The organism is Mycobacterium sp. GA-1199 (genome assembly GCF_001500045.1).
GTDB lineage: Bacteria > Actinomycetota > Actinomycetes > Mycobacteriales > Mycobacteriaceae > Mycobacterium.
Genome location: NZ_LQIX01000009.1, coordinates 1 through 114,736 on the forward strand (window position 1 = coordinate 1; position 114,736 = coordinate 114,736).

Annotated in this window: 99 protein-coding genes, 1 tRNA gene, 1 other RNA gene and 4 pseudogenes; 54 read left to right on the top strand and 51 right to left on the bottom strand. The window is 66.5% G+C overall.

Annotation, left to right across the window (positions count from 1 at the left end; translation table 11 throughout):
* Both AU198_RS07475 and AU198_RS07480 read left to right on the top strand, forming a co-directional pair.
* A partial coding sequence (locus AU198_RS07475; protein ID WP_156431518.1) for a non-ribosomal peptide synthetase occupies positions 1 to 5,839 on the top strand: 5,839 nt, incomplete at its 5' end.
* Between the two features lie 15 nt (positions 5,840 to 5,854).
* Positions 5,855 to 6,766 (top strand): class I SAM-dependent methyltransferase, encoded by a 912-nt coding sequence (locus tag AU198_RS07480; protein WP_082690909.1) that lies wholly within the window; start codon positions 5,855 to 5,857, stop codon positions 6,764 to 6,766.
* Here AU198_RS07480 and AU198_RS07485 read toward each other — a convergent pair.
* The 4 genes from AU198_RS07485 to AU198_RS07500 form a co-directional block, all read right to left on the bottom strand.
* Positions 6,763 to 7,101, bottom strand: coding sequence for a nitrile hydratase accessory protein (locus AU198_RS07485; protein ID WP_197416050.1), 339 nt, complete (start codon positions 7,099 to 7,101; stop codon positions 6,763 to 6,765). The genes AU198_RS07480 and AU198_RS07485 overlap by 4 nt on opposite strands.
* Before the next feature lie 35 nt (positions 7,102 to 7,136).
* Positions 7,137 to 7,802, bottom strand: coding sequence for a nitrile hydratase subunit beta (gene nthB, locus AU198_RS07490; RefSeq protein WP_064347182.1), 666 nt, complete (start codon positions 7,800 to 7,802; stop codon positions 7,137 to 7,139).
* Positions 7,802 to 8,437 (bottom strand): nitrile hydratase subunit alpha, encoded by a 636-nt coding sequence (gene nthA / locus AU198_RS07495; RefSeq protein ID WP_064347185.1) that lies wholly within the window; start codon positions 8,435 to 8,437, stop codon positions 7,802 to 7,804. Before nthA ends, nthB begins: the two co-directional genes overlap by 1 nt.
* An 88-nt stretch (positions 8,438 to 8,525) precedes the next feature.
* On the bottom strand, positions 8,526 to 9,860 hold the full coding sequence (locus tag AU198_RS07500; protein ID WP_064347186.1) for an argininosuccinate synthase-related protein: 1,335 nt from the start codon (positions 9,858 to 9,860) through the stop codon (positions 8,526 to 8,528).
* 562 nt (positions 9,861 to 10,422) lie between these two features.
* On the opposite strand from AU198_RS07500, the gene AU198_RS07505 reads away from it, so the two are divergent.
* Positions 10,423 to 11,199, top strand: coding sequence for a class I SAM-dependent methyltransferase (locus AU198_RS07505; protein WP_064347188.1), 777 nt, complete (start codon positions 10,423 to 10,425; stop codon positions 11,197 to 11,199).
* Between the two features lie 33 nt (positions 11,200 to 11,232).
* Here AU198_RS07505 and AU198_RS26110 read toward each other — a convergent pair whose 3' ends face one another.
* On the bottom strand, positions 11,233 to 12,162 hold the full coding sequence (locus tag AU198_RS26110) for a hypothetical protein (RefSeq protein WP_064347190.1): 930 nt from the start codon (positions 12,160 to 12,162) through the stop codon (positions 11,233 to 11,235).
* Positions 12,163 to 12,907: 745 nt separating this feature from the next.
* Here AU198_RS26110 and AU198_RS07515 point away from each other — a divergent pair.
* Both AU198_RS07515 and AU198_RS07520 read left to right on the top strand, forming a co-directional pair.
* A complete protein-coding gene (locus AU198_RS07515; RefSeq protein ID WP_064347192.1) occupies positions 12,908 to 13,711 on the top strand; it encodes a crotonase/enoyl-CoA hydratase family protein in 804 nt (267 codons plus the stop codon).
* Between the two features lie 142 nt (positions 13,712 to 13,853).
* Positions 13,854 to 15,161, top strand: coding sequence for a S1C family serine protease (locus tag AU198_RS07520; protein ID WP_064347194.1), 1,308 nt, complete (start codon positions 13,854 to 13,856; stop codon positions 15,159 to 15,161).
* A 7-nt stretch (positions 15,162 to 15,168) separates the two neighbouring features.
* Here the strand turns inward: AU198_RS07520 and AU198_RS26580 are convergent, their stop codons facing one another.
* The 3 genes and pseudogenes from AU198_RS26580 to AU198_RS07530 all read right to left on the bottom strand — a co-directional run bounded on the left by AU198_RS26580 (position 15,169) and on the right by AU198_RS07530 (position 17,168).
* A complete protein-coding gene (locus AU198_RS26580) occupies positions 15,169 to 15,927 on the bottom strand; it encodes a DUF1460 domain-containing protein (protein ID WP_502689273.1) in 759 nt (252 codons plus the stop codon).
* Positions 15,901 to 16,827 (bottom strand): annotated as a pseudogene (locus AU198_RS26585) (lytic transglycosylase domain-containing protein); the annotation flags it as partial. The pseudogene AU198_RS26585 and the gene AU198_RS26580, both read right to left, overlap by 27 nt.
* Positions 16,828 to 16,868: 41 nt before the next feature.
* Positions 16,869 to 17,168, bottom strand: a complete 300-nt coding sequence (locus AU198_RS07530; protein WP_064347196.1) for a DUF732 domain-containing protein — start codon at positions 17,166 to 17,168, stop codon at positions 16,869 to 16,871.
* Positions 17,169 to 17,301: 133 nt separating this feature from the next.
* On the opposite strand from AU198_RS07530, the gene AU198_RS07535 reads away from it, so the two are divergent.
* Together AU198_RS07535 and AU198_RS07540 are read left to right on the top strand one after the other, a co-directional pair.
* Positions 17,302 to 18,582, top strand: a complete 1,281-nt coding sequence (locus AU198_RS07535; RefSeq protein ID WP_064347198.1) for an acyl-CoA dehydrogenase family protein — start codon at positions 17,302 to 17,304, stop codon at positions 18,580 to 18,582.
* Positions 18,583 to 18,609: 27 nt separating this feature from the next.
* The gene (locus tag AU198_RS07540) at positions 18,610 to 18,798 is read left to right on the top strand and encodes a hypothetical protein (RefSeq protein WP_059163799.1); all 189 of its coding nucleotides are present in this window, start codon (positions 18,610 to 18,612) and stop codon (positions 18,796 to 18,798) included.
* 3 nt (positions 18,799 to 18,801) lie between these two features.
* Here AU198_RS07540 and AU198_RS07545 read toward each other — a convergent pair whose 3' ends face one another.
* Entirely contained in the window at positions 18,802 to 19,374 is a 573-nt protein-coding gene (locus AU198_RS07545) for a TetR/AcrR family transcriptional regulator (RefSeq protein ID WP_064347200.1), read from the bottom strand.
* Positions 19,375 to 19,509: 135 nt separating this feature from the next.
* On the opposite strand from AU198_RS07545, the gene AU198_RS07550 reads away from it, so the two are divergent.
* The 3 genes from AU198_RS07550 to AU198_RS07560 all read left to right on the top strand — a co-directional run bounded on the left by AU198_RS07550 (position 19,510) and on the right by AU198_RS07560 (position 24,472).
* A complete protein-coding gene (locus AU198_RS07550; protein WP_064347201.1) occupies positions 19,510 to 20,832 on the top strand; it encodes a glycosyltransferase in 1,323 nt (440 codons plus the stop codon).
* 299 nt (positions 20,833 to 21,131) lie between these two features.
* Positions 21,132 to 22,742, top strand: a complete 1,611-nt coding sequence (locus AU198_RS07555; RefSeq protein ID WP_231744602.1) for a hypothetical protein — start codon at positions 21,132 to 21,134, stop codon at positions 22,740 to 22,742.
* A gap of 74 nt (positions 22,743 to 22,816) precedes the next feature.
* A complete protein-coding gene (locus AU198_RS07560) occupies positions 22,817 to 24,472 on the top strand; it encodes a DUF7800 domain-containing protein (protein ID WP_064347205.1) in 1,656 nt (551 codons plus the stop codon).
* A gap of 49 nt (positions 24,473 to 24,521) precedes the next feature.
* On the opposite strand, the gene AU198_RS07565 is transcribed toward AU198_RS07560, so the two are convergent.
* Both AU198_RS07565 and AU198_RS07570 read right to left on the bottom strand, forming a co-directional pair.
* Positions 24,522 to 25,811: a cytochrome P450 gene (locus AU198_RS07565; RefSeq protein ID WP_064347206.1), complete on the bottom strand. Its 1,290-nt coding sequence runs from the start codon at positions 25,809 to 25,811 to the stop codon at positions 24,522 to 24,524.
* Positions 25,808 to 26,056 carry a DoxX-related protein gene (locus tag AU198_RS07570; RefSeq protein WP_231744605.1) on the bottom strand — a complete coding sequence of 83 codons (249 nt, stop codon included), beginning with the start codon at positions 26,054 to 26,056 and terminating at the stop codon, positions 25,808 to 25,810. Before AU198_RS07570 ends, AU198_RS07565 begins: the two co-directional genes overlap by 4 nt.
* A 148-nt stretch (positions 26,057 to 26,204) precedes the next feature.
* Between AU198_RS07570 and AU198_RS07575 the strand changes: the two genes are divergently transcribed.
* The gene (locus AU198_RS07575) at positions 26,205 to 26,795 is read left to right on the top strand and encodes a TetR/AcrR family transcriptional regulator (protein WP_064347209.1); all 591 of its coding nucleotides are present in this window, start codon (positions 26,205 to 26,207) and stop codon (positions 26,793 to 26,795) included.
* A gap of 150 nt (positions 26,796 to 26,945) precedes the next feature.
* Here the strand turns inward: AU198_RS07575 and AU198_RS07580 are convergent, their stop codons facing one another.
* The 5 genes from AU198_RS07580 to AU198_RS07600 are packed head-to-tail and all read right to left on the bottom strand — an operon-like array spanning position 26,946 to position 32,741.
* Positions 26,946 to 27,686, bottom strand: a complete 741-nt coding sequence (locus AU198_RS07580) for an SDR family NAD(P)-dependent oxidoreductase (RefSeq protein ID WP_064347210.1) — start codon at positions 27,684 to 27,686, stop codon at positions 26,946 to 26,948.
* 57 nt (positions 27,687 to 27,743) lie between these two features.
* A complete protein-coding gene (locus AU198_RS07585; RefSeq protein ID WP_064347212.1) occupies positions 27,744 to 29,360 on the bottom strand; it encodes a dipeptide ABC transporter ATP-binding protein in 1,617 nt (538 codons plus the stop codon).
* The gene (locus tag AU198_RS07590; protein ID WP_064347215.1) at positions 29,357 to 30,247 is read right to left on the bottom strand and encodes an ABC transporter permease; all 891 of its coding nucleotides are present in this window, start codon (positions 30,245 to 30,247) and stop codon (positions 29,357 to 29,359) included. The genes AU198_RS07585 and AU198_RS07590 overlap by 4 nt, the downstream gene beginning before the upstream one ends.
* Positions 30,244 to 31,212: an ABC transporter permease gene (locus AU198_RS07595; RefSeq protein ID WP_064347216.1), complete on the bottom strand. Its 969-nt coding sequence runs from the start codon at positions 31,210 to 31,212 to the stop codon at positions 30,244 to 30,246. The genes AU198_RS07590 and AU198_RS07595 overlap by 4 nt, the downstream gene beginning before the upstream one ends.
* Entirely contained in the window at positions 31,209 to 32,741 is a 1,533-nt protein-coding gene (locus AU198_RS07600) for an ABC transporter substrate-binding protein (protein WP_064347218.1), read from the bottom strand. Before AU198_RS07600 ends, AU198_RS07595 begins: the two co-directional genes overlap by 4 nt.
* Before the next feature lie 151 nt (positions 32,742 to 32,892).
* Here AU198_RS07600 and AU198_RS07605 point away from each other — a divergent pair, with 151 nt between their 5' ends.
* The 4 genes from AU198_RS07605 (at position 32,893) to AU198_RS07620 (ending at position 37,501) form a co-directional block, all read left to right on the top strand.
* On the top strand, positions 32,893 to 33,438 hold the full coding sequence (locus AU198_RS07605) for a hypothetical protein (RefSeq protein WP_064347220.1): 546 nt from the start codon (positions 32,893 to 32,895) through the stop codon (positions 33,436 to 33,438).
* 66 nt (positions 33,439 to 33,504) lie between these two features.
* Positions 33,505 to 34,572: a glycoside hydrolase family 183 protein gene (locus tag AU198_RS07610; protein WP_064347342.1), complete on the top strand. Its 1,068-nt coding sequence runs from the start codon at positions 33,505 to 33,507 to the stop codon at positions 34,570 to 34,572.
* Positions 34,573 to 34,637: 65 nt separating this feature from the next.
* Positions 34,638 to 35,735 carry an NAD(P)H-dependent amine dehydrogenase family protein gene (locus tag AU198_RS07615; protein WP_156431519.1) on the top strand — a complete coding sequence of 366 codons (1,098 nt, stop codon included), beginning with the start codon at positions 34,638 to 34,640 and terminating at the stop codon, positions 35,733 to 35,735.
* A complete protein-coding gene (locus AU198_RS07620; protein WP_064347222.1) occupies positions 35,735 to 37,501 on the top strand; it encodes an Hsp70 family protein in 1,767 nt (588 codons plus the stop codon). The genes AU198_RS07615 and AU198_RS07620 overlap by 1 nt, the downstream gene beginning before the upstream one ends.
* 29 nt (positions 37,502 to 37,530) lie before the next feature.
* Here AU198_RS07620 and AU198_RS07625 read toward each other — a convergent pair whose 3' ends face one another.
* A complete protein-coding gene (locus AU198_RS07625) occupies positions 37,531 to 38,619 on the bottom strand; it encodes a class I SAM-dependent methyltransferase (RefSeq protein ID WP_064347224.1) in 1,089 nt (362 codons plus the stop codon).
* Between the two features lie 137 nt (positions 38,620 to 38,756).
* On the opposite strand from AU198_RS07625, the gene AU198_RS07630 reads away from it, so the two are divergent.
* The gene (locus tag AU198_RS07630) at positions 38,757 to 39,356 is read left to right on the top strand and encodes a hypothetical protein (RefSeq protein ID WP_064347225.1); all 600 of its coding nucleotides are present in this window, start codon (positions 38,757 to 38,759) and stop codon (positions 39,354 to 39,356) included.
* Here AU198_RS07630 and AU198_RS07635 read toward each other — a convergent pair whose 3' ends face one another.
* Together AU198_RS07635 and AU198_RS07640 are read right to left on the bottom strand one after the other, a co-directional pair.
* Positions 39,357 to 39,986 carry an MBL fold metallo-hydrolase gene (locus tag AU198_RS07635; RefSeq protein WP_064347227.1) on the bottom strand — a complete coding sequence of 210 codons (630 nt, stop codon included), beginning with the start codon at positions 39,984 to 39,986 and terminating at the stop codon, positions 39,357 to 39,359.
* Complete coding sequence (locus AU198_RS07640) at positions 39,983 to 41,071, bottom strand: S-(hydroxymethyl)mycothiol dehydrogenase (protein WP_064347228.1); 1,089 nt, start codon at positions 41,069 to 41,071, stop codon at positions 39,983 to 39,985. Before AU198_RS07640 ends, AU198_RS07635 begins: the two co-directional genes overlap by 4 nt.
* Before the next feature lie 36 nt (positions 41,072 to 41,107).
* On the opposite strand from AU198_RS07640, the gene AU198_RS07645 reads away from it, so the two are divergent.
* From AU198_RS07645 to AU198_RS07660, 4 genes are all read left to right on the top strand, one after another.
* Positions 41,108 to 41,887 carry a dioxygenase family protein gene (locus AU198_RS07645; RefSeq protein WP_064347230.1) on the top strand — a complete coding sequence of 260 codons (780 nt, stop codon included), beginning with the start codon at positions 41,108 to 41,110 and terminating at the stop codon, positions 41,885 to 41,887.
* 71 nt (positions 41,888 to 41,958) lie between these two features.
* Positions 41,959 to 43,032, top strand: coding sequence for a class I SAM-dependent methyltransferase (locus AU198_RS07650; protein ID WP_064347345.1), 1,074 nt, complete (start codon positions 41,959 to 41,961; stop codon positions 43,030 to 43,032).
* A gap of 10 nt (positions 43,033 to 43,042) precedes the next feature.
* Entirely contained in the window at positions 43,043 to 43,867 is an 825-nt protein-coding gene (locus AU198_RS07655) for a serine hydrolase domain-containing protein (RefSeq protein WP_064347231.1), read from the top strand.
* Positions 43,868 to 43,977: 110 nt separating this feature from the next.
* On the top strand, positions 43,978 to 44,490 hold the full coding sequence (locus AU198_RS07660) for a DUF3145 domain-containing protein (protein ID WP_064347347.1): 513 nt from the start codon (positions 43,978 to 43,980) through the stop codon (positions 44,488 to 44,490).
* 158 nt (positions 44,491 to 44,648) lie between these two features.
* Here the strand turns inward: AU198_RS07660 and AU198_RS07665 are convergent, their stop codons facing one another.
* Positions 44,649 to 45,563, bottom strand: a complete 915-nt coding sequence (locus AU198_RS07665; RefSeq protein WP_064347232.1) for a diacylglycerol kinase — start codon at positions 45,561 to 45,563, stop codon at positions 44,649 to 44,651.
* Positions 45,560 to 47,140 carry an FAD-binding oxidoreductase gene (locus AU198_RS07670; RefSeq protein ID WP_197416058.1) on the bottom strand — a complete coding sequence of 527 codons (1,581 nt, stop codon included), beginning with the start codon at positions 47,138 to 47,140 and terminating at the stop codon, positions 45,560 to 45,562. Before AU198_RS07670 ends, AU198_RS07665 begins: the two co-directional genes overlap by 4 nt.
* A 59-nt stretch (positions 47,141 to 47,199) precedes the next feature.
* On the opposite strand from AU198_RS07670, the gene AU198_RS07675 reads away from it, so the two are divergent.
* A complete protein-coding gene (locus AU198_RS07675) occupies positions 47,200 to 47,778 on the top strand; it encodes a TetR/AcrR family transcriptional regulator (RefSeq protein ID WP_064347236.1) in 579 nt (192 codons plus the stop codon).
* The gene (locus AU198_RS07680; protein WP_064347238.1) at positions 47,775 to 49,313 is read left to right on the top strand and encodes a glycerol-3-phosphate dehydrogenase/oxidase; all 1,539 of its coding nucleotides are present in this window, start codon (positions 47,775 to 47,777) and stop codon (positions 49,311 to 49,313) included. The genes AU198_RS07675 and AU198_RS07680 overlap by 4 nt, the downstream gene beginning before the upstream one ends.
* A 99-nt stretch (positions 49,314 to 49,412) precedes the next feature.
* Here AU198_RS07680 and AU198_RS07685 read toward each other — a convergent pair whose 3' ends face one another.
* The 7 genes from AU198_RS07685 to aceE all read right to left on the bottom strand — a co-directional run bounded on the left by AU198_RS07685 (position 49,413) and on the right by aceE (position 58,957).
* Complete coding sequence (locus tag AU198_RS07685; protein ID WP_064347240.1) at positions 49,413 to 50,837, bottom strand: acyl-CoA carboxylase subunit beta; 1,425 nt, start codon at positions 50,835 to 50,837, stop codon at positions 49,413 to 49,415.
* A 35-nt stretch (positions 50,838 to 50,872) separates the two neighbouring features.
* Positions 50,873 to 52,135, bottom strand: a complete 1,263-nt coding sequence (gene kasB / locus AU198_RS07690) for a 3-oxoacyl-ACP synthase KasB (protein WP_064347242.1) — start codon at positions 52,133 to 52,135, stop codon at positions 50,873 to 50,875.
* 23 nt (positions 52,136 to 52,158) lie between these two features.
* Positions 52,159 to 53,409 (bottom strand): 3-oxoacyl-ACP synthase KasA, encoded by a 1,251-nt coding sequence (gene kasA / locus AU198_RS07695; RefSeq protein WP_064347244.1) that lies wholly within the window; start codon positions 53,407 to 53,409, stop codon positions 52,159 to 52,161.
* A complete protein-coding gene (acpM, locus tag AU198_RS07700; RefSeq protein ID WP_059098849.1) occupies positions 53,406 to 53,708 on the bottom strand; it encodes a meromycolate extension acyl carrier protein AcpM in 303 nt (100 codons plus the stop codon). The genes kasA and acpM overlap by 4 nt, the downstream gene beginning before the upstream one ends.
* 76 nt (positions 53,709 to 53,784) lie before the next feature.
* Positions 53,785 to 54,696: an ACP S-malonyltransferase gene (locus tag AU198_RS07705; protein WP_082690913.1), complete on the bottom strand. Its 912-nt coding sequence runs from the start codon at positions 54,694 to 54,696 to the stop codon at positions 53,785 to 53,787.
* A 125-nt stretch (positions 54,697 to 54,821) separates the two neighbouring features.
* Positions 54,822 to 56,111 (bottom strand): PucR family transcriptional regulator, encoded by a 1,290-nt coding sequence (locus AU198_RS07710; protein ID WP_064347247.1) that lies wholly within the window; start codon positions 56,109 to 56,111, stop codon positions 54,822 to 54,824.
* 56 nt (positions 56,112 to 56,167) lie between these two features.
* The gene (aceE, locus tag AU198_RS07715; protein ID WP_064347249.1) at positions 56,168 to 58,957 is read right to left on the bottom strand and encodes a pyruvate dehydrogenase (acetyl-transferring), homodimeric type; all 2,790 of its coding nucleotides are present in this window, start codon (positions 58,955 to 58,957) and stop codon (positions 56,168 to 56,170) included.
* A 175-nt stretch (positions 58,958 to 59,132) separates the two neighbouring features.
* On the opposite strand from aceE, the gene AU198_RS07720 reads away from it, so the two are divergent.
* From AU198_RS07720 to AU198_RS07735, 4 genes are all read left to right on the top strand, one after another.
* The gene (locus tag AU198_RS07720) at positions 59,133 to 59,708 is read left to right on the top strand and encodes an Rv2240c family protein (RefSeq protein ID WP_197416052.1); all 576 of its coding nucleotides are present in this window, start codon (positions 59,133 to 59,135) and stop codon (positions 59,706 to 59,708) included.
* Positions 59,709 to 59,846: 138 nt separating this feature from the next.
* On the top strand, positions 59,847 to 60,275 hold the full coding sequence (locus AU198_RS07725; protein WP_064347257.1) for a DUF3052 domain-containing protein: 429 nt from the start codon (positions 59,847 to 59,849) through the stop codon (positions 60,273 to 60,275).
* A 95-nt stretch (positions 60,276 to 60,370) separates the two neighbouring features.
* Positions 60,371 to 60,835: a peroxiredoxin gene (locus tag AU198_RS07730; RefSeq protein ID WP_064347352.1), complete on the top strand. Its 465-nt coding sequence runs from the start codon at positions 60,371 to 60,373 to the stop codon at positions 60,833 to 60,835.
* Between the two features lie 45 nt (positions 60,836 to 60,880).
* Positions 60,881 to 60,955, top strand: a tRNA-Val gene (locus AU198_RS07735).
* 117 nt (positions 60,956 to 61,072) lie between these two features.
* On the opposite strand, the gene AU198_RS26115 is transcribed toward AU198_RS07735, so the two are convergent.
* Positions 61,073 to 61,228, bottom strand: a complete 156-nt coding sequence (locus AU198_RS26115) for a hypothetical protein (RefSeq protein ID WP_156431520.1) — start codon at positions 61,226 to 61,228, stop codon at positions 61,073 to 61,075.
* A gap of 528 nt (positions 61,229 to 61,756) precedes the next feature.
* Positions 61,757 to 62,983, bottom strand: coding sequence for a cytochrome P450 (locus tag AU198_RS07740; RefSeq protein ID WP_197416053.1), 1,227 nt, complete (start codon positions 62,981 to 62,983; stop codon positions 61,757 to 61,759).
* Between the two features lie 279 nt (positions 62,984 to 63,262).
* On the opposite strand from AU198_RS07740, the gene AU198_RS07745 reads away from it, so the two are divergent.
* The gene (locus tag AU198_RS07745) at positions 63,263 to 63,457 is read left to right on the top strand and encodes a hypothetical protein (RefSeq protein ID WP_064347261.1); all 195 of its coding nucleotides are present in this window, start codon (positions 63,263 to 63,265) and stop codon (positions 63,455 to 63,457) included.
* A 58-nt stretch (positions 63,458 to 63,515) separates the two neighbouring features.
* Complete coding sequence (locus AU198_RS07750) at positions 63,516 to 66,140, top strand: helix-turn-helix transcriptional regulator (protein WP_064347263.1); 2,625 nt, start codon at positions 63,516 to 63,518, stop codon at positions 66,138 to 66,140.
* Between the two features lie 68 nt (positions 66,141 to 66,208).
* Here AU198_RS07750 and AU198_RS07755 read toward each other — a convergent pair whose 3' ends face one another.
* Entirely contained in the window at positions 66,209 to 67,489 is a 1,281-nt protein-coding gene (locus AU198_RS07755) for a hypothetical protein (RefSeq protein WP_064347353.1), read from the bottom strand.
* Positions 67,486 to 68,508, bottom strand: coding sequence for a polyprenyl synthetase family protein (locus tag AU198_RS07760; RefSeq protein WP_064347356.1), 1,023 nt, complete (start codon positions 68,506 to 68,508; stop codon positions 67,486 to 67,488). Before AU198_RS07760 ends, AU198_RS07755 begins: the two co-directional genes overlap by 4 nt.
* Positions 68,509 to 68,979: 471 nt before the next feature.
* Here AU198_RS07760 and AU198_RS07765 point away from each other — a divergent pair, with 471 nt between their 5' ends.
* From AU198_RS07765 to AU198_RS07785, 5 genes are all read left to right on the top strand, one after another.
* Complete coding sequence (locus AU198_RS07765) at positions 68,980 to 69,798, top strand: hotdog family protein (RefSeq protein WP_197416054.1); 819 nt, start codon at positions 68,980 to 68,982, stop codon at positions 69,796 to 69,798.
* Positions 69,776 to 70,414, top strand: coding sequence for a methyltransferase family protein (locus AU198_RS07770; RefSeq protein ID WP_064347267.1), 639 nt, complete (start codon positions 69,776 to 69,778; stop codon positions 70,412 to 70,414). The genes AU198_RS07765 and AU198_RS07770 overlap by 23 nt, the downstream gene beginning before the upstream one ends.
* Entirely contained in the window at positions 70,414 to 73,062 is a 2,649-nt protein-coding gene (locus AU198_RS07775) for a PEP/pyruvate-binding domain-containing protein (RefSeq protein ID WP_156431522.1), read from the top strand. Before AU198_RS07770 ends, AU198_RS07775 begins: the two co-directional genes overlap by 1 nt.
* 16 nt (positions 73,063 to 73,078) lie before the next feature.
* Positions 73,079 to 74,260: a cytochrome P450 gene (locus AU198_RS07780; protein WP_064347272.1), complete on the top strand. Its 1,182-nt coding sequence runs from the start codon at positions 73,079 to 73,081 to the stop codon at positions 74,258 to 74,260.
* Between the two features lie 71 nt (positions 74,261 to 74,331).
* Positions 74,332 to 75,147, top strand: a complete 816-nt coding sequence (locus AU198_RS07785; RefSeq protein ID WP_156431523.1) for a UbiA prenyltransferase family protein — start codon at positions 74,332 to 74,334, stop codon at positions 75,145 to 75,147.
* On the opposite strand, the gene AU198_RS07790 is transcribed toward AU198_RS07785, so the two are convergent.
* From AU198_RS07790 to AU198_RS26120, 3 genes and pseudogenes are all read right to left on the bottom strand, one after another.
* Complete coding sequence (locus AU198_RS07790) at positions 75,144 to 76,163, bottom strand: polyprenyl synthetase family protein (RefSeq protein WP_064347275.1); 1,020 nt, start codon at positions 76,161 to 76,163, stop codon at positions 75,144 to 75,146. The genes AU198_RS07785 and AU198_RS07790 overlap by 4 nt on opposite strands.
* 24 nt (positions 76,164 to 76,187) lie before the next feature.
* A complete protein-coding gene (locus AU198_RS07795; protein WP_197416055.1) occupies positions 76,188 to 78,398 on the bottom strand; it encodes an MMPL family transporter in 2,211 nt (736 codons plus the stop codon).
* 359 nt (positions 78,399 to 78,757) lie between these two features.
* Positions 78,758 to 78,922 (bottom strand): annotated as a pseudogene (locus AU198_RS26120) (transcriptional regulator); the annotation flags it as partial.
* Between the two features lie 146 nt (positions 78,923 to 79,068).
* Between AU198_RS26120 and putP the strand changes: the two are divergent.
* Both putP and AU198_RS26885 read left to right on the top strand, forming a co-directional pair.
* Entirely contained in the window at positions 79,069 to 80,592 is a 1,524-nt protein-coding gene (putP, locus tag AU198_RS07805) for a sodium/proline symporter PutP (RefSeq protein ID WP_064347281.1), read from the top strand.
* A 95-nt stretch (positions 80,593 to 80,687) separates the two neighbouring features.
* On the top strand, positions 80,688 to 81,728 hold the full coding sequence (locus AU198_RS26885) for a hypothetical protein (protein ID WP_064347283.1): 1,041 nt from the start codon (positions 80,688 to 80,690) through the stop codon (positions 81,726 to 81,728).
* A 71-nt stretch (positions 81,729 to 81,799) separates the two neighbouring features.
* Here AU198_RS26885 and AU198_RS26890 read toward each other — a convergent pair.
* Positions 81,800 to 81,937: pseudogene (locus tag AU198_RS26890) on the bottom strand (VOC family protein); the annotation flags it as partial.
* A 25-nt stretch (positions 81,938 to 81,962) separates the two neighbouring features.
* Positions 81,963 to 82,790 (bottom strand): oxygenase MpaB family protein, encoded by an 828-nt coding sequence (locus tag AU198_RS07815; protein ID WP_064347285.1) that lies wholly within the window; start codon positions 82,788 to 82,790, stop codon positions 81,963 to 81,965.
* A gap of 36 nt (positions 82,791 to 82,826) precedes the next feature.
* Here AU198_RS07815 and AU198_RS07820 point away from each other — a divergent pair, with 36 nt between their 5' ends.
* Positions 82,827 to 83,801: a cobalamin biosynthesis protein gene (locus tag AU198_RS07820; protein WP_064347287.1), complete on the top strand. Its 975-nt coding sequence runs from the start codon at positions 82,827 to 82,829 to the stop codon at positions 83,799 to 83,801.
* Here AU198_RS07820 and AU198_RS07825 read toward each other — a convergent pair.
* Genes AU198_RS07825 through AU198_RS07835 form a run of 3 tightly spaced genes read right to left on the bottom strand, consistent with a single transcriptional unit; the run spans position 83,755 to position 85,740 of the window.
* Entirely contained in the window at positions 83,755 to 84,582 is an 828-nt protein-coding gene (locus AU198_RS07825) for an SURF1 family cytochrome oxidase biogenesis protein (RefSeq protein WP_064347289.1), read from the bottom strand. The two genes, AU198_RS07820 and AU198_RS07825, sit on opposite strands and share 47 nt — an antisense overlap.
* Positions 84,582 to 85,076, bottom strand: a complete 495-nt coding sequence (locus AU198_RS07830; protein ID WP_064347292.1) for a low molecular weight protein-tyrosine-phosphatase — start codon at positions 85,074 to 85,076, stop codon at positions 84,582 to 84,584. Before AU198_RS07830 ends, AU198_RS07825 begins: the two co-directional genes overlap by 1 nt.
* A complete protein-coding gene (locus AU198_RS07835; protein WP_064347359.1) occupies positions 85,069 to 85,740 on the bottom strand; it encodes an HAD-IA family hydrolase in 672 nt (223 codons plus the stop codon). Before AU198_RS07835 ends, AU198_RS07830 begins: the two co-directional genes overlap by 8 nt.
* 64 nt (positions 85,741 to 85,804) lie before the next feature.
* On the opposite strand from AU198_RS07835, the gene cobC reads away from it, so the two are divergent.
* The 4 genes from cobC to AU198_RS07855 are packed head-to-tail and all read left to right on the top strand — an operon-like array spanning position 85,805 to position 89,767.
* Positions 85,805 to 86,827, top strand: a complete 1,023-nt coding sequence (gene cobC / locus AU198_RS07840) for an Rv2231c family histidinol phosphate aminotransferase CobC (protein WP_064347295.1) — start codon at positions 85,805 to 85,807, stop codon at positions 86,825 to 86,827.
* Positions 86,824 to 87,942 carry a Nif3-like dinuclear metal center hexameric protein gene (locus AU198_RS07845; RefSeq protein WP_064347296.1) on the top strand — a complete coding sequence of 373 codons (1,119 nt, stop codon included), beginning with the start codon at positions 86,824 to 86,826 and terminating at the stop codon, positions 87,940 to 87,942. The genes cobC and AU198_RS07845 overlap by 4 nt, the downstream gene beginning before the upstream one ends.
* Positions 87,943 to 87,944: 2 nt before the next feature.
* Positions 87,945 to 88,682, top strand: coding sequence for a zinc ribbon domain-containing protein (locus tag AU198_RS07850; RefSeq protein ID WP_064347299.1), 738 nt, complete (start codon positions 87,945 to 87,947; stop codon positions 88,680 to 88,682).
* Complete coding sequence (locus AU198_RS07855; RefSeq protein WP_064347300.1) at positions 88,679 to 89,767, top strand: bifunctional RNase H/acid phosphatase; 1,089 nt, start codon at positions 88,679 to 88,681, stop codon at positions 89,765 to 89,767. Before AU198_RS07850 ends, AU198_RS07855 begins: the two co-directional genes overlap by 4 nt.
* Here the strand turns inward: AU198_RS07855 and AU198_RS07860 are convergent.
* Complete coding sequence (locus AU198_RS07860) at positions 89,764 to 90,333, bottom strand: helix-turn-helix domain-containing protein (RefSeq protein ID WP_064347302.1); 570 nt, start codon at positions 90,331 to 90,333, stop codon at positions 89,764 to 89,766. The two genes, AU198_RS07855 and AU198_RS07860, sit on opposite strands and share 4 nt — an antisense overlap.
* Before the next feature lie 46 nt (positions 90,334 to 90,379).
* Between AU198_RS07860 and AU198_RS07865 the strand changes: the two are divergent.
* Both AU198_RS07865 and AU198_RS07870 read left to right on the top strand, forming a co-directional pair.
* Positions 90,380 to 91,325: pseudogene (locus AU198_RS07865) on the top strand (NAD(P)/FAD-dependent oxidoreductase).
* Entirely contained in the window at positions 91,312 to 91,938 is a 627-nt protein-coding gene (locus AU198_RS07870; protein ID WP_064347304.1) for a class I SAM-dependent methyltransferase, read from the top strand. Before AU198_RS07865 ends, AU198_RS07870 begins: the two are co-directional and overlap by 14 nt.
* Before the next feature lie 3 nt (positions 91,939 to 91,941).
* Here the strand turns inward: AU198_RS07870 and AU198_RS07875 are convergent, their stop codons facing one another.
* A complete protein-coding gene (locus AU198_RS07875; protein WP_064347305.1) occupies positions 91,942 to 92,658 on the bottom strand; it encodes a 2OG-Fe(II) oxygenase in 717 nt (238 codons plus the stop codon).
* 127 nt (positions 92,659 to 92,785) lie between these two features.
* Between AU198_RS07875 and AU198_RS07880 the strand changes: the two genes are divergently transcribed.
* The 3 genes from AU198_RS07880 (at position 92,786) to AU198_RS26125 (ending at position 95,467) form a co-directional block, all read left to right on the top strand.
* A complete protein-coding gene (locus AU198_RS07880) occupies positions 92,786 to 94,273 on the top strand; it encodes an HNH endonuclease signature motif containing protein (RefSeq protein WP_064347307.1) in 1,488 nt (495 codons plus the stop codon).
* 40 nt (positions 94,274 to 94,313) lie between these two features.
* Positions 94,314 to 95,102, top strand: coding sequence for an envelope biogenesis lipoprotein LpqN (lpqN, locus tag AU198_RS07885; RefSeq protein ID WP_353612082.1), 789 nt, complete (start codon positions 94,314 to 94,316; stop codon positions 95,100 to 95,102).
* Between the two features lie 92 nt (positions 95,103 to 95,194).
* Positions 95,195 to 95,467, top strand: a complete 273-nt coding sequence (locus AU198_RS26125) for a hypothetical protein (RefSeq protein WP_156431524.1) — start codon at positions 95,195 to 95,197, stop codon at positions 95,465 to 95,467.
* Positions 95,468 to 95,489: 22 nt separating this feature from the next.
* Here the strand turns inward: AU198_RS26125 and AU198_RS07895 are convergent, their stop codons facing one another.
* Together AU198_RS07895 and AU198_RS07900 are read right to left on the bottom strand one after the other, a co-directional pair.
* Positions 95,490 to 95,927 (bottom strand): VOC family protein, encoded by a 438-nt coding sequence (locus AU198_RS07895; RefSeq protein WP_064347313.1) that lies wholly within the window; start codon positions 95,925 to 95,927, stop codon positions 95,490 to 95,492.
* A gap of 9 nt (positions 95,928 to 95,936) precedes the next feature.
* Positions 95,937 to 96,392 (bottom strand): helix-turn-helix domain-containing protein, encoded by a 456-nt coding sequence (locus tag AU198_RS07900; protein ID WP_064347316.1) that lies wholly within the window; start codon positions 96,390 to 96,392, stop codon positions 95,937 to 95,939.
* A gap of 59 nt (positions 96,393 to 96,451) precedes the next feature.
* On the opposite strand from AU198_RS07900, the gene rnpB reads away from it, so the two are divergent.
* Positions 96,452 to 96,871: RNase P RNA component class A (rnpB, locus tag AU198_RS07980), an RNA gene on the top strand.
* Positions 96,872 to 96,884: 13 nt separating this feature from the next.
* Here the strand turns inward: rnpB and AU198_RS07905 are convergent.
* The gene (locus tag AU198_RS07905) at positions 96,885 to 98,366 is read right to left on the bottom strand and encodes a CYTH and CHAD domain-containing protein (protein ID WP_064347318.1); all 1,482 of its coding nucleotides are present in this window, start codon (positions 98,364 to 98,366) and stop codon (positions 96,885 to 96,887) included.
* A 75-nt stretch (positions 98,367 to 98,441) separates the two neighbouring features.
* Between AU198_RS07905 and AU198_RS07910 the strand changes: the two genes are divergently transcribed.
* Positions 98,442 to 99,221 carry an enoyl-CoA hydratase/isomerase family protein gene (locus tag AU198_RS07910; protein ID WP_064347319.1) on the top strand — a complete coding sequence of 260 codons (780 nt, stop codon included), beginning with the start codon at positions 98,442 to 98,444 and terminating at the stop codon, positions 99,219 to 99,221.
* On the opposite strand, the gene panB is transcribed toward AU198_RS07910, so the two are convergent.
* Positions 99,218 to 100,054: a 3-methyl-2-oxobutanoate hydroxymethyltransferase gene (panB, locus tag AU198_RS07915; protein WP_064347320.1), complete on the bottom strand. Its 837-nt coding sequence runs from the start codon at positions 100,052 to 100,054 to the stop codon at positions 99,218 to 99,220. The genes AU198_RS07910 and panB overlap by 4 nt on opposite strands.
* A gap of 159 nt (positions 100,055 to 100,213) precedes the next feature.
* Here panB and AU198_RS07920 point away from each other — a divergent pair, with 159 nt between their 5' ends.
* Together AU198_RS07920 and AU198_RS07925 are read left to right on the top strand one after the other, a co-directional pair.
* Positions 100,214 to 101,605: a WS/DGAT/MGAT family O-acyltransferase gene (locus AU198_RS07920; RefSeq protein WP_064347322.1), complete on the top strand. Its 1,392-nt coding sequence runs from the start codon at positions 100,214 to 100,216 to the stop codon at positions 101,603 to 101,605.
* Positions 101,606 to 101,650: 45 nt separating this feature from the next.
* Positions 101,651 to 103,168 (top strand): alpha/beta hydrolase, encoded by a 1,518-nt coding sequence (locus tag AU198_RS07925; protein WP_064347323.1) that lies wholly within the window; start codon positions 101,651 to 101,653, stop codon positions 103,166 to 103,168.
* A 27-nt stretch (positions 103,169 to 103,195) separates the two neighbouring features.
* Here the strand turns inward: AU198_RS07925 and AU198_RS07930 are convergent, their stop codons facing one another.
* From AU198_RS07930 to AU198_RS07945, 4 genes are all read right to left on the bottom strand, one after another.
* Entirely contained in the window at positions 103,196 to 103,984 is a 789-nt protein-coding gene (locus AU198_RS07930) for a hypothetical protein (protein WP_197416056.1), read from the bottom strand.
* Positions 103,985 to 104,074: 90 nt separating this feature from the next.
* Positions 104,075 to 104,677: a TetR/AcrR family transcriptional regulator gene (locus AU198_RS07935; protein ID WP_064347325.1), complete on the bottom strand. Its 603-nt coding sequence runs from the start codon at positions 104,675 to 104,677 to the stop codon at positions 104,075 to 104,077.
* A gap of 22 nt (positions 104,678 to 104,699) precedes the next feature.
* Entirely contained in the window at positions 104,700 to 105,632 is a 933-nt protein-coding gene (locus AU198_RS07940; protein ID WP_064347360.1) for an acyl-CoA thioesterase, read from the bottom strand.
* A gap of 38 nt (positions 105,633 to 105,670) precedes the next feature.
* On the bottom strand, positions 105,671 to 106,267 hold the full coding sequence (locus tag AU198_RS07945; protein WP_231744603.1) for a VOC family protein: 597 nt from the start codon (positions 106,265 to 106,267) through the stop codon (positions 105,671 to 105,673).
* Between the two features lie 26 nt (positions 106,268 to 106,293).
* On the opposite strand from AU198_RS07945, the gene AU198_RS07950 reads away from it, so the two are divergent.
* The 5 genes from AU198_RS07950 to AU198_RS07970 all read left to right on the top strand — a co-directional run bounded on the left by AU198_RS07950 (position 106,294) and on the right by AU198_RS07970 (position 113,953).
* Positions 106,294 to 107,208 carry an NAD-dependent epimerase/dehydratase family protein gene (locus AU198_RS07950; RefSeq protein ID WP_064347329.1) on the top strand — a complete coding sequence of 305 codons (915 nt, stop codon included), beginning with the start codon at positions 106,294 to 106,296 and terminating at the stop codon, positions 107,206 to 107,208.
* 5 nt (positions 107,209 to 107,213) lie between these two features.
* The gene (locus AU198_RS07955; RefSeq protein ID WP_082690917.1) at positions 107,214 to 108,353 is read left to right on the top strand and encodes a sulfotransferase family protein; all 1,140 of its coding nucleotides are present in this window, start codon (positions 107,214 to 107,216) and stop codon (positions 108,351 to 108,353) included.
* Positions 108,354 to 108,365: 12 nt separating this feature from the next.
* Positions 108,366 to 109,562, top strand: a complete 1,197-nt coding sequence (locus AU198_RS07960) for a DUF1214 domain-containing protein (RefSeq protein ID WP_064347332.1) — start codon at positions 108,366 to 108,368, stop codon at positions 109,560 to 109,562.
* Between the two features lie 63 nt (positions 109,563 to 109,625).
* On the top strand, positions 109,626 to 110,966 hold the full coding sequence (gene glnA / locus AU198_RS07965; RefSeq protein ID WP_064347333.1) for a type I glutamate--ammonia ligase: 1,341 nt from the start codon (positions 109,626 to 109,628) through the stop codon (positions 110,964 to 110,966).
* Between the two features lie 26 nt (positions 110,967 to 110,992).
* The gene (locus tag AU198_RS07970; RefSeq protein ID WP_064347335.1) at positions 110,993 to 113,953 is read left to right on the top strand and encodes a bifunctional [glutamine synthetase] adenylyltransferase/[glutamine synthetase]-adenylyl-L-tyrosine phosphorylase; all 2,961 of its coding nucleotides are present in this window, start codon (positions 110,993 to 110,995) and stop codon (positions 113,951 to 113,953) included.
* Here the strand turns inward: AU198_RS07970 and AU198_RS26385 are convergent.
* Positions 113,954 to 114,736: hypothetical protein (locus tag AU198_RS26385; protein WP_197416057.1), on the bottom strand; the 783-nt coding region annotated here is incomplete at its 5' end.

The following is a 114,736-nucleotide window of genomic DNA, read 5'->3' on the forward strand; positions in this document are numbered from 1 at the left end:
GTCTTGGGTGAGTTGGGCGGGGGTGGTCGATGAGGGTGTCGGGGTGGTGGTGGCGACTCCGATCATGCGGTGGTTGGCCGGTGTCGAGGGTCGGGTTGATCTGTTCAATCAGTCGGTGGTGGTGTCGGCTCCGGCGGGGGTGGGTGATGCCGATGTGGCGGTTGTGTTGCAGGCGTTGGTGGATCGGCATGCGATGTTGCGGGTTCGGGTGGAAGACGACGGCGCTGGTGGGTGGTCGTTGACGGTGCCTGAGCCGGGTGCGGTGCAGGTGGGGGCGTGTTTGCGCACCGTGGAGGTTCTCAGCGATGAGGCGTTGGTGGGGGCGCGCTCGCGGTTGGATCCGGCGGCCGGGGTGATGGTGAGCGCGTTGTGGGTCAGTAGCACCGGGCAGTTGGCGTTGGTCATTCATCATTTGGCCGTTGATGGTGTGTCGTGGCGGATTTTGTTGGAGGACTTGAACATCGCGTGGGCTCAGTATCGCGGTGGGCAGCCGGTGCAGTTGCCCGCGGGGGGGACCTCGTTTGCCCGGTGGTCGGCTTTGTTGGCTGAGTATGCCGGCACGGCGCAGGTGATCGAGCAGGCCCCGCTGTGGCGTCAGGTGGCGGGGGTGGCGGCGGTTTTGCCCGCGGTGCGCCCCGAGTGCGACACCTATGCCAGTGCTGGGCAGTTGTCGGTGTCGCTGGACTCTGAGTTGACCGCGATGTTGTTGGGGCAGGTGCCCGCGGCGTTTCATGCCGGCATCAATGACATCTTGGTGATCGCGTTGGGGTTGGCGTGTGCGCAGTTCGTGGACGCTGGGGCGGCCCCGATCGGTATCGATGTCGAAGGACACGGCCGTCACGACGAACTGGCCGCCGATGTGGACCTCTCGCGCACAGTGGGCTGGTTCACCACCAAATACCCGGTGGCGCTCAGTCTTGGTGGGTTGTCGTGGACACACGTGCTCGCCGGTCACCCAACCCTGGGAAGGGTGGTCAAAGACGCCAAAGAACAACTACGCGCCCTGCCCCATCCGCTGACCTACGGTCTGCTGCGCTACTTGAACTCCGGGGTCGACCTGCCCGAACAGGATCCGCCCATCGGTTTCAACTACCTCGGACGACTCGGGGCCACAACACAATCGGGGGCCGAGGAATTGTGGCGGATCGGTCCCGACGGCGTGTCGCTCAGCGGTGCGGTTGCCGCGGTACCCATCGCATTGGCCCACACCGTCGAACTCAACGCCGGCACCCTGGATACCGACACCGGCCCCCAACTGCACGCCACCTGGACCTGGGCGCGCACCGCACTCGATCACGAACAGATCAACCGACTCAACCGCCTATGGATCCAGGCCCTAGCCGGCATCTGCACCCACGTCCAAGCCGGCGGCGGCGGACTGACACCATCCGACATCACCCCCGCCCAACTCACCCAAGACCAAATCGACGAACTCACCCAACACCACGACATCGCCGACATCCTGCCACTGACCCCCCTCCAACAAGGACTGCTCTACCACACCAAAACCACCCAAGGAAACACGGACGATGTATATGCGATGCAGCTGGACATCACGCTCAGCGGTCGACTCGACAGGCATCGATTGCGAGATGCGTTGCAGACGACGATTGTTCGCCATCCGCATCTGGTCGCCCGCTTCTGCTCGCAGTTCGATGACCCCGTGCAGGCCATTCCCGCCTCACCTCTCGCGGCCTGGCGCTATGTCGAGTGCGCAGCAGGCGACGACGACATCACCGGGGAGGTCGAGCGCGTGTGCTCTGCCGAACGGGCCGCGGTTTGCGACCTGGCACACCCGCCGGCGGTACGCGCCGCGCTGATCCGTATCGCGCACAACCGGCACCGATTGGTGCTGACGTACCACCACATCGTGATGGACGGCTGGTCGCTACCGATCCTGCTAGGCGACATCTTCGCCAGCTATCACGGCAACCAACTACCCCCACCCACCCCGTACCGCAGATATGTCACGTGGCTGGCCGAGCGAGACCTAGAAGCGGCGCGTGACGCCTGGCGCGATGTCCTCGCCGGCTTCGAAACCCCGACCCTGCTGAGTCAGCCCCAACGAATGCGACTGGGCGCCAGAGGCGTGAAATCGTTTCGGATGTCGAAGAACACAACCAAGTCCGTCATCGAGTTGGCTCGCTCCTGTCATACGACCGTCAACACCGTGCTCCAAGCCGGCTTCGCTCAGTTGCTGATGTGGCTGACCGGTCAGCATGACGTTGCCTTCGGCAGCGCCGTTTCGGGTAGACCCGCCGATGTACCCGGTGCCGAATCCATGGTCGGACTCCTGATCAACACCGTGCCGGTACGCGCACACATCACCGCCACCACGACCACCACCGACCTTCTCGAACAGCTGCACAACGACCACAACGCCACACTCGAACACCAACACCTCGCCCTCACCGAAATCCACCGCATCACAGGCCACGATCAACTGTTCGACAGTGTCTTCGTCTACGAGAACTACCCGGTCGACACTGCCGCGCTGTCCGGAGAGCATGAGCTGGCCGTCACAGAATTCGCGAGCCGCGAATACAACCACTACCCGCTGACCGTGCAAGCCACGCCCGGGAGCGAACTGGGCTTGCGTGTCGAGTTCGACACCGACGTTTTCAATGCCGAACGAATCGAGGCGATGGTCGGAAGGTTCGAGCGGATTTTGGTGGCGATGACGTCGGCGGCGGGGCAGCCCGTTTCGTCGGTGGACGTGCTCACCGACGCGGAGCATGCCCGGTTGGATCGAATTGGCCACCGCGACGCTCTGGCCTTCGCGGCGAGCGCCCCAGTATCGATTCCAGCGGCGTTCGCCGCGCAAGTCGCGCGTACACCTGAGGCGCTGGCGGTCACATTCGAAGGCCGCTCACTGAGGTATCGAGAGCTGGAGGAGGCCGCGAACCGACTCGCGCATCTGCTGCGGAACCGGGGTGTGAGGCCGGGGGACTGTGTGGCACTGCTCATCTGCCGTTCCATCGATGCGGTTGTGGCGATTTCCGCGGTACTCAAGACCGGGGCTGCGTATCTACCGATGGATCCGGGGCTTCCGCCGAACCGCATCGGATTCATGCTCTCCGACGCGTCGCCGAGGGCAGTGGTCACAACAGCGAGGCTCGCCGACCGATTGGATGGATTCGACGTCGCGGTCGTCGACGTCGACGATCCTCACATTCGGGTCCAACCGTGTACAGGCTTGCCCCTCCCGAGTCCGGACGACATTGCCTATCTCATGTACACATCCGGAACCACTGGTGTCCCCAAGGGCGTGGCCATCACCCACCACAATCTGACTCAGCTGCTGAAGTCACTGGGTACCTGGCTGGCACCGGAACAGGCTTGGTCGCAGTGGCATTCGTTGGCTTTCGACGTTTCGGCATGGGAAATGTGGGGTGCGTTACTGCGCGGAGGACGTCTGGTGGTCGTGCCTGAATCCATCGACCGCTCACCGGAGGAGCTCCACGCCCTGCTGGTGACCGAACAGGTCAGCATGCTCATCCTGACGCCGTCGGCGCTGGGAATGCTGTCACCACAGGGGCTGGATGGGGTGACGTTGGTGGCCGCGAGTGAGATCTGCCCAGCGGAGGTGGTCGACCGGTGGGCGCCTGGACGAGTGATGGTTCACTCCTACGGCCCTACCGAGACCACGGTGTACACCTCGATGAGTACGCCACTGCAAACTGGGTCCGGCGGACCGCCGATCGGCTCGCCGGTGGCAGGTGCGGCTTTCTTCGTGTTGGATGACTGGTTACGCCAGGTGCCGGTCGGAGCGGTCGGCGAGTTGTATGTGGCCGGAGCGGGAGTCGGGTGTGGCTACTGGCGCCGCGCCGGCTTGACAGGGTCGCGCTTTGTTGCCTGCCCGTTTATCGAGGCGGGCATGTCCGGTCAAAGGATGTACCGCACAGGGGATCTGGTGCGCTGGCGCACTGACGGTCAACTGCAGTTCCTGGGACGCGCTGACGAACAGGTCAAGATCCGCGGTTACCGCATCGAACTGGGGGAGGTGCGCGCCACGTTGGCTGCTGTGGACGGGGTGGACCAAGCGGTGGTGACCGTCCGCGAAGACCGGCCCGGCGATAGGCGCCTAGTCGGTTATGTCACCGAATCCGCCACCGGGTCAGTCGATCCCGCCAGTACGCGGAGCATATTGGCCGAGCGATTGCCGTCCTACATGGTGCCGGCCGCGGTGGTGGTGATCGACGCGCTGCCACTGACGATCAACGGCAAGCTCGACACTCGCACCCTGCCGGCACCCGAATATTCCGCCAGTGCTTATCGCGCGCCCACCTCGCCGGTCGAGGAGGTTCTGGCCGGCATCTACGCCCAGATCCTCGGAATTGAGCGCGTCGGGGTCGATGACTCCTTCTTCGACCTCGGCGGGGATTCGCTCTCCGCCATGCGCCTCATCGCCAAGATCAATATGACTTTTGACGCCGATCTTCCGGTGCCCGTGCTATTCGACGCGCCGTCCGTGTGCGGCTTGAGTCTGCAACTGGCCAGGCATAGCGCTGGCCAAAAGTCCGGGGTCAAGCAGCGTTTCGCGGCGGTGCACGGTCACCATCTCACCGAGGTGCGCGCCGGCGACCTCACGCTGGACAAGTTCATCGACGGGGAGACACTGACCGCAGCTGCGACTCTGCCGGGACCGAGTACCGATATTCGCTCGGTGTTGTTGACTGGCGCGACCGGTTTCCTCGGTCGCTACTTGGCCTTGGAGTGGCTGGAACGGATGGAGCGCGTCGACGGCACCTTGATCTGCCTGGTGCGCGGCGGGTCCGACGAAGAGGCGTTCTCTCGACTGAACAAGACGTTCGACAGTGGGGACCCTGTGCTGCTGCGGCACTTCCAGGAACTGGCGGCCGATCATCTGGAGGTCATCGCCGGGGACAAGGGCGAAAGAAATCTCGGGTTGGACGAGGATCTCTGGCGGTGTCTGGCGGAAACGGTCGATTTGGTCATCGACGCCGCCGCCCTGGTCAATGGCGTATTGCCCTACAGCGAACTTTTCGGGCCCAACGTCGTAGGTACCGCCGAGATGATCCGCTTCGCGCTCACCGGGAAACTCAAGTCCTACAGTTACGTCTCGACTGCCGATGTGAGAACTCAGGTCGATTCGTCCGCATTCACCGAAGACGCCGATATCCGTGTCATCAGCCCTACCCGTTCGATCGATGACAGTTACGGCAATGGATACGCCACAAGCAAGTGGGCCGGCGAGGTGTTGCTTCGCGAAGCGCACGACCTGTGTGGCATACCGGTTGGGGTGTTCCGTTGCGACGTGATCCTGGCTGAGCCGACTTATGCGGGACAGCTCAACGTCGCTGACACGGTCACCCGGATGGTGCTGAGCGTGGTGGCCACCGGCATCGCGCCGGGATCTTTCTTCCAGCTCGACGCTGAAGGCAATCGGCAACGTGCCCACTTTGACGGGTTACCCGTCGATTTCATCGCCCAGGCGATCGCGACCCTGGGTGCGCAGGTGACCGACGGGTTCAAGACCTATCACGTCATGAATCCCCATGATGACGGCATTGGCCCCGACGAATACGTTGACTGGCTGATCGACGCCGGTTACCCCATTCAACGGATCGGCGACTTTCGGGAGTGGTTGCAGCGGTTTGAGACCGCCCTCGGCGCGCTACCCGATCGACAACGCGAGCACTCGGTGCTACAGATGTTACTGTCCCGGCCTTCTGACCAGTTCGATCTGCCCGAGCCCACGCGCGGGGCTTTCGCCTCGACCGACCGATTCCGCGATGCCGTCCAGGATATTCCACACATCTCGGCACCGATCATCATCAAGTACGTCACCGACTTGCAGCGGTTCGGACTGCTCTAGCCTCGGAGGATCATCATGCGAAGATTCGCCCTCTCGATGTACTGGGGATTCTTGACGGCCGTTCACTCCCTTAGCCTGATTCGACAGAAGGATGCTGCGGCTTATTACACGATGCTGGGTGATGACGTCATCGACTTCATGAGCGAGAACTACGTCGATACTTCAAAGCCGCTGTGGCTCAATCTCGGATACTGGAAGGTCGCTCGCACCTATCCCGACGCCTGCGTAGCGATGGTCGAACTTCTAGGGACGCGTGCGGGATTGGAATCCGGCGACAGAGTTCTCGACGTGGGCGTCGGTTTCGCAGAACAAGACTTCGTCTTTGTCGACCGCTTCAATGTGTCGCATATAACGAGCATCGACATCACGCCCGTCCACGTCGACAAAGCCCGCGAGCGAGTCTACGAGCGCGGGATGGAGAACCGTATCGACGTTCGACTCGGGTCAGCTACGGACATGAATTTTTCCGATGCATCGTTCGACAAAGTCTTGGCTTTGGAATGCGCATTTCACTTCGACACGAGAGACACCTTCATCCGAGAAGCCCTACGCGTTCTCAAGCCAGGCGGAACCGTCGCGCTCACCGACATGCTGCCGACTCCAGGCCAGAAACCCAGCCTATCGACCCGCTTCGGCCGAAGGTACGGTCACTATCCCGAAGCCAACTTCTACGACCGGGAGGAGTATGCCCGGCGTCTCGCCGCCGCGGGTTTCTGCGACGTGGCCGTGGAGTCGATCCGCGAGGACGTGTATCCGGCGATGGCCAAGTACGCACGGCAGCGCATCGAAGGAAAGAAGAAGATGCATGAAGTGGTCGTGGAAGTGACGGAAGCGGAACGCAACGAGTGTCGTGGCGTGCAGATGTGGGAACGAGGAACGGGCATCGCCGACTATGTGATCGTGTCGGCAACGAAACCTCGGAGTTAACTGTCGCCGGGGGCGGTTGCGCCCGTGTCGAAGTCGTCGGGCTGTAGTTCGAGCGGCTCGCCGTGCGGCGTGCGCCCAGCCGCGTTCTGCCAGGCATCGCGCCAGCGCATGGTTTCGGCCGAATCAATGCCATTGCGCGCCAATAAGTCATCGAGCGCATCGAGCCAATGTCGGTAGCAGGATTCATCGACGTCGAAGGTGGCGGCCGCTTGTGCATCTGCCATTCGTGCGGCCAATGCCTGCGTCCACTCACGCCAGGTGTACAGCCCACGTTCGTGTAGAGAAACTGCTATCGCAAAAACCCTTGCTTCCCAGGGACTTTCGAACGCAATCATGGACTCATCGGGGCCTTCGGGCCATGCGGACCGCTTCATGATGCTTCCAGGTACGGTTCCCACGCGTCGATCGACACGGTGAGTGTGGGATCGGCGTCCGGCCACAACGATGTCCCGGCGAACACCACGCCGTAAAGCCACTGCGGTTGCTCGCCGCGACCGCTGGCATGGGCGTCTGCAAAGACGTGCACTCCGTGCACGCGTTCAATGACGGCCTCCTTGCCCTGCGCGTACCTCGGTAGGCGTGTGTGGTGCGATGGGGGCCTGGCCACCGTACGCACACGCTGACCGACGCCGAACTGCGGACCCTTGGTGGCGAGCCGTTCGGTGGGCGCACCGCGAGCCTGCGAGACCCGCACATCCTTTGCGCGCAGGACGCGAGGCAGCGCACGCGGCGGGTATATCGACCGCCCGGCGGCCAATTCATCGGGCGACACCAAACCGCGCTCCTCCAACTGCCTCAACAGCGCAGCGAACCAGATCTTGTAGTAACTGCTCCGCTCGTACTCCGGAAGCGTTTCTCTGGCGGCGCGTGTCATGTCGAGATTCCACGCTCCTGTTGCGCCCATCGACAGCTGAAGCGCGAACACTCGCGGCTCCCAGGCCGCCCCCCACGTTTCTTGTTCCGATTCTCCCTTGACCGGACCGTGTCGCAGTTGACCGCCGAGATCGGCATGAGTGACGTAGACGTCGCTACTCATCAGCCGGTGTCCTCCGGTCTGCGGGGCAAACCGGTGCCGATCATCGAATCGCGAGTCACCCACGCGGCGAGCTCCTCTTCGTCGAGGTCTTCGCTTCCGGCCGGCCGCATCGGCACCACGAGATAACGGATCTCGGCGGTGGAATCCCATACCCGAATATCGGTCCCCGGTGCCAGGGTCACACCGAACTCTGCGAGCACACCACGCGGGTCACGAACCGCACGTGACCGGTATGGCGCGCTCTTGTACCAAGTGGGCGGCAGCCCGAGCACCGCCCATGGGTAGCAGCTGCACAATGTGCAGACCACCAAGTTGTGGCGCAGCGGCGTGTTCTCAACCGCGACCATGTTCTCGCTCTGGCGGCCCATATAGCCCAACCATGCGATCGCTGCAGTGGCATCACTGAGTAGCCACTCGCGGTAGGTCATATCGATCCAGGCGCGCGCCACCACGCGTGCGCCATTGCGAGGACCGATGCGTGTCTCGTAGGTCTCGATGAGCTCATCGAGTGCCGCGGGATCGACGTAACCCTTTTCAATGAGCACGCTTTCGAGCGCTCTGACCCGTAGGTCCATTTCACCGATGTCGCTGCGGTCACCGGTATTGATGTCACGGGTGGGGTCCGGCCGAGTCATGTCAAGAGGTAACAGTCATGAAACCGATGACGTCCGGCGATACCGACCGCGTTGCGCCGTCGGGTTGCTGCACCCGCATCACCGCCCATCAGTCAACAGATGTCGTCGAGGTCGGGTCGTCGTGGATTCGCAATGCCTTCTCCCCGTTGGTGCGCTCTTCCCGGTCGATGCCGAGGATGTTGACATGCGAGCCGAGGTCGATGCCAGCTTCCGGACTGCTCAAGTGAGAGGATTCGCCGAATCGGCTCGGTGAAACCGACTTGGCCGCAGCTGCTTTCCGGTACTCCCACTGTTCTCGATCACGAATGTAGAGCGGCGATTCGGCCTTGAAGCCCTCGAGTTCGAAGCCCCCGTCCCGAAGTGTGAACCGGACTTCGCCGCCCACGGGATGAGCACTGACTTCAAGAAAAGACTGCAGGGCCTTGCGGAGACCGCGGAACCATCGCCCCTCTACGGCTTCCATTATCAAAGCTTCGCCGAGGGTACGCATCCAACGGAGCGTCTCCGCCTCGACCGTCGCTGACGCGAGCTGAGCGAAACCTTCGAGGATAAGTGCCGCAGCAGGAGCCTCGCGCACCTCGAGCACCTTTTCTCCACTTTCCAGATGCTCCAGGCTGCAGAACCGCCCGATACCGTACCGACCTACCTTGCGGTTGAGGTCGGAGATCGATTCGACAGTATCGGCGACAAGTTGTGAGTCCACCGATACAAGTTGCCCGCTGTCGAAACCCAGTTGTATGACGCTGCTCTTGCATTCAGATGCGACGGACCATTGGTACAGACCTAGGTCAAGATCGAAATTCTCGGGATCGTCTAGTGATCCACTCTCGAACTCTCGACACCAAAGATTGGTATCTGTACTCATGAACCGATTCTCGAACCCACCGATCCCGAACGACTCCTGAAGTTCTAAGCGCTTGAAGTCCCGGGAGAGCGCGTCGAATTCGTAGGGCGACCCGAAGTAACCTTCGAAGCCAAGATCGGAGATTGACCCGTTGAGCCTCCTCAGGCTGTTCTGCGACTGGTTGGCTGTGTGAAGGAGACACTTGGCGCCGACGGATCGTGCGAAGTCCACGCCGACCCTGGCGATCAGCGGGCGTGATAATGATGCGCTGATCGGGTGCTGACCGAGATACCTACCGCCGGCCAGAATCGCTGGGAAGACGAACTCTTCGACGAATTCCTTCCTGTAGTCGACGCGCGTTATGCCTACGCCGAATCTGTCCGCGACCGACGAGAATTGTTCGATTTCGAAATCGTCGCCGAGGTCAACGGAGAGCGCAATGACATGCACGTCAAGCCTCGACAGTTGAGCCAATAGATATGCGCTATCCAGCCCACCCCCGCAAAGAGTGACGATGGTGTCATCCCGGTGACACAATTGCTCGATATCCGAGAACGAGCGGATCTTCCTTTTGTCCATGTGGTTAGGTCCCATGAGTCAAACCCCGTCGGGCGGGTCGGCGGGGCGCCGCTGTGTAACTCCCGTGGGCCCGCGAAAGGTCGCGCCGGTGAGTTGGCAGGCTCGAATCCGACCGGATTGCGGATCCTCCCAACTGGCGTCAGGCTAACACTTCCGGGTGAAGCCTTGTTCGTATTGGCAGATGATTAGTCGGCGGGCAGCCCCGCTGTCGCCGGCGATCCGACCTGCTGAGCAGGTGTCCGACCGGGCGCGGCAGGTCGGTGGCCGGTGTGGCGAACCGCCGCTAGCGGGAGAACACGTATAGCCGCCAGCCTCTCGCGCCCCGATTCTCGGATAACTCAGTCACTTTCCAGTCCAGCCATTTTTTCGATCGCAAATGAATTAATCGCTGCCGAATCAGAGTGGCCACTCCCAGCCCGGATAACGCGGCGACGGCGGCAGCGAGGGTATGGCAACGAGCGAAACGGGTGTCGCTGCGGTGCCCGCGAACCGATTTGGCGCACGATGTGACATTGCGTCTGTTTTGCATTAAAGCACTGCTGTCGTCGTCCATTATGTCGGCATGGGCAGAACATCCCGCAGCATTGTGAGCATGCCCAGGGGCGGGCCGGACGCCTCCTGGTTAGATAGACGCCTGGCGACCGACCGCCTGGAATACCTGGATCGCCACGATGTCGAAGTTGCAAAGCGGAAGGTAATTGAAGCCCTCGACCGAAAAGGACGACGGCGGTTCCTTGGTACCTACAAGTTGTGCGCCGAAGCGGCGCTTCGTGAAGTGGCTGACGTCGCCGCGCCCAGGATCCTCGAGCTCGGATGCGGTCTCGGCGGTCTGTCACGCGCGCTCCTAGAGATGCATCCCACGGCTGAGGTGACGGTTACCGACATCGACCCTGAATTCTTGGCGGTCGTCAGCGCGGAGCTCGGCGACCACCCCCGCGCCACAGTGCGACGGATGGACGCTACCGCAATAGATGCCTCCGACGGGCATTATGACCTCGCTGTGTTCGCGTTGTCGTTGCACCATCTACCCCCTGACCGCGCCGCCCGGGTGTTCGCCGAAGGAACCCGGGCGGCTTCAAAGTTGATGATCACCGACCTTCGCAGGTGGTGGCCACCGGTCCACATGATGGTGTTGGCGCCGGCTCTCCCAATCATCGGGTTGAGCCCGTTGGCACACGATGGAGTGATCAGTTCGCTACGCTCCTATAGCCGGTCCGCGCTGCGTGCCCTCGCCGAATACGCCGATCCAGCGATCGCGGTCGAATTTCGCAACCGGCCATGGGGCACAACGACAGTGGTTGCCCGTCGCACCCGGCAAACAGAGCAAACCACCAGGTAGGGTTCGCCTCTAAGGGGTCGCGCGGGCTAGCGCTCAATCCAGCTGGCGGAACCGCCTCGCGTTGGTATTCACTTCCTGCCGTAGCCGATTCGCCCACTTCCGGGCCTCGGCGGCGCGAGCCTGGGCTTCGGCGGCTTTCGCTTGTGCCCACACCTCAGCAGCCTGTGCTTGGGCTTCTATCGCCTCTGCCTGTTCCCTTGCTTTCGCGGCGCGGGCTTCGGTTTCAGCGGCTTCTGTTCGTGCTCGTGACCATGCCTGGGCTTCGGCGGCACGTGCTTGGGCTTCGGCGGCTTCGGCTTGTGCCCAAGCTTCGGCGGCGCGTGCTTGGGCTTCGGCGGCTTCGGCTTGTGCCCACACTTCGGCGGCGCGTGCCTGGGCTTCGGCGGCCTCGGCCTGCTTCCTTGCTTCGGCGGCGCGGGCTTCGCTTTCGGCGGCTTCTGTTCGTGCTCGTGACCATGCCTGGGCTTCGGCCGCGCGTGCTTGGGCTTCGGCGGCCTCGGCCTGAGCCTGCGCCTCGGCGGCTTGGGCTTCGGGCTCGGCGGCAAGGGCTTGGGCTTCGGTGAGTTTCGCCTGGGCTTGTGCTTCCGCGGCCAACGCCTCGGCCTCGGCAGCCAGGGCTTCAGCCTCCGCGGCCAGGGCTTGGGCGCCGGTAGCTTCTGCCCTTGCCCTCGTCTCGGCGGCCAGCGCTTCGGCTTCAGCGGCCTCCGCGCGTACGCGCGCCGTCAACTCCGGCTGCGGCAGATTCAACGCGCTTCGGATCTGTGGTGGATCGATGACTGTGCGCGTCTTCCATTTCCGTTCATCGTCCTGGAACCGCGCGTGATGCTGGCCCGGTTCCTGCTGGAGTGCGTAGTACTCGATCACGATCAGAACCACCCCGGCCACCAGCAGCAGGGGCACGAATAACAGTGGAAGCATGATGACGCCGACCAAAGCGATCACCGTAAGCGGCACCGCGATCACTCCGGCAGCCCAGGGATAGCGCTCGTTGAATCTGAGGATGATCGCCCGCGTTGTAAACAACCGCGCAACCCATAAGTGGCGATCCGGCCAACGGATGGCTGTTCTGGAAGACCCCACGATCGGTTCCCTTCGCGGAGAAGGTTGGCATATGCATTGTGACACGTCGGTCTCGCTCTGGGGGCGCAACAGTGAGTGCGTCTCTACCGCCGCAAATTTGCTTCTGCGTAGCGCCGGTCACTTCCGAGGCTCAATCGGCACATCCGCGTGTAGTTGACGCTGCTCACCGGCGTTGCCGGTCTCACGCGTGACACACTGCCGCCCTGCCCATCGTTGTTCTTGGGAAACACATTCGCGTGAAGATGTTTGAAGAAGGGAGCAGTACTCCTCGTAGAGCTCGAATCGGAAGAGAAAGAAATTGCCGTATCGATACCAATAGCTCCGCGGACCGGTCATGTGCAGACGAGCTCAGCTCTTGCGGATGGGCCTGTGGACGTCGACGCACCTGAACAGAGACGCTTCGACATTCGATCGTGTTGTTGCTCAATCTGGTTCGTGCCGGCAGCGACGTTCATAAACTCGGCAAGGGGTGAATACGTCTCCGATACCTGAAGCGGCGGCATCGTGCGCGGCGTCGGTTTGTGGCGCCGTCCCTGCATCGGTGCAAGACCGACCTGAGCCCAACCGTCCGAGGGGAGCGGCCGACAACCGCAGACGTCGCCCTACCACTGCGCGGTAAGTTGCACCCGTGAGCCAAGACAGGGTTCGAGTGGAAATCAGCGGCACCGGCGTGGCCACCGTGACGATGGTTCGCGCAGACAAGCACAATGCGCTCGACCACGCGATGTTCGAAGGCCTCGTCGATGCCGCTGAGCAGGTGGCCCGGAATCCTTCGATCCGTGCGGTCGTGCTGCACGGCGAGGGCAAGAGCTTCTGCTCAGGCCTGGACGTCGCGAGCTTTGCGGCCCAGGGGGGCGGCACGAACGTACTTTTGGACCGAGACGCCGATCACCCGGCCAACTTCGCCCAGCGCGTGACATACGACTGGTCGCTGGTGCCGGCGCCCGTCATCGCCGCGATTCACGGCAACTGCTTCGGCGGCGGTCTGCAGATCGCGTTGGGTGCAGACATCCGAATAGCGGCTCCCGACGCGAAGTTGTCCATCATGGAAATCAAGTGGGGCCTCGTTCCCGACATGGGTATCACGCAGACGCTGCCGCGGCTGACACCGATCGACGTCGCCAAGGAGCTGACGTTCACCGGTCGCGTCGTCTCTGGCAGTGAGGCGTCGGAGTTCGGTTTGGTCACCCGAACCGCGGAGGATCCACTCGCTGCCGCGTTGGCACTTGCCGGTGATATCGCGCAGAGATCTCCGGATGCCGTGCGCGCCGCCAAGCGCCTTTACAACGAGACCTGGGTCAGTGATGACGCCGCGGTGGCGTTGTCGCGTGAATCCCAGTTGCAGACCGAACTGCTCGGCAAGCCCAATCAGATCGCGGCTGTCAGGGCCGGGATGTCAGGGGAGCAGCCCGTCTTCACCGATCCTGAGTAGAACCCTTGCCGGCGGTGTGGTGATCACAATTCGATCTCTCGGAATTTGTTGAGTCAGTTCTCAGTCCACTCTCAGTCAACACAGGGACCGTGTGCTGAGGCCATGTGGGCTGATCAACATTCCAGAAAGAGAACGAACGCAAATGACCAACTCTCCGCGGTATACCACGGACCAGTCCGCGGGTTCGGCTGCGGCACAGTCGTATCTGCACTACCAGGCTCACATCCCCTCACATCTGCGCTATGAGTGGCGTTACGGCCAGCCGCCACCCTTTGACCTGAATCACCCTGCGCAGCAAGCTGATACCGCTCCGATTCCCAGGATCCAACTGAAGAAGTCCCGTCGCGGCCTAGTCGTCGCCGGCGCCGTCGTTTGCGCGGTGGTCGGCGGTGGGGTCGGTGCCGCCGTCGTGGGCGTCGACGGGCGTACGCATCACGCGACCGCCGCCCAGACACCCATCGGTGCTGCGCCCCTCACGCCACGTGCGGCCGCCGCTGCGCCCGCGGGCACGGTGGAGGAGGTGGCGGCCCGGGTGCTGCCGAGCGTCGTCCAGTTGAAGATCGACTTGGGTGGTGAGGGCCCTTCGGGTTCGGGGATCGTGTTGAGCGACGACGGTCTCATCCTCACCAACAACCACGTCGTGGCTGCCGTGGCCGGCAGCGATGGGGAAGTGTTTCCCAGCTCGCGCCGTGGCGGGCCGACGGCCACCGTGGCCTTCTCGGACGGCAGAACCGCACCGTTCAGTGTTGTCGGCACCGACCCATCGGGCGACCTCGCCGTCGTTCGCGCCGAGGGAGTTTCCGGTTTGACGCCCATCACCATGGGATCGTCGGCGGATGTGAAGGTCGGCGAACAAGTCGTCGCGATCGGCTCGCCCCTCGGCTTGCAGGGCACGGTGACGACGGGCATCGTCAGCGCGCTGAACCGGCCGGTGTCCGCCGGCGGTGATGCGGGTGGAGACGTCACTGTCCTCAACGCCATCCAGACAGATGCTGCTGTGAACCCCGGCAACTCCGGCGGCGCACTGGTGAACATGCGTGGCGAGCTGATCGGTGTGAACTCCGCAATCGCGAGCATGGGCAGCGGTTCGGGCGGCCCGAGCGGTTCTATCGGGCTGGGCTTCGCGATCCCCTCCGATCAGGCCAAGCGTGTCGCCCACGAACTGGTCACGACGGGCTCCGCGAGTCATGGTGCGCTCGGTGTGAAGCTCGGTAGTGAAGCGACCAAGGCCGGCGGCGCAGTCGTCGCCGTCGTCAAAGGTGGCCCCGCATCCGCCGCTGGGCTGCCAAGCGAAGCAGTGATCACCAAGGTCGACAATCAGCCGATCGACGGCCCTGAGGCGCTCGTGGCGGCGATCCGCTCGCGCGCCCCAGGTGACAGCGTTTCTGTCACCTATCTCGATGACTCGGGGGCTGCTCAGACCACGCAGGTCACGCTGGGCGAAGCATAGAGGCCGCTTATTGAACCGGCCGCAGAACCACCACTCCAGGAACGGTCCGGACGTAGTCGAACAGCGGGGTGTCGACGACCTTGTCGTCGCCCGGAAGCGATGAGGCGTTCCGGAATACCGGTCCGTGCGGCGTGTCGACGTAAACGCCGACGTGCGTGACGTCGAGGCCGCCGTCTTCGGCATACGCTCCGATGTAGTCGCCGGTTCGCAGTCCGCTCACCACGCCGTTGTCGAATTGCGCACTCGGTATGTAGGACATTGTTCGGGGGACGACCGGCAACCCGGGCAGGTACATACCGCCGGAGTCCTTCTGGTTCAAGTTCTTCTGAACCTGAATCGCATTGGCGCTCAAGCCGGCAGTGATGTCGGTCGCGACCGCCGGCGTCGCCACCGCCCATTCGGTGAAGAAGTGTTTCCGGTTCGCGAAGTTCACGACGCCGTCCCTGTAGCGGACCTCGCGCAGCGCGGCGATGAACTCGTCGCGGTTGCCCGCGCGCTTCAGTGCCTCGACGTAGTCCGCATAGGTGAAGCAGTCCACCTTCGACAGTTCGACCACCAGCTGCTCGGGCTCGCTCACCGACCCGACGAGAGTGAGTGCGCCATAAGGGGTCCCGAGAAATGCGCGTGAAATGACCTCGGCTCGTTCCGGTGGTGCGGCACCGTTCCTGACCGCCAGCAGCCGCTCGAGGATCTGCGCGCTCTGCTCCGAGATCTGTACGTCGGGCGCTGGTTTCTCCGTTGAGGCAAGGTAATTGACGGCGAGAATGGGAGTCGCCTCGGCGTAGCCCACCGGCAGCAACACGTCACCGGCGGTGGACAGGTAGTAGACCTCCCATCGGTGATAGGTGTCGAAGCCGGCAGGGTCGGCGGCCATGACCGCGGCGTAGTCGTGGATCGCCCGCACGTAGTTGTTGGAGTTGTTGTAGCGGTACAGCGCGTAGTCACGGTCTCGCGTGAAACCGTTGGCCGACAGGTAACGTCCCGCCGCCATGATGCTGTCACGAGGCGAGTGAATATCCCCGCCCGCGCCGAAAGCGGCGAACGTCGAGGGCATGAACTGCATCGGTCCTTGCGCACCCGCCGTGCTCACCCCGGCGACGCGTCCGAAGGCGGTCTCGACGAGATTGATCGCCGCCAGATAGTGCCAGGGCACACCGAACTCGGATTCCGCTTCGCGGTAGTAGGTCATCAGCTCGTCCACCGGCGTGGGCGGAACGATCCGCCACGCGGGCAGCGTGTCCTTCGGCCGGCTCATCACGCCGAGTTCACGCCGCGCGTGGACATTGTGGTCGTAGATCTTCACCAGCTCCGGCGGAATCCGCGGACGCACGATCGGGTCCCACTCGGGGTGACGTCCGATGGCTCGATACGCCAGCTGCTGGCGCTGCGCCGCCGCGTTCTTCAGCGCTTCGCTCGACGACGGGTCCCACAGCGCTCGTTCGTCGGCGACCAGATCGTCGGCGATGCGGAGTGGATCCGAGGCCAACTCTCGGCGGGGTGGCTCGGCTGCGGGTAGCGGGGCCGCGGCTGCGGGCGCCGCTGACGTCGCGGGAGGTGCTTCCTGCTTCCCTGAATCCGAGCACCCCATGAGGACGAACAAGATCATCCCGACGCTCGCGGCCGCAGCGATCCTGGCGGCGTCCCGGCGCCGTGTACCGGCATTCATTGCCGTCGGAGTCTAGCGCCGCCGCCCAACCCGCCGGTGGATCACGCTTGCTTGGGCTCCGGGCAAAGGTACAGCCGAGCCCCGGCCACGATGAAGTTCGACAGCGTTTCATCCTTCGTCGCGATGTCCAACTTCTCGGCCACCGCGGTCGAGTCGGCGCCGCGTGCGAACTGAGCGCACGCGTCCCGGGCGAGGGTGGTCAGTGTGGTGCAGTCACCCCTGTATCCCACCGAGGTGATGCTGCGGCAGAGGTCGTCCTCGGGCGATGCGGCAGCCTGCGGTGCCGCCATCATCAGGCCCACCACTGCCATCGAAAGCGCTGTGAGCGCACGCGTAGTCATGTCAGGTCCTTCCTAGCGCTCGACTACCCGCTTTGGCTCCCGGCTCGCAGGATCGCACGCAGATCGAGATCGCGGCGTTACCAACACCGGGATAGCTGCTCGGCGTCACCGGCGTGGTGACACACTCTCGACCATGGCGTGGGATTTCAGCACCGAACCGGAATTTCAATCCAAGCTCGACTGGGTCAGGCAGTTCTGCGAAGAGAAGGTCGAGCCTCTCGACCACGTCTTCCCGTACGCGGTGCGCTCACCCGATCCGGCGGTCAAGGCTTACGTCCGCGAGCTTCAGCAGGAGGTCAAGGACCAGGGCCTGTGGGCGATCTTCCTCGACAAGGACCTCGGCGGCCCCGGCTTCGGGCAGCTCAAGCTCGGCCTGCTCAACGAGGTCATCGGCCGCTACTCCGGCGCCCCGCACATGTTCGGCGCGTCGGCACCGGACACGGGCAACATGGAGATGCTCGCCGCGTACGGCACCGAGGAACAAAAGGAGCGGTGGCTCAAACCGCTGCTCAATCAGGACATGTTCTCGGCCTACTCGATGACCGAACCGCAGGGCGGCAGCGACCCCAACCTCTTCAAGACCCACGCCGTGCGCGACGGCGACGAATGGGTGATCAACGGCGAGAAGTGGTTCACCTCGGCCGGTCGCGTCGCGGACATCCTGTTCGTGATGTGCACCAACGGGATGTTCGTCGTCCCGCGCAAGACGCCCGGCGTGGAGATCATGCCCGAGCCGCGCAACCACAACCACATCAAGTATCGCGACGTTCGGGTGCCGCTCGATCATCTGCTCGGTCCGGAGAACGGCGCAAAAGTGTTGGCGCAGAGGCGTCTTGGCGGCGGTCGCATCCATCACGCCATGCGCACGATCGCGCAGTGCAACCTGGCGTTCGACATGATGTGCGAGCGCGCGCTCAGCCGTGAATCGCACGGCAAGATCATCTCCGAACACCAGATGGTGCAGGAGAAGATCGCCGAGTCCTACGCGATGATCAAGATGCTGCGCCTGTTCGTCCTCGAGACGGCGTGGAAAATCGACAACACCTCGACGCAGGAGGCGCGCACCGAGATCGCGGCGGTGAAGTTCACGATGGCGAAGGTCCTGCGGGAGGTGTCGTTCAACGCGCTGCACATCCTCGGATCGCTGGGCACCACCGACCTCACCCCGATCCAGGCGATGTACGCCGCGGCCCCGACGATGGGTATCGCCGACGGCGTCGACGAGGTGCACAAGGCGACCGTCGCGCGCCGCGTGCTGCGCGACTATCAACCGCACGAGGGCGACTTCCCCACAGAGTTCCTGCCTTACAAGCGGGAGCAGGCGCGCCAGAAGATGCAACCCGTCCTCGACGCGCGCCCTGACCTTGCGGCCGCCGCCGAGGCGTATCAGAAATACCTGTCGCGGCGCCGCTGACCGCGGGTGCTCGCCTAGGGTGAAGGCATGCGGTTCGCCATCGCCCTGCTCGGAGTGATCGTCGCGTTGTTCGGCCTGCTGTTCACCCTCCAGGGTTTCGGCGTGGTCGGCGGCAGCCCGATGAGCAACACCACCACCTGGTCGATCCTCGGTCCGATCATCGCGCTGATCGGCATCGCGCTGGCCGTCGGCGGCCTTCGCCGCCGCAAGCCCTGACGTTCACCCGGGTCTGCGGAACACCGTTTCGATGAGCAGTCGCCGACACCACAGCCGGTAAGCCTCCACACTCCAGCCGTCGTGGTGGGTGACCCGCCGAAACGTCTCGACGCTGCCCAGCACTGCCGCCGTCTCGAGTAGTTCGTCGAACGGGACATCGGTGCGGAGCCAGCCGCGGTCCCCGAAGTGCTCGAGGATCCTTCCGATCTGCCTGGTGACACTGGCGATGAGGTCGCCGAGATAGCGGTCCAACTCGGGATCGGCGTTCGCGCCGCCGATGAGCGCGGTCGCGAGTTCGGCCGCTCGTTCATGCACATCCATCTGTGCGGCGATGACGGCGTCGACCGCCTCGTCGAAATCCTGGGTCTCGACGATCCTGCGGCCGACGTCGAGATTGAGGATGTTGTCCTCGCCGGCTACGCCGAACGCCGCGTACTCGATGGCGGCGATCAGCAACGCAGCTTTGGGTCCCTGCGACTGCACGGTCTCCGTGGAGACCCCGGCGTCCGAGGCAATCTTGGCCAACGTCGTGCGCGCATACCCCTGCGCGGCGAACAGCTTCGCAGCGGCCGCCACGACTCGCTTCCTGGTTGCCTGCGCCTGCTGCCTGCGCAAATCGGAACGATACGAGCGATTAGGGGATATTGACTTGGGTGACACAGTAATGAATACTAGCTCATTGGATCGAATTTCCGATGGGCGGGGACCGCAATGGCATCAATCGTCATCGCCGGCATTCCGGCGCAGGGTCATGTGGCACCGCTTCTGACCGTTGCGAGAAACTTCGTCGATCGCGGCGACCGTGTCCGGTTCCTCACCGGCTCGCAGTTCGCAGACAAGGTCGCCGCCACCGGTGCGGAGTTCGTCGCACTGGCTCCCGACGCCGACTTCGACGAGCGGCCGCTTTCGGAGCAGTTCCCGGAGCGCGCGCGACTCAAGGGCGTCCGCGCGATCGCCTTCGACGTCGAGCATGTCTTCGCCCGGCCGGCCAAAGCTCAGTACGAGTCGCTGGCCGCTACGCTGGCCGACCAAGCCGCCGACGTCGTGTTCGCCGATCCCGCCTTCGTCGGTGCCGCGCTTCTACTCGGTCTTCCGCGCTCGGCGCGACCCGCGGTGGTGATGTGCTGTGTGATCCCGCTCTGCATCGAAAGCCGCGACATCGCGCCATTCGGGTTGGGGCTGCCGCCCGCGCGTTACTTGAACCGGGGCCGCAACGCCGCGCTGGCGGTTGTGCATCGCCGAATCCTCAGGGGCGCCAACGGACTGGTCAACGACCTGCATCGCGAAGTGCACGGAACGGACATGCCGGTCAGGTACCCGAACTGGGGCCGGAGGGCCGACGCGCTTATTCACTTCACGGTGCCGTCCTTTGAATATCCGATCACCGACGCGCCCCCGGCGCTGCGCTTCGCGGGGCCGCTGTCGGCCACGGGCTCACAGGCGGCGCTGCCGACGTGGTGGTCTGACCTGGACGGGACCCGGCGGGTCGTGCACGTCACGCAGGGCACGGTCGCCAATACCGATTACGACCAGGCGATAGGCCCGACGTTGAAGGCGCTTGCAGATGAGGACGTCCTTGTCGTGGTGGCGACGGGCGGGCGCCCCGTCGACACCCTGCCGCCACTGCCCGCCAACGCGCGCGCTGCCGAGTACCTGCCGTACGACGAATTACTTCCGCGCACCGCGGTTTTCGTCACCAACGGCGGTTACGGCGGCGTGCAGTACGCGTTGCGCTACGGCGTACCGGTCGTGGCGACCGGTGGCAAGGAGGACAAACCGGAGGTCGGTGCTCGCGTTCAGTGGTCCGGCGTCGGGCGGCGGATCAGGAGCGAGCATCCGACCCCGCGTGCATTGCGCCGGGAGATCCTGCGCGTGCTCGACGAGCCGCGATACCGGGACGCCAGTGCGCGCATCGCCGCCGACATGGCCGCCTCCCCGGGCTTTGCCGAAGTGGCGGCGGTCGTCGATGATCTCGTGCCTCGGCGAGCCCCGGATTCCGGGCAGCTAAGCCCTCCTGTGGCGCCCACTTCCTGAGGTTCGCCGAGCATGCCTGCGCCGCTCGGGCAGGCGATGGACAGCGTTCGCTGAAGACCGCACGGGCGGGGGCCGTATGCCTGTAACGCCCGCGCCGACTCAGCGATGAATCCTGTGAGGTCGAAGCGTCGGGGGAGCGCCTCGGGGTGCTCGCTTCCGTCTCAGCGACGAACCGTGTCGCACGGCGTTCACGCGCCAAACCAGGCAGAGAAGGGAGTGGAGGCACGATGGGTGCTCCGCTGGATGATTTTCGCAGGGATGTCCGGAGACGAGGTATCGCCGTTATCGCGTCGGGAGCCGTGATCTCCCTGACCGCGTTGACCGCGGGGCTCGCGCCTGCGGTCGCGCAGCCGGATTCCGACGACGTCGTGACGACGGTCGCGCCGGAGCCCAGGGTCAGCGCTCCTGAGCCGGACGTGACCGCCGAGCAGCCGACCTCGGCCGCCGAACCGCAAGCACCGGCCACCCAGGTCGCCCCGCAGACGCAGGCGCCGCAGACGCAAGCCCCGGTCACCCAGGTCGCCCCGCAGACGCAGGCGCCGCAGACAAAGGCTCCGCAGACGCAGGCGCCGGCCGTCGAGCCTGAGCCGGCCGTCGAGCCTGAGCCGGCCATCGAGCAGGAGCCGGCTCCCCGGACCGTTGCCCCTCCGAAGACCAGCACAGCGGTCCAGACGGCAGAGCCGTCGACTCCGAGTGCCCCGCCGTCGACCCCCGCCGAGCAGAGTCCCGCGACCTCGGCCGCGCCCAGCGCCACGGGCGCCGCTCCGGCGACCAAGTCCGAAACCAGCGAACCGGCCGAACGGGGCCAGTCCACCGCGTCGTCCGCAGCGGTCGCGCCGGCTTCGGATACCGAAGCGCCGACATCGAGCGACAAGACCGCGGCGGAGACCCCCGCCAATGTGGAGAGCGGTTCGGAATCCGACACCCCGACAGTGTCGATCGAGAATGCCGCCAAGGAGATCGAGACGCTGGCACCGGAGACCCTCGAAGCTCCCGCCGAAGACGTTCAACTCGCACGCAACGCGAAGCCGGTGTTCGAACCGGAGCCTGCCCCCGCACCCGAGCAGGACGTGGCTGCGTTCAAGCAGTCGGTCGACATGACCCTCGGCCTGAACGGCGCCGAGGCCAGCGCGAGCGCGAAGGTCGAGTTCGAGGCCAAGCGTGACCGCGACTTCGAGCTGGTCAGCAACGTGCGTCAGTGGCGGCCGGAGTGGATCGAGTACGACGAGTTCTACCGCCCCGTCCTGATGAACCCCTTCCGGGCACCGGTGCGCATCGTCTACGTCTACGACATGCGCCCCCGCATCGCCTACATCCCGCCGCTGTCCCGGCTGGTCCTCGAGGCGGCCCGGTTCGCCGCCTACAGCTTCACCGCGGCGGTGCTCAGCCCCGTCGTCGCGGCGGCCAACGTCGCGCAGGCGGTGTCCAACATCGCGGTCGGCACCTTCCTCGGCGGCGGTTACTTCCCGGGCGCCGGCCTGCCGTTGCCGCCGCCTCCGCCGCCCGTCCTGCGCTACGACAACGTGCCGGTGTTGGTGAACTACTCCAACGCCCGTTACGAGCCGTTCCGCGTGCGTCAGATCGTCGACGTGGGTGAGGACCGGGTCTACGGCGGCCGCAAGGTGCTGCTCGACGGCGCGACCCCGGTCTGGGGTGAATGGACCCAAACCGCAAGCGGCGAGCGTCAATTCGAGGTCCGCAAGACCCAGCAGTTCCCGGGCTTGAGCGAACCCGCCGAGGCTCCGCTGCCCGGCGACTACCGGTTGCGGCTGGCAGCCGACGAGGCGTCGACCGGCGGTCTGACCGGCCGGGACATCTTCCTGATGGTGTCCGCGGGTGTGATCGGCACGCTCGGGTTCGGCGCCATCGGCCTGGCGTTCTTCCTCGGCCGTCGGCGGCCCGAACACTAACGGGGCCCGCCCGCGCACCGGAAAAGGTCGTCACCGCCGTTACGCCGCCGTCAACAAAGGTGCATGATGGTGCGATGCCCGAGGTTCGCGTGGGTCCGCTGCTTCGTCACGTCGGCAAGACCGACGCGACCGTGTGGGTCGAGACGGACAAGCCGTGCGGTGTCGAGGTCCTGGGCAGCCACGCGGACACCTTCGAGGTCGAAGGTCACCACTTCGCGATCGTCTGCGTGACCGACCTCGACCCTGAGAGCGAGCACCCCTATGAAGTGCACCTCGACGGGGAAAAGGCCTGGCCGCCAGAGGGATATGAGTATCCGCAACCGCGGATCAGGTTGATGCCGCGGGACGGCTCGCTGCGGCTGCTTTTCGGGTCCTGCCGTGCCTCGGCCCCGCATCGCCCGCCCTACACCTATCAGCACTGGTGGCACCCCAAGGGCAAGGGAATCGACGTGCTGCGCACCTACGGGATGCGGATGCTGCGCCAGCCGTCGGCGCTGTGGCCCGACGCCATGCTGATGATGGGCGACCAGCTCTACGCCGACCAGGTGAACGACACGATCAAGGATCTGGTCGCCGACCGCGAGGTACACGCCAACGGCCCCGTCGAGGTGCTCGAGGACTTCGAGGAGTACTGCATCGGCTACTGGGACGCCTGGTGCGATCCGGTCGTGCGGTGGATGCTCTCGACCGTTCCGACGTCGATGATGTTCGACGATCACGAGATCAACGACAAGTGGAACACCTCGCAAGCCTGGCTCGACGAGAAGCGACAGACCGACTGGTATCAGACCCGGATCATCGGCGGGCTGATGTCCTACTGGATCTACCAGCACCTCGGCAACATGTCGCCCGACGAACTGGCCAAGGACCAGACGTTCCAGCGCGTCATCGAGACCAGACAGGGCGCCGAGCCGATTCGCGAACTCGCCGAGATGGCCGAGAAGGACGACGGCACATCCCATTTCAGCATGTGTCGCGATCTCGGTGCGGCGCGGCTGATCGTCGTCGACGCCCGCACCGGCCGCCAGCTCAAACCCGGACGGCGCCGGATCACCACCGACGAGGAATGGGACTGGATCACCGCCAACGCCGACGGGAACTACCAGCACCTCCTGTTCGCCAGCTCGCTGCCGATCCTGCTGCCCTACGGAATGCACCACATCGAAGCGTGGTCGGAGGCCGTCGGCGACGGCGCATGGGGACGACGGCTGACCGGGCTGGGGGAGAAGGTTCGCATCACCGCCAACCTCGACCACTGGGCGTGTTTTCAGGAAAGCTTCCGACGCTTCGAGGATCTGGTCATCGACGTGGCGAGCGGACGGCGAGGTCCCGCCCCCGACTCGATGGTGCTGTTCGGTGGCGATGTGCACCACTGCTGGGTGTCCGAGGTCTCGCTGGATGACGCTGTGCCCGAGGAGGCGACGCGGCTGGGCACCAAGGTGTGGCAGGTCGTCTGTTCGGGACTGCGTAAAGAGCCCTCCGCGGTCGAGCGAGTCATCCTGCGGCTGGGCCACACCGGTTTCGTCGAAGCCGTCGGCAAGGCGCTGGTGAAAACGACCAAGGTGCCCAAGCCGCGGCTGCGCTGGCGACCCGTCACCATGCCGCACTTCCGCAATCAGGTTGGGACGCTGGAGATCGCGGGCGGCGAGATGGGCGTACGGATCGAGAAGGTCACCGGTGGCTGGCGCAAACCGCACCTGACCACCGTCATCGAGCACAAACTGCTCTAGGTGTACCGACCGCAATGGTTGAGTAAGGCGTGCACCGGTCGATCTGGGCTCAGGCGGGCGTGAGGTGGATCGGAAGTCGGGTGGGGCCGCGCAGTGAGCTGTGCGTTGACCATTCCGTCGGGCCCGTCGGGCTGATCCGCGCCACGCGGGTGACGAGTTGGCGGAGTACGGCCTGCGCTTCCATGCGGGCCAGCGGCGCTCCGAGGCACATGTGTGCGCCGTAGCCGAATGCGATGTGCTTGCGCGGGTCGCGGTCCGCACGGAACTCGTCGGGTTCTTCGAAAGCGGCGGGATCACGGTTCGCCGCGCCGAAGGACAGCAGCACGCGTGACCCGGCGGGGATGACGACGTCGCCGATGCGGTAAGCGGCGCGGGTGTAGCGGTACAGGTTCTGAATCGGTGTGGTGAACCGTAGATGTTCCTCTACCGCAAGCGGAATCAGATCCGGGTTCGCGCGAATGAGGTCGTACTGATCGGGTCGATGGGCGAGGGTGTCGAACATCCCGCCCAGCAGGTTGGTCGTCGTCTCGTTGCCGGCGATGAGCAGATGGCTGGCGATGAGGAGGAGCTGCTGGTCGGTGAGGCTTCCGTCAGTGTTGTGCTCGAGTAGCCGCCCGAGCACGGTGTCCGACCCCTTGAGTCCGCCCGCCGCGAATTGTGTTCTGAAATAGCGGTGTAGGGCCGCCATGGCAACCGCGGATCTGGCCGCGCTGGTGATGCCGCCAACCGTGGGCTTCAGCTCCATCAGCCCCACGCCGCGCTCCGACCAGCGGCGGAAGTCGTCGAGGTCGGTATCGGGAACGCCAAGGATCTTGGCGATCAGGCGGATCGGCATCGGTACCGCCAGGCGTTGCACGACATCGCAACCGGGATTGTCCAGCAGGTCGGTGACCAGTTCGACGGCGAGTTTCTCGGTAATCTCCTGCCAAGACTCCATGGCGCCTCTGCTGAATCCCGGTTGGACCTGCTTGCGCAGGCGGGCGTGTTCGTCGCCGTCGGTGAGCACTGCGAGCGGCGCAGAGAACCGCAACCGCGTGACCCCTTGGGTGCTGGTGACCTGGTCGGTATCGCGCAGCGCGGCCCGCACGTCGTCGAGGCGGGCCACGATGAAGGTGGCACGTCGTGGGTTGTAGTGCACACGGCCGCCGCGGTGCAGGGCCCGATACGCGTCGACGGGTTGTGCGGCAGCGGCCGGATCCTGTGGGTCATAGTCGGTGTTGATCGCACCGGTCCAACCGTCGTAGCCGCGCCGGCGCGTGCGGATGGCGGCGGCGACGTTCATCCGGATCGCATCGCCGACCAGTTTGAGAGTCCGGGCCGTCTGATCGCTCCTGTTCATCGGCGCCCGCGACGGATTTGGAATTGCGCGAGGAGGATCGCAATCGTCAGATAGGCAACGTAGCAGGCGGATACGAGGGTCGACAGCCGACGGGTGCGGGGAATCGCCATGAGGAGTCCCATCAGTGTTTCAAGCCCGCCGTTGACGTAGGTGAAGGTGCGGGCGCGGGCGGGGAATCCGAGACGATTGACGGGATCGAACAAACGCGGCACGACGAAGTGCGCCGCACCGGTCAGGCTCACCATGAGACCCATCAGTTGTCGTGAGTGCGCAGTGTCGACGTCGGTCCTCACTGTGGACCCCGATCCTGCGCCGCTATCATTTACGAGAAACAATTTCTCGTAAATGATGCTACGTGCCGTGGCGGTTGTCCAGAGGCTCTACCTTGTCCGTGTGAGCCAAACCCGGCGCGGGCGACCGCGCAGTGCGTCCGTGCACGAGGCGATCCTCGACGCCACGCGGACGCTGCTGGCCGAAGCGGGCTATCGCGGGGTATCCATGGACAAGGTCGCTGCGATCGCGGGCGTTGGTGTCCAGACCGTGTATCGGCGTTGGCCCTCCAAGGCGCCGTTGGTGGCGGAGGCGGTCATGCGGGCGTACGACCAAACCGACTTCACCCTTCCAGACACCGGCGATACCCGCGCGGACCTGACGACATGGATGCGCATTTACGCCGAGTTCGGTTCGGCCGCCGAGAACGTCGCACTGGTTCGCTCGCTCGCCGCCGCCGCTGCCGAGAACCTGCGCGACCGCGACACCCTCTACCGACAACTCACCAGCCGCTTCCATGACGCCGTGGTGGACCGGTTGCGCATCGGTGTCTCAGCGGGCCAGATTCGCGACGACGTCGACATCGAAGCAGCCGCCGACGCATTGATCGGAGCGACGCTGTACCGATCGCTCAGCGTGACGTCATCCGCGCGCGAAACGGCCAAACGCTACCTCGCAGTGATAGATGCACTGCTGCGTGGCATCGAGCGCTAATGCCTGGCGGCGGATGGGACGAAACGGTCAACGCCGGGGCCAAGACCTGGTAGGCCCCGCCGAAATCTGCACCAGGGTCACTGTCTTACGAAAATTACAGCCCTGGTGCAGACTTCGCCGCAAGTTGAGTCCCGTGGCCGGTCCAAGCCGCTAGCCAGCGCCTTTGCCGTTGTCCACCCGGTACACCGCGCCGTGGATCGCGGCGGCGTCCTCACTGGCGAGGAACGCGATGGTCTTGGCCACGTCGACGGTGTCCATGAACCCGCGCGGCGACGCGATGCGCATGATGAGGTCCCAGTCGGCGTTCTCGGGCGCGGAGAACTCGGTGGTCTGTGCGGTCGGCATGCCGCCGGGGCAGACCGCGTTCACGCGGACCTTCTCCTTCGTGTACTCGACGGCCAGCGCGCGGGTCAGCCCGACGAGACCGTGTTTGGCGGCGCAGTATCCGGCCGAGTACACCTCGCCTTCCACCCCCGCGATCGACGAGACGTTGACGATGTTGCCTCCGCTCTCCAGAAGGTGCGGCAGCGCGGCGCGACAGAGGTAGAACGGTCCGTGCAGGTTCACCGCCAGGTCACGCTCCCACTCGTCGTCGGTCACCGCGGTGGTGTGCCGCATCTGGTGAAAGCCCGCCACATTCACGAGGACATCGAGCCGTCCGAATTCCTCCACACACCGGGCGACGGCCTCACCGCACGCCGCCGACGACGTCACGTCCACCGACGCGAAGCGGCCCCTGGGCACGGCCTCGAGCACCTCCGCCATCCGCTCGGCGTCGCGCGCGATGCCGAAGACCGTCGCACCGCGTTCTGCGAACAGTTGCGCGACGGCGGCGCCCAGCCCCGCCGAGGCGCCCGTCACCAATGCGACCTTGCCGCTCAGTTGCGTCATGGCATGACCTTCTCATGCGTGCGCGAAGGGGAGTGGGCGCACCTGCCTGCGGGGCCCCTATGGGGCCGAGACGCGGGGTCGTTCCGGGGGGACGGCGGCCAACAGCGCGCGGGTGTAGTCGTCGCGGGGTGCGGCGAACAACTCGGCGGCCGGGCGATACTCGACGGCCGTACCGGCGCGCATTACCAGCACGTCATGGCTGACCTGCTGGACGATTGCGAGGTCGTGCGCGATGAACAGGTAGGTCAGTCCCAGGTCGCGTTGCAGCCGGGCCAGCAGGTCGAGCACCTTGGCCTGTACCGAAACATCCAGGGCCGCAGTCGCTTCGTCGAGGATCAGCAACTCGGGTTCACCGGCAAGCGCGCGGGCGATGCTCACCCGTTGGCGTTCACCACCCGACAGCTCGTGCGGGTAGCGCGACGCGAACGACGCTGGGAGACCGACGAGGTCGAGCAGTTCGCCCACCCGGGCCGCGCGGACTCGCCGACCCTTTGCGAGCCGGTGCACGATCAGCGGTTCGGCGATCGCCGCGCCGACGCGGGCGCGCGGGTTCACCGACGAAAACGGGTCCTGGAACACCAGCCCGATCCGCCTGCGCAACGCCTTCTCCGCCGACCCGCGCACCCCAAACACGTCGGCGTCGGAGAGTGTCGCGGTGCCGGCGTCGGGGCGCAACAGGCCGGTGAGTGCGGACGCCACGGTCGACTTGCCCGAACCCGATTCGCCGACCAGGCCCAGGGTGGTGCCCCGGCGGATCTGAAACGACAGATCCTTGACGGCGTGCACGGTCGACTTGCCGACCGGCGTGCTGACCTCGAACCGCACGTCGAGACCGTCGACGTCCAACAGCACCGGCGCATCGGGCGTCGGCGGTGGGCCCGGACGCCCGACGAGCGGTCGCGCGGCGAGCAGCTCTCGGGTGTACTCGTGGCGAGGCCGGTCGAAAACGTCGGTGACCGAGGCCTGTTCGACCGCTTCGCCGCCGCGCAGCACCGTCACGTCCTCGGCCACCTGGCCGATCACACCGAGGTCGTGGCTGATCCATACCACCGCGGTGCCGAAGTCGCGCTGCAGTTCGGCGACCAGGTCGACGATCTGCGCCTGAGTGGTCACATCGAGAGCGGTCGTCGGTTCGTCGGCGATCAGCAGAGCGGGGTCGCATGCCATCGCGATCGCGATCATCACGCGCTGCTTCTGCCCGCCCGACAGCTGATGCGGATAGGCGCGCAGCCGCGATTCGGGGTCCGGTAGCCCGACCGCCTCGAGCAGTTCGAGTGCCCGGCCGCATGCCTGCCGGCGGGTCATCCGCCGGTGCGCCTCAAGTGATTCGGTGATCTGGCGCTCCAGCGTCAATAGCGGGTTCAGCGACGTACCCGGGTCCTGAAAGACGAACCCGATCTGGCCCCCGTGCACGCCGCGCAGCACTCGGTCCGACGCGCCGACCAGCTGGGTGTCACCGGATTCTGTTGTCAGCGTGCTTGTTCCACACACCCGCGCCCCCGGCGCGTCGAGCAGGCCCGTCGCGGCGAGCACGGTCATCGACTTACCAGAACCGGATTCGCCCACGATTCCCAGTGTCTGTCCCCGGTGCACGTCGAACGACAGCCCGTGCACGATCTCGCGTCTGCCGATGCTGACCCGCAGGTCGCGCACGCTCAACACCGGATCACTCACTGCGGCATCCCTTTCCGGCGGGTTTCGGCGAGCGTGCGCTGCCGGGGATCGAGGATGTCGCGCAGACCGTCGCCGAGCAGGTTGAACGCGAGCACCGTGACGAAGATGGCCGCACCGGGGAACACCGCCATCCACCAGGCCATCGTCACGAAGCCCTGCGAATCGAAGATCATCCGGCCCAGCGACGGCTGCGGCGGCTGAATGCCCAACCCCAGGAATGACAATGCGGCCTCGGACAGGATGGCGAAGGCCAGCGACAGCGACGTCTGCACCACCAGTGGTCCGGCGATGTTGGGCAGGATGTGGCGGCCCAGGATGTACAGATGCCCGGTGCCCATGCTGCGCGACACGGACACGAACGGTTCCACACGCACGCTCATGGTGCTGGCGCGCGCCACTCTCGCGAAGATCGGCGTGTACACGATGCCGATCGCCAGGATCGTCGTCGTCACACCGGGTCCGAGGATCGCCACCACGGCGAGCGCGAGCAGCAGCACCGGAAACGCGAACATCACGTCGACCACGCGCATGACCACGGTGTCGAGCCAACCGCCGCGATAGCCCGCCACCACGCCGACGGTCACGCCGACGACCACCGCGAACGCGACGCTGACGACCGCCACGCGCATCGAGGCCTGCGTGGCAACGAGCACCCGCGACAACACGTCACGGCCCAGTTCGTCGGTGCCGAACCAGTGCGACCCGCTGGGCGGTTGCAGGGCATTCGGGACGTCGACGTCGTTGATGCCGTACGGCGCAATCAAATCGGCGGTCACCGCGACGAACGCGATCAGCACGAGCAGGCCCGCGCTGACCACCGTCACCGGGTTGCCCATGAGTACCCGCAGCGACGACACCCTGCTGTTCGACTCGGCCGGAGCTGTCATGACAACCGGATCCTCGGGTCGACGACCGCGTAGAGCACGTCCACGATCAGGTTGATCAACAGGAACAGCGCCGCGATCAACAGCACGGTGCCCTGGATGACCGCGTAGTCGCGCCCAGCCACGGCGTTGTACACGAGCCGGCCCAGGCCGGGCCAGGCGAACACCACTTCCACGACGATCACCCCCGACATGATCGTGGCCAACTGGATACCGGTGATTGTCAGTATCGGGATCAACGCGTTACGCACGGTGTGGCGCAGTGTGACCACCCGTGGCGCAAGCCCTTTGGAGCGCGCGGTGCGGACGTAACCCATCGCCGTGACCTCGAGCACCGCCGAGCGCACGTAACGCGTCAAGATCGCGCCCGCGACGAGGCCGACGGTGAGCGCCGGAAGGATCAGGTGGCGCAACCATCCCACGGGATCGTCGAACAGCGGGCGGTAGCCCGAGGTGGGCAGCCAGTGCAGCGTCGAGGCGAACAGCGCGATGAGCAGGATGCCCATCCAGAAGTCCGGGATCGACACCCCGAACTGGCTGCCCACCCGCACGAGCGCGTCGCTGACCCGGCCCTCCCGTAGCGCCGAGAAAATTCCTGCCGGGATGGCGATCAGCAGCGCGATGACGATCCCGGCCGATGCCAAAGAGACTGTGGCGGGAAGTCTTTCGAGCAGGATCACCGTCACCGGGTCGCCGTTGCGGAAACTGACCCCGAGATCGCCGGTCAGTGCGTTGCCGATGTAGGCCAGGAACTGCTCGACGATCGGTTTGTCCAGACCGCTCGCCGAGCGCAACGCCTCGTAGGCCTGCGGTGTGTAGCGGGTTCCGAGCGCGATGCGCACCGGATCGCCGGGCACCAGATGCACCAGCGCGAAACTCACCACCAGCACGCCGAGCAACACCACCGCCGAATATGCCAGCCGGCGCGCCAGAAACCGCGTGATCGGGTGAGTGAGCAAGCCGGTCACGAGTTTTCGCCTCCGGTCAGGCTCGCCGTGCGGAAACGGACGGCGCCGTCCCGGCGGGCTTCGTAACCCGTCAGATCGGTCACCCACGCCTGGATCACCGACGGGTTGTACAGGTAGATGTAGCTCACCTCGTCGGCGATGATGGTTGCGGCGCGTCGATACACATCGAAACGCGCCGGGCGATTCGTCTCGACGCGCCCCGCGTCGAGCAGGCGGTCGACCTCGGGGTTGGAGAACTTCTGGGCGTTGCTCGTTCCGTCCGTATGGTGCTGGGCGTAGTAGAAGTCGTCGGGGTCGATGTTGCCGAGCCAGCCCATCATCAGCATGTCGAAGTTGCCGGAGTTCTGTTCGTCCAGCCAGGTGGCGAAGTCGACGGTGCGGATGTTGACCGTGATACCAAGCGGCGCAAGGTTATTCGCGATCACCTGCGCTGCGGTAACGGTCTCGGGATATTCGCTGGTGACCAGCATGTCCAGATCGACATCGCCGACTCCCGCCTCGTCGAGAAGCCGTTGGGCGGTGTCGGTGTCGTAGTGGTAGCGGTCGTAGGCGGTGTACCACGGGTTGCCTTCGGGGATCGCGAGCTGGTTGGCGGCCGCGGTGCCGTAGCTGGTGGCCGCGACGATGGCGGCGCGGTCGATGCCGAAGGCGACGGCCCGGCGTGCCCGCGCGTCGTTCCACGGCTCGTGCGCCTCGTTGAGCGCGAGGTACCAGTAGTCGTTGCCGGCGGTCACCTGAAGATGCAGCGAGTCGTCGTCACGAAGCTGCGCCACCCGCTGCGTCGGGACGGAGTCGGTCCAGTCGACCTCACCGGCCTGCAGCGCCGACAGCGCGGTCGACGGTTCGGAGATGAACCGGAACGTCACACCGCCCACCTTCGGGGCGCCGCGCCAATACGCCTTGTTCGCGGTCAAGATGATGGAGTCGCCGCTCTTCTGGGACCGGAAGGCGAACGGTCCGGTGCCCACCGGGTGAGTGGCGATCTGACCGCTTTCGACGTTGCGGCGCGAGACGATGGCCATGCCCTTGAACCCGCCGATGTTGGTCAGCAGGTTGGGCGTCGGATGTTCGACCTCGATCACCACGGTCATCGGGTCGACGGCCCGCACGTCGGTCACGGCGCTGAACTTGTCGACGTTGGCCAACTGCTCGTCGATGATGCGCCGATACGAGAACACGACGTCCTCGGCGGTGAACGGGCTGCCGTCGTGAAACGTCACGCCCGGCCGCAGATGGAACGTCCACGACAACTGGTCCGGGCTGACCTCCCACGATTCGGCGAGGGCGGGCCGCATCTCGAGGTCGGCGTCCGGTTCGACGAGCGTGTCGAACACGTTCTCGAGCACCTCGAAGGAGAAGTACGCGCTGGTCTTGTGCGGGTCCAGTTGGTCGGGTTCACCGGCGATGGCGGCGACCAGGTTGTTCGACGCCTCCCCGAGATCCACGCCATGACCGGTGGAGCAACCGGCCAGCACCGTCACGACCGCGGTGACGGCCACGGTGGCCAGTACTTCCACCAGTCGTTTCATGCCTCCACCCCGCCGGTCGTGGGCATCGTGTTTACCCGTCGGCTCTACCTTCGACGGTGACCGCCGAAACCCGGAGCCGGGGAAAGGGGTGACGACGCCGCGTGCACACTGAGATACTCGACACCACGGTAGACGGCTGAAGGGGCACGAGGTGACCAAGACGATCGCGCGGACGTTGGGCGTCGTGGCGTTCGCGCTCGGGCTGACATTCAGTGCCGTGGGGACCGCGGCCGGCCAGGGCGACGTGAAATCTCCCGATACCCCTGAAGGGGTCTACACGGTCAAGATCGCCGGACAGGCCGAGACGACCTGGGAGATCTTCCCGATCTGCGTGCCGACGGTGGGCGACCTTCGCGAGCCGCTGATCCTGCCGGTCGGGTGCAGGCTCAAGGTCACGCCGGCGGGCCGCGGTGGTGCCGAGGCCGACATGGTCGGCGGCGAGTGGACCTTCAAAGCGAACACGTTCGACTCGATCCGCAACTGCCCCGACGGCAGCACCGCGCTGCAGAAAGAGATCTACTCCTTCAACGGGGCCACACTCACCGGGCGCGCCAGGATCATCCACGGTGCGGTGTGCGGCGAGCAGCCCGGGATGGTCGAACTGCCGTTGACGCTGACGTTCAAGGAACCGCTGTCGATTCCCGTCACGCCGTACCCGCTGATCTGCGAACCCGGCGGTCTGCGGCTCTGCTACTAGGTGCCTGGTAACCCGTCGATCGGCGGAGCGGCCGGGCGCGGGCTCGGCCCCAGCGGGCGGGCCCGCCTGCCACTCCTCAACGGCAAGGCCCTCGATCTGACCGGTCCCGGGCTGACCGATCGATGGGGTGTCACGTGCACCGATCTCGGCGCGTCGGTGGTCGCGCCGAACGGGAAGCTGGTCTCGGTGTTCGGCGACACCTTCTCGGGTCCCCGGGTCGGGCTCGGCGACTGGCGGTCCCCGGTCGTCCTGATCGGCACCGGCGACGCCGACCACCCGATCGTCTACGAACGCGCCGGTGGCAGCGATCCCGGCTACGCGCGTCAACTGTGGCATTACGAGCACGACGACGCGGGCACCGGCTGGCGTCGGGGCGGGATCAGCACGGTGATCCCGTCGGACCTGTTGACCGTCGGCGGGTCGATGTATCTGCACGCCATCGTCAACCGCGGCTTCGGCAACGTCGCATGGACCGAGATCTGGCACTCGCCCGACAGCGGCGTGAGTTGGACCCATCTGGGGGAGAGGGCCAAGTTCCCCGCCGACCTGCACGGTGGTCACGCACAGTGCTGGACATGGGATTACGAGCCCGACGACGGCTGGGTGTACGTTGCGGCGACCGGTTTCCAGCGCGACAAGGGCATCGTGCTGATGCGGGTGCGTCCGGAGCACATCGGCGACAGGACCCGTTACCTCAGTTGGCATTTCGACGGGACGAGGTGGTCGTGGGGGACATCGGCGACGCCCGTCACGCCGGTCGGTGAGCGATGGGGTGAGCTCGCGTTGCGTCGCGTCGGGCCGGGCAAATGGGTCCTCGGCGGATTTCTCGCGTCGAAGTACGCGCTCGGCTACCGCGTCGTGGCGTCACCGGTGGCGAACATGCACACGACGCCGGTCCAGATGCCCATCCTCGGATCGGCGTGGGAGGCCGAGGACCATGCCGGCAGCCGGGTCGCCCAGCTCTACGGCGGGTACCTGCTTCCGGGGTCGCGCTTCGACATCGACGGCGGCATCGGACTGGTTGTCTCACAGTGGAATACGGCGACCGGCTGGCCCTACCGGGCGATGCAGTTCAAGGCCGCGCTCAAAGACAGCACCAAGACGGTGCCGCCACCCGATCCGATCAATCTGTAGCGTCCGATCCGTCGCGACGGTGACGCCCCTATGGTGTTAGAGCGGGGCCGAATGAAAGGCGAGCAGTGACTGGGAGAGCTGGGGGTTCCGGCGCCAAACGCGTAGTGGTGTGGGGCACCGGTTTCGTGGGCAAGATGGTGATCCCCGAGATCGTGAAACATCCCCGGTTCGAGTTGGTCGGCGTCGGCGTGAGCAGCCCGGACAAGGTCGGCCGCGACGTCGGTGACATCTGCGGGCTGGGCACGGAGTTGGGGGTGACCGCGACCGACGACGTCGATGCGCTGATCGCGCTGAAACCCGACGCGCTGGTGCACTACGGTCCGACGGCCAATCGCGCCGAGGACAACATCGCACTGATCACCCGTTTCCTGCGGGCGGGCATCGACGTCTGTTCGACCGCGATGACGCCCTGGATCTGGCCCACCATGCACCTGAACCCACCGAACTGGATCGAACCCATCACAGCGGCCTGCGAACTCGGCGAATCGTCGTGCCTGACCACCGGCATCGACCCCGGGTTCGCCAACGACCTGTTCCCGATGACGCTGATGGGCCTGTGCTCGGAAGTGCGCAAGGTTCGTGCCTCCGAACTGCTCGACTACACCAACTACGAAGGCGACTACGACCGCGAGATGGGCATCGGCAAGCCACCCGAGTACCGCCCGCTTCTCGAGAATCCCGATATCCTGATATTCGCTTGGGGCGCAACGGTTCCGATGATCGCGCATGCCGCGGGCATCATGCTCGACGAGATCACCACCACATGGGACAAGTGGGTCACGCCGACCGAGCGCAAGACCGCGAAGGGCATCATCGCCCCGGGTAACGTCGCGGCCGTGCGGTTCACCATCAACGGCGTGTACCGGGGCGAGACCCGCATTCAGCTCGAACACGTCAACCGGATCGGCAACGACGCCGCGCCCGACTGGCCCTCGGGCAACGAGAACGACGTCTACCGCGTCGACATCGAGGGCACCCCGAGCATCTTCCAGGAGACCGCGTTCCGGTTCACCGACGGCTCCGGGCGCGACGCCGCCGCGGCCGGCTGCCTGGCGACCGGGCTGCGGGCGCTCAACGCGGTGCCCGCGGTCAACGACCTTTCGCCGGGCTGGGTGACGGCGTTGGATTTGCCATTGATTCCGGGCGCAGGCACCATCCGCTGATGGCTGATGGGGTAGGGCTGTCGGTTGGCGCCACCAACCTGGCCGCCGTCGTCGTGGGCAGATCGGCCGTGACCCGGTCGCCGGTGCTGACGTTGTTTCCGCACCGCCCGCCCGAGGTAGGCGTGCCCAGCGAGAACCGCAACCTCGACGAACGCGGGCTGATCCTGACCGATTTCGTCGACCGGGTCGGGGATCCGGTCGGCATCGTCGCCGCCGACGGTTCCACTCACAAAGCCGAGGTCGTGCTCGCCGACGCGCTGCGGGCGATGCTCCACGCGGTCGGGGGCGGCCGAAGTTCCGTCGGCAACATCGCGGTGACGCACCCGGCGCACTGGAGGCCCGCCTCCGTCGACGCGCTGCGCGGAGCGTTGGCCGCCGTGCCCGAGTTTCAGCGGCCCCGGCCGGCGCCCGTCGTCTCCGATGCGGTGGCCGCGCTGACCTCACTGCAGGACGAACCGGGGGTGCCCACCCGCGGCGTCATCGCCCTCTGCGACTTCGGGGGGACCGGTACGAGCATCAGCCTGTTCGATGCGGATAACGGTTACGCGCAGATCGGCCAGACCGTCCGCCACGACGACCTGTCCGGTGACCTGGTCGACCAGGCGCTGCTGACCCACGTCCTCGAGGATCTGTCGGCGGCCGGGGCCGTCGACCTGTCCAGTACCTCGGCGATCGGCTCGCTGTCGCGGTTGCGTGCGCAGTGTCGCGGCGCCAAGGAGCGGCTGTCCACCGCGGCGTTCACCTCGCTGGTGGCCGAATTGCCCGGGCACCGCAGCGATGTGCGGCTGACGCGCACCGAACTCGACGAGGTGCTGAGCGGACCTCTCACGGGGTTTGCCAACACCCTGCAGGAAACCCTGGAGCGCAACGGTATTCGTGAACTGGCGGCCGTGGCGTCGGTCGGCGGCGGGGCGCGAATCCCGGTCGTCACCACCACGCTCTCGGAGCGGTTTCGGGCGCCGGTGATCACGTCGGCCCACCCCGAATTGGCTGCGGCGGTGGGCGGTGGGTTGGCCGCCGTCCGAGGCACCGTCGAGGAGGGGATGACCGCGATGTCCGCGGCTCCCGGGGCCGGTGCTGCCGTCGCCGCGGCCACGGCGATGGCCCCCGAGGTCGGCTCCCCGGCCGACGAAGCGTCGCCACAGTCAGCAGCCTTCGGGGCATTGGCCTGGTCGGACGCCGAAGAGCTGCCCGAGGTCGCGGCAACCGATCCCTACGACTATGGACCGCCCGCGGCCGGCGCCGCCGACGTGCGCCCGCAGATGCAGTTCGACGACGAATCCTGGGACGACCTGCCGCCGCGACCGGTGCCCTGGTACCGCAATCCCGCGGTACCGCTGGCCGGTGGCGTCCTCGTGGTGCTGGCCGCGCTGGTGGCCGCGGTGCTGTGGGTGATGTCCGGCGACGAGTCCGCACCTGAGCCCGCGAGCACCACACCACCCATGACGGTCACCCCGCGGCCCACGACACCGACCACCGCCGCGCCGCCGCCACCGGCCACCCAGGCGCCGCAAACCGTCTACCGGCCGCCTCCGCCGGTGACCCAGACCGTCACCGAGCCGCCTCCGTCGCCCGAGCCGCCGCCCCCGTCGCCGGAGCCATCGCCCCCGTCGCCGGAACCCCCGCCGACAACCGAGCCGCCGCCCGCCACGACTGCGCCGCCGACGACGCAGCCACCGCCGTGGAGTCCGACCGCGCCGTACCCGACGATTCCGGGGCTGCCGTGGGTGCCCGCTCCGCAACTGCCCGGTCAACCGGCTCCGTAGCATCGTTCGGCCGCATCGCCGGCTACGGTTCAGGGGTTTCTCGGTTTCTTGGTCAACACCAGGTGCGCCATCGGGATCTGAGTCTTCTCGGGAGCCGCGGCGAGTCGAGCCGCCATACCTGCTTCCAGGCGATCGAAGAACTGGTCCGACCGAGGGTCGGCGGCACCGCCGTCGAGTGTGGTCGCCAGCGTCGGGAACACCGCCGCCCTGGCGAATGACGCCCACTGTGCCCCGAAAGTCGTTGCGCTGCCATCGACTTGATACTGCTGCCAGAAGCGGTCCCCGGCGTCGAAGATCTCGAGATGTTCGATCTCGAGTTGTTCGAAGCGGCCCTTCGGAGCAAACGGCGCCAGGAAATCCTGCTCCCGCCGGCCGACGATCGGGATACCCATTCGGTGCACCTCGTCGGCGGTCAGCAAGCCGTCGGCGGCCAGTTCGTCGATCGCGTCGACCAGCGCGTCGAGCACCGAGCGGTACCCGACCTCGCCGTTGTCGTCGACCGCCGTCGTCATCACGACGAAACGACCGCCGCGACGCAGTTCACGACCGCGGAAGGCGATGAACTCATGCCAGTCGGTGGCGGCCTGCCTGGCGTACGCGGCGCGCACCGTCTCGTCGCGGCTGTAGGCCACGTGGACGTGGTCGGGGATCGGCGCGGGAACACGGCTGAGCCAGTGCACGGCCCAGGAACTCCAGCCGAGGTTCACACTGCTCGACGGCATGATCTGCGAGTAGAACGACCGGCCGATCGCGGAGGCGAAGGCCGCGGAGTCCTTGCTCAGGTAGGTGTCCGGATCCTCGGCGAGGGTGCGGAACAGGGCGGTGAAGTCGTTTTCCGGTACGTCGGTGTGCACGACCAGGGTGGGGTGGTCGGTGCGGGTCCGCTTGCGCACCAACGCAATTGCCGCGCAGATGGGCAGCAGCGAGTTGTGGCCGGTCGACGCGCCGTAGTCGGCGATGACGAACGGTTGCGGAGGCCTCGGGATCGGCACGGCGGCGGCCGCTTCCTCGAAGAGCTTGATCGCTCCCTGCAGACCGGCGGCCTGCAGACGCGAACCGGCGGTGTACGACCCGCTCTCCATCGGCTCGGGCCGCACGACGATGCTGGACTCGGGCATCGCGACCTCCGTGACGTGCGGACAACAGGTTCGGTCCTATCCGACGGTAGTCCCCGCGGGCCGTCGCTGCCGACGGAGGCCGACGTATCCGTGGCAACACCGCGCCGGCGCGGTCCCGCCCGTGCCAAACTCTGCGCATGAGCGGAAGGGCCGGCCCGCGCGTCGCCGTCGTCGTCTCCGTGGTGACCCTCGTGACCGCCGTCGTCGGTTTCATCGTCACCATGGTGCTCAACGCGTTCGTCCTCGACGATTTCGACGCGTACGGCGAAGTGCCGATTCCGGGGTCCGGCAGCATCGAGTTGCCCGCGGGCGAGGTGACGGTCAGCTTCCACACCGTGACCACCGGACAGCCGACCAGTGGTTTCCCGATCCCCGCGCTCAGCATCAACATCGACGCGCCCGAGGGGGCGCCCGATCCCGTGGTGACCGAAAGTATCGGCGGGACAACCACCGTGAACAGCGACACCCATGTGCGGCTCTGGGTGGTGCAGGTGGCCGAGCCCGGCGCCTATCGCGTCTCGACCGACGGCAGCGTGAACGGATACATCGACCCGCGGCTCTCCTTCGGTCATGGCAGTTCGTACGGCTGGCTGGCGTGGTTGTTCGGCGGGTTGGCCGCGCTGGGGGTGCTGGGGCTCATCGCCGCTCTGGTCTGGTCGGCCCGCGCGGCCAAGGTGGCGCGTCCGCTGGCCGAGACCGAGTTCGAGACGGAGAAGCGCCGCATACTGGGGGACTAGCTAGTGCCCGCGGGCCACCCACTCGTCGTAGTTGACCAGTTCATCGCCGATGGTGGTGGAATCGCCGTGACCGGTGTAGACGACGGTGTGGTCGGGCAGCTTTCCCAGTCGCCCGGAGATCGACTCGAGGATGGTGGGGAAGTCCGAGAACGAGCGCCCGGTCGCGCCCGGCCCGCCCTGAAAAAGGGTGTCGCCGGAGAACACCGCGTTCAACTCGGGCGCATGCCAGCACACCGAACCCGGCGAATGCCCGGGTGTGTGCAGCGCGCGAAGCTCGGTACCCGCGACGTGCAGGGTGTCGCCGTCGGACACGGTGCGGAAGTCGCTGTCCGGGTGCGTCATTCGCCACAGCATGTCGTCGGCCGGGTGCATCAGCACCGGCGCGTCGAGTGCCTGGCCCAGTTCGGGTGCGACCGTCACATGGTCGTTGTGTCCGTGCGTGCACACGACCGCGACCACATGCCGGCCGCCGACCGCGTTGACGATCGGTCCCGCGTCGTGCGCCGCGTCGAACACGACCACCTCGGAATCGTCGCCGACGATCCAGATGTTGTTGTCGACTTCCCAACTGCCGCCGTCGAGTTCGAAGGTGCCATGGGTGACCACCCGGCCGATCGGTCCGCCGTTCACTTCAACACCACCACCGATCGCAATACCTCGCCCTTGTGCATCTTGTGGAATGCCTCCTCGACGTCGTCGATGCCGATGCGTTCGGTGACGAACTTCTCCAATGGCAGCCGACCTTGCAGGTACAAGCTGATCAGGGTGGGGAAGTCGCGCTCGGGTAGGCAGTCGCCGTACCACGACGACTTCAGTGAGCCGCCGCGCGAGAAGAAGTCGATCAGCGGCATCTCCAGCGTCATGTCGGGAGTCGGAACACCCACCAAGACAACGGTTCCCGCGAGGTCGCGGGCGTAGAACGCCTGCTTCCAGGTCTCCGGCCGGCCGACCGCGTCGATAACCACGTCGGCGCCGAAGCCGTCGGTGAGGTCGGTGATGGTCTCCACCGGGTCGAGTTCGCGGGCGTTGATGGTGTGGGTGGCGCCGAAGTCGCGCGCCCACTCGAGCTTCTTGGTGTCGGTGTCGACGGCGATGATGCGCTTGGCGCCGACCAGGGCGGACCCGGCGATGGCGGCGTCGCCGACGCCGCCGCAGCCGATCACGGCGACGGTGTCGTCGCGGGTCACCGCGCCCGTGTTGACGGCGGCGCCGAGCCCGGCCATCACGCCGCAGCCCAGCAGTCCGGCCACGGCGGGGTCGGCGGCGGGATCGACCTTGGTGCACTGCCCTTCGTGCACCAGCGTCTTGTCGGCGAACGCGCCGATGCCCAGGGCCGGGGTCAGCTCCGTGCCGTCGGTCAGCGTCATCTTCTGCGCGGCGTTGTGGGTGTCAAAGCACAGGTGCGGACGGCCGCGCTTACATGCCCGACACTGGCCGCACACCGCGCGCCAGTTGAGGATCACGAAATCGCCGGGCTCGACGTTGGTGACACCTGCTCCGACGGATTCGACGGTGCCCGCGGCCTCATGGCCGAGCAGGAAAGGGAATTCGTCATTGATGCCGCCCTCCCGGTAGGTCAGGTCGGTGTGGCAGACCCCGCACGCCGTGACGTCGACCACCACCTCGCCCGGACCCGGGTCGGGGATCACGATGTCCACGACTTCGACCGGCTCGTCCTTCTTTCGTGAGATCACTCCGCGCACCGTTTGACTCATGACTACAACCTATCGGCTGGGGGAACACTCGGTCACATGGCTGATTCGCTTCCCGCGCTGTTCCTCTCCCACGGTGCGCCACCGCTGGTCGACGACGAGTTGTGGGTGCGTCAGCTCGCGGCTTGGGCGACAGAGCTGCCACGGCCTGCGGCGATCCTGGTCGTGTCGGCGCACTGGGAGTCCGCGCCGCTGACGATCGGGTCGACATCGACGCAGACGCCGTTGACCTACGACTTCTGGGGCTTCCCGCAGCGGTACTACCAGACGACCTACGACGCGCCCGGCGCCGTCGACCTCGCCGCGCGCATCGAGGCGATGCTGCCCCGCGATGAGCCGGTGCGCCACGACCCCGATCGCAGGCTCGACCACGGCGCCTACGTTCCGCTGACGGTGATGTATCCGGATGCCGACATCCCGGTGCTGCAGATCTCGATGCCGACGCTCGACCCGCAGGCGCTGCTGCACCTGGGCGAGCGGTTGGGGCCGCTGCGCGACGAGGGCGTGCTGATCATCGGGTCCGGGTTCACGACGCACGGTTTGCCGTTCCTCGACGACCCGTCACCGGGCGCGGAGCCGCCGGACTGGTCGACGGACTTCGACATGTGGGCGGCCGAGATGTTCGCCGCTGGCGACGTCGACGCCCTGATCGACTTCCGTCATCGGGCGCCGGGCATGCCGTATGCGCATCCCACCATCGAGCACTGGTCGCCGCTGTTCGTCGCGCTCGGCGCCTCCCGCGATCCCGCGCAGCAGGCGCGGCAGGTGATCGACGGCTACTGGATGGGTCTGGCCAAGAGGTCGCTCGAACTGATTTAGCCGTTGAACCGCCCGGCGCGGGACTCCGTTGTGCAATGGACATGAGTTCAGCACGCCGGAAGGAAGCCGCGATGACCGATATCGACCACAGACCAGCGGACACGACCGAGGAGTTCGCCGCGCGGATGGTGTCCGCGATCGACAGCGCCAGCCTCGCCCTGCTGTTGTCGATCGGTCACCAGACCGGGTTGTGGGACACCATGGCCGATTCCGCCCCGGCCACCAGCGCCGAGCTCGCCGCGGCCGCGGGACTCAACGAACGCTACGTGCGCGAGTGGCTGGGCGGTGTGGTGACGGCGGGGGTGGTCGAGTACGACCCCGCGGCGGGCACCTATTGGCTTCCGCCGCACCGCGCCGCGGTCCTCACCCGCGCCGCGGGCCCGGACAACTTCGCGCGGTTGGCGCAGTTCATTTCGCTGCTGGGCGAGGTCGAGCAGAAGATCATCGGCTGCTTCCGCTCGGGTGGAGGGTTGTCCTACAGCGAGTACCCGCGGTTCCACACGGTGATGGCCGAGCAGAGCGGTGAGGTGTTCGACGCCGCGCTCGTCGACGTCATCCTGCCGTTGGCACCGGGACTGCCACAGCTGCTGCGCGACGGGGCCGACGTCGCCGACATCGGCTGCGGCAGCGGGCACGCGATCAACGTGATGGCGCAGGCGTTCCCGGCCAGCCGGTTCACCGGAATCGACTTCAGCGACGAGGGTCTCGGCGTGGGACGCGCCGAAGCGGCCCGGTTGGGACTGGCCAACGCCACCTTCGTCGCCGCCGACGTTGCGGCGCTCGACATGGCCGAAAGTTACGATGTGATAACGGTTTTCGACGCCATCCACGATCAGGCCGATCCGGCCGCCGTGCTGGCCAACATCTACCGCGCGCTCAGGCCGGGCGGCCGCCTGCTCATGGTCGACGTAAAGGCCTCGAGCAGGCTGGAGGACAACGTCGGCGCGCCGCTGGCCACCTACCTCTACACGGTCTCGACGATGCACTGCATGACGGTGTCGCTTGGCCTCGACGGTGCGGGACTGGGCACCTGCTGGGGGCATCAGCTCGCCGCTTCAATGCTCGCAGATGCGGGCTTCAGCGATATCCAGGTGCAAGAGATCGAGACCGATCCGATCAACAACTACTACATCGCACGCAAGTAGGCTCGGCGCGATGAACGCGCTGGATCTCATGGGCGACTGGCCGGTGCCCAACGCCGCGGCCGCCGTGGTCGGACCGTCTGGGGTGCTGGCCGAGCACGGTGACCAGCGGCGACGATTTGAGCTGGCGTCGGTGACCAAGCCGCTGGCCGCACGCGCGGTGCAGGTCGGCGTCGAGGAGGGCGCGGTCGAACTCGACACCGAAGCGGGTCCGCCCGGGGCGACGGTACGTCACCTGTTGGCGCACGCGTCGGGCTACTCCATGCGCTCGGCGGAGACAATGGCCGAGCCGGGGACGCGGCGCGTCTACTCGAATTACGGGTTCGGTGTGTTGGCCGAGACCCTCGAGAAGGCGACGGGTATCGCGTTCGACCGGTATCTGACCGAGGCAGTGTTCGAACCGCTGGGCATGTCCGACAGCGTGCTCGACGGGGGCGCGGCCGCCGCGGGTTACGGCGCGACGTCGACGGCGGCCGATCTGGCGGCGTTCGCCGCCGACTTGCTGCGGCCGGCAACGGTGTCCGCCCAACTGCACGGCGAGGCGATCTCCGTGCAGTTTCCCGGCTTGGACGGGGTGCTGCCGGGGTTCGGTGTGCAACGGCCCAACGACTGGGGGCTGGGCTTCGAGATCCGCGGCGACAAGTCCCCGCATTGGACGGGCGAGGAGAACTCCGCGCGCACGTTCGGGCATTTCGGCCAGTCAGGGACGTTTTTGTGGGTCGATCCGGACGCCGATCTGGCGCTCGTCGTGCTCACCGATCGCAACTTCGGCGAGTGGGCGTACAAGCCGTGGCGGACGTTATCTGACGAAGTCCTGAGAGAATTTGCCGCAGACTAGCGCAACAGGCGCCTCACAAGGCACAATAGACACGCACGACACAGCTGTAATTTTCGGTTTCAAGAGGCCGCTTGGGGAAGACGTCCCTCGTGGAGCCGAAGGAGTGGCAAATGCGTGCGTCGAACCAGTTCGCCGAAGCGACGACGGGCGTGGTCTACATCCACGCGTCACCCGCTGCGGTGTGCCCGCATGTCGAGTGGGCGTTGTCGTCGACCCTTCAGGCGAGGGCGAATCTCAAGTGGACTCCGCAACCGGCCATGCCGGGACAGCTGCGTGCCGTCACCAACTGGGTCGGTCCGGTAGGCACCGGTGCCGCGCTGGCCAGTGCGTTGCGGTCGTGGTCGGTGCTGCGGTTCGAGGTGACCGAGGATCCCAGCCCCGGCGTCGACGGCCATCGCTGGTGCCACACGCCGCAGCTCGGGCTGTGGAGCGGATCGATGAGCGCCAACGGCGACGTGATCGTCGGCGAGATGCGGCTGCGCGCGATGATGGCGGCCGGCGCGGACACTCTCGCCGCCGAACTGGACTCGGTGCTGGGCACAGCGTGGGACGAGGCCTTGGAGCCGTACCGCGATGGCGGTGCGGCCGCGGAGGTGAGCTGGCTGAGCCGCGGAGTCGGGTAGCCGACGACATTCGGGCAGGGAGTCGGGTAGCCGACGACATCAGGCGGGGAGTCGGGTAGCCGACGACATCAGGCGGGGAGTCGGGTAGGTCTTGGTCCGGCGCGAGTGTGCGGACCCATACGCCCGAGCGGCGTGTCGGGTATGGAACCGCACGTTCGTCAGCGTCGCGGCGTCAGGATCCGCAGCGCCCCCGGAACGGCCGACACCTCGACCGGTAGAGGGCACATGTACTCGCCGTCGGCGTAGGCATTGATGCCGGGGGAGTCGACGGTGATGGTCTTGGCCCGCGCGGTGCGAACCTCGTCGAGGTGTACGTGGGTGCCCTTGAACACGGTGGGAAACAACCGGATCAGCCGCGTGCGCGACGCCGAGGCCACCATCGTCACGTCGAGCAGACCGTCGGTCGGGTCGGCGTCGGGACAGATCCGCATGCCGCCGCCGTAGCTGCGGGTGTTGCCGAACGCGGCCAGCGTCAACTCCGTTGTCACTTCGTCGCCGTCGAACGACAGCCGAAACGGCAAGAGCCGCAACTTCGACAGCTCGGCCACCATCGCGAGGTTGTAGCGCATGCGGCCGTGCGGCCAGCGCATGCGGTTGGTCCGGTCGGTCACCAGCGAGTCGAAACCGGCGGCCATCACGGTGCCGAACCATTTCTCGGTGCCGTCGACGCCGCGGATGTGGCCGAGGTCGATGGTCTTAGCGGTCTCGGCGGCCAGGCCGTCGACCACGACGTCGGCGGCGGCTTCGGGGTCGCGGGTGGGGATCTTGAACTCGCGCGCGTGGTCGTTGCCGGTGCCGGCCGGGATGACGCCCAGCGGGATGTCGGTCTGCGCAAGCACTTGCAGCGCAAGGGAAATGATGCCGTCGCCGCCGACAACGACGAGCGCGTCCATCCCGCGTTCGAGCGCACCTTCGACGAGTTTGCGCGCGTGTTCGGCGTCGGTGCCGGCGATCGCGACGACGTCGATTCCGCGCCGATGGAATTGTGCGACAGCGCATTCGGCCGCGTGGGGTGCGCTACCGTGTCCCGAGGCGGGGTTGGTCAGCATCGTCACGCGACCGTCGATCGTCATGGGATCAGCTTGCCGGGGTTGAGGATTCCCGCAGGGTCGAGTGTGTCCTTGACGGCGCGCAGGATCGCGACGCCGAGGTCACCGACCTCGTCACGCATCCATGGCCGGTGATCGGCCCCGACGGCGTGGTGATGGGTGATGGTGGCCCCGGTGCGCATCATCGCCTCCGACGCCGCGGCTTTCGCCTTGCGCCACTGCTCGATCGGGTTTCCCCGCTGCCCCGCGACGACCGTGAAGTAGAGCGACGCGCCGGTGGGATACACATGCGAAATGTGGCACAGCACCAGCGATGGCGTGCCGGTTTCGGTGAGCGCGTTCGTCAGCGCCTCGGTGACGGCAGCCTTGAGTGCAGGCACGTTCGACCAGTTCGTCGCGGTCTCCAACGTCTCGCACAGCGCGCCGGCCGACAGCAGCGAGTCGCGTAGATACGGCGCGTTGAACCGGCCGTGCTCCCATGCGCGTGCGGGTTCATCGCCCAGCGAGGTGCCACCGGCGGCTTCGAGCACCGCGCGCGTCTCGGAATGTCTGCTGGCGACGTGCGCTTCGGTGCCCTCGAACACGGTGATCGCCAGACATCCTCCGGCGCTCTGTTTTTCGCCGATGCTTTCGGTGGTCGCGAGGTTCACTCCCGTCTCGGCCTCGTCGGACAGGCGGATCACCGTCGGGCCGGTCCCGGTCTGCACGACCGCGCGCAGGGCGTCGGCGCCCGCGGCGAAGTCGGGGAACGACCACGCCTCGTAGCGGGTGGCGGTCGGCTTCGGATGCACCCGCACTCGCACCCGCGTGATGACGCCGAGCACGCCCTCCGAGCCGATCAGCAGCTGTCGCAGATCCGGTCCCGCCGCCGACTCCGGCGCCCGGCCGAGGTCGAGCACGCCGACCGGTGTGACCGCCCGCAGGCCGCGCACCATGTCGTTGAACCGGCCGTAGCCCGCCGAACCCTGGCCCGACGACCGCGTCGCGGCGAAGCCGCCGATGGTGGCGAACTGGAAGCTCTGGGGGAAGTGGCCGAGCGAGAAACCGCGTTCGCCCAGCAGGCGTTCGGCGTCGGGTCCCGTCACTCCCGCGCCCAGTTCGGCTTCTCCGGAGACCTCGTCGAGGAAGTGAAGCTCGTCGAAGCGGCGCAGGTCCAGGGAGATCACCGCGCGGAAGTCGCCGCGGATCGGGTCGAGGCCGCCGACCACGCTGGTGCCGCCGCCGAACGGGACGACGGCGATGCGACGCTCACCGCACAGATGCAGTATCGCGGCGATCTCCTCTTCGCTACCGGGCAGCACCACCGCGTCCGGCGCGTCCTGCTCATCGGGGTCGCGGCGGCGCAGCAGGTCCAATGTCGACTTGCCGCCGGCCCGCAGCAGGCGACCCTGGTCGTCGACGCGGCAGTGATCGCGCCCGACGATGGCGGTCAACGCGTCGCGGTCGTCGTCGGTCAGCGCCGACGGCCGCAGTCGCACCTGGTCGGGTTCGAGTTCTTCGGCGGTCGACGTCTCCACGCCGAGCGCCTGTTCGAGCAGCGTCCGGATGCCCTCGGAGAGCGGTTTGGCCTGGGCGGGGTCGCCCCAGGCGTTCCACTTCATCGGGGGCAGGAGAGCGGTCGAGTGAGCATCCGGGCGCGTCATGCGTTACAGTATTACACATGTCGTCAATCCGTAACGATGAGTCGACTGTCGAGGCGCGCATCATCGACGCCGCGGCGGCCTGCGTGCTCGCCGTGGGGGTCAAGCGGGTCACGCTGACCGACATCGCCCGCCGCGCGCGCATGAGCCGCCCCACCATCTACCGCAGGTGGTCCGACACGAACGGGGTGCTCGCGGCGCTGATGACCGAGCGCATCGCCGGTGTGCTGGACAAAGTGCCCGACACCGGATCCGACCGCAAAGCGCTGGTGCAGCGGGTCGTGGAAGTGGCCCGGCACCTTCGCACCGACGAGATCATCATGTCCGTGCTGCAAGACGCACCCGAATTCGCGATGGTCTACATCGCGAACCGGCTCGGGACCAGCCAGATGATCCTGATCGACGCGTTGACCCACGCCATCAAGATCGCCCAGGACGACGGCAGCGTGCGCGCCGGCGACGCGCGTCAGCTGGCCGCGATGTGCCTGCTGATCACGCAGTCGGCGATCCAGTCCGCGCAGATGGTCGAAAAGCTGTTGGACACCGATGCGCTCGACACCGAGTTGGCGCGCGCTCTCGACGGGTATCTGACACCGTGACCGGCTCCACGGCCCTGAACTCCGCGCGCCGCAGCACCGAACTGGCGGCGCTGGCCGACGGTGAGTGCCTCGACGTCATCGTCATCGGCGGTGGCATCACCGGAACGGGGATCGCGTTGGACGCGGCCACCCGCGGTCTGCGCGTCGTGCTGGTGGAAAAGCACGATCTCGCCTTCGGTACCAGCCGGTGGAGCTCCAAGTTGGTTCACGGCGGGCTGCGGTACCTGGCGACAGGCAACGTCGGCATAGCGCGGCGCAGCGCCGTCGAACGCGGAATCCTGATGACCCGCAACGCACCCCATCTGGTCACGGCGATGCCGCAGCTGGTGCCGTTGCTCCCGTCGATGAACTCCGCCTCGCGCGCGCTGGTGCGCTTCGGCTTCGCCGCCGGCGACGGCCTGCGCAGGCTGGCGGGCACGCCGTCGTCGGTGTTGCCCCGCTCGCGGCGGATCGACGCGCGCCGGGCAGTCGAACTCGCACCCACCGTACGGCGCGACGGTCTCGACGGCGCGTTCCTGGCCTACGACGGTCAGTTGATCGACGACGCCCGCCTGGTCACCGCGGTGGCGCGGACGGCGGCCCAACACGGTGCCCGGGTACTGACGCGGGTGGCGGCCTCGCACGCCACCGGCACCTCGGTGCGGCTGACCGATCAGCTCACCGGCGAGTCGTTCGACGTCGCCGCGCGTGCCGTGATCAACGCCTCCGGGGTGTGGGCGGGCGAGGTGGATTCCTCGATCAAGCTGCGGCCGAGCCGCGGAACGCATCTGGTGTTCGACGCGGCGGCCTTCGGCAATCCGGTTGCAGCCCTTACCATCCCGATACCCGGCGAGATCAACCGTTTCGTCTTCGCGATGCCCGAGCAGTTGGGCCGGGTGTACCTCGGGCTGACCGACGAGGATGCGCCTGGCCCGGTCCCCGACGTGCCCGAACCCGCGCCCGAGGAGATCTCGTTCCTGCTCGACACTGTGAACACCGCCCTGGATGTCGCGTTGAGCCCGTCCGATGTGATCGGCGCATACGCCGGTCTGCGTCCGCTGATCGACACCGGCGCGGGACGCACTGCCGACGTCTCGCGCGAACACGCGGTCGTCGAATCACCCTCGGGCGTCATCAGCGTCATCGGCGGCAAGCTGACCGAATATCGCTTCATGGCCGAGGATGTGCTCGACCGGGCGATCGAGTGGCGCGGCCTGACCGCGACCGACTGCCGCACCCGCAACCTGCCACTCGTCGGGGCGCCGTCGAATCCGGTTGCCACGCTGCGTCATCCGGCCGAGATGCCGGGTTCACTGGTGGCCCGCTTCGGCGCCGAGGCGCCGAATGTCATCGCCGCCGCCGCGTGTGAGCGGCCCACCGAACCGGTCGCCGAGGGGATCGACGTCATCCGCGCGGAGTTCGAGTACGCGGTGAGCCATGAGGGCGCGCTGACCGTCGACGACATCGTCGACCGCCGCACCCGCATCGGGTTGGTCGAGGCCGACCGCGAGCGGGTGGTGGCGGCAGCCGAGGAGATGCTCGCGGCCGTCGGCTAGCCACTTCTTGCGCCGAGACCGACGAAATGGCCGATCCGCTGCGCGCAGTCCAGCCGAAACGTCGGTCTCGGCGCTGAAGGGGTACAGCCGTGCTGAGGTTTACAGCGGGATGTTCTTGTGCCGGCCGCGGCGTGCCGGCGCCTCCGCCAGCGCCTGGGTCAGCTTGCTGCGGGTGTGCGCCGGATCGATCTTCTCGTCGACGACGCCGATATCGATCGCGGAATCGACTCCGCCCGCGATCTTCTCGTGCTCCACAGCCAACTGCTCGTGCAGGGCCTCGCGCTCGGTGAGATCCTCGACGGCGGCCAGCTTCTTCTTGTGCAGGATGCCGACCGCGGCCTTGGCACCCATGACGGCGACCTCGGCGTCCGGCCAGGCGTAGACCTTGGTGGCACCCAGCGAGCGCGAGTTCATCGCGATGTAGGCGCCGCCGTAGATCTTTCGCGTCACCAGCGTGACCCGGGGGACCGAGCACTCGCCGAACGCGTGCAGCAGCTTCGCTCCGCGCCGCACGACGCCGCCCCACTCCTGATCAACGCCGGGCAGGTATCCGGGGACGTCGACGACGTTGATGATCGGAATCCCGAACGCGTCGCACAGGCGCACGAATCGCGCCGCCTTCTCGGCACTTTCAGAGTTCAGGCAGCCGCCGAGGCGCAGCGGGTTGTTGGCGATCACGCCGACCGAGCGGCCCGACAACCGACCGAGACCGATCACGATCGACGGGGCCCACTTGCCCTGGAATTCCTCGAACGGCACGTCCTCGTCGAGCAACGCCTCGACGAGCGGATGCACGTCGTATGCGCGTCGCGCCGACTCCGGCAGCAGCGCGTGCAGGTCGGTGTCGCCCGCTTCGGCCTTCGCACGGTCGAAATGGCCCTGCTGGCAGAACAATCCGACCAGCCGGCGGCCGCGCTCGTAGGCGTCGAGTTCGTCGTCGGCGACGATGTGGCACACGCCGGATTTCTTGTGGTGAGTGTCCGGACCGCCGAGGCTGGCCATGTCGACGTCCTCGCCGGTGACGCTGCGCACCACGTCGGGTCCGGTGACGAACACCCGGCTCTCGGGCGCCATCACGATCACATCGGTCAGAGCCGGTCCGTAGGCCGCACCGCCCGCGGCGAAGCCGACGACGACCGAGATCTGCGGGACGTAACCGGATGCGCGGATCATCGCCTCGAATACCAGGCCGACCGCGTGCAACGCCTTGACGCCCTCGGCGAGACGGGCACCGCCGGAGTGCCAGATGCCCACGATCGGGCTCTGCTCCTCGATGGCCTGGTCGTAGGCGTCGACGATGTGGGCACATCCCTCGACGCCCATGGCCCCACCCATGACGGTGCCGTCGGTGCAGAACGCGATGGTGCGCACTCCGTTGACGGTTCCGGCGGCGGCGAGAACGCCTGAACGGTCGCGCTCGTGCAGCAATTCGACACTGCCGTCGTCGAAGAAGGTGCTCAGACGCAGGAGCGGATCACGAGGGTCGAGCGATTCGCCGACTGTCTCGGGCGCCATGGTCGTCATTCAATACCTCCTAGTGCGCTGGATTCCGGGGAGTGTCAATACTTCCCGAAAGCGAGCGCGACGTTGTGCCCACCGAATCCGAACGAGTTGTTGATCGCGTACTGGTAATTGCCCGACCGCGGTTCACCGGCGACCACGTCCAGATCGATGTCCGGATCGAGGTTACGCAGGTTCAGCGTCGGCGGAATGATGCCCTCCCGCAACGCCATAACGGTCAGGATGGACTCCACGGCACCGACCGCGCCGACCGAGTGGCCGAGCGCCGCCTTGGGTGCGTATACCGCAGGCTTGTGGCCGCCCATCGCATTGTTGATCGCCTTGCCCTCGGCCACGTCGCCGACGCTGGTGCCGGTGGCATGCGCGTTGACGTGGTCGATGTCCGTGGGCTGCAGCCCGGCGAGTTGGATGGCGCGCGTCATCGCGTGACCGGCCTGTTCGCCGTTCGGGTCCGGCGCCACGATGTGGTAGCCGTCCGAGGTGATGCTGGCCCCCATGATCCGGGCCAGGATGTTGGCGCCGCGAGCCTTGGCGTGCTCTTCGGTCTCGATGACCATCAGCGCACCACCTTCGCCGAACACGAACCCGTTGCGGTCCTTGTCGAACGGACGGCATGCGCCGGCAGGGTCATCGTTGGTGGTGGACAAGACGATTCGCATCTGGGCGAAGCCGGCGATCGGCACCGCTTCGATCCTGGTCTCCACGCCGCCGCAGATCGCGACGTCGGCCTCGCCCAGCACGATGTTGCGCCAGGCGTGCGCGATGCCCTCCGAACCGGATGCGCAGGCCGACACCGGAGTGACCACTCCGGCGCGGGCCTTCCGCTCCAATCCCACTGCGGCGGCAGCGGCATTGGGCATGTACATCTGTACGGCCAGCGGTGAAACCGCCTTCAGACCCTTGGCGCGCATGTTGTCGTAGCTGAACACCAACTCCTCGGTGGAGCCCATGCCGGTGCCGATCGACACCGTCAGCCGTTTGGGGTCCACCTCGGGTGTGCCCGCGTTCTCCCAGACCCGCCGGCCCAGGACCGTCGACATCTTCTGCAGATACGACAGTCGGCGCAGTTCCACCTTGCTCAACTCGTGGTCGAAGTCCTCGAGGAGATGCCCGCCGATGCGAACCGGCAGGTCATACTCCTCGACGAACGGGTCCTCGAGTTTGCGGATTCCGCTCTGGCCGTCCAGCAGCTTCTTCCAGGTCTCGTCCGCGCTGGTGGCCAGGGCGGTCGTCATGGCGATACCCGTGACGACGACGTTGGGGAAACCGTCCCCCGTGGAAAGTGCGGCTGACCCTGCCATTCCTGCCCGAGAATTCCTTCCGCTCAGTAGCGTCCGAAGGCCAGGGCGACATTGTGTCCGCCGAAGCCGAACGAGTTGTTGATGGCGTACTGGTAGTCGCCATAACGAGGCTCGCCTGCAACCACATCGAGATCGATCTCAGGATCGGGCGTTTCGTAGTTCAGTGTCGGCGGGATGACGCCGTCACGCAGCGAGAGCACGGTCAGAACCGATTCCAGCGCGCCGACCGCTCCGATGGAGTGGCCGAGCGCCGACTTCGGCGCGTAGACCGCCGCGTGCTCCACCCCGGCCGACCGGATCGCGTTGGCCTCGGCGACGTCACCGATGGACGTGGCGGTGGCGTGTGCGTTGACGTGCTGGATGTCCTTGGGCTCGAGGCCCGCGGTCTCCATCGCACGCTTCATCGCCTGGCCGGCGCGAAGACCGTCGGACGCAGGGGCCACCATGTGGAAGGCATCGGACGTGATGCCCGCACCCATCAGGCGGGCCAACGGCTTGGCGCCGCGGGCCTTGGCGTGCTCCTCGGTCTCGATGACCATCAGCGCACCGGCCTCGCCGAAGACGAACCCGTCGCGGTTCTTGTCGAACGGCCGCGAGGCACCCTCGGGATCCTCGTTGTTGGTCGACATCGCGCGCATCATGGAGAACGCCGCGATCGGCAGCGCTTCGATTCCGCCCTCGACGCCTCCGACCACCGCGATGTCGGCGTCACCCATGACGATCTGACGCCAGCCGTGGGCGATGGCCTCCGAACCCGACGAGCAGGCCGAGACCGGGGTGATGACCCCGGCCCTCGCGCCCAGCTGCAGACCGATCACCGCGGCCGCACCGTTCGGCATGATCATCTGCACCGCGAGCGGCGACACCTTGCGGGGGCCGCCCTCGTTCATCGCGTCGTAGGTCTCGACGATCTTCTCGCCGCCACCCAGACCAGTGCCGACGACCACGGCGAAGCGATCCGGATCGACCTCGGGCGTGCCCGCGGTCTCCCAGAGCTGGCCAGACAGGTACTTGGCCATGCGCTGGACATACGACATCCGTCGCATGTCCAGTCGCGTCATGTGGTCGTCGATCGCGTCGACGAGGTGACCACCGATGCGGACCGGCAGGTCCCACTTGGTGACGAACTCGTCCTCGAGGACGCGGATGCCGCTTTCGCCGGCCAGCAGCCCCTTCCACGTGCTCTCGATGTCCGCCGCGACCGACGTGGTCGCCGTGACGGCGGTCACGACGACGTTGGGGAAACCGCCGTTAGCAGTGGAAGGTCTACTCATGCCCGATCGGCTTCGATCTGCGCGCGGATGGCCGCGGCCGCTTCGGGGTTCTCTTCCTCGAGCTTCTGGATGTAGGTGACGACGTCGCCGACGGTGCGAAGACCGGCGAGGTCCTCGTCCGGGATCTTCACGCCGTACTTGTCCTCGGTCTGCACGGCGATCTCGACCATCGACAGCGAGTCGATGTCCAGGTCGTCGACGAAGCTCTTCTCAGGGGTGACCTCGGAAGGCTCGATACCGGTGACCTCTTCGATGATCTCGGCGAGACCGGCGATGATTTCGTCCTGACTGGCGGCCACGTTGGCTCCTTCTATTCAGTGGTGTTACTTGATGGGAATGACGATCGTTATGTGGTTGTGTCTGGCGCAGGCCCGCTTATGAGAGTTCGGCGAGCCCGTCCAGGTCAGCGGGGGACTTGACGGCGTGCGTCGGCGCCCCCCGAAGTTCTCTTTTCGCGATACCCGCGAGCGTCCCGGCGGGCGGGAACTCGACGATCGCGGTCACATCGAGCCGGCGCATCGTCTCGGTGCACAGGTCCCAGCGGACCGGGCGCGTCATCTGCGCCACCAGCTTGCTCATGGCGTCGGCCGCCGAATCCACCGGCTGGCCATCCGCGTTCGACAGTAGCGTCGTGTTCGGCTCGGCGCTCGTTACACCTTCGGCCGCGGCGGCGTAGCCGTCGAGGGCCGAGGCCATGTAGTGGGTGTGGAAGGCGCCGGCGGTGGCCAGCTTGCGCACCCGCGCCTTCTCCGGCGGATCCTCGACCAGCTTGTCCAGTGCGGCGACCGCACCGGCGGCGACTATCTGTCCCGCCGCGTTGCGGTTGGCCGGGACCAGGTCCAGCGCCTCGAGGCGGGCCAGCACGTCGGTTTCCTCACCGCCGAGCACGGCGGCCATACCCGTGGGCTCGACCGCACACGCCTTGGCCATCTCGGCGCCGCGGGTGGCAGCCAGCTTGACGGCATCGTCGGCGGAGATCACCCCGGCGATCGCGTAGGCGGCGATCTCTCCGACGGAGTGGCCTGCCACCACGGTCTTCTTGTCGACGATCGAACCGCGCCGGGTCAGTTCCTCGTGGGCCAGCAGCGTGGCCGCCACGACGAGCGGCTGGGTCACCGCCGTGTCGGTGATCTCCTCTGCCGACGCGGTGGTGCCCAGCTGCGCCAAGTCCAGCCCGCTGATCTCGGACCATCCGGCGAGCCGCTCGGCGGCGCCGGGCAGCTCCAGCCATGCGGCGAGCATGCCGGGTGTCTGTGAGCCCTGTCCGGGCGCGAGAAGTGCAAGCACATCATTAAGAGAACACTGTGAAGACTGGTTTGCGCGGTGTAAGAGATTATGAACCTGGTCTTATGTTTTTGTAGAGACTCCACAAAATCGCCTGTGATGCGACGCTACCGAAATCTGCCCGCGACCTATGCCGTGTCCGGCTGAGTGGTGAGCGCTGCTGGTCGCAGCGCCGGCCGCGCCGGGTTGATCATGTTTGCTGTGCTCGTCTGGTACGGCTGACGACCCAGTCGGCTGACGGTGACGGCCACCCGCAACACGTAGGCGTCGCGCGGAAGCGTGGGATCGCGCCCGGTGAAGTCGGCGATTCGCCTCAGCCGGTACCGGACGGTATTTGGATGAACGAACAATTTACGTGCGCAGGCCTCGATCGCCCCGCCCGAGTCGAGGTAGGCATCGAGGGTCTCCGTCAGCGCCGGACCCGCGTCGGCCAGGGGCCTCATCACCTCGGTCTCCAACGCCGCGATCGCCGACACGTCGCCCAGCAGCGCGCGTTCGGGGAGGAGCTCGCGCGCCGACACCGGCCGCGGCGCACCCGGCCAGCCGGTGACGGCGTTCATGCCCGCGATGGCCTCGGTGGCGCTGCGGTGAGCGCTCGCCAGCGTGGTGGCGGTGGGTCCGACCACGACGGGCCCCTCGGCGAACACCGTCAACACGTCGGTGAGGAACCTGTCTGTCGGGGAGAGCGCACCGGACACGATCGCGACGAGCCACGTGCCGTGCACGTCCGACAGCGCGGCCCGGCCATTGCGCCGCACCACGTCATGGACGTCGTCGCTGGCCAGATCGATGCGGTCGGGCTGCGGCAACCCGACGATGACGGTGGCGGGTGCGGTGGCATCCCAGTTCAGCGCGGCGGCCTGAGACTGCAGCTCCGGGCCGATGTCGCCGCGCACCACCGCGTCGACGACGTTGGCCTCCATCCGGGTATCCCACGCGCCCCGCGCCTCGGCCTGGTCGGCATAGGCGCTGGCCGCGGCGAACGCGAGGTCGCGGCTGTAGCGCAGGATGCCGGCGGTCAGCGCGGTCAGCTGCTCCTCGGAGCGGGCCAGCAGCGGCACCACCTCTTCGAAGAACTCCATGGTGACGCGCACCATCTCCACCGACTGCCGCAGCGCGATGCGCCGCCGCAGGTCCTGCGGAACCACCTCGAAGGCCTGCGCGGTGTAGCTCACGTTGCTCTGCGGGTCCCGCATCCACTCGACGAAGTTCACCACCGCGGTCTGCACGACCAGCTGGACGCTGGCCCGCTGCGACGCCTCGAGTTCGGCGAAGAACGGCAGGCGTTCCTCCAGCGCGCGCACGGCATCGGTGGCCACCCGGCCCGAATACTGCTGCAACCGGCGCAGCACGGAGTCGGGAACGGCCCCCAGAACCTCGACCGTCGACTTCGGTGGTACGAACCGGTTGTTCGGCACCTCTAAAGGCTACGCCACCCTTATAGAGGAAACCTCCAAGCTGCCGGGCGTGCTGCCTACGCCACTCCGGGATCCGACGTCTGCTCGGGCGCGGCCAGCACGTCGTCGATCTCGTACTTCGTGGCCGCCTCGACCGCGACGGACTGGTCGATATTGCCGTCGCGGGCCAGACCCTCGAGCACCGCGACCGCGATCGACTCGGCATCAGTGTTGTAGTACCGCCGTGCGGCGGGTCGCGTGTCGGAGAAGCCGAACCCGTCGGTGCCCAGCGTGATGTACGTGCCGGGGACCCACCCCCGGATCTGCTCGGGAACCGCGCGCATCCAGTCCGACACCGCGACGACCGGGCCTGCGGCATCGGCGAGCACCTTGGTGATGTACGGCGTACCCGCCGGCTGGTCCGGATGGCGCAGCCGCTGCTTCTCGATCTCGACGCCGTCGCGATTGAGCTCACCCCAGCTCGTCACCGACCAGACGTCGGCGGCGACATCCCACTCCTCGGCGAGCATCTCGGCGGCCTTGAGAGCCGACGGCATGGCCACCCCCGACACCAGGATCTGCGCCGCATGGGACCGCTTCTCGGGCGCAGGCCGGTAGCGGTAGATCCCGCGCAACAGACCCTCGACGTCGACGTCCTCCGGCTCCGGCGGCTGGACGTAGGGCTCGTTGTAGATCGTCATATAGAAGTAGACGTTCTCGGGGTTCTCGCCGTACATCCGGCTCAGGCCGCTCTCGACGATGTAGGCGATCTCGTAGGCGAACGCCGGATCGTAGGCCACGACCGCGGGGTTGGACGCGGCCAACAACAGCGAATGCCCGTCGGCGTGCTGCAGGCCCTCGCCCACCAGCGTGGTCCGGCCCGCCGTGGCGCCGAGGAGGAAGCCGCGCGTCATCTGGTCGGCGGCCGCCCACAGGTTGTCGCCGGTGCGCTGGAACCCGAACATCGAATAGAAGATGTAGAGGGGGATCATCGGCTCGTTGTGCGTCGAGTAGGACGTGCCCGCCGCGATGAAACTGGCCGAGGACCCGGCCTCGTTGATGCCCTCGTGCAGGATCTGGCCGACCTCGGATTCCTTGTAGGCCAACATCAGTTCGGCGTCGACCGAGGTGTACAGCTGGCCGTTGCGGTTGTAGATCTTGAGGTTGGGGAACCACGAGTCCATGCCGAACGTGCGTGCCTCGTCGGGGATGATCGGCACGATGCGCCAACCAATCTCCTTGTCGCGCAACAGTTCCTTGAATGTCCGGACCGTGGCCATCGTGGTGGCCACCTCCTGCTTGCCGGACCCCTTCTTGAGCGCCTTGTAGGTGTCGCGGCCGGGCAGGGCGAGCACCTTGGCCTTGGTGCGACGTTCGGGCAGGAATCCGCCGAGCGCGCGCCTGCGGTCGATCATGTAGCGGATCTCGGGCGCTTCGGGACCGGGGTGGTAGTACGGCGGAAGGTAGGGGTTCTCCTCGAGTTGCTCGTCGCTGATCGGGATGCGCTGGGCATCTCGGAAGTACTTGAGGTCTTCGAGCGCAAGCTTTTTCATCTGGTGAGTGGCGTTGCGGCCCTGGAAGTGCGCACCCAACGAGTAACCCTTGATGGTCTTGGCCAGGATGACCGTCGGCTGGCCCTTGTGCTCCATGGCCGCACGGTAGGCGGCGTAGACCTTGCGGTAGTCGTGGCCGCCGCGTTTGAGGTTCCAGATCTCGGAGTCCGACATCTTCTCGACGAGCGCCTTGGTGCGGGGGTCGCGGCCGAAGAAGTGGTCGCGCACATAGGCGCCGTCGTTGGCCTTGTAGGTCTGGTAGTCACCGTCGGGTGTGCTGTTCATCAGGTTGACCAGTGCGCCGTCGCGGTCGGCGTGCAAAAGCGCATCCCATTCGCGGCCCCACACCACCTTGATGACGTTCCAGCCGGCCCCGCGGAAGAACGACTCCAGTTCCTGGATGATCTTGCCGTTGCCGCGCACCGGACCGTCGAGGCGCTGCAGGTTGCAGTTGACCACGAAGGTGAGGTTGTCCAGGCCCTCCAGTGCGGCGACATGCGCCAGACCGCGGCTTTCGGGTTCGTCCATCTCCCCGTCGCCGAGGAACGCCCACACGTGTTGATCCGAGGTGTCCTTGATCTCCCGGTCGTGCAGGTAGTGGTTGAACCGTGCCTGGTAGATGGCGTTCATCGGGCCCAGCCCCATGGAGACGGTCGGGAACTCCCAGAAGTCGGGCATGAGTCGCGGATGCGGGTACGACGGTAGCCCGCCGCCGGGGTGGCTGTGCTCCTGACGGAAGCCGTCGAGCTGGTCGGCCGACAGGCGGCCTTCCAGATAAGCGCGCGCGTAGATGCCCGGCGACGCGTGACCCTGGATGAACACGTGGTCGCCGCCGCCGGGATGCGACTTGCCGCGGAAGAAGTGGTTGAAGCCGACCTCGTAGAGGGCGGCCGACGACGCGTACGTCGAAATATGGCCGCCCACACCGACTCCCGGGCGTTGCGCGCGGTGCACCATGATCGCGGCGTTCCACCGGATCCAGGTGCGGTAGCGGCGTTCGACGTCCTCGTCGCCGGGGAACCACGGCTCCACCTCGGTGGGGATCGTGTTGACGTAGTCGGTCGACGTCAACGACGGGATGGCCACGCGCTGTTCACCGGCGCGTTCAAGAAGGCGCAACATCAGATAGCGTGCCCGCGCGGGCCCGGACCGTTCGAGCAGCTGGTCGAATGATTCCAGCCATTCGCCGGTCTCTTCGGGATCGATGTCGGGCAGATACGACGCCACGCCTTCCCGGATCACCCTGACCCGGTCGTGTTCAGCTGCGGTGGTGGAGTTTTGGGCCAGGTCCTGGCGCGCGAACTCGGTGGTCAACTTCCGCTCCTTGGTAGGCGGTTCGGGTGCCCACGCCCGTCGCGCAGATGTTTTCTGCGCTCGATCCGTGAGCGACGGGTTCCATCCTTCTCCCATCCTGCCCCACACGCACCGGTGGGGTCGCCCACCGGAATGAACCGGCGATCGCCGGACCGAACCGGTAACGTCTGCAGCCGTGGTGATCGGTGCGCTGGTGCAGAAACCGCTGCGGATCGGCGCATTCGTGGTCGGCCTCTCGGCCACCGCCGCCATGGTCGTCGTCGGTTGTAGCAGCGTCACCCAGGGCTCTGCACAGGTCGACGCGGCCGACGCGCCGGTGTACCGGGCGTCGGTGTCGGCCTCCCTGGCGGAGTCGGCGGCCAGTTCCAGCGCCAGGGAATCGGAACGCCAGGTCTCGATCACCAGGGAGGCGATCCACTCGTCGTGCGAGACGCTGAGCTCGACCAGCGTCGAGGCGATCACCGCGGTCAACGGTTACGTCGATGCCTTCAACCGGAGCGCGGGCGACGTAACCGCCAAGGCCGGGCCCGCGATCGACGCGCTGAACCACAGCGCCGACATGGTCGCGCGCAGCATTGCCGATCCGCTGGGTCCCGAGCTGACGAATGCGCTCAACGGCTGGGTCGACGCCGCCAGGGGCGTGGCCACCGCGATCGCCGGCAACTACGGGCCTGACGAGTTCAACGCCGCGATCACCCGGCTCAACGACACCAAGACCACGGCGCTCAACCTCTGCGACGCCTCGTATTGACCGAGCGGATATTTGACCAACCTTGCTGCCAGTCACGTGCAGGCGTGGTGCTTCGTGCGACGATAGGGCGCAAGACACAGGCCCAAAGGACACTGCCGAGCGCAACATGCGCCCGAGCCGGCTGAAGGAGGACCGACCGTGGTCGCGGCGGATGACGCCCCGAACTACGCCCACAGACTGGGCATCCAAAAAGATCAGGTTGTACAGGAACTGGGCTGGGACGAGGACGTCGACGACGACATCCGAGCCGACATCGAGGAAGCGTGCGGCGGCGAGCTGCTCGACGAGGATGCCGACGAGGTCATCGACGTCGTACTGCTGTGGTGGCGCGACGACGACGGAGACCTCGTGGATGCGCTGATGGACGCCATCACCCCGTTGGCCGACGACGGCGTCATCTGGGTGGTGACCCCGAAGACGGGCAAACCCGGCCACGTCCAACCGGCCGAGGTCGCCGAGTCGGCACCCACCGCCGGGTTGATGCAGACATCGTCGGCCAACCTCGGTGACTGGATCGCGACCCGGCTGGTGCAACCGAAGTCGAAGGCAGCGGGGCGGCGCGGATGAGCGCTTGCGCGAAGACCAGAGGATGCGGATGAGCGCTTGCGCGAAGACCAGAGGATGCGGATGAGCGCTTGCGCGAAGACCAGAGGATGCGGATGATGATCGAGGTCGGTGCAGAGGCGCCCGATTTCACGCTCAAGGACCAGAACGGTCAGCCCGTCACGCTGAGCGATTTCCGGGGCGCCAAGAACGTGCTGCTGGTGTTCTTCCCGCTGGCGTTCACGGGCATCTGCCAGGGTGAGCTCGACGAGGTCCGCGACCGGTTGCCCGAGTACGAGAACGACGACACCGCGACGCTGGCGATCTCAGTGGGCCCGCCGCCGACCCACAAGATCTGGGCCACTCAGAGCGGCTTCACGTTCCCCGTTCTGTCGGATTTCTGGCCGCACGGAGAGGTCGCGATGGCCTACGGGGTGTTCAACCAGGCCGCGGGCATCGCCAACCGCGGTACGTTCGTCGTCGACCGCAGCGGGATCGTCCGGTTCGCCGAGATGAAGGAGCCGGGGGAGGCCCGGGATCAGGCGCTGTGGACCGACGCGCTGGCGGCGCTGCGCAACGGCTGAGGTGATTTTTCGTCGCAGGTCATGGCCGTGTAGCTTGCCCTGCAGGGGCGCGTAGCTCAGTGGTAGAGCTCTGGTTTTACACACCAGCGGTCGGCGGTTCGATACCGTCCGCGCCCACCAAAGCTATCGCTGGTGAGCGGCGTGATCCACGGTGACGCCGACCGCCGCCCGATGCCGCGCGAGCGCCCAGTGTCCCAAGAGTGTCCCAGCGGTCAACAACGATGTCCCTAAGTGGGATCACTTGCCCGCCTCGGGGCGCCGGGGCCGCTGCCACATCGCATGGAACTCCGCTTCGCCCTTCAACGCGCGATCCATCGTCTCGGGTACGGGCACCGTTGCGTTTGGGTTCGGGGTGTAGCCGACGAAGTAGGAGAGTTCGGACGGCGGTGCCACCTCATGTCGCCGATTTCGAGTTCGACCAGCGCTTCCTCGTAGGCGTGTTCATCGCTTGGTCGGAGCATCGTCTTCAGTCGCTGGGTGATGGTCCGACCGACGCCCGGCGAGGCGTTCCCCATTAGGGTGTACAGCACGTTCCGGACGTTGATCAAGTAGTAGGTCGATTGAGCACCCCCGACTCCGCGCCACTGATCGCCGAGAGGGCCGACCGGAGCGTCCGGCCATGCTCCGTCCTCAACTAGTTCGGAAACTCGCCGGAAGAAATCCTGCACGCGTTCGACTTGCACACGCCCGTGCTCGCCCAGTCCCGCCTCGTCGGCAATCGCAGCAGCGTCTCGCTGGTGAAAATTAGGACGCAGACCTTCATCGGCAACCCATTGGGCCGGAGACTGTTCGTCACTAGGCGTGACATCACTTCTGGGCGCTGCTGCAAGGTCGGTGCCGCACAATGCAGAACTCGTTGCCCTCAAGGTTTTTGAGGACGACAACAACACCTTCGGGGTGTCCTCGGGATTTGAATGCTTCTCAGTTGCGCGTTCGTGCCCTTGCAGGAACGCGTCCGTCCGCGACCTTGAGCAGTGTCATCCTGGTGGGAAAGTCCGTTCTGGTCGACGTGATCGTAATGTCGCGAATGATGGTCGCCAGGGCGAGAGTTGCTTCCAGCATGGCGAAGTGATCACCCATGCAGGAGTGCGGGCCGGCGCTGAATGGCAGGTATTGCCAACGGTCGATCGACGTTAGCCGCTCGGGGCTGAACCGATCCGGGTCAAAAACGAGAGGCGCTTCCCACAGTTGAGGGTCGCGATGCAGCACGTTCAGCGACACCAGGGCGAAGGTTCCGGCCTTCACGCGGTATCCGTCGACTTCGATGTCCTGGTGGACCATGCGCGCCAGTGCCGGTGCGGGTGGGCATAGGCGCAGCGTCTCGTGGATGACCTGGGTCGTGTACCCGAGTTGGGAACGATCCTCAGCGGTGAGTGGGCGGTCCGAGATAGCCCTGCTTTCTTCGGCGACCCGCTGCTGAATGTGGGGGTGTTGTCCGAGTTGCCAAAGTGTGTAGGTCAACGTCGTGGAGATAGTATCGTGCCCGCCGAACATGAACATCACCAGCTCGTCGCAGATGTCGTTGTCCGACAACGTCGTTCCGGTGTCGGGATCGTGGGCATCCATCAACGCTCGGACTGCGGGCGCCTCCAGAGTCGGATCTGTTCGGCAGGCTTTGACGATGGCCGAGGCATGTCGATGCAGAGTTGCGCCACCGCGCCGGGCGCGTCGCTGAGCTGGTGTCGGGACCCACATCGGAAGGCGCGCGGGTGTGAGTGCTCGGGCGGCGATCCAGTTGAACGCATGATGCATCGAGGAGCCGATCACCTCGGCCTCGTCGGCAAGGTCGACGCCGAGGAACGATCGGCTCAGCGCCCGGACCGTCATTTTGCGGATCTCCTCCGCCAGATCAATTTCGCCGCGGTCGACCCAGCCCCGCGGAACCTCCGTTGCTGCAGCGATGATGGGTTCGGTCATGCGGTTGACGCGCTGCTTGCTGAAAATTGGTTGCATCGCTCGCCGGCGGGGCAGCCATTGCGCGTGCGGCAGGTTGAGCAAGTTACCGCCGAGCAGCTGGCGCAGTTCGACAAACATGGGAAGGCTGCTGCGGTCGACATCGGAGTCGCGGTGGCGCAGGAGGTCCCGCGCACCGATGGGTGAGGACACGAACACCATCTCGGGCATCAGCCATTTCGGCGCGAGGACCACCCGGGTGACCGATCCGCCGGCGGCGCGGAGAACTTCGGGCCCGGTGTCGAGGTCGCGGGCGGCACGAAGGCGCGGGAGATAAGGAAGCGCGCTGAGAGGCGCCGTTGGCAGATCGGCCAGCGGTGTCGCCGGAGTGGTCTTGAGCATCGTGACCTCCCTTGATCAATTCTGCGTCCTGAAGCCTGTGCGGCCTATAGGCAGAATCACCGCGGCGGGAGGTCGACGGTGGGGTAGTGAACTACCCCACTCCCACGGCTGCCCAGCGCGCAACGTAGCGGTATGGCTATTGACAACATTGATGAGGCCGCCGCGATGGAGCAGTTACCCGGTGTCTATGCCGAGGCATTGATGTTGCGGGCCGCCGGCTTGACCCGGCACGAGATCGGGCGCCGGGTGGGCGTCGAACCGGAGGCGATGGACACCCTGCTGCGCTTAGCGGAGGCAAAACTCGCGGGTGCCTGGGCCTGCCATTGACCCTCGTCACGCGGTCGGACTAGGCTGCGGCTTTCGCCGTCCCTCGGGGGAGGTCGAAGTGAACAGTTCCCAGCCGTGGCCGCTCACTGGTCGCGCTGAGGAGATCGAACTCATCACCGAGGTGATCAGCCGGAGCGATCCGCAGGCGGGCATCGCGATCCTCGGTCCTGCCGGTGTCGGCAAGAGCCGGCTGGCCCTCGAAGCTGCCGAGGCGGCCGCCGCCAACGGCTGGATGGTACGCAGCGCCGTAGCAAGCCACAGCGCACAGGCGATCCCGCTCGGGGCGTTCGCCGAATGGGCGCACAACTCCGGCGCCGGCTCACTGCAGGCGGTCAGCGTCGTCATCGACAGGTTGACCCAGACAACCCGGGGCCGTGCAGTGTTGGTGACCGTCGATGACGCCCATCGCCTCGATGACGTTTCCGCCTTTATGCTGCAACAGCTCGCGGCCCGCCGGCTCGCCACGATCGTCGTCACGGTCCGCACCGGCGAGGCCGCGCCCGACGCGGTCACCTCGCTGTGGAAGGACGCTCACCTGCGGCTGCTTCGGCTGCAACCGCTATCGCGGCCGGAATGTCAGGGCCTGCTCGCTGACGTGCTCGGCGGACCGATCGAACCCCTTTCCTTTGACCGGATGTGGCGGCTGACGAACGGCAACGTCCTGCAACTGCGCCATCTCGTCGACCAAGAACTCAGCGCCGCAAGGCTTTCCAGATGCGGCGAACAGTGGCACTGGATCGGTGATCCGGACATGTCCGGCGCGCTGGTGGACCTCATCGACGCGCAAGTCGGAGCGGTACCCGACTCCGTGCTCGATGCCATCGACACCGTGAGTGTGGCAGAACCGCTCAGCGTGGACATGCTCTCCGCGATGGCTGGCGGCGCCGCCGTCGAGGACGCCGAACGCCGCGGCCTGCTGACGATCGCCCCCGGCCCACATGGTGAACTCGTTGTTCGTATCGGCCACCCGCTCTATGGCGAGATCCGGCGGGGCCGGGCCGGAGCGCTTCGCTTGCGTCGATTGCGCGGTCGGGTCGCCCAAGCCATCCTGACTAAGCCGCACCACGATGACAACGACCTCATTCGTGCCGGCGCTCTGTGGTTGAACTCGGACCTGCCGGCCGATCCGACGCTGTTGCTGCGCGCAGCGGGCATCGCATTCCAGCGCTTCGATCTTGGGCTAGCCGAGAGGCTGGCAGCCGCCAGCGGTTCACCGAGTGCGGTGTTGCTGCGTGCCCAAGCACTCGGTCTGATCAACCGCGCCGATGAGGCTGAAGAACTTCTCATTGCCGCCGAGCAGGCCTTCGAGGATACGTGTGACCTCGCCGCGGCCACCGCCTTGCGAATCGGCACTATTTGGGGCCCGCTCAATCGGCCCGACGATGCGATCGTGGCACTGGATTCCGCGCTCGACGATCCCAGACCCGCGGTTGCCGCGGCGGCCCGCTGTCTGAACACCTATTTTCTGGCGACAGCGGGCAGGCCAGCCGAGGCTCTGGCACAGGCGGATTCAGCCCCACTGCAGGGTGTCGGTAGCTTCGCCGCGGCCAATTCTCTCGGCGGCCGCTTCATCGCGCTGAGCGACGCCGGTAGTACCACCGAAGCCGAGGAGGTCGCCCAGGTCACCTACCGGCTCGCCGAACGTGAAGTCGACGGAGCGTTTTTCGGCATCAGCATTGCCGAGCACCAGGTTCGCGCCCGAGTGCTGTCCGGGGCCATCACTGAGGCCGTCGCTCTGGGTCACCTCATCGCAGAGCAGTGTGCTGACACGCCGGGCGGCCTCGGGGCAATGGGCGTCGGCATCGGCGGTCTCGGCGAACTGGGCTGCGGGCGTCTGGATCGTGCGCGTCGCGCGTTACAGGCCATGGAACTTGCGCTCGGCGGTTGGCCGGCAACGAAGCTGCGCGCCAGGTTCGCCATCGCCCATCTCGAGGTGACGGCCCGGCTCGGTCTGGTCGATGAGGCGGCCGAGATCGCCGACCAAGTCGGACCACCGCTACACCCCGAACTCGCCATGCTCGAACCGGATCGCCTCGTTGCGCTGGCCTGGTTGGACTCCGCTCGCGGCCTGACCAGCAGGGCGCAGACGGGCGCACGGACCGCAGCCGAACTAGCCTGTAGCCGAGGCCAATTCGCACGCGAGGTCATCAGTCTGCAGGCCGCCACGCACTTCGGTGACGCTGCCACCGCCGACCGGCTTGACGAACTAGTCGCGATCGTGTCCGGCCCGCGTGCCCGATACGCGGCACAGTTCGCCGCCGCACTGCGTGACGTTGACGGGGACAGACTCCGGGCCGTCTCAGAGAGGTTCGAAACGATGGGCGACCTCCTTGCCGCTGCGGACGCGGCTGCACACGCCGCGATCGCGTTCCGCCGCGCGGGACTACGCGGAAGCGCCATGACGGCCGCCACCCGGTCACAACGCATCGCCCAAACATGCGGCGGCGCAGTCAGTCCTGCGGGGATCGAGGCTCGTCAACCGCTACCGCTGACAGCCCGAGAGCGCGAAATCATCGGATTGGTCGCCGAGGGAATGTCGAACCGAGAGATCGCCGAAGAACTCGTCATGTCGATACGCACCGTCGAAGGGCACCTCTACCGAGCCTCACAACGAGCTGGAACCAACAGCCGCGACGAACTCGTATCCCTGCTCAAGGAATACCCGTTCGACACCCGTGCATGACCCGAAACCAAAGCCCTCTAACCGCTCAGTGAACCCGCATGAGCTCTGGGCATCCAACTGGGGCTTTGTCAGGCCCACTCCATCGAGCCCGCGTCACCTGCTCGCCGGACACCGGTGCGTAGGGCGGTGAGCTGCAGTCGCGTTGCGAGGTCCCGCATGGCGTTGGCGTCCCGGGGTCGCAGCCGTTCCAGGGCGCAGAAGGTTAGATGGTCGGCGATCATCATGCGGCGCACTTGAGACTCGGGCAGTTCGCCGGTCAGCGGCCCCAGCGGCAGGGCTTCGGTGAGCTCAAAGGCAGCGCCGACGATGAGCGGGCCAACCGAGGGCGGCATCGTGCGCGGATCACCGTCGGCGAGGAGGTCGCCCGCGCCCGATCGGGAAGAACGGCCAGCCTTGGGCGGGGGATTAGGCGATGCATCTAGCAGATGCTGGATCGCCCCATCGAAGGAACAACGCATTCGCTTCAGCATCGTGGTCCAATGAGCGGTTGAGACGGCGGACAGCACTGCCGCAGCCATCCGCACCGGTCGCCGGTAGGGCGGGGGCGCTCCGACGGCCGCGCACAAACACCCGGTCGTCGTGATGGTCATATAGGCGAGTGCCACCCGGGCGCGGCGACTGTGGGTGCACGGGCCGATCCGACCCAGGAGGGCGAAGCTGCCCAGCGCGGGAGCCAGCATGCGTTGCATAACCGTCTGTGCCAGTGTTTCGCGGTCGCAGGAGCCGTACGGCGCCAGTTCGCCGCTGCGCAAGTCGTTGGCCAACTGGACCGTGACGCCGACGCATCCGGCCAGCTCGCTCAAATCGGCTTCGGCGCAGGCATCTTCAGCGACCAACGAGCATACGTATAACACCACCCGCCCGAGCACGCCCTCGCCGTAAGCGGTCCGCGACAGTGGGCAATCCAGGTTGAGCGCCTTCACCCGGCCGACATCGGTCAACAATCGTCCGACCCGTTCGCGGCCCTCGAAGGGCAGTGCCGACAACAACTCCCGCACGTCGCGGATGCGCTCGGTCAGAATTAGGTCAACCGCTCGGCTGTCGCTGAGGGCGATGGCCTGCGGTGGCGCTGGCGGTGCGGGGGAGTCACCGTTCAGGTAGTCCACGGCGGTGACGACGGCGCCGGCCGCCAGCGGCCCGACGCTCAGGCTCTCGTAGGCGTCCAGTACCCGGCAGGCCATCAACGCGGCGGTGGCCTCGGCCCGTAGGTCAGCGGGAAGGAAACCTGTTGCGATGCCGAGGTTCCGGGCTGCCGAACGGAGCGCCATCCTGGCTAACTCGTCCGGTGACCGGGCCAGCCGCATTGCAGCCAACTCTGGCCCCTGATGCATATGTTGCCCGTCACTCATCGGGACACCACCCGCACCGCGAGTTCGCACAACTGTTTACGCGCGGGAGACCGGGGGAGTGTATCGATCGCCCGGCAGGCCGTCTGGGCGGCGCGGACGGCGACGGCACGGGCAGCCCGCGTGGCACCGCTGCGCACCAGGTCGGCCTGCAGATCGGCACTGGAAGTCAACCTGGAGAGCCAGATGTCACGAGACCCGGACCCCATAGCCAGCCATTCGATCACCGGCCAGGTCGGCACCCGGCGGTCGAGGTCGCCGCCGGCCTCCTTCCCTAGCGAGGGGCCGCCCTCGACGTCGCGGACGTCATCCATGATTTGGAAGGCCCGGGCGAGCTGGTCTGCGTACCGCATCAGGGCGCACAGCTGAACGTGGTCGAGGCCACCGGCCGTCCCGCCGTACGAGCAGGCAAGCCTAAACAGCGTGCCAGTCTTCGCCCCGGCCACGAGCTCGTAGTGCCGGCGCATGGCGGGGTCGTCGACGGCAGGCGGCAGGGTCTCGATGAGCTGCCCGAACGACAAATCCGAGATGCGGTCGAAGTACGTGACGCCGGGGGCCTCCCCGAGCCGCGCGAACACCGCCGGGTTGTCGGCCAGTACTTGTGCGAGTGTCTCCAAAGCCTTGCCGAGCAGATGAAATCCCGCTTGGGCGGCGGTGCGGACGCCGAACGCGGCCGGTACCGATGGCGCATTGCGCCTCAACAGCGATCCGTCGCAGATGTCGTCGTGAACGAGCGAAGCCTCGTGGATCATCTCGATCGCACACGCCAGATCGACGGCGCCGCACAGCGGCACCGCCGTAACCGAGGGCAGCAGACGGGCGCAGGCCAGCACCATCGTGGCTCGGATCCGTTTACCGGGGGCAGCCAGGATGTGATTGTAGATGGCATCGAAATCGCAACCACTGATGAGGATTTCGCGTAACCGAGCGGTGACCATGGGCAACTGATCGGATGGCTTGGTCAGCGAGGGGTGGTCGGCGCTGAGGCCGTCGGGTGCGACCGATAGGCTTACCTCGACCATCAACATTCCTCGTGCGATGCTCTCGCGACACAGCCAAGGGATTCGGTGTTTCGTTCCACCACCGAATCGTCGCTTCTGACTGGTGCAAGGAGCGCCGTAGTGCACCACTGCTATCTCGCCCGATAGCGGTGCGCTACTACTTAAGCGCCCGACTTTGAGAGACCGGTCGAGTTCAACAGGCGCGCTGATACTGATTGCGCGGTCGCAGGGTTCTCGATGCTTGAGTTGCCCTCACCGTTGAAGCTGCCGGCGTCGACGTACAAATACGCGCGAGCGCTGCACGTACGGAACTGACTCCGACAAACCGGCGACTCAGTAGGACTGCGCCGAAACGAGCGTCGATTGCAGTGGGGCTCTACTGAGAGCCTCCCCCCGGATCCAAGTGACGATCTCTATTGCCAGTCGGATCGGAGACGGCGCAGATGAGCCGAGGAGGCAACGGTGCAGCTACTCACCCCGATGGCGCCTCGGGTGATTCCGGGACGCGCGATCGACATCCTGAACGTTGCGCCCAGCCGGGGCATATCCCGTGGGTTTGCGCGTGTTGACCTCAGCGACCCCGTCTTCTTTGATCATCCGCTCGACCACGTGCCCGGCATGCTGCCCGCGGTCGCCGTTCTTGAGCTCGCAGAGCATGATTCGATGCTGGAGACGGACAACGTGACCTTCCGCCTCACCTTTACCAGGTTCTGTGAGCTCAATGCCCCGATTCTGGTGACGGCCACCCGGCAGGTCGGTGGAACCTACCGGATCGCTGTCACCCAGTCCGGGCGCGATGTCGCGACCGGTCTGCTGGGCCAACGCGAAACGCAACCGCTGATGGAGCCTGTCGCGGTGCCCGCGCTCGAGGATGGTCCCATCTCCAGCGAACTGGTGCATCGCGCCGACCCCCGCAACGTCGCGATTGGACCCCTGACGATCGACGGCGGCCGCGTCTGGGCTCGGGTAATTGAGCAGGACGCCATCGGTGGACTGCAACCGCGAGCCGGCGCCGTCGCGTCCATTCTCGAGGCTGCCCGCCAGCTCGTCATCGCCATCCTGCACAGGTGGGGCAAGCAGCCGTTCGGGACAAAGATGATCTTCGTCGGCTTCACCGCGGAAGTGCCCACAGCAGTACGGATGGGTGAGACTGCGCGGGCGGTGTCGTGGCAGATTGCGCCCCCCGAACAAACTCGCAAGCTACTCATCGACGTGCACCGGGTAGATGATCAAGCAGTCAAAGTCGGCTCGATTCTCATCGCGGCCCGGTGCGTTGACGGAGACGAGTATGCGCGGCTCCGCGCGGGCTGATCGGCTCACCACCTACTTTCTCCGCACGATGTTGATGCTGTCGGCGGTCGCCCTCGGAGGCGCCGTGGCGGTACACGTCATCGGCGCGCGTTTCGCCGCGGCGGCGTTAGTCGCCGCATATCTCGGATGGCTGCTGTCGGAGGCGCGAATCACCGTCGGCACACCACGTGAGTCCGCCGCGGAGAATCGCACCCTTGTGCCATACGCGGCCGCGCGCATCGGGACTGCTCTTGCGGCCGCATACGCCGAGCCGGCCGTCTCCGAGGAGGTCGGTGTCGTGCTGGCCGGTGGATTCCTCGCGGGTGTGGCACTACGCGCATGGGCAATACACGAACTCGGCGCCGGGTATTCGCACCGGGTCGTCCCGATCTCCGGAAGTCGCCTCGTCGACTCCGGCCCGTACCGCGCGTTGCGTCATCCCGCCTACGCCGGGATGTTGCTGGCCAACATCGGTTTCGTCGGTTACTTCGCCAGCCCAGCGAGTATCGCTGCACTGACGCTGCTCACGCTGGCGATTCTCTGGCGTATCAGGATTGAAGAAGGTGTTCTCGCCGGGGCGCCCGAATATCGCGAATTCGCCAGCGTCCGAAGCCGGATCGTACCGGGGGTGTGGTGATGATCAAGATTGTCGATGCACCGACCGAACTGGCCGACGCCAGCCTGGTGGGCCACAAGTTCGCGCGCCAACAACGGCTACGCGATGCAGGGGTCCGGGTCCCACCGTTCTTCTGCGTCATCGTCGAGTCGCCATGGGTGGTCATCGCCGATGTGGTGTCCCCGTTTCCAGGAGTCGACGCCGGTGTAGAGCGGTTGACCGCATGGGCCGAGACGGCCCGCAGCGCTGCTGAACGCATGTCTCTCACGCCGGAAATACAAGCCGCAATCCGTCAGAAGTACATCGATCTCGCCGTGGACGAGGTCGCGGTCCGCGCATGCGTTGTCGGACGCGATGGTCAACTGGGTGAAGACGATGCCGCCGACGCCTTCGCGGGGCTGACCGACAGCTACCTTTACGTTCGCGCTGACGCGTTGATGGACCGGGTTTCGGACTGCGTCGCGTCCGTCTTTAGCGTCAAGTCGGTGCTCTACCGCGCACAGCGCGGAATCGACCCAAGCATCCTCGGCGTGAGCGTGGGCGTTCAACAAATGATCGACGGGCAAAGCTCATTCGTCGCCTTCACCCATGACCCGGTAACCGGGTCCAGAGGGACGAAGGTCGCAGCGGCCTACGGCATCGGAGAAGGTGTTGTGGCCGAGCGTGCCGACATCGACCACTTCTTTTTCGGCCCAGGCGGAATCGAGAAGCGAATCTCGCACAAACAACGCATGCTCTGCCGGGCACCCACCGGAGGCGTTGCCGAATATCGCGTGCCCGACCATCTCGCCGACAAGCCCGTGCTTTCCGATGTGCAAATCGACCAGATCGCGACACTGGCGGAAATCGCCGAGCGAATCTTCCGCGGACCCCAGGACATGGAGGGTGTCGTCACCGCTGACTCGGCGGTCCACATGGTTCAGGTACGGCCGGCGGTGCGACCCCGAAACGCCAGCCTGTCCGTCGAGTGGACGAATCATAATCTGACGGAGAGCTTTCCGGGCGTGACGACGGCCATGACCTACTCGCACGCGCGAGCGTTCTACCGCATGAGCTTTCGCGACTTCTATCGCACTGTCGGCGTTTCGGACGACCATCTGCGCAGCCGAGAGCACCACCTGCGTCGCATGGTCGGATATCTCGACGGCCGCCTCTACTACCGCCTCGATGCGTGGTATGCGTTGCACAGCCATATCCCCGGCTGGGAGGTCCTGCGGCCGGTATGGGAGCGATCCCTCGGATTGCATGGGGACAGCCCTGGCCTTCTTCCAGCACTCGACCGCGGTGCAGGCGTGCGACTCCTCGCGCTGGTACCTCGGCTGGTCTGGGTCGCCGTCCGCTTTCCCCGCCGACTACGCGACTTCCTGGCCTGGTGGGATGACCAGCACACGGCCGGGATGGAACTCGCCCAACTGCCGGCCGACGAAATCGTCGCCACGTACCGCAGAGTGTGGGCGGAGGCCGAACGCCACTGGGGCGTCACGATTCTCGCCAGCTATCTCGGGCTTGCCGTCTATGCCGCATCGATACTGCTCGCCCAGCGCTGGACCCGGATCGCCGAGGTCAACCTCGCAGCGCTGTTGCCCGGAGGACCGCCGAACCGGACGTTGGAGTCGGTGCACTCCATGGTGGCGATCGCCGAGCGGATCAACGCCATACCCGGCCTGTCGGAGCGCGTGATGACCGGCGACCCAGGTGAGACGTGGAAACAGATCGAGAGTGGTCGCTACAGCAGCAAGTTGGCCGCCGATATCGTTGCGCACCTTCGAACATTCGGCGATCGCGCGATGAACGACCTCAAGATCGAGGAACCCACGCCGCGTCAAAGGCCCGAGATGCTCATCGATTCATTACGGCCGTTCGTAGCAGCGGGAGCGACGATGCAGCAGACCTCACTCCAGGAGGCGTCCGCGGCGCGAGGTGCGCTCGATGAGCTACGACGGATCTGCCCGTCCAGATTCAGGCGCGCCATCCTGAAGGCAGCTCTACGCGCCGCACGGTTTCTCGCCAAAGCGCGCGAGGACACCCGATTCTGCCGCACGCAGCTCTACGGGTTCTCGCGGGAAGCCATGAGGCGTCTCGGTGCAGATCTCGCCGCTGCCGGATGGCTGGATTCCCCTGATGACTACGTACATCTGGAAGCTGAGGAGTTACTCGGTGCCTTCGAAGGCACGTCCACAATCGGCGATCTCCGCGGCTTGGCGCGAGCGCGGAAAGAGGCGTTCCTGCAGGCATGCAGTCGCTCTCCCTTGGCGTCCCGCTTCGAAACCGCGACACTGCCGATCGATATCGCCGATCTTCGCCGCAGTGCCGCAAATACTCCGGCGGGCTGCGGGCCCAGCACCGTGCTGTCAGGGCTCCCATCGAGTGCGGGGATCGCCCGCGCCCAAGCGAAACTGGTCTTGCATCCCCATGTCAGGCCTGACGAATGCGCGGGGCGCATACTCGTCGCTCTCGAGACGGACCCCGGCTGGCTGCCACTGATGCTCAACGCCGCGGGACTCGTCGCCGAGCGAGGCAGCATGCTCTCCCACACCGCGATAACCGGTCGCATGCTCGGGGTTCCCACCATAGTGGCGGTTTCCGGGGCGACGACCACGATCGCTGACGGCGACGAGATCGAAATCGACGGCCGTTCTGGCATCGTTCGTATCTTCCACCGTGATTGACAGAGGCGGAACACGAATGCGCTTACCACTCGATCCGAGGCCGGGCACGTCGCTGCCCCCGGACTATGTCGACGTCTTCCGCGGGTGCCCAACCCTTGACGTCGAGCTGCCGGACGGTACGGCGGCCATCGCCGTAGCGCGCCACTCCGACGTCCGAACGGTGTTGAGCGACGACCGTTTCAGCCGTGCGCAGTTCGGCGTTCGGACGCTGAGCGCCGATTCACAATTCGGGTTGGTCACCGTTGATCCACCGCTGCACACAGTTCGACGCGGCTTCCTCCGGGGGTGGCTCACGACGCGAAGGGCGCGACAAGCGTGCCCGCACATCGAACATGTCGCCAACCAACTCATCGACGACTTGCTGAGGGAAGGCCCGCCCGCCGACATCTTCGCGCTATTCTGTCGCCCATTCCCGACCCTTGTCCACATGAACCTCCTCGGGCTCGACGCCGCTGATCTGCCGTACCTAGCCCCCCGGCTGACGGTCGTCTGGTCGTCCGGCCGGTACCACGACGATGAAGTCGCAAAGGCGGGAGGCGAACTGCGCGAATACCTCGGACGTCACGTGATTCGTTCGCGGCGGGCCGGCACCGCGGGCGGATTGATCGATACGTTGGCCAGGGAGGATTCCGCGAGCAGGCTCACGGACACAGAAATCGTCACGATCAGCATCGGTCTGCTGTTGGCCGGTGCCGAGACGACGGCAAGTCACCTCGCGCTGGGCCTCATCGACATACTCGAACGGCCCGGGTTGGCAGACGAACTCCGCCGCCACCCCGCCGAGATTCCAGCCACCGTCGAGGAACTCCTCCGGTGGGTGTGGTTCGACGGAAGGGCCGGCGGGCCCGGCAAAGCGCACGTCGCCATGGCGGATATCCAGCTGCACGATCGCCTGATAACAACGGGCCAAGTGGTCATTCCCATGGTGGACATTGCCAACCGCGATCTCGAGGTGTTTCCCGATGCCGACGAGTTCTGTTCGCATCGAAACCCGAACCCACACCTCGGGTTCGGCCACGGTCGGCACCAGTGCATCGGAATGGCTCTTGCGCGGGTCGAACTACAGGTTGGCCTGCATACCATGCTGACTCGACTCGACGGGATCACGTTGGTTCCCGATGCCGACATCGAGTGGCGCAGCGGCATCTTCACGCGTGCCGTAGGGAATCTGCCGGTAACGTGGCGAGGAGGCGGGTGATGAGTACCGCGGTTCGCATGTCGTATTTCGTCGTCGACAGGTATCCGCCGATTCTTGCGAGCGTGTACGCCTTGGTCTTCGGCGTCGGAGCGATCGGTCTGTTCAATGCGCTCGCCGGGGAGCGGATTTCTGCCGCTGCGATGCCCACGTTGGGGATCGTCGCTGTGACCCTGTTCGCCGACTTGCTGATACTTCGGGTCTTCGACGACATCCGAGACAGCGACTATGACCGGATCGCCAACCCACAGCGCTCAGTGGCGTCCGGTGCCGTTGCGCATCGCGACCTGTCCACTCTGTGCGCCATGTGCGTGACGGTCATCATCGTCGCGAATATGTCCTTCTTCAACGGACTGTTCATTCTCGTCGTCCAACTTCTCTACGCCGGTGCGCTGGTGGCTGCCGGGCAGCGATTCCCGGCTATCAGCGGCGACAACCTCGTTGTGAACCTGCTTCTCGGCATTCCCGTTCAACTACTGCTGTACGTGTACCTGCTCGCGGCCTTCGCCGACATCCGCGCCGAGGCGCCGACCGCAGTCGTCGGTGGGTTGGGAGTTCTGATTCTCGTACTGTTCGCCGGCCAGGTCGAGTTCGGAAAGAAGCTCGTCCACCAGCCCGCGCCAGGCGAACGAAGCTACGTCAATTCGATTGGCTACCGAGCAACGTCGCTGCTGACGTTCGGCACCGGGCCGCTCGCCGTCGCGCTGTTCGCGATCGCCGCGCCTGTTTCGCCACTCGCCAAGGCATTCGTCGCGTTGCCTGCCATCGGAATTACCGGCTTCGGCATCAACTACCTCAGGAACAAAGACAACAGATGGCCGGCGGCGTTATCAACCCTCGGCCTACTGGGCACGCTGGTCGCCTTTGCTGTCGTCGGAGCGGTCGGTTAGTCGGCTAGCTGAAACTGGGGAAAGTACGACACCGTCTCGTCGATGAGACTGGCCAGTCCAGTCACACACCGGGGGTCGCCGCTGAGCGGCGCGAGTGTGTGGCGAACGGCACGGACGATGGGCCGGACCGCTTCTGCGTAGCTGGAGACGACGTCCGCCGCCAGCATCGCTCGCTTCAGTTCGGTTCGCGCCTCGTCCGAAGTGCGCGCTTGCCGGTGGAGGTCCATCAGTTCCGTGCGCCGGGCAGCCGGCACACTGCCCAAGAGGTGAACGAGCAGATAGGTCGCAGTGCCGTTGCGCAGGTCCTCGTCCCGATCGGCGATCAGGTCGCGTTGGTCGTTGACCAGTTGACGGAGCACTCCGAGCTTCCTACCGAACGAGCGCCAGGCATCGACCCGGTGGGCGTCGCACCCCGCGAAGTGTGCGGCGAGCGCGGCGGACATTCCGTAGGGGGCGCCCGTCTTACCCTCGTAGCTCTGCAGCACCGCGTCGATAGTCGCGGTTTCCGGGTCGAGAACCAGGTCGGTCAGCTGACCGCTCAGTGCGTCGACGGATCCGCTGCCGTACTCAGTGATCATCCGAAACCGAACAGCATCGGATATCGGCAGGTCGCCGACGATATCGAGCGGCAGCCGATTACCTACCGCAATCGCGGTCATAATCCCGCAGTTGCGTTCCGTGGCATCGGACTGAGCGAGTTGCGGAGAGTCGATCATGTCGTCCATATACCGCGCCGCCGCCCACCACAGCGTGTGAATGAGGGCCACAGGTGTGGCGCGCATCGGCAAAGCGGTCTCGGTGCCGAACACCAGCACCGGCAGCATGACGATGCCGTTGATGCTGGGCGCGGAGCCGTCCCATGGAATCTTGGTGCGGAACTTGTTGACGAACACCCCCATCGCGCGCTGACCGGGCGAATCGCTGTCCAACAGGCGCTCGCTCAGTGCCGCAGCGTGTGCCGCGACCTCCGCGAGCGCGCGTTGCTGTACGGTCGGGTCGCACTTCTCGAGTTCCACAGGTCCTCCCGCGTGCGGCGCTATTCAGTCAGCTGCCAGTTGTGCCGTCAGTTGGCGCACGCTCAATTGAGACGGCCGACGGGCCCGACGCGCGAGAAGGTGCGTGGGACGCCGTCGCCAACGGGGCGCCCACCAGTTCGCGCCCCCCAGCAGCCTCATCGCGGCGGGCATGAGTACCGCACGAATTAGTGTGGCGTCGAACAGAATTGCCAGTGTCACACCGACTCCGAGCAACTTCACGAATGAAACCTGAGAGGTCGCCATCGCGATGAACACGACTGACATGATCAGTGCTGCCGCAGTGACGACGGGGCCGACGCGTTGCAGCCCGAACATCACCGCGCGGTTGGTGTCGCCGTGCGCGCGGTACTCCTCAGTGATGCGCGACAACAGGAACACCTCGTAGTCCATGGACAGCCCGAACGCGAGACAGATGATCATGATCGGCACCGGTGTGGCCAGTGTCCCGGTGACGGCGAAATCTCCAACCAGCCACTTGAGGTGGCCTTCCTGAAAGATGAACACCATCGCACCGAGAGTCGCGGACAAGCTGACTATGTTGAGTAGCAACGCCTTTACCGGCAGTACGAGGCTTCGGGTGAACGCGAATAGCACACCGAACATCGCCAGCACGATGAGTGCGGCGGCAAACGGAACTCGGTCGAGCAGAACACCTTTGGCATCAAGGCTCTCTGCGGTGAGTCCACCGACGTGCACGGTGCCTGGATTTGGGGTCTGGCGTACCTGATCAAGCAGCAGGTGGGCCGCGTCAGTGTAGGGGTCGACGTCTGGCAGCAGCCGCAGATAAGCGTCATTCGCGTCAGGCACCGGACTCTGGCCAATCCGTTGGCCGTCGATATAGCTTGTCATTCCAAGTTTGAGGGCAACGACGTGTGGCAACTGTGACAGTGTCGCGGCGTACCTGTCCAGTTGTTCCGCGTCCGCGTAGCCTTCGACGATCACATCGATCGCCGCAGTCGCTTGTGCCGGGAACTGGGAGCGGACCACGTCGCCGACACTTCGGCTTTCGATCGTTGCCGGCAGCGACCGGTCGTCCGAGAAGTTCAACCGGATGCTCCCGAAAGGTGCTGCGAGCACAAGAGCCAAGAGCAGGACCGCTGACCCCATCAGTATCGGTCTACACATGACCAACCGTGAACTGCGGAACCAGAACCCGTCTTCCTCAGTCCGCGCGACCCGTTTACGCCTGAACCGCTGCGGAATCACCCGTCGCACATTGAGCGAGTCGATTCGGGGGCCCAGAAGTTGCAACATGGCTGGCAGGACAACCAGCGCACACACTGTCGCGAGCAGTATCACGCCGATGCACGCATAGGCGATCGAACGCAGGAACATCATCGGGAAGGCAAGCAGCGCAAGCACGGACAGCGCCACCGCAGTGGCAGAGAATACGACTGTACGGCCGGCGGTTCGAACCGACTCGATGATCGCGTCGTCGAGGGTCTGGGCCCGAGTTCGCTCCTCCCGGAACCTGGTCAGCACCAGAAGGGTGTAGTCGATGGCCAGAGCCAAACCGAGAATCGTCGTCACGTTGAGCGCATAGTTGGAGACTGGGGTCACATCGGACAACAACGCCAGCAGACCAAGTGAACCCGCGATCGACAGCATTCCGATGACGAGCGGCAAGCCGGCTGCGACGAGACTGCCGAACACCAGGGTCATCAGGAACAGGATCACCGGCAGCGCAATCGCTTCGCTGATCGCCAAATCGTGGTTGAGCTGATCGGTCACATCGTCGTAACTGACTGCCTCACCGCCCAGTTCGAGCTTCAGCGGACCGCGCTCTGTGTCGCGGTAGGTCGCGATGAGATTCCTGGCCGCCGCCGAAAACTCACGCTCGTCGCCTTCGACGTGCGCCACGATCAGCGCCTTCGTCCCGTCGTTGCTGCGGAGCAGTTCGGATTTGCCCGGTCCCCAGTACGAGCTGACTGTCGTGATACCAGGCGTGGCGGCGAGCTCCTGAGTCAGGATCTCGCCGGCGGCAACCGCCACGGGATCGTCGACAGACCGGCCGCGGGTGTCGGTCGCGAGAATCACCAGGTTCGGTTTGCCGACGTGAAAACGCTCCTCCAGCAGGGCAGCGGCGCGCTGCGCCTCGGAAGAACCGCTGTAGAAGCCGCCGCCTGACAACCGCTCACTGATCCCCGAGCCGTATACGAGTGCGGCAATCATGAGTACCGAGGTCGCGGCAAGAACCGTCTTCGGCCGAGTCACGGCTAACCGTGCGAGCCACTCCAGCATGACTGCCCTCTCCTGCCTCGACGGGTACGGCGATTGCCGTCCTTTCGCCATAACTGAGATGGAGAAACCACGAAGACGAATCGGACACTTCGTGTCTTCTTCGTCGGTGTTATGACCGATAAATCATCAGTCGCGCTCGGTGCCACGAGCGCAGTAGCCCCCCACTGCAATCCGGCCCGGTTTCGGCACGGTACTACTTAGTCGCGGTCTGAGCATCGCTGTCGCAGCAGGAGTCCGGTCACAGCGCGGATGCCGACTGCCGACGATTCCAGCACGCTGTCGGCGGCGTCGCGGGAAAGTGGCGCGAAGATCTCCTTGATGGTGCCGCGCAAAGGCGCGGGTTTGCCTACCGCCTCGGCCAGTTGCTTGACCGATATCTCAGCGTCCGTCAGCGCCCAAAGGACCTGGATGCGGGTCGGGCCCGCGAGCATCCTCAGCACCTCGACCACAAACCAGACCTGATCCTCGACGATGTGCGGATGCTTATCTGCATTCATACGCAGATATTTGCCGACATATGTCAGCCTGGCCCGAACGAACGGGAAAACCCGCGCGGAAACCTGCCGAGGACGGGTAAGGAGCACCCCAGTTCCCATACGATCCGAGACGACGCGCAGGTTCCTTCGACGAAACGAGAAGACCCATATCCGACACCGCGTTTCAGATGGTAGCGATCGGCCTGTACTTCGCCGTGATGCTCGCAATCGGCTTCTACGCTTTTCGCCGAACCAGCGACCTCGACGACTACATGCTCGGCGGGCGCAAGCTCACCCCGACCGTCGCCGCGCTGTCCGCGGGCGCATCCGACATGTCCGGATGGCTGCTGCTGGGCGTCCCCGGCGCGATTTATGCGTCCGGACTGGTCGAGTCGTGGATCGTGATCGGGCTGGTGATCGGCGCCTGGCTCAATTGGAAGTTCGTCGCACCGCGACTGCGGGCCTACACCGAGATCGCCAACAACTCGATCACCGTGCCGAGCTTCTTCGAGAACCGGCTGCGCGACAAGTCGCATGTCCTGCGGATCTCGGCCGGCACGATCATCCTGGTGTTCTTCACGTTCTACGTGTCGTCCGGCATGGTCGCCGGCGGCGTGTTCTTCGAGTCATCGTTCGGCTCGTCATATCTGACGGGCATGCTCCTGGTCGCTGGAGTCACCCTGTGCTACACGCTGTTCGGCGGCTTTCTGGGCGCCTCGCTCACCGACGTCGCGCAGGCGGTGTTGATGTTCGCCGCGCTCGTCACGGTTCCCGTCGTCACGATCATCGCCACCGGCGGACCGGGCGAAATGGTCAACCTGGTCGACGCCGCCGACGCCGCCCACAACGCCGCCGATCCGGGTGACGAACTCCAGCGCACGTCACTGTTCTTCGGCGGGAGTCTGCTCGCCATCGTGTCGGCCGCGGCGTGGGGCCTCGGATACTTCGGTCAACCGCACATCATCGTCCGGTTCATGGCGATGCGCTCCTCGGCCGACGCCAAGGCCGGTCGCCGGATCGGCATCAGCTGGATGGTCCTCACCTCCGGCGGCGCCATCACCACCGGCCTCGCGGGCCTGGCGTACTTCTTCCGCGAGGGCGTCACGCTGGACAATCCCGAGACCGTGTTCCTGCGCCTCACACAGGTGATGTTCCATCCCTTCGTCGCGGGGGTCGTGCTCGCCGCTGTGTTGGCGGCCATCATGTCGACGGTTTCGTCGCAGCTGATCGTGTGCTCGTCGGCGCTGGTCGAAGACATCTACCGAGCGTTCGGGAAGGAGGCCAGCCCGGCGAGGCTGGTCACCTACGGACGGCTCGGCGTGTTGACGGTGGCGTTCGTGGCCGGCCTGCTGGCGCTCACCCCGGACGGAACGGTCCTCGACCTCGTCGGCTTCGCGTGGGCCGGCTTCGGTGCCGCATTCGGACCGCTGATCATCCTGTCGCTGTTCTGGCGCAGGCTCACTTCGGCCGGCGCGATCGCCGGCATGCTCGCCGGTGCCGTGGTGGTCGGCATCTGGGGTCAGACCGAGGCGCTGTCGAGCGCGATGTACGAGATCGTTCCCGGCTTCATCGCATGCCTCGTCGTCGCCGTCGCCGTATCGCTCATGACCGCCCGCGAGGAGGACGACGAGATCCAGTCCGAATTCTCCGAGATGGCCGAGAAGGCGCGCGAAACCGCGGCGCCCGCGTGACGTCTGAATCGGTTGCCGTTGAAGGAAGTTGAAGCCCGATCGTAGCCGCGCCCGCCCAGGCGTTTGGGCGTCCAAAGCGCGGGTACGCGGTTGCAATGCCGGACGAGCCGTCGTCAATTCTGCTGATCGCAGATCCCGGCGCTCCCGCAGCAATCGCCGAGCGTCTGTCGAATTCATTGCGTGAGGCGCTGGCGGTCGAGTCTGCGGAAGACGGCCCGTGTGATGTGTCGGTGCGACATCACGCGTATCCGGTCGATGAGTATGCCGAAGTCTCCGAGGTGATCCGCACCATTGAACCCGGTGACAAGCCGGAGGACATTGTCATCTACCTGACCGATTTGCCCCGACGCCAGGGGACGACGCCGGTGACAGCAGAGATCAGCCTGTCTGACCGGTTGGGAGTGATTTCGATTCCCGCGGTGGGTGGCTTGTCGATCGATCGCCGGATCCAGAAATTGGCGCGGGCCGTCGTTGCCGAGATCACGGGCCGATCGGATGAGCAAACGCCTTCGGTGAAGCGGCTGAAGCGGACTCAGGTCGACGGTGTGGTCCGTTACGTCGCGCCGCCACCACTGTCACGTCTGCGGCTCTTGATGGGAATGGTCTACGCCAACCGCCCGTGGCGGTTGGTCTCTGGTCTGTCCAAGGTGATGATGGCGGCGTTCGCCGCCGGCGCCGTGAGCCTTGCCTATCCGACGATCTGGCAGTTGTCGGACACCATGGGCCCCGGGCGGCTCACCGCGGCGACCTTGTTGGCGAGCGCCGCGTTGATTGCGTGGCTCATCGTCGATCACGAGCTATGGGAACGCCCGCATTCGGCCGGTGAACGCAAACGAGCCGTGTTGTACAACGCGACGACCGTCGTCACACTGACGATCGGCGTCGCCATCTTCCACATCGGGTTGTATGTCCTGATATTGGTGACGGCGTGGTGGACGCTCCCGCCGGAGTTGGTCGCTCGAAACATCGGTCATTCCGTCGGATTCTCAACCGTGTTGGTGGTGACCTGGTTGGTGGCGGCGATCGCCACGCTCGGCGGCGCGTTGGGATCGGGCATGGAGGACGGCGAGGCCGTGAAGGCGGCGGCATACGGGGCGCGGCAACGCCAACGATTCGACCAGGAAAGAGCACGCTGACGCACTTCAACGGTGTCCCGGCCTGGACTGCTATTGCGGCGGTGCGAAGAACTCGAGCGCGATCCCGTCGGCCAGACCACATGCCGGAATCCGGTGTCGGTGTGTTCGTCGACGACCGGTTCGGCCCCGATCAGCTCTTGGTACCAGGGCGCGCTGACCGCGAGGTCACGCACCGTCAGCGCGACGTGGTTCAGTGACGGAAAGGGCATGGCGCCTCCCGTTTTCTGGTCGGACTCACACAACGCGTCTGCCGCGCCGTGCCCGGGCCCGCATATCCCAGAGGTACAGCCGGTAGCCGAAAATCCAGACGTCGCGGGGGATCACGCGGTCGGCGACACGCAGCGCGGTCAGCAGCGCCTCGAACCTGCGCTGCTGGCGCGCCGACCACGGCAACCGCATGTGCTCACGGAACTCGTGCGGCAGAAACCCCGTCGTGGCGAACAGGTTGAATCGGCCGGCGAGCAGCCGCAGCGGAGCGGGCAGGAACGCCATCGCCGCCACCCCGTGCAGGTGTTCACGCACGGGTTCGTCGATGCGCAGTTCATCCAGCGAGCGCTTCCAGTATTCGTCGAAGGCGGCGCGATCCGGCGGCCACATGTCCTCGCGCACCTGCAGCGTGGTGCCGAGCTTTCTGGCGTCGAGATAGATCGCATCGGCCGCCTCGTCGTCGAGCGGTCCGTACAGGAACTCGTGCTGGTCGATGTAGTAGCGGTACAGGCAGGCGGCCACCCACAGCTGCAACCGGGGATCAAAAGCCTTGTAACTCACCGGGCTTGACGGGGTGGAGCGCACTAAGGCGTGCACGCGGTCGACCTCCTTGCGGATCAACCGGCGGTCGTCCTCGGTGCCCATCGTGGCCACCGCGAGATAGGTGCCGGTGGTGCGCGCCCGTTTGAACGGATGCTTGTAGACGTTGCCGCTGTCGACCGGGCTCTCCAGCACGCCATAGCCGACGCCGGGGGAGGCCAGCTGCATGATCACGTTGGCGGCCGGTGCCAGCGCAGCAGCCGGATTGAGCAAGTCGACGACGCGTCTCGGCCGACGCGGTGGCCCGAACCTCATGCATCCGAGTAGATCACCTTGTGAGACGCTCGCGAAGTGTTTGCGCCGACGTCACGCTCGCGGCTGGTGGGGATCGCCGCCGGTTGTGTCGCGGATTCGTTGTTCGCCGACCCTCGGCGCGGACATCCCGTGGCGCTCTTCGGCAGTGTGGCAGCCGGTTTGGAGTGGCGCAGTTACGCCGACACCCGAGCGGCGGGCGTCCTGCACACGGCGACCCTGCTCGGCGCGCTGGCACTGCTCGGGACCGCGGCCGACAGATCGTCACTGCGCCGGGGCGCCGCCGCGGCCACGATCACCACGGCCGCCACGGTGTTCGTCGCGCTGGGCGGGACCTCCCTGGTCCGCACCGGAGCGCAGATGGCGCACCATCTCGACCACGGTGACGTCGACGTCGCGCGACGTCTGCTGCCCGCGCTGTGTGGCCGCGATCCCGCCGTGCTCGACGAGGGCGGCCTCACCCGGGCGGCGCTGGAGTCGGTCGCGGAGAACACCTCCGATGCCCACGTGGCGCCGCTGCTGTGGGCCGCCTTCGGGGGTGTGCCCGCGGTGTTGGTGTACCGCGGTGCGAACACCCTCGACGCGATGATCGGCCACAAGTCGCCTCGATACCGGAGGTTCGGTTGGGCGGCAGCGCGTTTCGACGACCTGCTGAATCATTTCGCCGCCCGCGCGACCGCGGTGCTGGTCGCCGTGTGCGCACCCGTGGTCGGCGGCTCTCCCGTCGCGGCGCTGCGTGCGTGGAGGCGCGACGCGGGCCGCCATCCGAGTCCGAACGCGGGCGTGGTGGAGGCCGCCTTCGCGGGCGCGCTCGGGGTCCGGCTCGGCGGGCCCACTCAATACGAGCACGAACTGGAGATCCGGCCGACGCTCGGCGACGGACCGCCGCCACAGGTGGCCGACCTGCGCAGGGCTGTGCGGCTGTCGCGGGCGGTTCAGGTGGCCGCCGCCGGGGTGGCGGTCGGGGTCAGCGCCGTCGGCCGTAGCGGTCGGCGAGCTTTTCCTCCGTCGTGAGCGGAGCGTCGGGGCGCGTCTGCGCGGCCTCCCGCGCGGCCTTCTCCAGCCTGCGTTGGCGCAGCTCGGCGTAGATGAAGTAGCCGAGACCGATCGGCGCGATGATGCCGAACGCGATCCACTGAATGCCATAGGACAGGAACGGCCCGGCGTCGAGATGCGGCAGCGGGATCGCGCCCAGTCCGCCGGGCTGATCGGCCTCCAGCTGCAGATAGGAACCGGCCAGCGGGACACCGGTGATCGCCGAGATCTGCGAGGTGTTGATCGAGTACACGTGCTGGATGTCGTCCTGGCGGAACGGCTCCTTGTCTCGCACCAGCCCCTCGGAGTCGCGCAACCGCGCGGCGATCGTCACCGTGCCGTCCGGCACCGGCGGGATCTCCGGCACCCCCGAGGCCTGTACCGGCCGGACGTATCCGCGATCGACGAGCACGGTCGGTCCGCCGTCCACGGCGAACGGGACCAGCACCTCGAATGCGGGTTCGCCTTCGACCATCCGCAGCCGCGCGAGCACCTGAGCCTCCGGCAGATAGCGTCCGGTCGCGGTGACCCGGCGCCACTGATCGTCGGGCGCCGCCGAATCCTGGTTCGGGAGAAGCGAGGTCACAGGGACCGGCTCGGCGGTCAGCGAGTGCGCGATCTGCGCGTTCTCCCGCGAGGTTTGGGTGTTCTTGCCCAACTGCCACGGCGCCAGCACGGTGAAACACAGATACGCGAAAGCGGCCACCACGACGAACAGCGCCAGCCAAGACGGCCGCAGCAGGAAAGACCACCGGCGCATCAGCTGGCGATCCCCCGGCCGGCGAGCTGCTCGTCGACCCACTCGTGCAGGCCCGGCAGCGACGCCTCGATGACCTCGTACACGTCCTCGAAGTCGGCGTGGTCGCCGTAGTAGGGGTCCTCGACGTCCAGTGGATGGGCGCCCGAGCGCGGGTCGAACGACCGCAGCATCCGGATCCGCTCGGCGGGCACTCCCAGATCCTTGAGCATCCGAACGTGGTTGCGACCGAGCGCGATCACGAGGTCGGCGGACATGTGGTCCTCGTTGACCTGGGCGGCGCGGTGCGCGGTCGGATAGCCGTGCTCGCGCAGCACGTGGCTGGCCCGGCGGTCCGCCGGCTCGCCGGCGTGCCAACCGCCGGTGCCGGCGCTGGTGACTCGCACCGCGTGGCCCAGCCCGCGCGCGGAGATCTGATGGGCGAATATCTTCTCGGCCATCGGCGACCGGCAGATATTGCCCGAACAGATGAACGTCACGTGCAGAGGTTCAGACACCCAGCACCTCACGCAGGTCCGCGACCGACGCCACGTGCGCGGCGGCAGCAACGTCGTCGGGCCCGTCGAAATCGTTCTCCCCGTAACCCCATCCGACGACCACCGTCTCGATACCGTGCGCGGCGGCGCCTTCGACGTCGTGCGACCGGTCACCGACCATCAGCGTGCGCTCGGGGATGTCGTCCAGCTGGGCCAACGCGTGGGCGACGACGTCGACCTTGCGTGCGCGCGAACCGTCGACGCTGGCGCCCGCGATGACCTCGAAGCAGTCGGCCAGGCCGAAGTGGGCGAGGATCCGCTGCGCGGTCGGCTCGGCCTTCGAGGTGGCCACCGCCAGGCGCACTCCGGCCGCGCGCAGATCGACGAGCAGCGCCGGGATACCGTCGAAGACGCGGTTCATCGCCCATCCTCGGGTCCGGTAGTCCGCGCGGTATGCCTCGATGGCGTCGGCGGTGCGGTCGCCGAGTCCCAGGCCCTGCAGGGTGTGATGCATCGGCGGGCCGATGATCATGCTGGCCAGGTCTCCGTCGGGCACCGCGGCGCCGACCGACCCCAGGGCATGGCGGAAACTCGAGACGATGCCCTGCGCCGAGTCGGTCAGGGTGCCGTCGAGGTCGAAGATCACCAATTGGGGGCGGGTCGCCGTGGTCGTGGAGGCCAGCATGTCGGTCACGGCCCCATTCTCCCCGATCGCAGAACCTCCGCAGCCAGCGCACTAGGGTCGTGATGTGGTGAGTCCGTCGCGTGCAGCCGCGCGCTACCACGGCGATCAGGCCGTGGCCCCCGGGATGCTGGACTTCGCCGTCAACGTCCGCGCCGACGAGCCACCGTCGTGGCTGGTCGACCGGCTCGCGGCGCGGTTGACCGACCTCGCCCGGTATCCGAGCGCGGTCGACGCGGCGCGCGCGCTCGACGCGGTCGCCGGCAGGCACGGCCGCGCGGTCGACGAGGTCGTGCTGCTGGCGGGGGCGGCCGAGGGTTTCGCGTGGCTGGCCGAGCTGCAGCCGCGACTTGTCGCGCTGATCGCGCCGTCGTTCACCGAACCGGAGGCGGCACTGGCGTCGGCCGGGGTGCCCTTCGTGCACGTGGTGCTGGAAGAGCCGTACACGCTGACCCCGGACGCGGTGCCCGGCGATGCGGACCTCGTCGTCGTCGGCAATCCGACCAATCCGACCGGCGTGCTGCACACCCGCGAGCAGGTGCTCGCCCTGCGCAGGCCCGGGCGCATCGTGGTGGTGGACGAGGCGTTCGCCGACGCGATTCCCGGCGAGCCCGGATCGCTGGCCGGCCTGGCCCTGCCCGACGTCGTCGTCCTGCGCAGCCTGACCAAGACGTGGGCGCTGGCCGGGCTGCGCGTCGGCTACGCCCTCGGTGCACCCGACGTGCTGGCGCGGTTGACGGCACGGCGTGCCCACTGGCCGTTGGGCACGCTGCAACTCGAAGCCATCGCAGCGTGCAGCACGCCCGAGGCGGTGGCCGAGGCCCACCGTGCCGCCCGTCGGCTGACAGAGGTGCGCGCCGAGATGGTGGCGGGCTTGACTAGCATCGGCGTGCATGTCGTCACCGGTTCGGCCCCGTTCGTCCTGTTCTGCGTCCCGGACGCCGAGCTGATGCGAAAACACCTGGACCGCAGAGGCATTGCCGTGCGTCGCTGCGACACGTTCGTCGGGCTCGACGGTCAGTTCCTGCGCGCGGCGGTACGTCCGGAGTGGCCCGTGCTGGTCGAGGCGATGGCCGAGGTGCTGCGGTGAGCGCGCGGCTGGCCGACATCATCGACGTGCTGGAGGCGGCGTACCCGCCAGAGCTGGCGCAGGACTGGGACTCGGTTGGCCTGGTCTGCGGCGACCCCTCGGAGACCGTCGAGACGGTGACGGTGGCCGTGGACGCGACCGCCGAGGTCATCGCCGAGGTGCCCGACCGCGGCCTGCTGCTGGCTCACCATCCGCTGCTGCTGCGTGGCGTGGACACCGTGGCGGCCAGCACCGCGAAGGGTGCCCTGATCCATCGGCTGATCCGCAGCGGCCGGGCGCTGTTCACCGCGCACACCAACGCCGATTCGGCCTCGCCCGGCGTCTCCGACGCGCTGGCCGAAGCGCTCGGCCTGACCATCGAGGCGGTGCTGGCCCCGGCCACCGCGGAGTCGGACTTGGACAAGTGGGTCGTGTTCGTGCCCGCGGAGAATTCGGAGGCGCTGCGGGAAGCCATGTTCGCCGCGGGCGCGGGCCGCATCGGCGACTATTCGCATTGCTGCTGGATCACGACGGGCACCGGGCAGTTCCTGCCGCACGACGGCGCGTCCCCGGCGATCGGCAGCGTCGGATCCATCGAGCGCGTCCCTGAGGACCGGGTGGAGGTCATCGCCCCCGCCCGGTTGCGCGGGCACGTGCTGGCCGCGATGCGGGGCGCGCATCCCTACGAGGAACCGGCCTTCGACGTCTTCACGCTGGCGCCGATTCCGGGCAATGTCGGGCTGGGACGCATCGGTGTGCTGGATCGTCCTGAACCGCTGTCGGCGTTCGTGTCTCGGGTGCGCGAAGCGCTGCCCGCCACGTCGTGGGGGGTGCGCGCCTCGGGTGACCCCGACGCGGAGGTGTCGCGGATCGCGGTGTGCGGTGGTGCGGGTGACTCGCTGCTCGGCCTGGTCGCCCGCACGGGCGTCGACGCATACGTGACGTCGGACCTGCGGCACCATCCCGCCGACGAACACCGACGCGCTTCGCAGGTCGCGCTCGTCGACGTCGCGCACTGGGCCAGTGAGTACCCCTGGTGCCGCCAAGCCGCAGACCTGCTGAGCGCCCACTTCGGTGAAGCGCTACCCGTGCGGGTGTCAAGCGTGCGCACCGATCCATGGAACGTCGAGAGATGAGCATGAAAGCTGAAGTAGCTCAACAACAGTCGCTATTCGAACTGGCCGAACTCGATGCCGGCCTCGCCCGGCTGGAGCATCGGTTGAAGAACCTCCCCGAACAGCAGCGGCTGGAGGAGGTCCAGGCCGCGCATCGGGAGGCCAACGACCGGCTGGCGGCCTTGCAGATCGCCATCGAGGACCTCGACGCCCAGATCGCCAAGTTCGAATCCGAGATCGATTCGGTCCGCCAGCGCGAGGACCGTGATCGCAAGCTGCTCTCGGGCGGCTCGGTCGACGCCAAACAGCTCACCGAGTTGCAGCACGAACTCGACACCCTGGAGCGCAGGCAAGCGGCGCTGGAGGATTCGCAACTCGAGGTGATGGAGCGCCGTGAGGAGTTGCAGCGCGATCAGCAAGCCGCGCTTGCAAGGATGGATGAGCTGCAGAACGAGCTGGGCTCCGCGCAGAGCGCATGCGACGACGTCCGTACCGAACTGGATCAGCAGCGTCACCAGAGCTTGTCGCGCCGTGACGAACTCGTCGCGGCACTCGACCCCGATTTGGTCAGGCTCTACGAGCAGCAGCGCGCCCGCGGCGGCGCGGGGGCCGGACAACTGCAGGGCCGTCGATGCGGGGCGTGCCGCATCGAGATCGACAAGGGCGAGCTTGCGCGCATCTCCGCGGCGGCCGACGACGAAGTGCTTCGCTGCCCCGAATGTGGCGCGATTCTGTTGCGCGTCAAGGGCTCGGGCGCGTGAAGGTCATCGTCGAGGCGGACGGTGGCTCGCGCGGCAACCCGGGACCGGCGGGCTATGGAGCGGTGGTCTGGTCGGCCGACCATGCCACCGTGTTCGCCGAGAGCAAGGAGGCGATCGGCCACGCCACCAACAACGTCGCCGAGTATCGCGGGCTGATCGCCGGTCTGAGCGAGGCCGCGAGCCTGCGCGCCACCGAGGTCGACGTGCTGATGGACTCCAAGCTTGTGGTGGAACAGATGTCAGGCCGGTGGAAGGTCAAGCACCCGGACATCGCAGTCCTGCATCAGCAGGCCACGGCGCTCGCCGCCCGATTCGAACGGGTCACCTACAAGTGGATACCGCGTGGGCAGAACAGCCACGCCGACCGGTTGGCCAACGAAGCGATGGATGCCGCGGCCGAAATGCCCTCGGGCGTCGAGGATTCAAAGCTACACCAGGCCCCCAACTCCACGGCGTGGAGCGGTGCGCGCGGTGCGCCGACGCGGTTCCTGCTGCTGCGCCACGGTCAGACCGAGTTGTCGGTCGACCGCCGATACTCCGGGCGCGGTAACCCGGCGCTGACCGAACTCGGGCGTCGTCAGGCCGAAGCCGCCGCGAGCTATCTCGGACAGCGCGGGGGTGTCGCGGCGGTTGTCACGTCACCGCTGCAGCGCGCGTACGACACCGCGGCGGCGGCGGCCAAGGTGCTCAGCCTGGACGTGGCCGTCGACGACGACCTCATCGAGACCGATTTCGGGGCCTGGGAGGGACTGACGTTCGCCGAAGCGGCCGCACGCGACCCCGACCTACACCGGCGTTGGCTGCGCGACACCTCGCTGGCGCCCCCGGACGGCGAGAGCTTCGATGCCGCCGCACAGCGGGTCGGCAGGGCACGGGCACGCATTCTCGCCGAGCACGCGGGGGAGACGGTGCTGGTGGTCTCGCACGTGACGCCGATCAAGACGCTACTGCGGATGGCGCTCGACGGTGGCCCGAACATCCTGTTCCGGCTGCACCTCGATCTCGCGTCGCTGTCGATCGCCGAGTTCTATCCCGACGGTGCGGCGTCGGTGCGGTTGGTCAATCAGACGGCCTACCTGGATTAGTCGTGTAGGTGCAGCCGCTCGCCGTGCGGCCCGAAGATGGTGATCGCCTCGACCGGACCGTCCACGACGCCGAACCAGTGCGGTGTCCAGGTCGAGAATTCCACGGCCTCACCGGGTTTCACCGTGAAGTCGCGTTCGCCCAGGATCAGCCGCAGTCGGCCGGACAGCACGTACATCCAGTCCTGGCCTTCGTGCACCGGGAGTTCGGCGGGCGGGTTGCGCCGGCGGGCGCTGATCCGGATCTTGAATGCGTGCAAGCCGCCGGCGGCCTGGCGGGTCAACGGCCAGTACGTGATGCCGTGTGCGGTATGGGATCCGCTGCGCACGCGCGGATCCTCGGCTTCCGGTGCGCGCAGCAGGTCGTCGGTGCTCACCGCCAATGCCCCGGCCAGTCTCGGTAGGTGATCGAGGGCGAGGCGGCGCTTGCCGGACTCCAGTCGGCTCAGCGTCGACACGTCGATGTTCGACCGTCGGGCCACCTCGTCGAGCGTCAGGCCGTGCTGGGTGCGCAGTTCGCGCAGCCTGCGTCGCACCCGCGCGTCGACACCGTCGTCATTTGCCTGCATGGCAAGAAAGCTTGGCAGTTTCTCGCGACGGCTGCAAGGTGGTCCCATGGACAGAATTTGGGATTGCGTCGTCGTCGGGGGCGGCGCCGCCGGGTTGAGTGCCGCGCTGGTGCTGGGGCGGGCCCGTCGTCGCACACTGCTGATCGACGGCGGCGCACAGAGCAACCTCCCCGCGCACGGGATAGGCGGGCTTCTGGGCCACGACGGCCGGCCGCCGGCGGAACTGTATGCGTTGGGACGCCAAGAGTTGTCGGCGTATCCCTCGGTCGAAGTGCGGACGGCGGAAGTCACCGGCGGGGACCGCGCCGACGAATCGTTTGTCCTGCGGTTGGACGACGGCGGGATCGAGCGGGCCAGGAGGGTGGTCTTGTCCACCGGTATGGAGTACCGGCCGCCGGCGCTTCCCGGGCTGGCGCAGTTGTGGGGTCGGTCCGCATTCCACTGCCCGTTCTGTCACGGCTGGGAAGTCCGCGATCAGCCGCTGGCCGTGCTGGCGCGCGGTGCACTCGACGCTGTTGTTGCGTCTCTGGAGCGACGACCTCGTCCTGCTCACCGATGGACCCAGCGATCTCGGTGGCGCACAGCGTGAACGGCTGACGGCCGCGGGTGTGACGGTGGACGAACGCGCGGTGGCCGAATTGTCCGGTGCCGATGGGAGTCTGGAGGCCGTGGTGTTCGCCGACGGCAGCCGGCTGCCCCGGACGGGCATTCTGGTCGCGACGACGCTTCACCAACGCTCGTCGCTGGCCGAACAGCTCGGCGCCGCATCGGGCGAGTCGACACCGGTCGCGCACAATCCGGTTCACGTCGACGCGTTCTATCGCACCAGTGCGGGCGGGGTTTTCGCCGCCGGCGACCTGGTCGCCCAGATGCCGCAGGTGGCCGCCGCGCTGGCGGCCGGTTCGGCGGCGGCCGCCGCTGTCGTGCAGAGCCTGGTCGAGGAGGAGTTTCCAGCAGTTGTCCTGGAAGGGAGCGGACATGTCAACGCCTGACGCCAAACAGCATTGGGAAGAGCGCTATAGCGAACGCAACCGCATCTGGAGCGGGCGGGCCAACGTCCGTCTCGTCGAGGTGGTGTCGGACCTCGAGCCCGGCATCGCACTGGATCTGGGCAGCGGTGAGGGTGGTGACGCGATGTGGCTCGCCGACAAGGGATGGCGGGTCGTCGCCGTCGACATCGCCGACACCGCCTTGCGGCGTGCGGCCACCGATGCCGTCGCGCGCGGGGTAGGGGACCGGATCGACTTTCAGCAGCACGACCTGTCGCAGAGCTTCCCCGATGGCGAATTCGATTTGGTGAATGCGCAGTTCCTGCACTCCACGTTCCCGCTTGACCGGACGGCCATCTTCAGGGCGGCCGCGCGGGCGGTCCGGCCGGGTGGGATTCTGCTCATCGTCGATCACGGCACACCGCCGCCGTGGCTTTCCGAACTTCATGATCACCACCACACGTTCACACCGCCCGAGGAGATCGTCGTCGCGCTGAATCTGCCTGATTCCGAATGGCAACCGGCTCGGATCAGCACACCGATGCGTGAGGTCACCACACCGGACGGCGAGCCGGCGCTGTGGTCCGACAACATGATCGTGCTGCGGCGCCGGTAGGAGCTATGCGGCGTCGTGGAAGATGAGCCCGAGCGTGTAGCGCTCACCTGAGCGCACCACGGACACGCCATGGCGCACCGGCGCGGCGGACCAACCGCGGGCCGATCGCACCGGCCGCTCTCGGGTGGTGAAGACGTAGCCGTGCCCGTGCGGCAACAGTGTGGAGGTACCGCGGGATTGAGCGCGGGGGCGTTGTTCGACCAGCAAGAACTCGCCGCCGGTGTGGTCGACACCCGGCTCGCTGAGATTGATCACAACCTGCAGAGGAAACACCAAGTCGCCGTATAGGTCTCGGTGCAGTGCATTCCAATCGCCCGGACCGTATTTGAGCATGAGCGCGGTCGACTTCGTCTGGCCTGCGGCGTGGCACAAGTCGAGCCAGTCGCCGAAGTCGTCCGGCCACGGCGTCGGTCTACCCAACCTGGACCACCAATCCCTCGCGATGGGGAGCAGCCGCGGGTACAAAGCCTGCCTGAGCGCCTCGACCACTTCGGGGTAGGGCTCGCGCAAATACCGGTACTTGCCTTGGCCGAACCGGTGCCTAGCCATGTCGATGGTGGAACGGAACAACTCGTCGGCGGTGTAAAGCCGCTTGAGCGTCGCGCCTTCACGCTTGGTGAGCAGCCGGGGCAGAAGGGCGCCCCCGGTCGCGTCGAGTTCGGCCTGGACGGCCTCCCAGTCGGCGGTGTCGACGCGAGTGTGCCATCGCGTATGCGCCATGTGGCGTTGCATACCCAGAAGACGCTCGCGGGGCGACATTCTGTGAGGTCATCCCCTAGCGGGAATTCATTCACAGGGCGCTGGTTTCGGCGTTCAGATTGTCGGGGGTGCGAGTAGTATCGAAAGTATGTTCGAAGTGCCCTCGGATGCCGATCTGATCACCTTCATGGGTGAAGAGGCGCGCGAGGAGTCGGCGGCCATGGGGAGGCGGCTGCAACTAGTGGGCGATCTGTTCGCCCGGCGCAATCCGGAGATGGTGGAGTCGCGGTTCTACGTCGCCGATGCGATCGCCGCAGTGGCGGCCGAGATCGCGCCGGTGCAGAACATCAGCCATGCCCGCGCGGTCGGTCAGGTCCAGGTCGCGATCGCGCTGCGGGATCGGCTGCCGCAGGTGCTCAGACGGTTCTGTCGGGGAATGATCGACTACCGGATGGTCTCAACGATCGTCGCGCGCACCGAGAATGTCGACGACGACGTCATGGTAAGACTGGACGAGGCGTTGGCCTGGCGGGTCGAGAAGTGGATGAAGCTGTCGAAGCCCAAACTGCGTGACCGCATCGATATGTTCATCGCCGACTTCGATCCGGCCGCGGTCCGAGTGCCGCCGGAAGCCGATAAGCATCGCTACGTCGACGTCAGTCCCGCCGACTGTGCCGGATCGGCGTTTCTCGCGGGCAGGCTGCGCGCCGAAGACGGTGCGGCCTTGACTGCACGGTTGGATGCGTTGGCGGCCACCGTGTGCGAGAACGATCCGCGGACGGTCGCCCAGCGTCGCGCCGACGCCTGCGGTCCGCTGGCGCGGCTCGAGGCCACGCTGGCCTGCCGGTGTGGATCCGACGACTGTCCCGCGCGCACCGAGCGTGCCGCGGCGTCCGCAGCGGTGATCCATCTTCTGGCCGAACAAGCCACCGTCGATGGAACCAGCGACAAGCCGGGATATCTAAGCGGTTTCGGGGTGCTGCCCGCCGAGTCGGTGCGCGACCTGGCGCGTCACGCCGAACTCAAGCCGGTGCACGTACCGGCCGGCAATGCCGCTGCAGACCTCGGAGATCGCCCGAGTGCGGGGGATCGCACCAGCGCGAGCGCACGACCGAGCGCCGGGTATCGCCCGAGCGCCAAGTTGACCGAGTTCCTGCAGTGGCGGGACATGACGTGCCGTTGGCCCGGATGCGACAAGCCGGTGTCGAGATGCGATGTGGACCATACGGTGCCGTGGCCCTTCGGTCCGACGCATCCGTCGAATACCAAGCACTACTGCCGCGTTCATCATCTGCTCAAGACGTTCTATGGCGGCAGTGGTGGTTGGCGTGATGAGCAATTACCCGACGGCACAATCATTCTGACCGCTCCGACCGGACACGTGTACCGATCGGAACCCCACGGCGCGAGAATGTTTCCCACGCTCGGGCAATCGACCGGCGCGCTCGAGGTCAAGACGCCTCCGCCGGAGAACCCCGACCGCATGGCAATGATGCCGCGCCGCAGGCAAACTCGCGAAGAGGCCCGCCGTGACCGCATCAATACCGAACGACGAAGACGTAGCGAACTGATCGGCGAAGAGCAGCGACAACATCTGGCGTGGCTCGCGGCGAACTACAAGCCGCCGCCGTTCTGAACTCGGCGTCACGCACATCTCGCCGGCAGGTCAATTGATCATGAAATTGATGAACCTGCCAATTTCCCGTCCCCGCCGCTCTAAGCTCGTGGCCAGATCTTGCCTCATGTTTCGGACGAGCGACCGTAGGAGACAGGAGTCGATGAAGAATCTCCCTGTAGGAACGACGGCCGGCCTCTGCGCCGTTGCTCTGAGCTTTGGGCTTGTGGCCTGCGGTTCCAGCGATGACACGGCGGCCACGACAACCACCTCAGCGACGAGCACGACCGGCACGTCGGCCGCACCCAGTCCCCAGGCCGACGACGACGAGACCATCAACGAGTACATCACCGACAGCGGAATCGCGGAAACGCCGATCAGACCAGGTGAACCGGGAACTCCCGACTTCGATTTCCCCATTCCACCCCAATGGAGTGACGCGGGGGAGGCGACGCCGGAATGGGCCTACGGAGCCATCGTCTACGACAACCCCAAGGACCCCAACGATCCGCCCGACATGTACGCGATCGCTTCCAAACTCACCGGCAACGTCGATGCGGCGAAAATCTTCGAGTACGCGCCGGAGCAACTGGAGGACATGGCCGAGTTCAAACCATTGGCAGAACCGACGAGGGGCTCCTTCGGCGGCTTCGACTCGATTTCGTTCGCCGGCACGTTCATGGACAACGGCAAGCCGCGATTCGTCGCCCAGAAGACCGTCGTTGTGCCGGGAGCCGACGGCTTGTTCGTCCTGCAGCTGAATGCGGACAGCCTCGAGAGTGAGCAGAACGTGGTGCTCGATGCCATCAAGGTGATCGATGAACAGACGACGATCAGGCCGCCGTCGTGACCACCGGCATCCGAAACCCATGGACCCCCGCTTACCGACGGAGACGCATCGCTATGAGAATCCGGACATCGGCTACAGGCATCCTGGCTTCGGTGTGCAGCGCCGTGCTGCTCTCGACCTCCCTGGTGACCGCGCCTGCGGCGCAGGCGCAATGTACGGCCGGCGAGGTGTGGGACCAGCGCACCGGGGTGTGCTGGGACCAGTCGCAGACCTCACTGGGGGTATCGGGCACCGGCGGCTGGTGCAAGCCGGGCAGGATCGGATTGTGTATCGCGGCCTGGCAGAACTCGCAGGTCCCCGGCGCGAACATCAAGCCCGCTCCGCCCGCGGGGCCGGCGCCACGTTCGACGTGGCCCCGCGGCTGACGCCACGCGTGGAAGAACGCCGTCACCCCGTGACGGCAGAGATGTCGGCGAGCTGGGTCAGGCGCACGCTGTTGCCCGACGGATCCCGGAACCCGCAGTCTATGCCGTAGGGCATCTCGTGCGGCTCCTCGGTGAATTCCACTCCGCGCGAACGCATTTCCTCATAGGAGGCCTGGCAGTTCTCGGTGGTGAGGAACACCGTGCCCGCGAATCCCTTGGCGGTCAGGTCCAGCACCTGCTCACGGGTCGGCGGGTCCATGACCGGTTCACCCGGCACGGCCATCAGCACGATCGACACGTCGTCCTGGCCCGGCGGGCCGACGGTCAGCCACCGAAAGATGCCGTCGACATCAGGCAGCGAAACATCCTGCCGCACTTCCATACCGACCTTCTCGGTCCAGAACCTCAGTGCCACTTCTTGGTCGTGAACCCACAGGTGGGCGCTTGCGATTTTGATCATGGCTCGACGCTACGGCCGCGCGGCTTTCCGCGTCTTCTCCCCGTGTGCTGTCTTGCGCACCCGACTGTCGGCGGGCGGCCGAGTGTCGCGTTTGAGGATGCAACTCGGGATCCGGGCATGGATGGCCGCGGGTGGCAGGCTCGCGCGGTATGCGGCCGGGGGCAGTCCGTACACGCGGGCGAAGCTGGTGGTGAACGACCCCACGCTCTGTAGCCCCACCATCACGCAGATGTCGGCGACCGAGCGGTCGGTGTAGCGCAGCAGCGCGGCTGCGCGTTCCAGACGCCGGGTCTGCAGGTAAGCCCGCGGTGTCTCGCCGAAGGTGCGGGTGAACATCCGACTGAAGTGCGCACGCGACAGTCCGGCGGCCGCGGCGAGGTCGTCGACGGTGATCGCCTCGGCGTACCGAGCGTCGACCAGATCTTTGGCGCGCAGCAGATAGCGCGCCGGAGGCACCTGCGCCATGCGCCAAGTATGTCGAACTCGCGGAACAGCGGCGACACGCAGTACGTTGAATCCGCGGATGAGTTGGCTGGGCGGCCGCGGGATCCAGGTCCACCTGGGTTTCGAGGAAAGTCCGGACTTCACAGAGCAGGGTGATTGCTAACGGCAATCCGAGGTGACTCGCGGGAAAGTGCCACAGAAAACAGACCGCCACCATCGGGTCTTCGGACTCGCCGGAGGTAAGGGTGAAACGGTGCGGTAAGAGCGCACCGGCATTCCGGGTGACCGGAGTGGCTAGGCAAACCCCACCCGAAGCAAGGCCAAGAAGGCCGCAACCTGGTTGCGGCCGCGCAGGCGCCCGAGGGTTGCTCGCCCGAGCCTGCGGGTAGGCCGCTCGAGGCACCCGGCGACGGTGTGTCCAGATGGATGGTCGCCACCTCGCCGCCGCGGTCAGCCGCGGTGGTGCGGGACAGAATCCGGCTTACAGGCCAACTCATCCGCCCCTTGGCCGGGTCACCGCGCCTTGCGCACCGCCTTGGCGAGCTTCTTGAGTGCCCCGTCCAACTGCTCTCGCGAGCGATGCGCGAGTTCCTCCTCCATCCGGAAGAGCAGACCATAGGTGAACGTGTCCTCGCCTGCGGCATGCGCGACATCGGCCTGCTGGCGGAGGTGAGTCCGGCTCACGACGCTGTCCTGGTGGTCGCCGAGCAGCGACTGAATGCTCTTGGCCCGATCCGAGACCTTGGACTCGCCGGTCGCGGCGGCTGTATAGCGAAGACGTTTGGCGCCCTTGCGGATTCGGTGCAACGCCTCGTCTTTGTCCTCGTCGGCTTCGGCGGCGGCCGCGGTCTTCGCCGCTTTGCGCACACGCTTGTAGGCCGCGTCGATCGTCGCCTGTGTGCGCTCGTCCTCGTCCTGCGACAGCACCGGCTCCGCGGCCACCAGCCCCTCGAGCGCGTCGAGCAGCCGGAAGTAACGCTGCGAACGCATCGCGATCAGCGACCGGCGCAGTCCAGCCGCGTAGCGGCGCTCGGCCCCGTCGACCAGCCGCTCGCGCACCGGGCCGCGGATCAACTCCGCGGGCAGCTCATCGAGGGCCTTCTCGTAGCGTTCGGCCAGCACTTCGGCGTCGCGCGCCACTCCCAGAATCCCGGCCAGCTGCTTGAGCTCGTCCAGAATCCAGGCGTCGTCGGAGATGCCGAACGCATCCCGGGAGGTTTGCAGCAGGCTGCGGATCTTGCGTGTCGTGACCCGCATCTGGTGCACCGAGTCCGGCACGTCGGCGCGCACCGCTCGGTCCCACTCGATCAGCTGCTCGACCTGTTCGGCCACCGCCCGGTGCACGGCGTCGGCCGGTCGCACAGCGTCCTCCGGCGCCGAGGATTCCGCCAGCACACGCGCCAGCTTCGAACCGCTGGCCGCGGGTTCGGCGCCGGCATCGATCAGCCGGTTCGACAGCCGGTCGAGCAGTTCCCGGTCGGCGCCGTCGGTCAGTTCGAGTTCCCATTCGCGCCACGCCTGCTCCGGGCCGCCGGGCTCGGCCGACGCGGTCACCTGGTCGTCGCAGAACTCCGCGATCGGCGTCCCGTCGGGGCCGTAGAGCATGTTGACGATGCGCCGGGTCGAGATGCGTGCGACCGGGCGCAAGGGATGGTCGCGCACGATGGCCAGCACGACGTCGCGCAGCGCCTCGGGCACCTCGCTCGCATCGCCGAGGGGCTCCCTGACCTCAGTACGGGCGTCCGGGCCGGCGGGAAGTTTGAGATGCCACCCTTCGTCGGGCCCCCCGGTGCGCCTGCGCAGCGTGATACGCCGCGTCGCGAGGTCGTGATCGGGGGTGTCGAAGTAGACGGCTTCGAGGTGGTGCGCCGGCGATCCTTCGACCCTGGCGACCGCCGACAACCCTTCGAACGACGGCGACACGGTCGACTCGCCGACGTCGAACTTACGCTCGACCTCCAAATGCCGCGTCGCCTTGTCGCTGGATTTACCCATGGTGCGAGACAGATTGCCACACGTACGTGAACACGGGGGAACAGATGCCCAGCACAGAGACGATAGTGTCCCCCTGTGACCGACTACGAAACGCTGACCTTCGAGCAGAGCGGCGCCATCGCCCGCATCACGCTGAATCGGCCGGATGCCGCAAACGGCATGAACGGCACCATGACTCGTGAACTGGCCGCGGCGGCCAAGCGGTGCGACACCGATGCGACCAAAGTCGTGGTGCTCACCGGGTCCGGCCGGTTCTTCTGCGCCGGTGGTGATTTGAAGGACTTCGCGTCGGCGCCGGACCGCGGCGCGCACCTCAAGGGCGTCGCCGACGATCTGCACCGCGCGATCTCGACGTTCGCCCGGATGAACGCGGTGGTGATCACCGCGGTGAACGGCACCGCGGCCGGCGCCGGATTCTCACTCGCGGTCACCGGCGATCTGGTACTGGCCGCCGAATCGGCATCGTTCACGATGGCCTACACCCGCGTCGGCCTGAGCCCCGACGGGAGCGCGTCCTACTACCTTCCGCGGCTTGTCGGGATCACCAAGACCAAGGAACTCATGCTCACCAACCGGAGCCTGACGGCGCAGGAGGCCTCGCAGTGGGGGCTGGTGACCGAGGTGGTCCCGGATGCCGAACTGCCCGACCGGGCCTCGAAGCTGGCCGATCAGATGGCGGCCACCTCGGCCGGTTCCAACGGTGGGGTCAAGCAATTGCTGCTTGGGACGTTCGGCAACGGCCTCGAGGAGCAGATGGAACTCGAGGGACGGCTGATCGCCGCGCGCGCGGTCTCCAGCGACGGCCGAGAAGGCGTCGACGCCTTCCTGGCCAAGCGCAAGCCCGACTTCGCCTAGAAGGAGTGCTCGTCGGCGGGGAACACCCCGCTGGCCACCTCATCGGCGTACTGCTCTGCGGCGCGGCGCAATTCGGCGCCGACGTCGCCGAAGCGCTTGACGAACTTGGCGGTCTTGCCGTTGGTCATGCCCGCCATGTCCTGCCACACCAGCACCTGTGCGTCGCAGTTCGGGCCCGCGCCGATGCCGATGGTGGGGATGGTCAGCTTGCCGGTGATCTGGGTGGCCAGTTCGGCGGGCACCATCTCCATGACGACCGAGAACGCGCCGGCTTCCTGCACGGCGATCGCGTCGTGGATGGTCTGCTCGGCGGCGTCACCGCGGCCCTGGACCCGGAAGCCGCCCAGACCGTTCACGCTCTGCGGCGTGAACCCGATATGGGCCATCACGGGGATCCCGGCAGCGCTGAGCATGGCGATCTGCTCGGTCACGCGCTCGCCGCCCTCGAGCTTGACCGCGTGGGCGCCGGTCTGCTTCAGGAAGCGGGTCGCCGTCGATAAAGCCTGCTGAGGGCCGCCTTCGTAGCTCCCGAACGGGAGGTCGGCCACCACCAGCGCGTGCGGCGCGCCGCGTACGACGCCACGGACCAGGGGGATCAGCTCGTCGATCGTCACGGGCACGGTGGTGTCGTAGCCATAGACGACGTTGGCGGCCGAATCGCCGACCAACAGCACCGGGATGCCTGCCTCGTCGAACACGCGGGCGGTGGAGTAGTCGTAGGCCGTGAGCATGGCCCACTTGTGGCCTTCGGCTTTCCATTTCTGCAGGTGCAGGGTGCGCGTTTTGGTCCGCGGAGCGGGCGAGGCAGCCCCGTAGACGGTCTGCTCAGACATCGTTGTCCCCCAATTGGGTGGGTCGGGTCGAATCCTCGAGGCCGAAATCGGTCCCCGGGTTCGCTGACGCCCCCAGTCTGCCACCCTGTGCGCGAGATGTTAAAAGGCCTGTTGAGTGGATTTGCTCACACCCGCGCGCGCCGGGCATAGCATTCCGGCATGCAACGGCTCAGCGGGCTCGACGCCAGCTTCTTGTACCTCGAGACCGCGCAGCAGCCGCTGCATGTGTGTTCGATCCTCGAACTGGACACCTCGACGATGCCGGGCGGCTACACGTTCGACCGGTTCCGGGACGAGTTGAACCAGCGCATCAAGGCAATGCCGGAGTTCCGCGAGAAATTGGCCGACAGCCGGTTCAACCTCGACCATCCGGTGTGGGTGGAGGACAAGGACTTCGACGTCGACCGCCATCTGCATCGCATCGGCCTGCCCGCGCCCGGCGGCCCTCGCGAGCTCGCCGAGATCTGCGGCCATATCGCGTCGCTGCCGCTGGACCGCAGCCGTCCGCTGTGGGAGAAGTGGGTCATCGAGAACATCGACCGAACCGATCCGCAGGACGGCGGGCGTCTCGTGGTGATGACGAAGGTTCACCACGCGGGCGTCGACGGCGTGACCGGGGCGAGCCTGATGTCGCAGCTGTGCAGCACCGAACCCGACGCGCTGCCGCCGGATCCCGTCGACGGTCCAGGCGACGCGAGCTCCCTGGAGATCGCGGTTTCCGGTGCGGTCAAGTTCGCCACCCGGCCACTGAAGCTGGCCAGCACGCTGCCCATGACGGTGTCTTCGGTGGTCGACACGGTCCGCCGTGCCCGCTCGGGCAACTCGATGGCGCCGCCGTTCGCCGCCCCCAGGACGGTGTTCAACATGAACGTCACCGGGCACCGCAACATCGCGTTCGCGCAACTGGATCTCGAGGACATCAAGACCGTCAAGAACCACTTCGGGGTCAAAGTCAACGACGTGGTGATGGCGCTGGTCTCCGGTGTGCTGCGCAAGTACCTCGCCGACCGCGGCCAGCTGCCGGACAACTCCCTCGTCGCGATGGTGCCGGTCTCGGTGCACGACAGGTCCGATCGACCCGGCCGCAACCAGGTCTCGGGGATGTTCTCGCGACTGGAGACCCACATCGAGGATCCGGCGGCCCGGCTGAAATCCATTGCTGAGGCGAATTCGGTTGCCAAACAACACAGTTCGGCGATCGGCGCGACCCTGCTGCAGGACTGGACGCAGTTCGCCGCCCCGGCGGTGTTCGGTGTCGCGATGCGCGTCTACGCGTCGAGCCGGCTGAGCGGCGCGCGCCCGGTGCACAACCTTGTCATCTCCAACGTCCCCGGGCCGCAGGTGCCGCTGTACTACCTGGGCTGCGAGGCCAAGGCGATGTATCCGCTCGGTCCGATCTTCCACGGGTCGGGTCTCAACATCACCGTCATGTCGCTGACCGGGTCGCTGAACGTCGGCATCGTGTCCTGTCCGGAACTGCTGCCCGACCTGTGGGACATGGCCGACGACTTCACCGCGGCGCTCGACGAGTTGTTGGCCGCCACGCGATAGCGCCCTAGCCAGCGGCGATGAGGGTTCATGGCAGCATGTTGAGCCATGAACGCCAAGATCGGGGTCATCGCGACCACTGTGCTGCTCGCGGCCACCGGATGCAGCCAACTGGTGGACGGCCGCGCCGTCGTCGCGGTGCCGCCGCCGGGCACCCCGATCGAATGGGTCAAATGCCAGTCGGACCAGTCCGACGAGTCGCGGATTCCCGCTGACGCCGAATGCGGCATGCTGTCGGTCCCGGTGGACTACGAGCAGCCTGACGGTGACGTGGCCCGGCTCGCGATGGTCCGGTTCAAGGCCACCGGCGACAAGATCGGCTCGCTGATCATCAACCCCGGGGGTCCGGGGGAGTCCGGTGTGGAGGCCGCAGCGAGCCTCGTCAGCTCGCTACCCGAGTCGGTGCGGGAGCGCTTCGACCTCGTCGGCTTCGATCCGCGTGGGGTCGCGAACTCCACGCCGGCGCTGTGGTGCAACTCCGACGCCGACAACGACCGACTGCGCGCCGAGCCCCAGGTCGACTACTCGCCGGAGGGCGTCGCCGACATCGAGAAGGAGACCAAGGACTTCGTCGCACGCTGCGAGGACAAGATGGGCAAGGAGTTCCTCGCCAATGTCGGGACCGTGAACGTGGCCAAGGATCTCGACGCGATGCGCCAGGCGCTCGGTGACGAGAAACTGACCTACCTCGGCTACTCCTACGGCACCCGGATCGGCGCCGCCTACGCCGAGAACTACCCGGACAAGGTGCGCGCGATGGTCCTCGACGGGGCGGTCGATCCCAACGCCGATCCCACCGAGGCCAACGTCCGGCAGGCCGCGGCCTTCCAGACCGCGTTCAACGACTACGCCGCCGACTGTGCGAAGAACACCGCGTGCCCCCTGGGCACCGACCCGGCGAAGGCCAACGACGTCTACCACAGCCTGGTCGACCCATTGGTGGAAAAGCCGCTGCGGACGCGGGACCCCCGCGGCCTGAGCTACTCCGACGCGCTCGTGGGCACCATCCTGCCGCTGTACTCGCCCGACCTGTGGCGGCATCTGACGCAGGCGCTCAGCGAGATGGAGCGGGGCACCGGTGACACCATGCTCGCGCTGGCCGATCTGTACATGGGCCGCGACGCGCAGGGCCACTACAACAACTCCACCGATGTGCGGGTGGCGGTCAACTGTGTGGACAAACCCGCGGTGACCGACCGCGCGAAGGTCGTCGAGGAGGACCGGCGGGTGCGCGAGGCGGCGCCGTTCATGAGCTACGGCGAGTTCACCGGGCACGCTCCTTTGGGCACGTGCGCGTTCTGGCCGGTCCCGCCGACGAGCGAACCGCACGAACTCGAGGTGGAGGGGCTGCCCCCGACGTTGGTGGTCTCGACGACCAACGATCCCGCCACGCCGTACCAGGCGGGTGTGGAGTTGGCCAAGCAGCTCGGTGGAACGCTCGTGACGTTCCAGGGCACCCAGCACACCGTGGTGTTCCAGGGCAACAAGTGCGTCGACGACATCGCGGCCAACTACCTCGTCGACCTGGCGCTGCCGCCGGCCGACACCACCTGCTCCTCGGACTGATCAGGGCCGCGAACTGCGCTGGTGGCCTTACGGAATCTCCCAGTGACCCGGAGTCCCATCGAAGAACGGGTTCTCGAAACCCTGCACCGTGGGCAGTTTCCGCAGCTCATCCGACGGGATGCCGTAGAAGGGATTGCGAACCCCGTTGATGGTGGCCTCCGCCCTCAGCTGGACGGGGCCGATCTGTTCGCCCGGCAGTCCGAAGTAGTCGCCGACCCCCGGCACGCCCGGCCAGACGTCGGGCACAGCCCACTGCGGAATCTCCCAGTGGCCCGGTGCCTCGTCGAAGAACGGGTTCTCATAACCCTGGACCGTCCGCATCTTCTTGAGTTGTCCGGGCGGGATGTTGAAGAACGGGTTCGGTACTCCGTTGATGGTGGCCGCGTTCTTCAATTGCCCTGGTGGGATACGAGTGCCGGGCAACCCGAAGTAGGCGTCGATGTTGGGCAAGTTCGGCTCCAGATCCGGCAAATCGACGTCGACCGCGGGTGCCGGGACCGGCGGCAGGTCTGGCCGCGGCAGGGGCGGCACGTCGATCGGTGGCACGTTCACGTCGACGTCCGGGACGCGCGGCGCCTCGACTCGTGGAACGTCCACGTCGACTCGTGGCACCTCCACGTCGACCTTCGGGGCACGGGGTATTTCGACCCGCGGTACCTCGACGTTGGGAACCGGTGGCGGCGCCGGAATGGGCGGTATCGGCGGGGACGGGAACTTCGGGTCTGCGTGCACGACGCCCGCTCCCAAGCCGAGTGCTGTGAAGCCACCCAAGGCCCCGGCCAGGCCGACGGAAAACGCTGTTTTCTTGAGGTTCATGGTCGCTCCTCGCATCGGTTTCTGCGGCGCGACCCCCCGACAGAACGATCGGCTACCCGCGCGGTGCGCCGGCGAAACCTCGGTATGGCATCAGGATCCGGCGGTGGCGATCTGGACGAGCAGAAGCTCCAGGCGCTTCCGCTCGGTCACCGGCTGACGGCCGGCCGCGGCGCTGAGCATGAGTCCGCTGATGAACATCACGGTGAGCAACGCCCGGTCGGCCACTGTGGACGGGTCGCCGTCAGCCGGCCGCGATCGCTCGGCCAGCTCCCGGTGGAGCTTCAGGTAGGTCTGCGAATTCGCGTGGAACACAGCCGAAATCGCGGGATCGCGACTGGCCTGTAGGAGTAGTTCGATTCGCGCGCGGGTGCGGGTGAGGCCGTCGCCGGTCAGCGACTTCATCACGACTGCGGCCAATCTCGTGACCGCGGCCTGTCGGGAGGTGCCGGCATCGGCTTCGGTGACCGAGCGCAAATCGACCAGGTCGAGTTCGGCGACCCGCTCGGCGACCGCGCGGATCAGCGCGGTGCGCGTCCGGAAGTAGTACGAGGTGCTCCCCTCCGGCACACCCGCGGCACGGTCGACCCGCGGATGGCTCAGCCCCTTGGCGCCGTGCTCGGCGAGCAGCCCGATCGCGGCGTCGCAGAGTTCGCGACGCCGTCGCCGGCCGTCCGGTATTCGACGCGCTTCCATGTCAGTCGGGGATGCCGCTCACCTACTCCGCGATTGGGCGGATCAGCACTTCTTGCGATGTACTGGCCACGGTGCGGCCCGCCGCGTCACGGATGGTTCCGCGGATCAGCGCCCGGTGTCCGGTCACGGCCACCGTGTCCTGGGTGTACAGATGCCACTCGTCGAAGCGCACGGGCCGGTGCAGCCACAGCGCGTGATCGAGGCTGACCGCCGCGATCGATGCGTAGTCGGCGCGATCCGGATGATTGCGCAACGCCATGTCCAAGAGCAGGTAGTCGCTCGCGTACGCCAGCATCGCGGTGTGCAGCGCGGGTTCGTCACCGACGGAGCGGGGCAATCGCATCCAGTGTGACCGCGGCTCGGGCGTCTGCCTGCCACCCAGGAAGTTCGTCGGCTCCGCGATGCGCATCTCCACTGCCGGCGGGACGTCGATCCAGTTCTGCGCGCTCTGTCTCAGCTGCGCGGGGACCTGGTGCACCCAGTGCTGCAGCAGCGGCATCTCCTCGGGTGCCGCGGTGTGGGGGGCTCGGCGTTCGAGTTCGGGTTCGGCGGCATTGGTGTGAAACGACGCAAGGGCGGTGAGCAGGGTGCGGTCGCCCTGCGCGACGGTGACCCGACGGGTCGCCATCGATCGTCCGTCGCGCACGGCCTCGACGGCGATGTCGACCGGTGTGTCCGAAGCGCCGGTCTGGACGAAGTAGGCGTGCAGGGAATGCGGCGCGTGCTCCTCGACGGTGTGCGACGCGGCGTAGAGCGCCTGTGCGAGCAGCTGGCCGCCGAAGATCCGGCCGAAGCGATCCCGTTCGTTGGTCGCCTGAAACTGGTTGTCGCCCAACGGTGTCAAGTCCAGTGCCCGCTCGAGCGTGTCGAGGGATTGAAGCACCGCCTTCTCCAGCGCCGTTCCGCGCAACGGGCCGGACAGGTCGGTCAGCGGGTCGATCTCATCGGCCGACATCACGGGTGGATCCTGCCAGATCCTTGCCACCATTGTCTCTAAGACTTTAGAGTCCGGGTGTGGCCTGTGGAATCCTCCGGCAGCCGGTAGCCGTCGCGGGTCATGATGCGAACCGGATCGCTGCCGTCCCATGCCGAGCAGGTTTCGGAGATGCGGCGCACCTGGTCGAGAAAGGCGGGCGGGGCATCGACGATCTCGGTGTAGAACCCGAAATCGGCCACGGTGTCGATGTAGGCGACGCGGAAACCTCCGCCCGTGCTCTGAGCGGCAACCGGATACCCCAGCGCCGCAAAGTGGGCCGTTTTGGCATCGTAATCCTTTGTCACCGTCGCGATTTGGTGAAACGAGCTCGTCCCGTTGCGGCTCCAGTCGGAGTAGATGCTCGGCGTCTGGCAGTGCTGCTGAATCAGCTCGATTTGGACCGGACCCGCCTGGGCCACCGCGACCTGGATCCGGACCGTGCGGATTTTGCCCCCGTAGTCGGTCTCCTGATCGACGACGGGCAATACGTGGAACGGTCCCACCCCGAACGCACGCGCCCAACCGGCGGCGGCCCCGAGAACGTCGTCGACGACGTGCCCGAGTTGAAAGAACCGAAAATCCCCCTCGGGCCATGGCTGTTCGAACAGATCCATGCGCACGATCATGGCATGGCCGCGCAATGCTGAGCGGGGAACGCGTTCTCATCACCGGGCCGGCCGGCCGCATCGCCTACGGTGTCGCGAAGTCGCTCGCCAAAGACAACGAAGTGTGGGGTATCGCCAGGTTCTCCGACCCCGCCGCGCGCGAGGAGGTCGAGGCCCTGGGCCTGACCACCCGCAGCATCGATCTCGGTGTCGGTGACTTCGGCGATCTGCCAACCAATTTCACGTACCTCCTGCACATCGCCGCTGACTTCGGTGAAGACTACGAGCAGGGGTTGCGCGTCAACGCCGAAGGCACCGGACTGCTGCTGTCACACTGCCGTGCGGTGAAGGCCGCGCTGGTGATGTCGACGGTCACTGTCTACAAACCCCACCCCGACCCCTGGCATCCGTTCCGTGAGGACGATCCGATCGGCGACGCCGGATTACCCAGCCCGCAACCGTATTCGATCGTCAAGATCGCCGAGGAGGCCGTCGCCCGGTACTGCGCCCGCGAGTTCGGCATACCCACGGTCATCGCCCGGATGGGCAGCGCATACGGCGAGCGGGGCGGTCTGCCGCTGTGGCACCTGCAAGCGATCGCGGAGGGCCGGCCCGTCGTCGTCCGCTGGGACCCGTTGCCCTACAGCCCGGTCCACTACGACGACATCAACGCCCAGATTCCGGCGCTGCTGGACGCGGCGAGCGTCCCCGCCACCATCGTCAACTTCGCGGGCGACACCCCCGTGAGCGTCCAGCAGTGGTGCGCGTACTTCGGTGAACTTCTAGGCGTGTCCCCCCAGGTGGACGTGCAGCCCGTCCCCGGTGCCTCGGTCGGCTCGGTCGGTGACCACACCAAGCGAAGGAGGATCACCGGGCCCTGCACGGTGGATTGGCGGGAGGGCTTCCGCACCATGGCCGCTCACCACTATCCCGACCGCGTCGAGGCCTGACGCGCATGCGCTATCCCGCCCTGCAACAGTTGCTCGACGAAGCGGTCGCCGAATGCGGGCACTCCGACTTCGGGCCCGGAGACTTCCGCGAAGGACTGGCCGTCCTGCTCGACAGCCTGGAACGCGACGGCGACCTGGACCCGGGCACAGACGCCGCGGTCATCGGCGATCTGCGGCGCAGGCTGGTCAATCGCCTCGAGGTCGAGGCCTACTACCGGGCGCACCCCGAGGTCGAGGACGTCGTCATCGACGGTCCCGTCGACATCAACGGGCTGCCGCGTACCGGAACCACCGCGCTGGCCGACATGCTCTCGCTCGATCCGCAGTTCCGGTGTCTGCGGGGCTGGGAGCAATATCAGCCCGTGCCGCCGCCGGTCGCCGGCGGCGAGGCCGACGACCCGCGCAGGCAGGCATTTCTGCGGATGCACGAGGAGCGTCCCGCCGCGCAGGCCGTCATGCACATCTTCGAAGTCGACGCCACCATGGAGGACACCGAAATCCTCGGAATGGCGTTCCACGGCCAGCAGATGACCCTGCCGGTGGCGGGCTACCGATCGTGGTGGCGGCGCGCCGATCTGACCGAGACCTACGCCTACCACCGCAGGGTCGTGAAGCTGCTCGGGTCGACGTGCCCACCGGAGCTGTGGTTGTTCAAGGCGCCTCACCACAAGTTTCACCTGGAGGCGCTCGCCAAGGCCTACCCGGACATGCGGTTTGTGATGACACACCGCGACCCCGCCAAGGTCGTGCCCTCCTACACCAGCCTGGTGTCGACGATCTTCCCGCCCGCCGCGGGGGACCGGGATCTGTGCGCCCTCGGCCGCGAAGTGAGCGATCACCTGCGTGAGGGCATGGAGAACGCGATCGCCGAACGCGCACGCATCGGGGAGGACCGTTTTCTCGACGTCCATCACCGCGAGTTGGTCGTCGATCCGAGGGGCACCGTCCGCCGCGTCTACGACTGGCTGGGCCTGGAGCTCAAACCCGCTGTGGCGGAGGCGATTTTCGACTGGCAGGACGCCAACGCCGTCGGCGCCAAGGGGACACACCAATACACCGCGGAACAGTTCGGTCTCTCGGTCGACCAGATCCGATCCGACTACGACTTCTACATCCGGCACTTCGATGTGGCCGTGGAGGCCTGAGGAGGCTCACCTATGACCACCCTGCCGAGCTGGGACACCCAGATGGAGGCGCTCAAAGGAGTGGCCGACCACCTGCTCGCGACATGGCGACCCGACGGTGCCTCCGAAGCCGAGATCCAGGACATGAACAAGCTCGCCCTGTCGATCCTGGCGTGCGGCTACCTGTGCCACGTCTACACCGATTCGAAGCGTCCGGTGTTCATGCCGCTGTGGAACTACGCCTGCAACCAGGGCGGGCCGAACCCGGACTACGTCTACCTGACCGCCGAGGTCGACGGCGCCGGTGTCTACGAGTTGACCGGTCGTCGCGGCACGGTGCGGTTCGTCGAGATCACCCAGCAGGCACCCGGAATGATGAAGAGCGTCAAGGGGGTCGAGCGGCAGATGAAGTTCCAGGCCGTCACCCACGACCTGGACGACCTGACGATCGCCGAGGACGGTTCCTTCCGCGTGATCATGTCCGCCGAACGTCCCGACTCCTACGACGGCGACTGGTGGCCGCTCAACCCGGAGGTGGGCAAGCTGCTGATGCGCAAATGCGCGTGCGACTGGAACAGCGAGATCGACGCCCAGGTCGCGATCAACCGCCTCGACGACGGCGGCGCGGACATGTCGCCGGCCGAGATCGCGCGGCGGTTCTCGGAGCTGGGCGACTGGATCAAGGGAATGATCGACTTCGACATGGAGCTGGTCCGGTACTACCGCGAGCACCACGGCTTCAACGTGCTCGTGCGGTCGCAGTGGATTCAGCAGGGCGGTGGCTTGGCCACCAAGCAGGCCTACTACGACGGCATCCATCAAATCGCCGACGACGAGGCGTTGGTCGTCGAGTTCCCCGTGCCGGGGCAGTGCTACTACTGGCAGATTCTGGTGGCCGACGACCGGTTCTCGACCGTGGACTGGGTGAACCGGCAATCCAGTCTCAACGACACCCAGGCGCGCATCGACCCCGACGGCTGGTTCCGCGGCGTGGTGTCCAAGCGCGACCCGGGCGTGCACAACTGGCTCGACAAGGCCGACTGGCCGTGGGGAATTCTGCAGGCGCGGTTCTACAAAGCCGAGGAGTTCCCCGAGATCAAGGTCACAAAGGTACCGGTCGCCGACGTGCTCGACCACCTCCCGGCGGGCACCGAGGTGCTCTCCGCAGAGCAGCGGCGAGCCCAGCTGCGACACCGTCGAACGGGTGCGCAGATGCGCCGCATCTGGTGATCAGCCCAACGAACGCAGCCGCCGTGTAACACCGATTTAACAGCCGGTGCCTACGCTGCGACCATGGATCGGCAGAAGGAATTCGTGCTGCGCACGCTGGAGGAACGCGACATCCGCTTCGTCCGGCTGTGGTTCACCGACGTGCTCGGATACCTCAAGTCCGTCGCGATCGCCCCGGCCGAACTCGAGGGCGCCTTCGAAGAGGGAATCGGGTTCGACGGCTCGGCGATCGAGGGCTTCGCCCGGGTTTCAGAAGCCGACATGGTCGCCCGCCCCGACCCCTCCACCTTCCAGGTGCTGCCGTGGGCCGACGACTCCGGCCGTCATCATTCGGCGCGGATGTTCTGCGACATCACCATGCCGGACGGCTCCCCGTCGTGGGCGGACTCGCGCCACGTGCTGCGCAGACAGCTGGCCAAGGCCAGTGACCTCGGTTTTTCCTGCTACGTGCATCCCGAGATCGAGTTCTTCCTGCTCAAGCCCGGCGAGGACGACGGCACCCCGCCGGTGCCCGCCGACAACGGCGGCTACTTCGACCAGGCCGTCCACGATTCGGCACCCAACTTCCGCAGGCACGCGATTGACGCGCTCGAGCAGATGGGGATCTCGGTGGAGTTCAGCCACCACGAGGGCGCGCCCGGCCAGCAGGAGATCGACCTGCGCTACGCCGACGCGCTGTCGATGGCCGACAACGTGATGACGTTTCGCTACGTCGTCAAGGAGGTCGCGCTCGGGGACGGGGTGCGGGCGTCATTCATGCCCAAGCCGTTCGCCGAGCATCCCGGTTCGGCGATGCACACGCACATGAGCCTGTTCGAGGGCGACACCAACGCCTTCCACAGCCCCGACGACCCGCTGCAGCTGTCCGACGTCGCGAAGTCGTTCATCGCCGGGATCCTCGAGCACGCCAAGGAGATCAGCGCCGTCACCAACCAGTGGGTGAACTCCTACAAGCGCCTCGTCCACGGCGGCGAGGCGCCCACGGCGGCGTCCTGGGGCGCGGCGAACCGCTCCGCGTTGGTGCGGGTGCCGATGTACACGCCGCGCAAGGCGTCGTCACGCCGCGTGGAGGTGCGCAGCCCGGATTCGGCGTGCAACCCCTACCTGACATTCGCGGTGCTGCTGGCAGCCGGGTTGCGCGGCATCGAGAAGAACTACGTGCTGGCGCCGGAGGCCGAGGACAACGTCTGGACGCTGACCTCCGAAGAGCGCATCGCGATGGGCTACAAGGAGCTGCCGGGCAGCCTCGGTGCAGCGCTCGAGCAGATGGAGACCTCCGAGCTGGTCGCCGAGGCGTTGGGCGAGCACGTCTTCGACTACTTCCTGCGTAACAAGCGCGCGGAGTGGGAGAACTACCGCAGCCACGTCACGCCGTTCGAGCTGAAGGCCTACCTGTCTCTGTAGGTGACTAGGCGAGATACCTTTTAGGCGTGGCCAAACCAGCGACGCAGCGTCCGAAGCTGCCGAGCGTAGGCCGGCTGGGTCTCGTCGAACCCACCGCGCCCGCGGATCTGGATCTGTTGGGCTGGACCACCGACGCGCACGTCGAGCTTCTGTGGTCGTTGTCGCGTGCCCCCGACGCCGACACCGCGCTGCGCACGATGGTCCGGCTGGCCGAGGCTCTGAATGCCGGCTGGGACGAGCTCAACCGCGCCCTGCTCACCGACAAGAGCCTTCGGGGTCGGCTGTTCAGCCTGCTGGGTTCCTCGCTGGCCCTCGGTGATCACCTCGTCGCCAATCCGGAGAACTGGCGGCTGCTCGCTGGTGACGTCGCCCTGCCGGCCCGCGACGCGCTGCGCGAGATGTTCGTCGCGCTGGCCGACGAAGCGCCCGACACGTCGAGCGCGCTGCAACCGCTGCGCAAGCTCTACCGCGACCGGCTGCTGGTGCTGGCCAGCCTGGACCTGGCGCCGACGGTGGAGAACGAACCGGTCCTGCCCTTCCCGACGATCGGCGAGCACCTGTCGGACCTCGCCGACGCGGCGCTGGCCGCCGCGCTGCACCTCGCGCTCAAGACGACCGGGGGTGAATCACCACCGCGCATTGCGATCATCGCGATGGGCAAATGCGGTGCGCGCGAACTGAACTACGTCAGCGACGTCGACGTCATCTTCGTCGCCGAGCCCGCCGACGCGTTGGCGACGCGGGTCGCCGGTGAGCTGATGCGGTTCGCGGCCGACGCCTTCTTCGAAGTCGACGCCGCGCTGCGGCCCGAGGGCAAACACGGCCAGCTGGTGCGCACGCTGGACTCCCATGTCGCCTACTACCAGCGGTGGGCCAAGACGTGGGAGTTCCAGGCCTTGTTGAAGGCGCGCCCGGCCGCGGGTGATCCCGAACTCGGTCAGGCCTACGTCGACGCCCTGATGCCGATGGTGTGGACGGCCTGCGAGCGCGAGGACTTCGTTTCCGAGGTGCAGGCGATGAGAAGGCGGGTCGAGGAATTGGTGCCCGCCGGACAACGGTCGCGCGAGATCAAGCTGGGGACCGGCGGGCTGCGTGACGTCGAATTCGCCGTGCAGCTCCTGCAATTGGTGCACGGCCGCAACGACGAGCGGCTGCACGTCGCCTCGACGGTGGCCGCGCTGGCCGCACTCGGCGAGCGCGGTTACGTCGGGCGCGACGATGCCGCGAACCTGACCGCGTCCTACGAATTCCTGCGCCTGCTCGAGCACCGCCTGCAGTTGCAGCGGATGGTGCGCACCCACCTGCTTCCCGACGAGGACGACGACGAGTCGCTGCGATGGCTGGCGAGGGCCGCGCACGTGCGGCCCGACGGCACCCGCGACGCGCTGGGCGTGTTGCGCGAAGAGCTCAAACGCCAGAGCCTGCGGGTGTCGCGGCTGCACGAGAAGCTGTTCTACCAACCACTGCTGGAGTCCGTCGGGCAACCGGCGCTGAGTATTTCGGACGGTATGACCCAGGCCGCCGCCGAACGGCAGCTGGCCGCGCTGGGGTACGAAGGCCCGCAGAGCGCATTGACACACCTGGCCGCCCTCACGGGGAGCAGCGCCCGCCGTGGCCGCGTACAGCAAGTCTTGTTGCCGACGCTGCTCAACTGGCTGTCGGATACGCCCGATCCCGATGCGGGGCTGCTGTCGTACCGCCGCATCAGCGATGCGCTATCCGAACAGCGTTGGTTCCTGGCGACGCTGCGCGACGAGGGAGCGGTCGCCAAGCGCCTCATGCAGGTGCTCGGCACCTCGGCCTACATCCCGGAGTTGCTCATGCGGGCACCGGAGGTCATCCAGGCCTACGCCGACGGCCCCGACGGACCCAAACTGCTCGACGCAGATCCCGAGGCGGTCGCAGGGGCGCTGGTCGCCTCGGCCGCAAGGTATTCCGACCCCCAACGCGCGATCGCGGCGGCGCGCACGTTGCGCAGACGCGAACTGGCGCGCATCGCCTCGGCCGATCTGCTGGGCATGCTCGCAGTCACCGAGGTGTGTCGCGCGTTGACGTCGGTGTGGGTGGCCGTGCTGCAGGCCGCGCTCGAAGCGGTCATCCGCGCGCACACGTCCGACCGGGGGCCGCTGGCGCGGATCGCGGTGATCGGGATGGGCCGGCTGGGCGGCGGCGAACTGGGTTACGGGTCGGACGCCGACGTGCTGTTCGTGTGCGAACCCGAAGCGGGCGTTGAGGAATCGGCCGCGGTGAAATGGGCGGTGACCGTCGCCGAGCAGGTGAGGTCTCTGCTCGGAACACCGAGTTCGGATCCGCCGCTGGAGGTCGACGCGAATCTGCGGCCGGAGGGGCGCAACGGTCCGCTGGTGCGCACTCTGTCCTCGTATCAGGCGTACTACGAGCGGTACGCGCAGACATGGGAGGTGCAGGCGCTGCTGCGGGCCCACCGCGTGGCGGGCGATCTCGATTTGGGGAAGCGGTTCCTGCTGATGATCGACAAGATCCGGTATCCACCCGGCGGGGTGTCGGCAGAAGCGGTGCAGGAGATCCGGCGGATCAAGGCGCGGGTGGACGCCGAACGGCTGCCGCGGGGAGCCGACCCGAACACGCACACCAAACTGGGGCGCGGAGGACTCGCCGACATCGAGTGGACGGTGCAGCTGCTGCAATTGCGTTTTGCGCACAAGGTGCCTGCACTGCACAACACGTCGACGCTGCAATCGCTCAACGCGATCGGCGCCGCCGAGCTGATCGCGGAAGGTGACGTCGAGTTGTTGCGGCAGGCGTGGCTGACCGCGACGGGGGCACGTAACGCGCTTGTGCTGGTGCGAGGCAAGCCGACCGACCAACTGCCCGGGCCCGGACGTCAGCTCAACGCCGTCGCGGTGGCCGCCGGCTGGGACACCGACGACGGGGGCGAGTTCCTCGACAACTACCTGCGGGTGACGCGACGCGCGAAAGCAGTGGTGCGCAAGGTGTTCGGCGGGTAATTAGTCGCTGCCACAGCCTTGTACGCATTCACGTATCAAGTCTTGACGAGCCTGGTCAACATCGTCGTCAATTGGATATTGCGCTGCCTCGCTCGAACCCTTTTTTACCGCTCCGACAAGTGTGCCTTGAAAACCCTTGCCCTTTGGCCCCCCGACCGACACCACCATTTCTCCCCCTGCGGTCAGGCCCGGCAACAAGCATGCGACGTTGTGACGAGACGCGAGGCTGTCTTTGATGCCCTCCTCGGCTTCGGGAAAATAGCCAGGGTACGGCTCAGAAGCGTCACCGGGGGGGATGAGGTCGTCGGGGAATTTCCCGGGCGGGAACGCCACGACATGAACAGACCCTACTGTGCTAACTCCGCAGCTGACACGCGGAATGCAGGTCAAATCGTAGGCAGCGTCGAAGACCGTCACGCCTCCAAACGATGATCCCGCTGGGAGCTTAGCGGCGACCTGCACCTCACCATTCACCACTTGAAGCACATAGATATCGCCGGCATTGAACTGGTTGTCGTCCGGATTCGTAACGGTGATCGTGTAAATGTCGTGGTAAACGCCCGAGGTTTCATCGAATTCTTCCTTCAGGATGTATTCGAGGCGGCTTTGGACCTCGAGACCGGTGATGGTCGTGTTTATCCGGTTCGGGTCGTTGAGGATATCGTCCAGCGGTGGTCCCAACGGGGCATCGGAACCGCCGTCCGAACCGTCGTCGGAATCGCCGTCGGGGCCGCCCGGATCACCGGGATTCTCACCTGGGTTCGGAGGGTTGCGGGGCGGGCG

Coding starts and splice junctions, on each gene's coding strand:
- AU198_RS07660 (WP_064347347.1), top strand. CDS start 43,978: ATGCGTGCGTCGAACCAGTTCGCCGAAGCGACGACGGGCGTGGTCTAC.
- AU198_RS07950 (WP_064347329.1), top strand. CDS start 106,294: ATGCTGAGCGGGGAACGCGTTCTCATCACCGGGCCGGCCGGCCGCATC.
- AU198_RS07895 (WP_064347313.1), bottom strand. CDS start 95,927: ATGATCAAAATCGCAAGCGCCCACCTGTGGGTTCACGACCAAGAAGTG.
- AU198_RS07520 (WP_064347194.1), top strand. CDS start 13,854: ATGACCAACTCTCCGCGGTATACCACGGACCAGTCCGCGGGTTCGGCT.
- AU198_RS07485 (WP_197416050.1), bottom strand. CDS start 7,101: ATGATTGCGTTCGAAAGTCCCTGGGAAGCAAGGGTTTTTGCGATAGCA.
- AU198_RS07955 (WP_082690917.1), top strand. CDS start 107,214: ATGCGCTATCCCGCCCTGCAACAGTTGCTCGACGAAGCGGTCGCCGAA.
- AU198_RS07540 (WP_059163799.1), top strand. CDS start 18,610: ATGCGGTTCGCCATCGCCCTGCTCGGAGTGATCGTCGCGTTGTTCGGC.
- panB (WP_064347320.1), bottom strand. CDS start 100,054: ATGTCTGAGCAGACCGTCTACGGGGCTGCCTCGCCCGCTCCGCGGACC.
- AU198_RS07480 (WP_082690909.1), top strand. CDS start 5,855: ATGCGAAGATTCGCCCTCTCGATGTACTGGGGATTCTTGACGGCCGTT.
- AU198_RS07625 (WP_064347224.1), bottom strand. CDS start 38,619: ATGCCCGAGTCCAGCATCGTCGTGCGGCCCGAGCCGATGGAGAGCGGG.
- AU198_RS07730 (WP_064347352.1), top strand. CDS start 60,371: ATGATCGAGGTCGGTGCAGAGGCGCCCGATTTCACGCTCAAGGACCAG.
- AU198_RS07745 (WP_064347261.1), top strand. CDS start 63,263: ATGGCTATTGACAACATTGATGAGGCCGCCGCGATGGAGCAGTTACCC.
- AU198_RS07500 (WP_064347186.1), bottom strand. CDS start 9,860: ATGGACAAAAGGAAGATCCGCTCGTTCTCGGATATCGAGCAATTGTGT.
- glnA (WP_064347333.1), top strand. CDS start 109,626: ATGGATCGGCAGAAGGAATTCGTGCTGCGCACGCTGGAGGAACGCGAC.
- AU198_RS07570 (WP_231744605.1), bottom strand. CDS start 26,056: ATGGTGAGCCTGACCGGTGCGGCGCACTTCGTCGTGCCGCGTTTGTTC.
- AU198_RS26885 (WP_064347283.1), top strand. CDS start 80,688: ATGCCGGACGAGCCGTCGTCAATTCTGCTGATCGCAGATCCCGGCGCT.
- AU198_RS07870 (WP_064347304.1), top strand. CDS start 91,312: ATGTCAACGCCTGACGCCAAACAGCATTGGGAAGAGCGCTATAGCGAA.
- AU198_RS07650 (WP_064347345.1), top strand. CDS start 41,959: ATGACCGATATCGACCACAGACCAGCGGACACGACCGAGGAGTTCGCC.
- AU198_RS07920 (WP_064347322.1), top strand. CDS start 100,214: ATGCAACGGCTCAGCGGGCTCGACGCCAGCTTCTTGTACCTCGAGACC.
- AU198_RS07875 (WP_064347305.1), bottom strand. CDS start 92,658: ATGGCGCATACGCGATGGCACACTCGCGTCGACACCGCCGACTGGGAG.
- nthB (WP_064347182.1), bottom strand. CDS start 7,802: ATGAGTAGCGACGTCTACGTCACTCATGCCGATCTCGGCGGTCAACTG.
- AU198_RS07770 (WP_064347267.1), top strand. CDS start 69,776: ATGCGCGGCTCCGCGCGGGCTGATCGGCTCACCACCTACTTTCTCCGC.
- AU198_RS07550 (WP_064347201.1), top strand. CDS start 19,510: ATGGCATCAATCGTCATCGCCGGCATTCCGGCGCAGGGTCATGTGGCA.
- AU198_RS07645 (WP_064347230.1), top strand. CDS start 41,108: ATGGCTGATTCGCTTCCCGCGCTGTTCCTCTCCCACGGTGCGCCACCG.
- AU198_RS07850 (WP_064347299.1), top strand. CDS start 87,945: ATGAAAGCTGAAGTAGCTCAACAACAGTCGCTATTCGAACTGGCCGAA.
- AU198_RS07505 (WP_064347188.1), top strand. CDS start 10,423: ATGGGCAGAACATCCCGCAGCATTGTGAGCATGCCCAGGGGCGGGCCG.
- AU198_RS07600 (WP_064347218.1), bottom strand. CDS start 32,741: ATGAAACGACTGGTGGAAGTACTGGCCACCGTGGCCGTCACCGCGGTC.
- kasA (WP_064347244.1), bottom strand. CDS start 53,409: ATGAGTAGACCTTCCACTGCTAACGGCGGTTTCCCCAACGTCGTCGTG.
- lpqN (WP_353612082.1), top strand. CDS start 94,314: ATGAAATTGATGAACCTGCCAATTTCCCGTCCCCGCCGCTCTAAGCTC.
- AU198_RS07880 (WP_064347307.1), top strand. CDS start 92,786: ATGTTCGAAGTGCCCTCGGATGCCGATCTGATCACCTTCATGGGTGAA.
- AU198_RS07655 (WP_064347231.1), top strand. CDS start 43,043: ATGAACGCGCTGGATCTCATGGGCGACTGGCCGGTGCCCAACGCCGCG.
- AU198_RS07825 (WP_064347289.1), bottom strand. CDS start 84,582: ATGCGCCGGTGGTCTTTCCTGCTGCGGCCGTCTTGGCTGGCGCTGTTC.
- AU198_RS07960 (WP_064347332.1), top strand. CDS start 108,366: ATGACCACCCTGCCGAGCTGGGACACCCAGATGGAGGCGCTCAAAGGA.
- AU198_RS07900 (WP_064347316.1), bottom strand. CDS start 96,392: ATGGCGCAGGTGCCTCCGGCGCGCTATCTGCTGCGCGCCAAAGATCTG.
- AU198_RS07945 (WP_231744603.1), bottom strand. CDS start 106,267: ATGGATCTGTTCGAACAGCCATGGCCCGAGGGGGATTTTCGGTTCTTT.
- AU198_RS07590 (WP_064347215.1), bottom strand. CDS start 30,247: ATGACAGCTCCGGCCGAGTCGAACAGCAGGGTGTCGTCGCTGCGGGTA.
- AU198_RS07685 (WP_064347240.1), bottom strand. CDS start 50,837: ATGACGACCATGGCGCCCGAGACAGTCGGCGAATCGCTCGACCCTCGT.
- AU198_RS07630 (WP_064347225.1), top strand. CDS start 38,757: ATGAGCGGAAGGGCCGGCCCGCGCGTCGCCGTCGTCGTCTCCGTGGTG.
- AU198_RS07815 (WP_064347285.1), bottom strand. CDS start 82,790: ATGAGGTTCGGGCCACCGCGTCGGCCGAGACGCGTCGTCGACTTGCTC.
- AU198_RS07835 (WP_064347359.1), bottom strand. CDS start 85,740: ATGCTGGCCTCCACGACCACGGCGACCCGCCCCCAATTGGTGATCTTC.
- AU198_RS07675 (WP_064347236.1), top strand. CDS start 47,200: ATGTCGTCAATCCGTAACGATGAGTCGACTGTCGAGGCGCGCATCATC.
- AU198_RS07940 (WP_064347360.1), bottom strand. CDS start 105,632: ATGTCGGCCGATGAGATCGACCCGCTGACCGACCTGTCCGGCCCGTTG.
- AU198_RS07905 (WP_064347318.1), bottom strand. CDS start 98,366: ATGGGTAAATCCAGCGACAAGGCGACGCGGCATTTGGAGGTCGAGCGT.
- kasB (WP_064347242.1), bottom strand. CDS start 52,135: ATGGCAGGGTCAGCCGCACTTTCCACGGGGGACGGTTTCCCCAACGTC.
- nthA (WP_064347185.1), bottom strand. CDS start 8,437: ATGACTCGGCCGGACCCCACCCGTGACATCAATACCGGTGACCGCAGC.
- AU198_RS07780 (WP_064347272.1), top strand. CDS start 73,079: ATGCGCTTACCACTCGATCCGAGGCCGGGCACGTCGCTGCCCCCGGAC.
- AU198_RS07925 (WP_064347323.1), top strand. CDS start 101,651: ATGAACGCCAAGATCGGGGTCATCGCGACCACTGTGCTGCTCGCGGCC.
- AU198_RS07670 (WP_197416058.1), bottom strand. CDS start 47,140: ATGAAGTGGAACGCCTGGGGCGACCCCGCCCAGGCCAAACCGCTCTCC.
- AU198_RS07665 (WP_064347232.1), bottom strand. CDS start 45,563: ATGACGATCGACGGTCGCGTGACGATGCTGACCAACCCCGCCTCGGGA.
- AU198_RS07530 (WP_064347196.1), bottom strand. CDS start 17,168: ATGACTACGCGTGCGCTCACAGCGCTTTCGATGGCAGTGGTGGGCCTG.
- AU198_RS07760 (WP_064347356.1), bottom strand. CDS start 68,508: ATGGTCGAGGTAAGCCTATCGGTCGCACCCGACGGCCTCAGCGCCGAC.
- AU198_RS07860 (WP_064347302.1), bottom strand. CDS start 90,333: ATGCAGGCAAATGACGACGGTGTCGACGCGCGGGTGCGACGCAGGCTG.
- AU198_RS07755 (WP_064347353.1), bottom strand. CDS start 67,489: ATGAGTGACGGGCAACATATGCATCAGGGGCCAGAGTTGGCTGCAATG.
- AU198_RS07580 (WP_064347210.1), bottom strand. CDS start 27,686: ATGACGCAACTGAGCGGCAAGGTCGCATTGGTGACGGGCGCCTCGGCG.
- AU198_RS07565 (WP_064347206.1), bottom strand. CDS start 25,811: ATGAACAGGAGCGATCAGACGGCCCGGACTCTCAAACTGGTCGGCGAT.
- AU198_RS07560 (WP_064347205.1), top strand. CDS start 22,817: ATGCCCGAGGTTCGCGTGGGTCCGCTGCTTCGTCACGTCGGCAAGACC.
- AU198_RS07935 (WP_064347325.1), bottom strand. CDS start 104,677: ATGGAAGCGCGTCGAATACCGGACGGCCGGCGACGGCGTCGCGAACTC.
- AU198_RS07535 (WP_064347198.1), top strand. CDS start 17,302: ATGGCGTGGGATTTCAGCACCGAACCGGAATTTCAATCCAAGCTCGAC.
- AU198_RS07640 (WP_064347228.1), bottom strand. CDS start 41,071: ATGAGTCAAACGGTGCGCGGAGTGATCTCACGAAAGAAGGACGAGCCG.
- AU198_RS07620 (WP_064347222.1), top strand. CDS start 35,735: ATGGCTGATGGGGTAGGGCTGTCGGTTGGCGCCACCAACCTGGCCGCC.
- AU198_RS07775 (WP_156431522.1), top strand. CDS start 70,414: ATGATCAAGATTGTCGATGCACCGACCGAACTGGCCGACGCCAGCCTG.
- AU198_RS07930 (WP_197416056.1), bottom strand. CDS start 103,984: ATGAACCTCAAGAAAACAGCGTTTTCCGTCGGCCTGGCCGGGGCCTTG.